This window comes from Streptomyces sp. NPDC051582 (assembly GCF_040681715.1).
Lineage (GTDB): Bacteria > Actinomycetota > Actinomycetes > Streptomycetales > Streptomycetaceae > Streptomyces.
The window spans coordinates 1-113,443 of record NZ_JBFAZJ010000020.1 but is presented as its reverse complement, the minus strand read 5'-3'; the positions used below and the strand labels follow the sequence as shown (position 1 = coordinate 113,443).

Below are 113,443 nucleotides of genomic sequence, written 5' to 3'. Positions count from 1 at the left end.
GAAACGGGCCGCCGCCGACGCCCTGATCCGAGACGAGGGCGGGAGGTTGCTTCTGGTGAACCCGACCTACAAGGACGGGTGGGATCTTCCAGGTGGCATGGCCGAGGACAACGAAGCACCCGAGGACGCCGTTCGTCGGGAACTCCGCGAAGAGCTCGGTCTCACAGTGGCCAGCCTGCGGTTCCTGTGTGTCGACTGGGTCGAACCTCACGGACCGTGGGACGACCTTCTCGGCTTCGTCTTCGACGCCGGTGTCCTGTCACCACAGCAGGCCGCCGAACTGAAGCCCAGCGATGAAGAGATCGCGGAGCACCGCTTCTTCGAGGTCCCAGAGGCCCTGCCGCTGCTACCGGACCGCCAGCGGGCTCGGGCTGCCCAGGCCTGGGCGGTTCTTGGCGACGGCGTCCCGCGCTACCTCCGCAACGGAATTGCTCTCTGAGCAGTGCGTCAGGCCACTCGGCCGGTCACACGTTGACCTCCACGGACGGGGCGCGACCCTCGGACTGGGTCAGCACGCTCCGGATGCGGGAGAAGATTCCGCCGATTTCCGCGAGCTCGTGCTCGGACAACGGCCGGCCGAGGAAGTGGTGGCCGTGCACGGCCGTCCGGTCGTCGCTGACGCCGACGACCGCTACAGCGTTCTCCACCCGCTGAAGGAGGAACCGCACGGCCACTCGGGCCAGAGCATCAGGGGACGATCCGAACTGGCCTGCCAGCTCTGCGAGGCCGTGAGTGATCGCTGACGCCATCGCTTGCGCGCAGTTGACCGCCGAGCCGCCCCAAGCAGCCACAGCGCGGTCCGTGCGGCCTCCGGCCAACGCACCGTGGGCCAGCGGCGAGGCAATCACCAAGCCGACACCGCGGCGCGCGGTGAAGGCGCCGAGATCCTCCCCCTCACCAAGGTCGGCCAGCGGCAGCAGGCCACTAGCCTGCGTCCAGACCACGTCTGGGCGGATCCGGTCGAACAGGTCCAGGAAGCGTCGCACCGAGCGGACCGAGGAGCGGAAGCCCGGGCCACGCAGACCCACAGCGCGGATTTGGCCGAGGTCGCGCAGTGCCCGCATCTGCTCGATGACCGGGTCGAGGTATCGGTCGCCGAGACCGAAGTCGTACGACTCAAGGGTGTACAGGGCCAACTCGTCCAGGTACAGATTCTCCAAAGTCTGTTCCAGCTGGTGCCGGACCCGCGGTCCGGCATAGGGGTGAGGAGCAGAGCCCTGGACCCGGCCAACCTTGCTGGCGACCTGAACCTTCGCGCCCCGATACTCCTTCAAGACTTTGCCTATGAGCCTCTCGGCATGGCCGCACCGGTGACTGTCAGCCGTGTCGAAAAGCGGCGCCTCAACCTCACCAGCGCCGGCCTCCAGGGCGCGGCGCAGCCCGTCGAGCAGTCGTGCGTCGTCTGGTTGGACGGCGCTGGGCGACCAGCGAGAGGAGCCGCTGCTAACGCCCAGCGGGAGCACCGTCAGGTCCCCGGCCAGACGGCGGGGTGCGAGGTCGCTCGGTGTCATCGGTCAGCGTCTCCCGCTCGGTAGAGGAAGACCGCGATCACGCGTTTCCCCATGCTGTCGCCCTGGACTCCCCAGGCGCTCGCCAGTACATCCACCAGAAACAGGCCTCTCCCGCCTTCGTCGTCCTCATCGGCAGCCGGGGGTTTCCCGGGCACCGCCGCAGTGTCCTCACCGCCGTCCCGGACCTGGACAGTCACTCCCCAGTCGTACACGTCGAGGGAGATGTCGAGGGCCGCTCCAGCGTGCTCGAGGGCGTTGCCCACCAACTCGTCGGCCACCAGGACCACGTCGTCGGTGTACGGATCGTCAACTCGCCCTGCCAGGGCCTCGCGGACTATGCGGCGGGCGGCGCTCTGCGGGGCGTCGAGGCCGCAGAGGTCGATCGCAGCGTGTGTAGCGGGACTGCCGCCGCCGCGGCCTTGGCCACATGGCAAGGCAGTGCTGGTGGAACCAAGCACGGGGATCACTCCTCGCTGCATTCACGATGCCCGGGGGCACGGACTGACAAGTCCTGCTGAATACCGTGGCCCAAGTCGCCGCGCAGGCGATAGCGAAACCCGTCCCCACTTCTCCCCACTTCTTCGGCTCCCCCGCCTACTTCCGAAACGGGAGGAGGCACCAATGTGGATGACGTCGTACAGAAGAGCGAGATTCACGCACTCCTCTTGTGCTGCGATCCGTCGATAAGGACGTCACCGCCATCCGTCCGGCGGGTGACTGGAGGCGGGAAGCGTGACGAAAACCGCTCCTACCTGGCCTAATGCCGAGCATTTGGATCTGATGTCCGATCAGCCCGTTCGCAGCGCCGCTATCACTGGTGACGAATTCCCGTCAAGCACTTCCGGAGAAGTGGGGTCAAGTGGGCTAGGAAGTCGATCTTCAGCCACAAGGCTTCCGAGACCAGCATCGCCACCGGAAGCCGTGACCGACTTCCACCCGATTGTCCGTTCCTTGAAGGGGGTCGACTGGAAATCAACCCCGTTCTCCGCACGGCCGAAGTGGGGAGAAGTGGGGGCCGTTTTCGCTACCGGAACATGCCAATGAGCGGCAACGCTATTCGCAGTTCTTCCGCCTCGCTGCCCACGGAAAGGTTGTCGTGATCACTCTCGTCCCGCCGATTCTCGGCGCCCTGTTCGGTGGCGACGTCCGCGCAGCCAGCTCGAACGGCCGACGGCCTGCGTCTCGGCTGCTTCGCCTCGGGCGGCCCCTACGTCGCGGCGGCGACATCGTTGTACCTCTGATTGCACAGGTGTTGGGAGACCCGTCCCAACCGCTTCCCCGTTGCCAGGGCGAGGTCGACCAGATGGTGGCCATATTCCGTGAGCATCTGCCGGCGCTAGCACTGGCAGCGGGCGGGCCGCGTCGGCTCGCGATCCTCGCCCGCCCCGCCCCGATCGACTACATGGGCTCGCGGGTGCACCTGATCCTTCTCGCCGAGACCGCACAACACCTCGCAGCCGTCGCCCAGGCAGAACAGCCCTCCACGAACGACCACCCCGTAAGCGGGGCGGGCGTCGTCGCACGGCAGTACACCCCCGTGAACGCCGTACGCCGGCGCCCGCCCTCGGGCTCCGTGTCCTATGCCGAAGGTACCCGGTGCCACCCCGTCACCGCAGCCTCCGGAGGACCGGAGCGAGGCGCAGGGCCTTAGTGCTGCTGCCTCCCGGCTGCCGTGGTGAGTGCTCTCCCACGGCAGCCGGTCCCTCTGCCGGATAGCCAATCGTTCATCCCCCAGTGCCGATTCTTCCGAGGACTCACCATGTGTCAGCACACGCCCATCTGTCCCTCCGCCGAGGCTGCGGACCGCGAGGCCGCCGTCGTGGTCGCGGCCCACCCGGAACAGGGCTGGAGCCTGCTGTGCAACGGTGTCCTCCTCTTCGAAGACACCGGTGAGATCCTTCCCAACGGCAAGATCGTCGCTCCGCATCGGTTGACGAGCGCCGCGGTATGAACAGGACCCAGCACGAACAGGGTGGTCTTCCGGTGCCGTACGTCACCGCGTGGAGCGGGGAAAACCACCGGACTCCCGCCGTGGTGCGTCACCCGAGCGGGCGAGGTATCGGCTTCGCGGGCGAGATGCCGTACGACCGCGACGCGGACGGGGTGCTGTGGGTCAGGCAGTCCATCGCCCCCGGATCGGGCAGAGCGTTGTTCCCGACGGTCCACGTGCTTCGTCAACGGCGTGCGGTGAGCCGGATGCTGTGCCAAGTGTGTGGCGCCGACACCTTGGAGCAGGATCCGGAGCGGCAGCTCTTCGTTCTCAAGCACGTCGGTCAGCCGGTGGCTGAGGGGGAGCTGACCACCGCTGCCCCGGTCTGCCCACCGTGTGCGCTCATTGCGGTCAAGCACTGCCCGCACCTGCGCGAACATGTAGCCGCGTGGGTCGAACGCCCGTTGGCCTGGGGTGTCGCCGGCATCCTCTACGACCCGCGGACACTGCTCATGGTCCCTGGTAAGGACGTCGTCAACGTCTCCTACGAAGATCCGGCACTTCCCTGGCTGCTGGCGAGCCGTCAAGTGCTGTCGCTCCAGGGCTGCACCGCCGTCGATCTGAACAACCTTCGAGCGAAGGCTGTGGCTCGATGAACTCAGTGCTGCCGGCCGCGGCCGCTCGAAGCCGGACCCGCCCCCCGCACCCTCAGATTTGTCGTCCGCGCGGTTCGTGGCACTGAGCGAGCCGCTCCCGTACCCGCCCCTGTTCCCCGCCTTGCCTCGCAAGGCCTCGGGAGCACCCGCACCTATCGAGACGGATATTCCATGGCTGGGCGTATCGAGGACTACGCACTCATCGGAGACATGCAGACGGCCGCGCTGATCTGCCGGGACGGCAGCATCGACTGGCTCTGCTTGCCGCGCTTCGACTCCTCCTCTGTTTTCACCCGCCTCCTGGGAATCGAGGATCACGGCTACTGGCAGATCGGCCCCGTCCGTCCCGACGGCGCCCAGGCCCCGGATGCGGACCGGCGCGGCTACCGCGGCGACTCACTCGTCCTCGAATCCGAGTGGGACACCCCGACCGGCACCATCCGTGTCATTGACCTCATGCCTCCCCGTGACGGCGACAGCCCGCAACTCATCCGGATCGTCGAAGGGGTCAGCGGCACGGTTGAAGTCGAATCCGATTGGTGCCCGCGCTTCGGATACGGAAAGCACCGGCCCTGGATCTACGAACATGAGGGCCGCACCGTTGGAATCGACGGGCCGGACGCGCTCTGGCTGGACGCCACTGTGGACACTGTCCAAAAGGAAGACGCGCTGGTCAGCCGGTTCACCGTCAGCGCCGGCGATACGGTGACGTTCTCCCTCAGCTGGCACTCCTCCCACTACCTCACGACACCGGAAGTCCCTGACACCCGGGCTGCGTTGGAGGCCACCGAAAAGTTCTGGCGGGAGTGGGTGGCGCCGTGCACCTACGACGGCCCGTACCGTGCTGCGGTCGTCCGCGCCCTGATCACGCTGAAGGCCATGACGTACGGGCCGACCGGCGCGATCGTCGCCGCCGTGACCACCTCTCTTCCCGAGACGATCGGCGGCGTACGCAACTGGGACTACCGCTACACCTGGCTCCGCGACGCCTCGATCACCCTGTCCGCCCTGCTGCGTACCGGATACCGCAAGGAGGCCGAGGCGTGGCGGCAGTGGCTCCAGCGGGCCGTGGCCGGCAACCCTGACGACATTCAGATCATGTACTCGATTCTGGGCGAGCGGAATCTGCCCGAGCGGGAGTTGCCCTGGCTGCCCGGGTACGAGGGCTCAACGCCGGTGCGAGTAGGCAACGATGCTGCCGACCAGCTCCAGCTCGATGTTCCCGGCGAGGTCATCGACACGCTGTATCTGGCCCATGTGCACGGCATCGCCCGGTGCGAGCGCACCGCGACGCTGCACCTCGGGCTCGTCGACTACCTCAAGCGGCGCTGGCAGGAGCCGGACGACGGCATCTGGGAAGTGCGCGGCGGACGACGCCACTTTGTGCACTCCAAGATCATGGCCTGGGTCGCGGTCGACCGCACGGTGCGCCTGGTGGAGGCTGGCGTTCTCGACGCCGACCTGGCCGAGCTGGTCCAGCTCCGCGACGCCATCCATGCCGAGGTGTGCCAGAGGGGCTACGACTCCGAGCGGAACACGTTCACCCAGTCGTATGGATCCAGCGAATTGGACGCGGCCCTGCTGCTGCTCCCGCGCACCGGGTTCCTCCCGCCGGACGACCCGCGGGTTATCGGCACGGTCGCCGCGGTACGCCGCGAGCTCTCGACGGACCACGGTCTGGTCCACCGCTATCCGACTGACGGCAACCAGGTGGGGGTCGACGGCCTTGCCGGTGACGAGGGGAGCTTCCTGCTCTGCTCCTTCTGGATGGTCGACGCCCTCGCGCTCACCGGCCAGCCGGAGGAAGCCCGGGCGCTGTTCGAGCGACTGCTCGCACTGTGCAATGACGTCGGCCTGCTCGCTGAGGAGTACGACGTGGCCTCCCGCCGTCAGCTGGGGAACTTCCCCCAGGCGTTCTCGATGATCGGCCTGATCGAGAGTGCCGTCTTGATGAGCGAGCTGGAGCGGGCGGCTAGGCCGGTGATCGCCGCATGAACACGGTGCCCGCGATCGCGGACCTCTTCCCGGACACGGTCACCGCCGGCGCCCCGGTCGCAGTCGAGATCGGCCGTGACTGTGACACCGCGGCGATGCCCGAGCTGGCGGCACGCCGGATTCTCTCCCTGCTGGGTCACATCAACCCGCACCCGGTGGGGGCCGCGATGGCCCGCGGGAACGAGTGGGTGCTGATCCTGCCGCCCCACTCCGGCCGCGGCATGTGCTGGCCCTGGCCGGTAGACCACCGCGACAGTGGAGTTCTGGCCGTGCCCCCGCTGAGCTCCGGCCCGGCCGAGGATCTCCACTGGGCCCGACTCGGCAACAACGAGGGCCGCGTCTACTCCGCGCCCCTGCCGCTGTACGCGTCCCTGCCGCTGCTCACAGCACTTCGGCCGCAGCCCGAAGCGCGCCGCTTCGACCCGGCTCCCGCCCGCTCACAGTCGACCCCCACTTCGCGCGAGGACCTCTCATGCTCGATTCGCTGGTGACCGCAACCGCACTGCTCGGTGGCGGATTCGCCACCACGTCGGTGGGGCTCATAGTGCAGGCCCGGAGAAAGCGGGCCCTGGCCGCCAGGGTCGCACCCCTGGAAGCCCAGCGGGACTCCGCGCTCGCCTATGCCAGCGCGGTGGAGACGGAGTCGAAGCACTTCGCTGAGGTGCAGATGCCCGCGTTGGTGGACACCCTCGCCCGCGGACACCGCGGCGTGCCGGTGCCCGGACTCAGCCAGGAGCGTCTCGCCGGCAGTCCCATCGACCACAGTCATCAGACCGTCATGGGACTGCTCCAGGAGGCCCTCACTGTCACCCGCGATCAGATCGGGCTCTCCGCGCGGTCTTCAGTTCGGGACATCATCGACGAGGCGCAGACGCACCTGCACCGCTGCCAGCTGAACGTCGTCGAAGAGATGGACCGCTACCCCCAGGGCACGACGTACCACCAGAGCCTGATGGGCTTCGACCACCTGGTCACCCAGGCCCTCCACACGCTCCAACGCACGCGCATCCTGGCTGGTTCATGGCCCGGTCTGCAGCGGGCGGACTGCACCTTCAGCGAGGTCGTCGAATCCGCGCGGGGCCGGATCAACGCCTATCTGCGGGTGAGCTACACCTACGAGCCCGGCAGCGGCGAGACCTGGCTCGAAGGCCGTGTCGTCGAACCGGTCACGGTGGCGCTCACCGAGCTGCTGTCCAATGCCACCGCGTACTCCGACGGCAAGGTCTTCGTCGAGGTGCAGGCGTTCCAGACGGGGTTCTGCATCGTCGTCGACGACGGCGGCCTGAACATGAACGCCTATCAGCGCGAGGAGGCCGCCCGGCAGTTGTCGCGGCACACCGTGCTGGACGTGACGGCTCTGCAGGACACGCGCCAGCTCGGATTCGCCGTCATCGGCCGCCTCGCCGGCGAGTACGGCTTCGCCGCCGATGTCACCAGCACGTCCCCGTACGGCGGAGTGCGGGCCGTCCTTCGCATCCCGCGGGAACTCTTCGGACACGGTCCGACCGCAGAGGAAACCCAGGCGGAGCGGCAAGCAGCGGCCTCGCGGACCACAGGGCACGCCTCGGCCTCACCGACTCAGGCTCCCCCGGAAGGGGACCAGGCCGACCGACGGGGTGAGCCGTCGGACGGCAGTGCTTTGCCGCAGCGGCGCAGGCGCTCGCCCCGTCCCACGGCCCCCGTAGTCACCGGCGCGCCAGCGCCTGCGGAGGACCCCGAAGCGTTCACGCAGGGCTTTGCCCACCTGGCGGAGACCATCCGCGACCACGAGTCCAGCCCCACCGAAGGAGAGCAGTTCCGTGCCTGACCAGCAGCCCACCGCCGACACCCACGACATGTCCTGGGTCCTCAACCGTCTCGCGGAGGAGAAGGGCGTTCTGCACGCCGTCCTCTTCAGCTCCGACGGCATGGTGCTGGCCCACTCGGACGGTGTCCGCCGCGATGTGGCCGACCGCGCTGGGGCCAGCTCCTCGAGCATCTTCTCCCTCGGCCGCTCCATCGCGGAGCTCGCCGAAGCGAACGAGGACGAGGACACCCCCCGCAAGGTCATCATCGACCTGCCGAACCGCTGCATCCTCGTCTTCGGGGCCGGTCACAACACCGCGCTGGCCGTTTCCGTCACCGCGGAGATGACCGCGCCCGAAGTGGCCGTCGCCTCCGGGGCGACGATCAAGGCCATCAAGGGCCTGGCTCCCGCGCTGTCCGCCCGGGAGCGGACAGCGTACGGAACGTCGTGACCCCCCGCGGCCGGCGGCGCGCCGGAATGGTGCGGCCCTACACCCCGACCGGGGGAAGGGCCGCGCCCACCCGCCGCACCCTGGACCTGGCCACTCTCCTGATCGCCGACCCGGACAAGCCGCTTCACGGCCTGGACGCCCACTCCCGCCGGCTGATGCAGCACTGCCTGCCCGGAGTGCTGTCGCTGGCCGAGGTCAGCGCCGACCTGCAACTCCCGGCCGCTGTGACCAAGGTGCTGGTCTCCTCACTGGTCGACAGCAGCCATCTCGTCAGCCGTGACCCCGTACCCGCCGCTCAGCAGCACGACAGACAGCTGCTGGAGAGGATCCGCGATGCGCTCATCAACCTCTGAGGGCAACTACCTGGCGCCCGGTGTCCGCCACTCGGTGAAGATCGTCGTGCTCGGCCCCTTCGCCGTCGGCAAGACCACGTTCGTCGGTGCGGTCTCCGAGATCAGGCCTACGTCAACCGAAGAACGGATGACGAAGGCCGGCGAGATCGTCGACACACTGCGGGGGTTGTCGGACAAGAACACCACCACGGTCGCACTCGACTTCGGTCGCCTCACCCTGACCGACGACATCGTGCTCTACATGTTCGGCGGCCCCGGTCAGCCGCGGTTCGACTACATGATCGACGAGCTGATGCAGGGCGCCCTCGGCGGCGTCGTCCTGGTCGACACGGCGCGCATCACCGAGTCCTGGGACGCCATGGGGCGCATGGAAGAAGCCGATCTGCCCTACGTCGTCGCGGTCAACACCTTCGCGGCCTCTCCCCACTACAGCGAAGCCGAACTGCGCAAGGCCCTGGACCTGCACCCGTCCACGCCCCTCGTCGAGTGCGACGTACGGGAAAAGAGCTCAGCGAAGTCTCCGCTGATAGCACTCGTCTCCCACCTGCTGTCCCGCCCCAGCCTGGAGCCCGCCTCATGACCATGCCGCCCCCGCTCTCCGCGAGCGGCTGCCCCATGCTGCACGGGGCCGCCTTCGCCGCCCAGCCCCAAGCCACCTACGACCAACTGCGCAGCCAGGGACCCGTCGGCTGGGCCGAGATCGCCCCCACCGTCCACGCCCTGGTCGTCACCCAGCACCGCGCCGCCGTCACCCTCCTGAACGACACGGGCACGTACTCCAAGGACTCCCGCCGCTGGGCGGCCCTGGCCAACGGCGAAGTTCCGGGCGACAGCCCCGTGCTGGGCATGATGGCCTGGCGTCCCTCGGTCCTCTACACCGACGACCAGGAGCACGCCCGCCTGCGCTGGGCGATGGACGACTGCATCGCCCGGATCAGCCCCCACTGGCTCAGGGAGATCACCCAACGCAGCGCCCTGACGCTGATCGCCCGGATCATCGGCAACGGCCAGGCCGACATCATGAGCAACTTCGCCGACATCCTCCCCATGCTGGTGTTCGCCGAACTCCTCGGATGCCCGCCCGAGAAGTCCACGCACATGGTGCGCGCGTGCCAGGACCTCATCAGCGCCGGCCCCGAAGCGGCCCAGGGCGCAGCCGACTTCGCGGGGCTCCTGTACGAGCTCATCCAGCTTCGCCGCACCCAGCCCGGCCAGGACCTCACCTCCTGGATGATCAACCACGCCGCCGCGCTGACGGACGAGGAAGCACTCAACCAGTTGTTCTGCGCCGTCGGCGCCGGCATCATCCCCGCCGCCGCGTGCACCGCCTGGACCCTTCACCTGCTCCTGCGCGACGACGACTACGCCGGCAACCTCGCCGCCGGAACTCTCACCGTGCGCCGCGCCCTGGAGAAGGCCCTGTGGCAGCGCCCGCCGATGGCCAACTTCTCCGTCCACTTCGCCCGCCACGACACCTACCTCCACGGGGCGTACGTGCCGGCGGGGTCCCCGGTTCTCATCTCCCACGCGGCAGCGAACACCGACCCGGCGCTCCCCGACAACCTCGGATACGACAACCGCAGCCACCTCGCCTGGTCGGCGGGCCCGCACCGCTGCCCCGCAATCTCCCAGGCGACCACGATCGTCCAGACCGGTGTCGAGACCGTTCTGGACCAGCTCTGGGACATGGAGCTGACCTCCACCGACCCGGAACCCCTTCTGCGGCACGGCCCTTTCCACCAGTGCCCGCAGTCGATGCCCGTCAGGTTCCGGCCCAAGTCGCACGACCGTCTTCCCACCGCCGCTCTCGCAGGAGGCTCCTCGTGACCAGCACCCCCGCCCGGACCGCGACCGTGACACTCGACAGCAGCGGCGGCCGCCGCCTGTTCGCCCAGGCCGACGAGCTCCGGGCGGCCGGCCCGGCCGTCCGGGTCCGCATGCCGGAAGATGTCCCCGCCTGGTCGGTCACCCGCGGAGACGTCGCCAAGCGGCTCCTCACCCATCCCGATGTATCCAAGGACGCCCGCAAGTCCTGGCCCTCCCACACCCCGGGCTCCATACCGTGGCTCTACGCCTGGGTCGACGTCGTCTCGATGTTCACCTCCGACGGCGACGACCACAAACGGCTGCGCCAACTGGTCAGCCGCGCCTTCACCCCCGGGCGGGTCGAAGCGATGCGCCCCGTCCTCCAGGCCATCGTCACCGACCTCCTCGACACCCTGGCCCACCAGGACCAGACCGCGCCCGTCGATCTGCGCACCCACTTCTCCTACCGGGTGCCCACGCGCCTGATCTGCGACCTCTTCGGCGTTCCCGCCGATCAGCGCCCCGAGATGCTCCGTGTCATCGACTCCGTCCTCGCCACCGACGTCACCGCGGAGCAGGCCGAAGCGACCAAGCACGACCTCTACCAGGCCATGCAGACACTCATCGACGTCAAACGGGCCACCCCCGGCGAGGACATGACCAGCCTGCTGCTGGCCGCCCACGAGGAAGACGGCGACCGGCTCAGCCACATCGAGCTGATCTCGACCCTGATCCTGATGATCGGAGCGGGCAGCGAGACCGCCGTCGCCCTCATCAACGCCGCCGTACGCGAGCTCCTCAACCACCCGGACCAGCTGGCGACCGTTCTGTCCGACCCCCGGCGCTGGCGCGACGTCATCGAGGAAGCCCTCCGCCTCCACCCGCCGATCATGCACCTGCCCCTGCGCTACGCCACCAAGGACATCGACCTCGGCGAGGGCGTCACCATCAAGGAAGGCGACGCCATCCTGATCGGCTTCGGCGCCCACGGCCGCGACCCGGGCGTCCACGACGAACCCGAGGCCTTCCGCATCGACCGGGACGACAAGGACCACATGGCCTTCGGCCACGGCATCCACTACTGCCTGGGTGCCCCGCTGGCCAAGCTCGAAGCCGAAGTAGCGCTCCCGGCCCTGTTCGAGCGGTTCCCCCAGATCGCCCTGGCCTGCAAGGTCGAGGACCTCGAGCCGCAGCGCTCCTTCATCGGCACCGACGTCACCGCACTGCCCGTCGTGCTGCACGCCGCAGCGTAGAAGCGGCGCCGCTACCGCGTCGGCGGAGACCGTGCTCACCGTCCCCGCCGGCGCACCTCCACCACCCCGCGCCCGTCACACAACATCGCCGACCCAGGACTCCACATGACCACCGCCCTGCCCACCACGACCCTCACTGCTGACCAGCGCCGCGTCGCCGCACAACTCGTCTACGGCGTGTCCAACAAGGCGATCGCCAACCAGGTCTGCCTGTCCGTGGATGGCGTGGCCAGCCACCTCAGTGCGGCCCGCAAGAAGATGGGCTGCCCGGGATCTTCGCGTGCCGTCCTCGTCCACACCCTTCTCGCCGCCCGAGAGGTTCCCCCACCGGCCGGCAGCGGGACGGCTCCGGCGTTCACCAAGCACGAAGTGACCGTCATACGGGCCATGGCCGAGCACACCCTCAACGCCGACATCGGGAACGCCATTGGTGTGCCGGCCGACGACGTGCGCGCCGAGATCGACGCCACCGTGGACAAGGGGGACGCCCGCAACGCAGCCCACCTGGTCGGGCTGGCACACACGTGGGGCATTCTCGGCACCTCGGACTCTCATTCCGCGACCGACGCAACGGCCACGGCGGAGCCCGCCCCATGAGCACCCAGGGCAGCTTCCATGACGGCGACCGGCGACAATCTCCGACGGGCCGCAGGCCCGCCGCGCCCGTGTACGAGGTGCTGCCGATCAACACCGACGCCGCTCGCGCTGAAGCCGCGGCCCTGGCCACAGACCGCGCCCACCTACTCGCTGGACAGGGCATAACCGTCACCACCGATCGCGCCAATGCCCTTCTCCGAGAAGGCGGCGCCCTTGGGTTCTACGAGGGCGGCATCCTCGTCGGCGCTCTCGTCCTGCACAGAGATCCGGATATGCGGCACTGGGGCGTCGACGGCCGCGATCCGGGACTTCTGGTCTCCCTTGACCCGGTGACGGCCGGGTCGAGCCAGGTCGGACGGATGCTGACCCTGTGGCTTGCCGATTACGCGGCCAACAGCCGTCTGATGTGGGTCTGGTGCGACGTTCCGTGCAAGCCCGGAGCCATCGATGAGGTAGCCCAGTGGTCACTGCAGTACCTGTGCGACCTCGGGTGGGAGACCCGATCGCGAACCAGTCTGAGTCCGACCGGTGAACGCGTCATCCGTCTGCGGCTGCGTGCCCAGGCCAGACCCGCACTGACAGAGGTGATCTCCGATCCGGCCGCAGTCGGGCCCTCGGCGGTGAGAGCGCCATGACGACGCTTCACCTCGGCCGCCCAAACCCGCTCCGAGATCCTCCACGCGCTGCCGCTGCTGCGCTCCTTCGCCCCGATCCCACAAGGACACCCTGATGCGCCTCACGTCCTCCCCGTACGAACCCCCGTCCCTCACCTTGCCGCCGTGGGTACCGCCGCCCGGCGGCCTGCGTACCTGGGGGTGCGGCGAGCACTTCGACGCCGTACGGCTCCCGGCAACCCTCGCACCTCCGCTGATCGCCGCACTGCAGGCCGCCGGTGGGCACGGACCGGTGCTCGCCGACCCCTACAGCGGCAGCTGGCACATCCTCCTCGACCCGGACACCGTCCGCCCCGGACCGTGGGCCCGTCACGGGATACGCCTTCTGCGGCCCGGAACCCGCCTCACGATCCCCGCCGCCCATGTCACCGCCGGCACCGACCTGCACTGGCACACCCCGCCCGGTGCCGGCTACACCCACGCCGAGTTACTCAACGACGCCCTCACCGCTCCGTCCGGTCTCACCAGCACCCCGCGCCGCGCCGCCCGGCGCCCCAGGACCAGCCGGTGACCAACAACGCCTCCGTAAGCGCACCCGGCACCCTCCTCGAGCCCGCGACAAGCCCTCGCTCCGCAGGAAGCTCCGTGCACCCCACCACACCTCCGTACCTGATCCGACACCTGGACGGACGTAGCGAGTACGAAGTGCTCAGCTCCCAGGTCATGGCCTGGCGCCGAGAGCGCGACCTGCCCGCCGAGAGCGTCCGGCCGATACTCGAGTCCCTGCGCGATGAGCGCGAGATGGCCGTCCTGGTCGACACCGACGACAACGCCTTTGTCGGCTGCCTCCAACTCGATCGGAGCGCTCTGGCCGCGCCGCCGTGGACGGACTCCGAGAACACTCAGCCGACACTGGCGTTGTCCTGCGCCGCTGCCGCCCCAGGCGTCGGCTACAGGATCGGCTGGCTCCTGACCATCTGGGCCCGCCATTACGCCGCCCTATGTGACTACACCCGGGTGGCCTGCACCGTCCCCCTTCGTCACCACCGCGATTCCGCCGGCGAGCGCCTCATCGGTCATCTGGTGGACGAGTGCGGGTGGGCCCGCCACCGGTCGGCAGGCCCACCCGACGGACTGGACGTCCTGCTGACAGCAAATGCGTGCCGCGCGGACAGTCTCGAGTCGTTCATCACCACGGCGATCCCCGTACTGCCCGCAGTGTCCGCGGAGAAGGAGCCGGCTTCATGAGCAAGGTGACCCTGCCGGGCAGGCGGAAAGACGGTCGGGCGCTGCGGCGGCACGGCGCGGCCGTCCACCCCAGAGGGAGTGGTGCCGTGAAGACCCGGTTCTCCCTGAACGGTGACCTCTGGCTGCGTGTGTCGCTGGAGCTGACACGTCTTCTGCTCACGGTCCGCGTGCCGCCCCCAGGCTTCCGCGACACAGGACCCTTCGCCAGCTTCAACACCCCCTCGTACCCCATGGCTCCGCTTGCGCGGGCTCAGTGCGGCCACGGTCAGGCTGGCGCCACAAAGCGCGGCCGTTGGTCGGCAGGACCCTCCAGGCCGGTGACACCGTGAGCGGACCGTACGAGTCGAGCCCGAGTCACGCCGCGTTCGCTGCCGAACTGCTGAGCCGCATGGAAATCACCAGAGAGCAGTGGCGCACTCCTGGGCCGGAACGCGTCCGCATGGCAGCAGATGCCCTCGCGGCCGTCCAGAAGGCGCAGCAGGACAACGCCGTGGCGCTGCACCGCATCGTGGAGAGTCTCAGGCAGTGGCCGGGGCATCGGACGGTGGGCCAGAACGCCTGCCAGGCGGCCGTGAGTATCGCGGTGCACTGCGACCACGATCCGGCTTTTCAGCAGAGGCTTCTGCGACTGCTCCAAGTGGCCGTAACAGCAGGTGAAGCCACTCGCGCTCAGCTAGCTCACCTGCACGACCGCTGCCTCGTCAACGCCAAGCAGCCCCAGCTGTACGGCACCCAGCACTGGTACCGCTCTGATGGGCAGCTCCAGCCGCACCCGATCGCCGACCTCGCGCAGCTCGACACCCGAAGGGCCGGCGCTGACCTGCCCCCCTACGCCGAGCAGGCTCGGCACCTCCGCGAGCGCCACGGGCCGCTCGGCTCCTTATCGACCTCCGCTACAGCGGACCCCCTCCCCTTCTCCTTGCCCGAGAGGTGCGCGGCATGAACGAATCGATCACCGTTCTGAACTGGAACCTGGAGAAGGGCATCAACCTGGAGGCGGGTGCCCGCTGGGTCCAGGAGCAGCGCCCTGACATCTTCTTCCAGCAGGAAGTCCAGCCGGACCAGCTCGCTCGCGTGTCGGAACTCCTGGACATGGACGGCCATATCGCTGTCCCGCGCCCGGGCAGCTCCAACGACAACGCGATCTTCGTCCGCCGCGATGGACCCCTGGTGTGCACGGAGGAGTACCCGCAGGCCTGGGCACCCTGGCACGCGCCGGCGAACATCGCTGTCCGCCTCCGCGACGCTGACGGCACCCTCAGCCCCCGGCAGATCAGCGCCGTCAGCATGCACACCTGCTACTGGTCGCCCGAGCACCGCCTGACCGAGGCCCGCTGGTGCACCACTCTCGCCAAACCCGGATGGCTAGCCATGATCTTCGGCGACTGGAACAGCTATCGCGTCGGCACGGACATCCGCTGGGACGGCTACACCGACCACGCCTTCGTCGCCAACCGCACCTACGATTGCGCCGGCCATCGGCACACAGACGCGCGCCCCGACCGTGAACTGCTGACGGCCGGCTACGTCGAGATGGCACGCCACGCCGCCGAGCACCTCGACCAGCCCGAGGCCCTGGCCCCCAGCTCCGGCTATCGCGACCACCCCGGCCGGCCGAAGGGCCCCAGGTACTGCATCGACCGCGGGTACCTCAGCGCGGAACTCGCCCCCGCCCTGACCAGCTTCACCGTCTGCGACAGCCCTGAATTGCGCCGGCTGTCCGACCACCTGCCCCTGCGGGCCGAGCTCGACGTGGCGCAGATGCGGACCATCCTGCACCGGCCCGCCCCGATGTATCAGCCGCACGACAGCCGACACGCCGCGTCCGCCCACGGCCACCATCCGGCCGCTGCCGGCGGTGCGGCATGACCATCACCGTTCGGCTGGGTACGTACAACCTGCTCAACGGCGGAATGCCACACTCCCGCGCGCGAGACCAGAGGGAGCTCCTAATCACCGGTGCCGACCTGGCGCGCGTCCGGAGGGATTTCGCAGAGCAGGCCCGTCGCCTGCGTGAGCGGCACGGGCCCATAAAGCTCACCGCGCCACGCTGTTGCTCAGCCATACGTCCAGCGCTGGCCGGTCCCGCGGTACTCCTCTACAGGGATCGGTTGCACACCCGGTCGCATGCGCTCGCGGTACAGCACGCCGCCCAGGTGGTCGACCTCGTGGTGGACGAGCCGGGACAGGCCGTGGGTGAAGCGCGACAGGTAGGTGGAGCCGTCAAGGCTGCTGTGAGCGACGACGATGCTCAGCGGGCGGGGCACGAGTCCTCGGACGTCGAAGAAGCTGAGGCAGCCTTCGTACTGCTCGTCCTCGTCCTCGGATTCCTCAGCGACGCGGGCGTTCAGCAGCACGATGGGCTCTGTCCCGGCATCTGGTGGGAAGACGACGGCGGCGGAGCGGTCGATCCCGATCTGGGGTGCGGCGATACCCATGCCCTTGCCGAACGTGTGAAGTTGGCGGACGCGGCCGACTGCGTCCATCAGCGAGGTGATGACCTCCTGGGCCTCTTCAGCCTCGGTTGGCAGGTCGAAAAGACGGGCGGCGCGGGTGAGGACGGGGTCGCCGTCCTGGGCGATGCCGGCGGTGGCCATGGCCTGGCTCGCGGACAGGGTGCTCACGGGGGTGTTCTCTTTCTCGTCGACTGCGTTCTTCAAGCGCCACTCAAGGCGGAAGCGTGCGTGCAAGGGCGGGTCGAGGGTGGCCCAGGAGAAGACGCTGTGCTCGCCTCGTTCCGTGCGCTGTGGAGGTGTGCGCAGCGGGGCAAAGTCGGCGCTCATGGAGGTCTCGGTTCCCCAGACGGACGGTTCACTGTCTCGGGGGAAGGCCAGTTCCACGGCCAGACGCCGAGTAGGCAGTCGCACCGCGCGTTGGAACCAAGGACCCCATTTCTCGGCGCCGACCGAGTACGAGTAGGAGATCTCGGCTTCCTGGCCGGGGTAGAGAGGGAAGCGGCTCGTTGGGTTCTGGAACTGAAGCCACACCTCTTTGAACGCGTCCCGGTCGTGTTTGACGGTCCAGCCCATCGGCTCATCGGCGCACTGCGCGGTGAGCTGGAGTTCTTCCCAGGTCAGAGGGTTGCGGCGGTAGAGGGCGTTGGACCGTTCCGGTTCGGATGGGTATCGGTCGACAGCGATTCGTACGAGGTATCGGGTGACGGGCTCGGTGCCGTTGTTGTGCAGGAGCCTGCGCATGCTGAGGTAGAAGCGTCCGTCGTCGTAGCGGAGCGCCGCCTTGTCCTCCAGGACCAGCAGGCCGGTGCCGGACGGCGGGTCGTTCTGCTCGGCCGCCTGCGGGGAGGCGTCGGTGCGCTGCCATGCCCGCCACAGTGCTCCGCCGGCGTCGAGTTCAGTGTCCGCCCGGCGAGCGAGCTGGGAGCTGCCGTGTTCCCGGCCGGCCTCAAGGTGGCTCACGTACGAGGGGTCGATGTTCAGGCGCTGGGCGAGAGCTGCCTTCGACAGGCCCCGCACGCTGCGCCAGTGCGTGAGTTCCGCAGCAAACGTCGCCCGTTCCTCGTTCTCCAAGGCGTCTTTCCCCTCCGGGAGTTGCTGACGATCGTGAGTGAGCGCTCCTCACGGTCGCCTCATCCTGCCCGGTTGAAGCCCAATGGTGCTAGGCAGCGGCCCCAGCGAACCTCCGTGCTCGTCGGCCCTCAGCCGTTGCCACGGCGACCTCATCCGAAGTTCACGATCCGCGTCACCACGAAGGATGCCCCGTGAAGGTGATCACCCGCTTGGTTCTGCAGACCAACCGGAGGCGCAGCACCGCTGAGGGACAGAGGCACACATGAGTCCGAACGGCACCTCCTGGATGAACTACGCCATCCGCGTCGCACAAAGGGCGCCCTACCCAGGTCGGCGAGTCGGCGTTGCGCTCGTCTCCGAACACGGCCGGTTGATCTGCTCCGCCTTCGAGGGCGAAGTGCACGGCGCGTCCTGGTCCCGCCTCCTGCGACGCAAGGTCCAAGAAATCGGACTAACCAGCGCGCACAGCGCCTATCTGACGATCAACACCCTGTCGGAGGCCGGATCCTTCGAACTGGCCGAGGTCCTGAACGACTTGCGGATCGCCAGGGTGTACATCGGTCTGCCGGACCCCACGCTGACGAGCTACCTCAGCGGCGATCCCGTCACCGAGCGAGGCCGCATGCTGCGCTTCCCCGACGAACTCCAGCGCCAGATCCTGGACCAGAACCGAGCCCTCTACGCGGCGAGCCGGCAGAGCATCGAGTGCAACCCCCACTACTCCACCCACCGCATCAGCGAAGCCGTCACCGCCACGCTGGTGTCCATGGGGTTCACGCTGACCAAGGACGACGTCAACGCGCACCGAGGGAGGACGGCGCTTGCCTCTCTCATCTCCCAAAGATACGGAACGGAGTACAAGGAGGCGGATGGCGCCGTGGGCGATGCACTGGCCGCCGCGTTCGACACGAAGTACGGCACCTACGACTACGCGGTCGACGCCCGCACCGCCAACGCGGGGTGGGCGGACGACTTCATGGCGGTGTATAGGAGGACGTCCACAAGGCCCCTTTCCGACGTCAACGTCCTCAACGTCGGCGTCGGCGCCGGCCACGAGGCAACGGTCCTGTTCTCCGACTGCCCGCGAATCACCTTCGCCGATATCGCGGAAAGCGGCCTCGCAAACATAAGCGGACGCATTCCCCGTTCGAGAACCGTCGTCTCCAGCGCCGAGGATCTGTCCGCATTGCCGGACGACACTTTCGATCTGTATGTCTCCTTGAGGACGTACAACTCGTCATTCTTCGACACGTCCGCAGCGGCCCGCGAAGCGCACAGAGTACTGAAGCCCGGCGCGGTGATTATCGTCTCCGTGGCCAACGGTTTTCTGTATACTCAGCGAGGCTGCGTCGTGCCGGGACTCATCATTCCCGGAACCGAATTCGTCGACCTCTATCGCGGGATGGACACAGCCAATCTGATCAGCGCGGAGCTTGAGAGCGCTGGATTCAAAGATGTTCGAATGCTCCCAACAAGTACCGAGATCTACCTTTCGGCGGTCACCGTCTAACGCCTCCACCCCGCCCGGTCGGCCCCGGTCGCCGACGTCCCGTCGATTCTGCGGGAAGGACGGCGGACGGCGTGGGCGGCCGGACGGCCTGGAGGACAGCGTGAAGGAAGGGCTTCTGCAATGAACGGGCGAACGACGGTTGGCGATCGCATCCTGCAGTTCAACGAGGGACTCGCGGGCACGACGCTCGAACTTCCCCCCGGGTTCAGGGTCGTCAACCCTTTCAGCGGCCCGCAGAAGGGGCGCGTCCGCGAGGTGACGACCGCGTTCTACCGCAGGTACTACGACGACGACAGGCCCCGCCGGCTGGTCCTGGGCAGCTCGCCCGCCCGGCGGGGCACGGCCGTGACCGGGGTCCCGTTCGAAGACGCGAAGCTCTTGGAAAGCGACACGGGAGTCGACGTCAGCGACGGCTATGCGGTGAGCCGGCCCTCCGCCGGGTTCCTGCACGACGTCATCGCGCGGTACGGGGGCCGGACGCAGTTCTACGCCGACTTCGTCATGAGCTTCGTGTGCCCGCTCGGCCTGGTGAAAACGAACCCCCAAGGACGGGAGGTCAACTACAACTACTACGAGAGCAAGAAGCTGGTGGAGTCCCTGCGCGCCTTCCTTGTGGACGCCCTGGAGCGCCAGTTGGAATTCGGGACCGATACCTCGGTGTGCTATTGCATCGGCAGCACCGGAAATTTCACATTCCTCTCGGCGCTAAACGACGAGCAGGGGTACTTTAAGAAGATCGTGCCGTTGGAGCACCCGCGGTTCATCACGCAATACAACAACGGCAGAAGAGAAGAATTCGCCGAGAAGTACCTCAGAGCCTTGCGCGGAGAAGGCGATTAGCAGCGGCGCCCTCCGCGGGCATCTTCCCCGGCCGGCTCCCGGCTGAGGGCTCCCAATACGACGGATCGAGAAGAAGGAGAACACCACCGTGGTGTCAGACGGCAGGATCCTGGTCCACTTCGGCCCGGAACACGTCAGCGTCCACCGCTCCCGGGGCGGCGAGCTGCAGCTGCTCACGAGGGAACGGCTTCCGTTCGGAGCCGGCCTCGCCGGCGAGGCGCTGGCGGAGCGCGTCGGCGAGTTCTGCGCCGGGCTCAAGGAGTACGCCGAGGCCATCGACAACAAGACCACGCGCGTGCACGCCACCGGGGTCTTCCAGCAACTCCCGCAGCCGGAAGCGGCAGCGCTGGTCAACAGCGTCTACGTCGACACGGGCCTGTACTTCAACATCGTGGAGCCCGGGCTGGAGCGGTTCTACCTGGACACGGCTCTGGCCGCCGGCGGTTCGACCGACATGCTGGACGGCCTGGCCCGGCGCGAGTTCCGGACGGCAGTCGTCTGCGGCAGCTTCCAGCAGTCGCTGGGGGACATCGAGGGCACCATAGCCCGGCTGCGCGAAACCGGCACCGAGGTGCTCAGCCCCCGCAGCACCCGGATCAAGCCGGAGACCGAAGGCACCGACTTCATCCTCTTCGACTACCAGGACCTGCTGAAGAACCCGCGCGACACCTGGCGGCACAAGTACGTGCACATGGACGCGTTTCGGCAGGCCGACGCCGTCGTCGTGTGCAACCCGGGCGGTCGCGTCGGAAGCGGCACTGTCTTCGAGCTCGGCTTCATGTCCGCGCTCGGCAAGAGGGTCATCTTCACCGAGGAGCCCCAGGGCATGTCGGTGTCCTTCCCCTGTGAGGTGGGCCTGGGCGCCTGAGCCCGACCCGCTGAGGACCGCCGCACCCACCCTTCCCGAATCCTCACCCGGATCGTGTCGCGGTGAACGGTGCAGTCCCCGGAAACAGGTCGCCTGCTCATTCTCTCTGCCCAGCCCGACCCCGCTTCTCGGCTACGAAGATACGGAAAGGACTCCCGTCGGTGGAACTCAGCGACATAGCGCGCGACAGGCTGCGAGAGATCGTGGCGTCTGTACTTGAGGTGGACAAGGAAGCCATCGAGCCTGGTGCCCAGTTCTACGAGGAACTCGGCATGAGCTCCCTGGAGAAGACCGAGGTCGTCGTCGCGGTCGAGCGTGAGGTCGGAACCCTGTCCGCGCAGGAAGCGGCAGCCTTCACCAGCCTGGATGCCGCGGTGGCCGTGCTCGGCGAGCGGGTGAGGAACCTCCGGGGGATCGACCTGATCGACCGCCTGGTGGCGCGCCATGTCTGCGCCGGCCGGGGCGACCGGGCCAGCTACCTTGACCCCCAGGCCGGGGAGATCACCTACGCCGGCCTCCTGGAGGCAGCCCGGGGGTACGCGGGCGCCCTCCAAGCAGCCGGCGTACCGAAGGGCGCCCGCGGCCTTCTGGTCGCCGACGACTCGGCGGCGACCGTGGTCGCCGTCCTCGGCCTGTGGTGGCACGCCTGCATCCCCGTGGTGATCAGCCCGGTGCTCACGGACGACGAAGTCCGCTACATCGCGGCCGACTGCTCCGCCGCGATGGTGCACCTGGACGCGGCTCCCGCGCGCCAGCGCGCCCTGGAGGCGCTGTTCACCACGACCACCAGCTTCACCGGCGCCGACGTCCGCGCCGGCCTGGCGCCTGTCTCGGCCGGCCCCGCGTACCACCCCGAGGCGGCCGGGCCGCAGGCCGCCTGGAGTGCGGGGAGCGAGGCGCTCGTGCAGTACACCTCCGGCAGCACTGGCATGCCCAAAGGGGTGCGGCACTCGGCGGGCGCGATCGCGGCCATGGCCGACGGCATCGGCACGGTCCTGGCACTGACGCCCGATGACACCGTGCTGTCCAGCGCCCGCATGTCCTTCGGCTACGGCTTCGGCAGCTCCGTCCTGTGTCCCCTGGCAGCCGGCGCCCGCGTCGCGCTCATCAGCGGCACCGTCGACGTCCACTCCCTTGCCGCCGCGCTGCAGCACCACCGGCCCACCGTGCTGTTCTCCGTCCCGCGGCTGTACGCGGCGCTGCTCAACGCCTCCGGGGCGGCGCTCGCCTCCGAATGCGTCGAGTCGGTGCGGCTGTGCGTGGCGGCGGGCGAGAACCTGCCCGGTCCGCTCGGCGAGCGGATTCGCGCCGCCTTCCAGGCCCAGTTGCTCAACGGCCTCGGCGCGACCGAGGTCCTCTACATCGTCGTCGGCACCCCGCCGAAGGAGGGACGGTCGGGCACCTTCGGGGTCCCGGTGCCCGGAATCACCGCGACTGTCCGCGCGGCCGACGGCACGCCCGTCGCCGACGGAGAGCAGGGCAGGCTGCACATCGCCGGTCCGACCGTGGCCCTGGGCTACATCGGCCGGCCGGAGGCCGCGGCGGTCACCTTCGCTGACGACGGCGCCTACACCGGCGACGTGGTGCGCCGTGCGCCGGACGGTACGTTCACCCATCTGTGCCGCGCCGATGACGTGCTCAACCTGGGCGGCTACAAGGTCGTGCCGAGTGAGATCGAGAGCGTCGTCCGCGGTGTCGACGGGGTCCAGGACTGCGTGGTGGTCGGTGGCCGCGACGCCGACGGTCTGGAGCAGGCCGTGGCGTACCTGGTGGCCCGGCCAGGATCCGACGAGGCCGTGGTACGGCGCGCGGTGACCGCCGCGATCCGTGGCGGGCTCGCCGCCTTCAAGCGCCCCGCACGTCTGGAGTTCCTCGACGAGCTCCCGACCACGTCGACCGGCAAGGTGGCCGCCTTCGAGCTGAGGAAGGCGGCAGCCCGATCGTGACCTGGGACATCACGGGCATGGCGGCCGTCGCCAACGTCGGCGCCACCCCCGGGGAGATCTTCGCCGCGCTGTGCGCGGGTCGGGAGAGCCGCAGCCCCCTGATGGCGTTCGACCCGGACAAGTACCGGGCGGCGTACGCCTACGAGATCGACGACCGGCCCAAGGGCGGCGGCGACCTGCCGCGGCGTGCCACCCGCTGGCTGACCACCGTCGTGCGCCAAGCGGCCGACGACGCGGGCCTCGGCGAGGACCTGGCCCAGGTGCCCGTGCTGGTCGGGACGACCATGCGCGAGCAGCGCAGCCTCGAACTGTGGTGGCGCGACGGCGCGGACGTCGCCCTTGAGGAGCTGCACTTCGGCACCGCGCTGAAGGCGGCCTTCGGGGCGTCCACCACGTACACCTTCGCCAACGCCTGCTCCGCGTCGCTGTACGCGCTCGGCATGGCCACCGACATGATCGAGGGCGGCCTGGCCGACACGGTCGTCGTCGCGGGCACCGACGCCGCTACCGAGGGCGGCTTCGGCACGCTCGACCGGGTGCAGAACGACCTCCCCGACGCGCTGCGCCCCTTCGACGTCACGCACAAGGGCATGCTGATGGGGGAGGGCGCGGCGGCCGTCGTCGTCCAGCGCGCCGGTACCGGAGCCGGGCCCGTGCAGGCCCGGGTCCGCGGTGTGTCCATGGGCTGCGACGCCCACCACGCCACCGCGCCCGACCCCGACGGCATCACCCGCGCGATGCTGGACGCCCACCGCAGATCAGGGGTGCGGGCGAGCGACATCGACCTGGTGATGCTGCACGGCAGCGGCACCCCCCGCAACGACACGACGGAGGCGAGCGTCCTTCGCCAGATATTCCAGGGCGCGGGTGCGGGTCCGCGGATGACCGCCATCAAGGCGATGACCGGACACACCCTGGGCGGCTCGGGACTGCTCAGCCTCGTCATGGCGGTGCTCGCCATGAAGAACGGGACGATCCCCCCGATCCTGGGCCTGGCCGATCCGATCCCCGAGGCCGCCGGGCTGCGCCTGGTGCAGGGCAGCCCAGCCGCCGCCGGTGACCTGGCCATCGCTCAGGTCGACGCATTCGGCTTCGGAGGGATCAACGCCGTCGCGATTGTGGAGGCAGCCCGATGAACGGGACGAGCACCACGCACACGAGGAACCCGAACGCCCGGGAGGTCGTCGTCACGGGCATCGGCCTGGCGCTGCCCGGCGTCTCGACGTACGGCGACCTCCTCGGACCGCTGCCGGGCGAGGGCGGCTTCGACCCGGCCACCGGACTGATCGGACGCGAGCTGCGCCACAAGGACCGCGCGTCCCGGCTCGCCCTGCGCGCGGCCGAGTTCGCCCTCCACGACGCCGGCCTGACCGACGCCGACGACACGTTCACCGGCTCGACCGCCGTCGTGGTCAGCACCAACCTTGGCAACGCGGACAGCGTCTGCGAAGCCATCGACACCATCGCCACGGCAGGCGTCATGGGTCTCAGCCCCCTGGGCCTGCCCCAGACCTCAAGCAACGTCATCGCCGGCTGGGTGGCCATCCGCTACCGGCTGCGGGGCCCCAACCTCACCGTCTGCAACGGCGTAACGAGCGGGTTGGACGCCGTGGCCTGGGCCCGGAACCTCATCATCGCCGGGCGCGCTGAAGCAGCCGTCGTCGTCGGCGTCGAACCCGCAGGCGACGTGGTGACGAAGGTCCTCGGCCAGCAGTCCACCGACGCGGCGGTCGCGGTCGTACTGGAACCCGCGGAGGCGGCCGCTTCCCGCGGCGCACGGCCCCGCGCCGCGATCACCGGCTACGCACGGGCCCGGAACCTTGCCGCGGCGCTGGTCGGCGCCGGGGCAACAGAGGAGGGGCCCGTCGGACTGTGGCTCGCGGACGAGGCGGGAGCCGCCGGGGCCGGGGCGAGCCATCTGCTCGCAGCCCGGCGCCGAATCGACCTGCAATCCCAGCTGGGCCCGCTGTCTGGGGTGCTCGGCGTCCTGCAGTGCGCTGCCGCTGCCGCCTTCCTGGAGGGCGGCGCCACCGGCAACGTTCTGGCCACGGCCGGAGGCCCTCGCCACGATGCGACGGCCGCCCTGCTTTTGACCCCGCCGCCGGCCCTTCGCCTATTCGCGCAGGAACGAGGACAACACCCATGACCACGACGAGCGTGACCATCGAGGAGCTCCGCGCCTTGATAGCCGGCGTACTGGAGGCCGAGCCCGAAGAGGTCACCGATGAGGCGCACTTCGCCCACGAGCTCGATATCGACTCGCTGCTGATGCTGGAGATCTCCACCCGCGTGGAGAGCGCCTTCGGCGTCCCGGAGAACGCCGTGGCCGCCAGTGGCGCCACCACCCTCGCCGAGCTGCACGCCTTCCTCACCTCGCAGCTGCCCCCCGAGCCCCCGACTTCCCCGCTCATCCGTCCCAGACCGGTGAGCGACCCAGCGGTGCGCCTGTTCCTGCTCCACCACGCCGGCGGCTCACACCTGCTCTACCGGGGCTGGGCGGACCACTTCCCCGAGGACTGGGAACTGTGCCTCCTGGAGGCCCCCGGCCGTGGCACCCTGCAGGCCCTGCCGCTGATCGACGACTGCGACCGGCTGGTCGACTACTTCCACGCCGCCATCGCGCCGTTGCTCGACGGGCCCTTCGGGTTCTTCGGCCACAGCATGGGCGCACTGATCGCCTACCAGCTCACCCGCCGGCTCCTCCACGAGAAGGGACCGCTCCCCACCTGGCTGGGGGTCTCTGCCTACGGCGCCCCGCGAGGCGACGCCGCCACCGACAGCAGCCCTCACCTGATGGCCGACGACGAACTGCGCGCCTGGCTGCGGAGCGGCGGCGGCAGCCCACCGCAGCTCCTCGACAACGACGACGTCTGGCGCAAGTTCGCCCCGGTGTTCCGCAGCGACTTCACACTCGTGGACACCTGGACTCCGCCCCGCAGCCCCGAGCCGCTGCCCGTACCGCTCACGGCATTCACGGGCCTGCACGACAAGCTGATCGGCGAGGACCGGCTCGGCGCCTGGCAAAGGCTCACGACGGACTTCCGCGGACTCGAGAGGTACGACGGCGGCCACTTCTACCTGATGAACCACCAGCAGCGCATCGCCGCAGCCATCATGACCTCGATGCGTTCCGCAGCTCCTTGAGCCCGCTCGCATTCGCATTGCCACGGGACTGTCAGACGATCAATTCCAGCGAGGTGCCGGCCAGGGGTGCGGGGCGCGTCCTCGGGTCAGGCGTCGGGGTCGACCTCGGGGTGCGTGAACCGCACGGGCTTGTCCAGCGACCGGGCATAGGCGATCTCGCCTCGGGTGCTGTCTCCGATGTAATCGCCGACAACGAGCACCTCATCAGCGAGCATGATCCTCCACCGATGCAGATCGTCGAGTCGAACCTTCAGCGCCTCACCCTCGACAGGATCGGACAAAAGCCCGTTCGGCGATTTCTCTTCGCCAACCGGCTTAAAGACAATCTTTCCGGGCCGAGCGGTGGTCTCCCGCAGCTCCTCCTCGGCCATTTCAGCCATGAAACGCATGGAGCCGCAAATCGCGACAATACCTGGGAAACCCAGCTGCCTCTTCGCTTCGGCGAGTTGCTCCTCGGGGGTGATCACTTGCGGAGATGACACTGATTCCTCCTGGTGGTGCGGCCCGAGGGATGCCCGCGGAAACGAGAACGAAGGCGCCCAAGATCATCTTTTGGTGAACGACGTAGACACCCGTGCGCTCGCACTTTATGCGACGGGCATCCCTACCCGGCGCGGCGCCCGCCGGTTGGCCCTGCGCCCCGCCTGTGCGATGCCGAACTGGTGGTCCTCGGCCCGAAGAGCCGGTGTCGGTTACTGCGTTCATCGCCTCTATCAGCCGATTCACGCGGCTGCGGGCCGCGGTGTCGGTGTGGTCGGCCGGTCTCCTGCCGACGCCTGGTGGCGATGCCGGGCCGGGGCTCCGGTACTGCGACAACCCGAACGAGGGAGCCGCAATCAGATGACCGCGTTGACGAAGCGTTGTTCGTCGGCGACCTTGCGGCCCAGGCGCGGCCCGCCGCGGCCCGCTGATCTCCTGGCGGCCACGGTCCGTGCCCGCCGCCGGATCGCCCCGACCACCTAACGCTTGCCCATCATCTGACCGCTATCGCTGCGCGCTTCGACGAGGAGACCATGTCCACCGCATCTCAGCAGCCCGCCTCCAAGCCTCTCGCCGCGCCTTCCCCACCCGGCCGCACCGCGGAGAAGGAGCAGATCACGGCGATCGCCGCGACGCTGGTGCTCGCGTACGGGCTGCACCCTGCAGACATCACGCGCATCCCGGAAGGCACCGCGACGGACAACTACTTGGTCGTGGACCAGGCGGGCCGACGGCACTTCGCCAAGGTCTACCGCACTCGGGACCACCTCGATCTGGAGCGGGCATCGATCGAACTGTCCGAATACTGCGCCGACGGAGGTGTCGCGACCGCGCGGGCAAACCGCACGCGCGAGCACGAACTCATCGAGACCAACGGCCGGCTGCCGATGTCCCTGTGGTCCTACGCGCCGCACACCGCGAGCGCCGAAGGCGGCCTGACGGGCGCGCGGTGGGCAGCCGTCGGCACCGCGATGGGCCGACTCCACGCCCGGCTCGCCACTCACCCCGCCGCCGCACCCACCCTGGAACCCGGTGCCGCGGTGTGCGACGTGGTCGCCTCCCGAGACCGCTTCGAGCGCCTGATCCGTGCGTACCAGCAGAGACCCGAGCTCGGGGAGTTCGAGGCATGGGCGCTGCAGGCAGCGGGTGAGCGACAAACCATCTTGGGGGACGTCGAGCGCGCCCTCGATTCGCTTCCGCAGCTGACCGTCCAGGTCCTGCACGGCGACATGGCCGGCCCCAACGTTCTGTTCAAGAACGACGAGGTGTCCGCGATCGTGGACTTCGGACCGCCCACACCCGGGTATCTCGCTTGGGAGATCGCGCGTCTTGGCTGCGACCCCAAGAGCGTGCTGGACAACAGTGCGGAGAGCTGGCTCACCGGATACACCGATCTCACCCTGGCCTACCGGGATGCCAACCCGAAGGCGTCCAGAGACGACCTCGTGTCCTCGCTTCGTGTCGGCTGTGCAGCCATGCTCTGCTCGGCCTTTCCGCTGTCGGTACCAGTGGAACGACCACACATCCTCGACGCTGCTACGGAGGCATACGGGCGGGTGCGGCACGAGGCAGCTCTGATGCTGCTGGACCGGCTCCCTGTCATGGAGGAGGCCCTGCGTGACGCTCTTTGCTGAGTTCATGACCCCCGTGGCCGGCGCACCTCACACAGGCCGCAACCCTGGGCAGCGAACTCGGTTGTCTGGGCCCGCGGTAGCAGCAGGGCGCTTGAGGGCCGGCCGATGGCGCAGAGTCGGCGCGTCGAGCTCGGCATGGAGCCGGGCGGCGGCCGCGGTAGGTCAGGAGGCCGTGCTCCGATCATCGGGTGAGCTGGTCCACCCGGAGCAGGTCGTCGGGGCTGATGTGGATCGCGGCGATGTCGGCGAGCCACTGCATCCACACTGGCTCGATGCCGGGCGCGGCCTCGAACTCGGCGTCGGTGATGTGTCCCCGGGCGTAGGCGACCGTCCGGTCTGCCAGCTCCTGCAGAGCATCGGGAGCGATCCAGCGGACGTTCTTCGTCTCGTGGGCGCTTGGGGTGAGGTCGCCGGTGACGGTGGCACGGTAGACGGTCCATTCGTGGCGGTGACCGGTGCTGCGCGTGCCGGGAAGGCGGCGGCATGGGTTGTTCCGCCAGCCGCCGGTGACGTGGGTGAGGCCGGTGACGGTGAGGCCGAGCTCTTCCTCGACCTCGGTGCGGGCCGCGTCCTCGGCGGTCCCGTGGTCGTCGATATGGCCGGCGGCAGGTGCCGTGCCGGGTGGGAAGGTGGCCCGGTCGAACATCAGGCAGCGGCCTTGGTGATCGGTGATGACGATGCCGACCGAGGTGTTGTCGCAGGTCTTCATGGTCTCGTTCCCGGTGAGTGCTGGGCGTCAGGTGGCTACGAGCAGAAGATGGCGATCCTCGCCGAGGCCACCGCCGAGAACAAGCCAGACGACGTCACGGTGACGAGTTGGCTCGTGATCGTCGCCGAGCTCCCGGAGGAGGCGTGACGCCGATCGCGCCCGCTCCAGTGTTTTCTACGACGGGATGCTCCCTGCCCGTTAGCTGGCCGCCGCGAGAGCTTCCGGTGGTGCAGGGGTTACCTGATTCCGGTCGATGTGGTGACCGCCCGAGCGATCCGGGGCCCGACGAGGCGCTCCGCCACATCGAGTGGGTACCAGGCGGCGCCGGTCACCTCGGACTCCTGGATACGCCCGACCTCGGCGTCGGCCGTCGTGAAGACATAGCCGAAATCCAGGTGGTAGTGGTCCGGCTCGCCCTTGGCGGGCCTGGCCGGCACCGGGCCGAACTCGACATAGGCAGGGTGCGCAGAGACGAGGGCGACCTGTCCGGGGTCGACGCCGGTCTCCTCGGACAGCTCGCGCAGCGCCGCGCCGACCAGCGTCGTATCGGTCGGCTCCAGATGGCCGCCTGGCTGCAAAGTGATCCCGTACGCGAGGTGTTCGATCAGGAGGACCTCGGCGTGGTCCCGGACCAACAGCGCGCCGGCGGTGACGTGCATCGGGAAGGTCCGCCGCGAGGCGACCCCCCGGTGTTCGGCCAGGAGTCGCAGAGGCTCGGCCAGTTGTCCGGCCTCTTGCGGGTAGCGCTCAAGGTAGGCGGTGAGCACTTCCGCGATGTCGGAATCAGTGATCGCCACAGGTCATCGCCCTCCGCTCGGCCCGAAGAGGGTTCCGCCGGGACGGGCTGCTCGAGGGCGGCCACCAAGCACGTACACAGTCAGCTCCACAAGGGTCGTGGCGTACCGGAAGCCCCGCACTCTACAAGTCCGACGAGTCCCATACCCACCAACGCGCCCGCTGGTGTGTGGCTCCTGGGAACCTCGGCGATTCGGCCAACCGCCCTTTGTGGCACTGCCGTTGCGAGAGCTGGGTCGGTGCAGTTTCCACGGTTCGTCGAACGCTCTATCCCGGGACTTCAGGACCGACCGAAAAACGTGTGTTCGATATCCGGGCTGTGTCGTTGAGCCTCGCGAACCAGCCGTGACGACCGACAGGGGGATCGACTTGACCTCGGGCAGCACAGCCGCACAGCCGAGCGCGGACGAAGCGGAGGGGACTCCACCGGACAGCGGGAGCGCGGCGCAGGAGGAGGAGTTCCAGTACCGGGACGAGTCCCGGCTCCAAGCCGGCGCGCAGATGACCACGACCACGATGGCTCGGCGCCTGCCCGTGCTGGTGCGCCGGTCGTTGCGGATGGCGTGGCAGGTGGACCGGGGCGCGACGGCCGGCCTGCTCGCGTGCCAGATCGGCACCGGCGTGCTGGCCGCCCTTGGCCTGTTCGCCGTGACCGGGACCCTCACCGCGCTGATCGCCTCCGGCGACATCACCGAGCGGCTGCGGGAGGCGGCTCCGCAGTTGGCCGTCATCGCGGTGGCTGCCGGGCTGCGCGCCCTGCTGGGGGTCACGGTGACCTGGCTGACCGGGCGTCTGCGGCCGGTCCTCGCCCGGGCCGCGGAAGTCAGCATGGTCGAGGCGGCTCTCGGCGCCGAGGCCGCGGCGAACAACAAGCCGGGGTACAACGACCAGTACGACATCGCCGACCGCGGCGCGCAGGTCACTCCCGACCTCGTGGAAGAAGCCCAGGACGTGCTGGCCGCCACGGCGACCCTCGCCGCCGGCGCGACCGTCCTTACCGTGATCCACCCGATTCTCCTGCCTCTGCTTCTCCTGGCGTGCCTGCCGCAGGCCGCCGCTTACGTGCGTGCGGCCCGCGTGGTGTACCTCGCGAGCCTGGAGACGTCGGGGCGCCGGCGGATGCTGCACAAGCTGCGCTGGCACATGTCCTACATGGAGTCCAGCGAGGAGATGCGGGCCTGCCTCGCCGGGCCGTTCCTCCTCGGCCGCTACCGGCGGCTGGCCGCCTCCGTCAACGTCTCCGAGCGCGAGGCCGCGAACACCGGGGCATGGATGGGCCTGGCCGGTGCGGCGGCCGGCGGTATCGCCTCGGCGGCGGTCTGGGCGACGCTGCTGTGGCTGCTGGTCTCCGGCCGGATGGACCTGGCGGCCGGCGGCGGCGCGGTCTTCGCCCTGCAGACGGCGACCGGCTCCGTACGCGGCATCATCAACGGGGGGGCCCGGCTGGTGCGCACCGGCTGGTATGTGCAGGACTGGCAGAACTTCATCGACAACGCGCACGGGCAGGCGATGGTGGCCTCGCGCGGCTCCGAGGTGCTGCCGGCGCCGCCGGAGCGGTTTGAGGTCCGCGATGTCACCTACCGGTACGACGGCGCGGACAAGGACAGCCTGGCCGGGGTGTCGCTGAAGGTACGGCGTGGGGAGATCGTGGCGCTGGTCGGGGAGAACGGGTCGGGGAAGACGACGCTGTCCCGGCTGATCTGCGGGCTGCTGCTGCCGACCTCCGGGGAAGTGGCCTGGGACCACACGACCACCGCGCGGCTGGAGCCGTGGGAGGCGTGGAAGCACGTAGCGGTGGCACCGCAGCGGTTCACCTACCTGCCGCTGACGCTGCGCGACAACGTCACCCTGGGGCAGGGCGACACCAGCGACGCCGCACTCATGGCGGCCTGCGAGGCGTCCGGCGCCGCGGACATGCTGCCGGCCCTGCGTTCCGGCCTTGACACCCTCCTGACCAGCGAATGGTTCGGCGGCCACCAGCTGTCCGGCGGGCAGTGGCAACGCGTCATCCTGACCAGGGCATTTCACCGGAAGGCCGAGCTGCTGGTGATGGATGAGCCCACGGCCGCCCTCGATGCCCGAGCCGAGCACCACGTCTTTACCGGCCTGCGGGACCTGGCCAAGGACCGCGCCATCCTTCTGATCACGCACCGGCTCGCCAACGTCGCGGTGGCCGACCGGATCGTCGTCCTCGACCAGGGCCGCCTCGTCCAGGAAGGCACGTACGCGCAGCTCACCCGCGAACCCGGGCTCTTCCGGACCCTGTGGGAACTGGAGCAGCGCACCGGCAGCGCACCCGATCCGACCTGAGCCCCGCCCCGCAGCCCTGAGCCGACTCCGGCCGTCCGGCAACGGCCGGAGTCGGCCGACCCGCCGGCCTGGCCGGCCGACCCGGCACCCCGACGACCGACGCGACAGACCTCCAGGAGGAACCGTGTTCTCCGACCGCACCGAACCTGATGGCGGTGTGCCCTGCTGCTCCGCCGTCCCGCGCCAGGATGCGAGGACTGCCGGATGAGCCCGACGAAGCCGCTACCCGCGGCCCTGCAGCACTGGGCGGAACAGCAGGTCGGCCCCGTCGTGTCCGTCCGCGACGCCTCGCACGACTGGGACCGCTCCCGAGTGTGGGACCTGGAGGGCGAACGCGGGGTTCACCACTACCTGAAGGTCTCGCCCTCGGTGAAGTTCTTCACCCGGGAGAGCCGGGCATACCGTCACATCGTCCCCGCACTCGGGCACACCCGGGCGCCCCACCTCATCGACAGCCGGGCCCAGGACCTCGCCCTGCTGCTCACCGCGGTCCCCGGCGCCCCGGCGAAGGAACTCGGCCTGGACGTCGCCGGGTGGCGGACCGTGCACCAGCAGGCCGGGGCGCTCTGCGCCCGGCTCCACGAAGCGGGTGAACTCAACCGCGGCGACCGCTTGGAGGCCGAAGCCTCTCTGGACGCCGCCGCTGACGGAGCGGAGAAGTACCTGGCTCGCGCCGGGGACCGGCTCAACCAGGACGAGCAGCAGCTGATCCGTGACCACGCTGCCCGTCTTCGCCGCGTCGGCCCGGTGCCCGTCGGCTACATCCATGGCGACAACCAGCCGAGGAACTGGCTGGTCTCCGCGCACGGGCTCGCCCTCGTCGACTTCGAACGGGCCCGGCCGGCTGCCCGCGTCCAGGACCTCGTCATCCTCGCCACCACCCAGTGGGCCGACCATCCGGACCGCGAGAAGGCGTTCCTCCGTTCCTACGGTCGGGAGCTGCCCGACGCCGAGCGACACGCGCTGCGCTGCCTGACCGCGCTGGACGCGGTCAACTGCCTGGCCTGGGGCCCGGACAACGGCGACGCCGAGGTCACCGCCCGGGGCCGGCGGACCATGGACCGGCTCATGAGGGAGGGCCGTCCGTGAGCGCTGTCCACCGGAGTATCGGGAACGTCATGGTCCTGCTCCAGCGTCCCGCCGACGGCCGGATCCTGACCGTCCGGCACCAGGCAACATCGTGGCACTCCCCCGGGATGCTCACGGTCGTCGGAGGACGCCTCGAGGATGGCGAGTTTCTCGACGAGGGAGCGGCGCGCGAGCTCGCCGAGGAAGTCGGCATCCACATCAGCCCGGACCGCCTGCGGTTGTGCCAGCTGCTCCACTTCCACGCGGCGGACGGTGAGCGGGTGATCGGCGCCGCCTTCACCGTGCGGGAGTGGGAGGGCACCCCGTACAACCGCGAGCCGGGCACCCACACCGAGCTGGTGTGGGTCGACCCGGCCGCTCCGCCGCCCGACTGCCACCCCTTCACCCACGCAGTCCTGACCCACTTCTCCACCGGCCGGCTCTACGCCAACGTGATCGCCCCGGAACTGCTGGGCGGTGAGGCCGGGTGACGACCTCCACCCAGACGGCCAAGGCCGCGAAGGTCACCTCTCCGGATCTGCGCCGCTTGGTCGCCAGCGAGTGCGCGAGCCTGTCCGGATCCGCGGTCAGCACCGTCGCCCTCCCCACCCTGGCCGTACTGGAACTCCACGCCTCCACAGCCCAGATCGCCGCGCTCGCCTTCCTCGGCCAACTGCCGAACGCCGTCGTGGCGCTCCCGGCTGGCGCGCTCTCGGACCGGTACGCCAAGCGCCCCCAGATGATCGCCGCGGACCTCACCGCCGCCGCGGGCCTCGCGACCGTCCCGGCCGCCGCTTTCGCCGGGGTGCTCGGCATCGGCCAGCTGTACGCGGTGGCCGTCGTGCTGGGCATCACCAAGATCGTGCACGACGCGGCTGCCATCAGCTACCTGCCCGTCCTCGTCGAGCCTCACCTGCTGCAGCGCGCGAACTCCAGGCTCGGCGCGGCCTCGTCGGTGGCCGACAGCGCGGGCAGCAACGCGGGCGCCGCGCTGGTCGGTGCCGTCGGCGCGGCCCGTTCGCTCCTCGCCGACGTCCTGTCCTACCTTCTCTCCGCGCTGCTCGTGTGGCGCATCCGCACCCCCGAGCCGGTCGCCGGACCGCCGCCCGAGGGCCGCCGGACCCTCGCGCGGGACATCGGTGAGGGCCTGCGCTACGTGGCCGGGCAGCCCACGATCCGCACGGTGATCGCGGCCCTGTCCACGCTCAGCTTCGGCCTGGCGGTCATGAACACGTACTGGGCGTACTACCTCCTCGCCGGCCTGCACGTATCCCCGACGGCGTTCGGCGTGATCATGGGTGTCGGCGGCGCGGGCAGCCTGGCCGGGGCGCTCCTCGCCCCGTGCATCGCCTCCCGGACCGGGATCGGGCCGACGATCATCATCGGGTTCGCGGTCAGCCCGCTGGCCCAGATCCCCCTCCTGCTCGCCGGGCCCGGACTGCGCTGGCAGATCGCGCTCGCCGGGACGCTGGCCGTTCAGCTGTTCTGGGCCACAGCATCCGGGACGAGCCAGAGATCCCTGAGACAGATCCTGTGCGAGCCCCGCTTCCAGGGCCGCATGCAGGCCGCGAGCACCACGGTGACCGCCGGAGCCCGGCCCCTCGCCGCCGCAGCCGCTGGCGCCCTGGGCCTCTTCCTCGGCGTCCACGGCACCCTCACCGTCGGAGCGGTCCTCCAGATCGTCCCCGTGATCCTTCTGCTCGCCTCCCCAGTCCGCGCCTTGCGGGACATGCCCGTCCCGCCCGCGCGCACCGCCGTGCCGCCCGCCCGTGAAGGAGCCTCATGACGACGACCTCGACCGCCGCGTACTGGGAACCGCTCTGGGCAGGCGGCCGTCGCTACCGGCAACTCGACAGCCCCGAAAGCCAGTTGATGGCCGAACATCTCGGCCCCGGCCGCGGCCGCCCCGCCCTCGACCTCGGCTGCGGCGACGGCACCTTGGCTCGCCACCTTCACCACGAGCTCGGATACCGCACCACCGGCATCGACATCTCCCCCAGCGCCGTCGCACTCGCCACCGCCCACGACGACGGCCCCGCCCACGGACCGGCGTGGCGGTGCGGCGACATCACCACCAGCGACCTCACGGCGCTGCCGGAGCCCGCGTACGCGGTCATCACCTGCCGCCTGGTCTACCGGTGGATGGACGACAAGGCGGCCTTTCTCAACCGCGTCCGCCACCTCCTTGTCCCGGGCGGGACGTTCTGGGTGGTCACCGAGGTCGCCGGACGCCGCGAGGACACCGACCCCCTCCACGGTCTCGGGATCAGCCCCGCCGAGGCCGAAATCCTCACCGCCGGCTGGTCCGCTGCCCAGGCCGCCGACCTCGACGTGCTCCGTTGCTACGCCCTGCGCCCCTGACTTCCACTCACCCCTTGCCGCTGGAGGACTCGGTGACCACCGAAAAGGACACCCTCGACATCTGGAACACCTACGGCACTCACCAGCTGACCAGAGGACTTCAGCTGCCGGAGCTGGACCGGTGGGACTGGGGAATCCCGGAGACCGGCCCCGGCATCAGCGTCCTCGGCGAGGTGGCGGGACTCCGTGTCCTCGACCTCGGCAGCGGCCTCGGCCGGCACGCCGCGCACCTGGCCGCCCTGGGCGCCGAGGTCACCGCCGTCGATGCCTCACCTGCCCAGCACCAGCGCGCCCTCACCCGCTACCCGGACCACCCCGGCCTGCGCCTGGTGTGCGCCGACGCGGTGACCCACCTGCGCGCTGCCGACCCGTACGACCTGATCTACTCCGTCGGCTCCGTGCCGTACCTGGACCCGGGCCGGCTGGTGCCCGCCCTGGCCAACGGGCTCAAACCGGGCGGACGCCTGGTCTTCTCCGCGCTGCACACCAACTCCGGCGGTGCCGGGCCCTCGAATGAGGTGACCCCGCGCCCCGAGATCCTGCGGCTACCCGGCACGACCGAGGACCACCCGGTGAACATGTGGGTCCTCAGCGTCCAGCTCTGGGAGGACCTCCTGGTCCAGCACGGCCTCACCCTGGAATCGGTCACGGCGATCGACTCCCCGACGGCGGACAACGCGGTCTCCTACCGGCTGTATGTGGCCCGCCGTCCGGAACGCGTGCCCAGCCGCCCCCGCACCAGCGCACCTCCTCCGCCGAACACCGCCCTCGGAGTCGGCGTGATCGTGCACGGCCCGGACGGCATCCTGCTCGGCCAACACCGGCGCCGTACCTGGGAGCTCGCCGGCGGGACCGTCGAACCGGGCGAGACCTTCGCCGAGGCAGCTGTCCGCGAGCTCCGCGAGGAAGCCGGCCTCGTGGCAGAGCCCGACGACGTACAGGTACTGGGCACGCTCCTGGACCAGGTGGGCGACGTCGTCCGGCTGACGGTGCCCGTCCTGATCACCCGCTGGTCCGGCACCCCCCAACAACGCGAAGAGGCCATCGGATCCTGGCGATTCTGGCCCCTTACCGCGCTGCCCCAGCCGCTGTTCGTGCCCAGCGCCCAGTGCCTGACCGCCTGGAACCCCGGCCTCCCGCTCGATCACCCGCCCGCCCACTTCCAGCCGTACGCCTCCCCCAACCGGTAGGCCGGCACCGACCACGCCCGCGACCGCGTTCGACGAAAGGGCCTTATCCGTGCCAGCGTTCTCTTCCGCGCCCCGGCGTTCCCTGCTGGGCGTCTTCGGCCATCCGGACGACGAGTCCCTCCTGGCTGGCGGCGTCCTCGCGCAGCAGGCCGCCGCAGGCGCCGCGACCGCCGTTGTCACCGCCACCTGGGCGCCCGACAGCCACCGGGCCGGTGAACTCGCCGACGCCCTGGACATTCTGGGAGCGGGCACGCCGCGCATGCTGGGATTCGCCGACGCCCGCATCCCCGACTCCGCGCCCAACCGGCCCCGGCTCTGCGACACCCCGCTGGAGGAGGTGGCAGGGCTGATCGTCGAACACATCCGCGCCGTACGACCACGCGTCGTTGTCACCCACGACGCCTACGGCCAGCTGACCGGGCATCCGGACCACCTCCGCACCCACCAGGCGACCCTGCTGGCGTTCCACGCCGCGGGCCTGGAGCACCTCTACCCGCAGGCCGGGGCTCCGTGGCAACCCGATGTGCTGTACGCCGCGACGCACCCGGATTCGGGGGTGGGCGAACTGGGTGTGCTGTTGACCCGGGTCGGCAAGAAGGTGCTCAGCGTGCCGGACGAGCACGTCACCGAGACGGTCGACGTGAGCGACTGCACGGACCGGAAGTTGGCCGCGATCCTGGCGCACCGCAGTGAAGCGGCGCGGGAGCGGCCCCTTCCCGGAATCCTGTCCCGGCTTCCCGCAGCCGAGCGGGAGTCGATCATCGCGACGGAGTACTTCACCCTCCTTGGCAGGAGGCCAGCGCCGGACGGGGCGGTCCTCCGGCTATCGCGGTGAACTGCCGCCGAAAACCTTGGTCAGGGCCCGGTTGACTCGCGGGTCGCGCCCGGCGACGTAGGAGGGGCAGAGCAGGTAACCGGCGCGATGGTAGAGGGCAAGGGCGGCGGTGTTGCGCCGTCCGGTCTCCAGCATGATCCGCGTTGCTCCACGGCTGGCCGCGTGCTGCTCGAGGTGTTCGAGGAGGTACCGGCCGATTCCGTGGCCGCGGGCGACGCCGGAGACATACATGCGTTTGATCTCCGCGGTGTGCTCGCCGAGAAGGCGTACGCCTCCGCACCCGACCGCCTCGTCGCCGACGCGCGCGATGAGGAACAGGCCGGCGGGCGAGTCGAAGTCCGCCTCGGGGGTAGCGTCCGGGTCGTCGGCGAAGCCGTACAACGTGTGCTGTTCGGCGTGGAGTGCCTGGGTCAGGCGGCGCGCGTCCGGGTGGTCGTAGGGCGCGGAACTCACGGAAGGCCTCAGGCGTATCGCGCCCTGGGAGCCAGGGCCGGTGGGCATGTTCATGAAGCCGATAATGGGCCGACAACTGCGGTGAGTGCGCGGGCGCCTGTGACCGTCCCTTGACTTTTTGCGTACTTCAGCGGACAGCGCTGTTCTGAGTATCTGCAACCTGTGGAAGCCAGTGCACAGCGTTGCCACGAAAGGACTGGTTGACCGGAATGAGATCAGGGCCGCTGGTGTCGTCCAGCGCCGTGACGTTGATGCCGAGCTCTGGAACGCCACTGTCGATCGCCGCGATTCGACTGCCGCAGTGAGGACAGAAGCCCCGCTTGGTCTCGCCTTCAAACGTCTCAAACCAGGTTGGCTCCCCGCCCTCGCCGGTCCAGGTGAGATCGGTCGGAGCGAAGCCGGCCCACCACATCAGCGGCGCGCCGCCGAGCTTCTGGCAGTGCGGACAGCTGCAGGTGTGGGGATAGACCGCCGCCCCCCTGACGGCGAAGCGAATCCTTCCGCACAGGCAACCGCCAGAGCGCTCCTGGGCTGCAGCGACGAGGTCCGGGGTGGCGTTCATCAGTTCATCTCCCTTGCAGGTTGGCAAAGTTGAGCTCGTCAGTGTGCCAGCTCCTCTTTGAACCTGCTGACGCTACCGATCTCCCGGATGGCGGCCTAGCACGCCGAGATCGCGCAGCCGGCTCCGGCCCGCTGGCCCTGCGCGGACGGATTCAGCGGTCGGGGCTTTGGTGCCGGAGGAACTCCCGGGCTCCGCGAAGGCGCACGGCCAGGGACTTCTGGGTGACGCGGCTGTCGAGATGTACACAAAGTCCGCCGGGGAGGCCGCTGTCTGCGCGACGCCCGGTGGGCAACAGCGATGCGTTAAGGCCGTCCCGTTGCGCAATGAGGGTGCCGAGTTCGTGGCGGGTGACGGCGTCCGGGCCGGCGAGGTGAAAGACGCCGGCTGCATCGGACATGGTGAGCTCCCACAGTGCGGCGGCCAGGTCGCCGACGTGGACTGGGCATCGGACATCGTCCGTGAACAGGGCCCCGTCGCGTGTGCCGGCGGCCAGGGCGTGCACCATGCGTTCGTGCTCGGACCGGCCATGGCCGATGATCAGCGAGGTCCGGGCGACGACGGCGCCCGCGCTCAGGAGCCGCACGGCCGTTTCAGCCGCTGCCTTCGCGGCCCCGTACGGTGTTACTGGGTCGGGTAGAAACGTCTCGTCGTATAGGTTGTCGCGGCCGGAGAACACGGCGTCGCTCGACACGTGGACCAACTTGATGCCCCGTTGCGCGGCAACTTGGGCCAGGCGCATCCCTCCCTCGGCTGTGACCGCCCACTCGGCTCCGCCGCTGCTCGCATTGATGACCGCCGTGGGGCTGACGGCATCCAGGACCTCTTGGAGGTTCGCCGAGTTGCGCAGGTCGAGGCGGTGCCACGCGCCGACGGCCTCGCCGGGGTGCGAGTGGAAGGTGGCGGCCGTCTCCACGCCCGCTGAACGTCCCTGGCGGGCCAGCTCTACGCCCAGGAATCCGCTGCCGCCCACGATCAGTACCGTCATGCCTCCCCACGCTAGGACTGCAAAGTGCGTCCTGGGGCGTAACCGTCTGAAGTGGGTGGTCAGCGTCCAGCCTTGGTCAGCGCAGGGCTGTGTCGAAGGTCTTGCGGTTGGCCGCTGTGTAGGCGTGCTCTTGCTCGGACCACCGGATGCGCCCGGTGATCGTGGAGTCGTCGGCGACGCGCGGGGACGGGCGCGCGAGGTGGCTGTGCCACCACCTGGCGTTGCGGGCCTGGCGGTCGAGTGCGGCATCGACGAGGCGGGAGCGGGAGGTGGCGTCGAGCCCGTACGCGTCGGCAAGAACGCGCACCTGGGCGGCCTGGACGGTGGCGGGCGGAGCGCTGGGTTTGGAGGAGATGCACCAGGTCCACGCCATGTAGCCAAGGTCTTCGAGGGGATCGCCGGGGGCGGCGGTGTCGAAGTCGATGAAGGCGGTTGGGATGTCGTCGGTGAAGACCGTGTTGTTCGGCCCCGGGTCATGGTGGCAGACCACGGGATGCGGTCCGGTCAGGCGACTGCCCCGGGTGGCGTTGTGGAAGGAGCGGAGCAGGGCGCCGGCCGCGGCCACCTGGGGGTCGGTCCAGCGCCGGAATCGGGCGGGCACCCAGCCGGGGAGGTAACTGAGGATTTCGCGGCCGGTTGCGTCGAACCCGAGGTGGCGGGGAGCGCCAGTGAAGCCCTCACGCTGCAGGTCACCGAGCAGTTCGGCGACGAACGATGCCGACGCGGTGGCCGGCCGCCGGACGGTACGGCCGATCCTGACCACGCCGAGGGTGATACGTCCGCCGGACAAAGGCACTTCGTTCTCCATAGCTTCATCCTGGCCTCGTTCGTGCACCGGACGTTCCGCCGAATCTGCACTTGCAGGCCATCGGTCAAGCTCAGCGGCAAACGGACAAGGGCCAGTGTCACGTGACACGCGCACCGAAGCGGTGACGCAGCCGGATGACGCTGCACCGTTCTCTCCCACGGGGAGGTTGACCTGGGCTTCTACCGCCCGGGGGCCGGTCGGTGGACGCTGATGACGCTCGGGCGCGCCATGTCTCTACTTCCTCCCTCCCCCTCTTTCGTTCAGAGAGATGGGGTAGGAGAGCGTCACAGCGTCATGGGGTTGCTGGTCGGAGGGGAACATCCCAGGTCGTGGCTGGTGTGGGCCGAGTGCCGGATACGTCATGGGCAGCGTCAGCGCGGCGTCATCCCTTCACGCGCGCGGCCGGCCACCGACGCCTCGTAGGCCGTCGTCGCGGGACCGGCCCGGTTCGCGGCCGTCAGGGTAGGTAGGCGGTAAAAGCCCAGGGAGCGCCTTCGGTCTGTGCGGGCCGCTCTCCCGGGGGTCCGGGACGTGCTGGAGGCCCGCGCGTCTCGGATGGCGGCGGGTTCGTGACGGTATGGGGGCTGCTTCGCGGCCGGGCGGGAGCCTGGGGTCAGGTCGGCGGTCCGGAGTCCGGACGAAGGGTGATGAGGAAGCCTCGGGTGGCGCTGGTGCGAGGCAACTTGCGAATGTCGATGCCGCGTTGACGTAGTGCCGGTGCGAGGGAGGTGAGGCGGGCGGAGAGCAGCGCGGTGGTCTTGGGCCAGGTGTCCGGGATGGGCCCGGGCGGCCGCAGAACCTCGTCGATCTGGCCGGTGGTGGCCCGCCACTCGGTGCTGCCGGCGGTGGCGGACCAACGAGTGAGGGCGGTGGCGACCGGGTCGGCGTCGATGACGTCGTCGGTCACTGCGTCCTGGGAGCCGGTGTAGGTGCTCAGGGTGTCCCAGCCGGTGACCTGGTCCAGAGCCCACAGCAGTTCGGCCCAGTCGGCCATCCGCGGCTTCTGGTCGAGCTGGTCGGCGGCGTCGGGCAGCTTCGCCCACACTGCGGCCGCCAGGTCGAGCAGGCCGCCGAGGATGCGGCCGTGGGCGGCGCGGTAGCTGCGCCACAGGTCGTGCTCGCTGCGCCGGGCCTTGGGGTCGATGGCCTCCAGGGTGAAGGGGAGCAGGCGTTCGGCGAGGTCGGGTTGGAGGGCGCCGACGTCGATGCCGGTCAGCAGGACCGGGCGCTGGTAGGCCCAGGAGGTGACGTCGTCGTCGGTGTAGACCTCGCGTTTGGCGACGGAGGCCCCGGTGACCGCCCGGCACAGGAAGTCCGACAGCCACTGGGGGATGCCGGCGAGGTTGTCCAGGCCCATGGTCCACCCGGCGGACGCGGCCACCGCGCCGTCATCCTCGCTACGGGGCACATTGCGGACCTCGGCGCGGATCCCGTCGAGCACGCGCAGCAGCTGCCGGGCGCTGGTCGTCTTGGCGGTGCCGCGCTCCCCGTTGAAGTAGGCGATCGGGCGAGGCATATCGGGTCTCAGGCCGGCCAGCAGCCACGCGACCGCCAGCCGCCAAGACGGCTCGGCCAGCGCGGACAGCTCGCGCAGCAGCCCGAGTCCGGCCTGCCAGCCGCCCGCGTCGCGTTCGGGCATCGGTAGTTCGCCGGTCAGCCGGGTGCGTCGCCACAGCGGTCCCTCGCCGATGGGCGGGGTGGTCACCGACCAGGTGCCCGGCTCGATCAGCACGCTGAGTCCGTCGGAGCGGCCCAGGTCGAGCCAGGTCGCCTGGTCGTCGGCCGGGTCGGGGGCGATTCGCAGGCAGACCGGCTGTTCTTCGGCGTCCAGGGCGAGGGCGTCCATGGAGGCGATCGCGTCGGTCAGGCAGCCCTGGGACGGGGAGCGGCCGGTGCGCAGGACGTAGGCACGGTTGAGGAGTTGACGCAGGGAGCCGGTGCCGCCGAAGCCACCCTTGGCGCGCAGTGGGCGGGCGATGGGCGGCCCGTCGACGGGGACGGCGTACGCGGTCTGGTCGTGGCTCACCAGGTGGTACTGGTCCATGCCCAGGTGCAGCAGGATGTCGGCCTGCGACAGCTTCGGCTCCCGTTCGGCGGGCCGGGGATCCTGCGGCCCGCCCGCGCGGGCCGGTTCGGCGGGCTGGGGTTCTCGGGCGGGCGAGGGCAGCGTGGCGCGGGAGGTGCGGGGGTGGTTCATGACCGTGCTCCCGGGCTCGGGATGGGGCGCGGCGAGCGCATGCCCGCCTGAAGTGCGCGGCGGAGGGTGGACTGGGCTTTGGCCTCGCCGGGGTCGACTCCGGCCTGCGCGGCGGCGTCGGTGAGCGCCTGGTGGACCTGGTCGTGTTCCAAAAGCCCGGCCCCGACGAGCTGGCCGAGCCGGAACCCGGCGCGGTTGATCGTGTCGTTGCGGCCGGCGCGGGCCAATGCCACCGCCTCGAGTTCGCCCCGCAGTGCCGCGGCGGCGTACGCGGAGGCATCCTGCGGCCCGCGCTCCCGGGCGAGGCGGGGCAGCCGGACCCGGCGGGGCGGACCGGCGTCCGCGTCGCGGTGGCGCAGCCCGACACGGTCCAGCTCCAGTGCGACCCAGCGCGGCAACCGTGCCGGCCGGTCCTGGTGCCCGACCGTCCGGTAGCGGCCGGCCGCGGTGACGGTGCCGGGCGCAACCGCAGTGGACCACCCGGCCCGCACGTCGACCTGCCAGCCCAGCCGGCCCGCGCCCTGCACGTACCGGCTCGTGTCCTGCGCCCGGTACCACAGGTGGATCCCGCCGGACGGGGTCTGCACGGTCAACGTCGCCGGGGCCTCCAGCAAGCTGCCCGCTCGACGCACCCGGCACAGCAACTCCAGCACGTCCACCCCTGTCCGTATCCGGCCCAGGTCCGCGTCCCGGTGCTGCGTCAGGTCGACGCCCGGCAGCAACAGCGCTTCCTCCGGCGGCGGACGGTCGTGGTCGTCCAGGTCGAGCACCACCAAGCCGGACGGCCCCGTGGCCACGCCGACGCCAAAGTCCCGACCGCGCCACCAGCGGTGGATCAACTCCCGCTCCCGCGTCGCCGCACGCACCCCGTGGCAGTACCGCCCGGCCGTGAGACACGCACACCCGGCCGCATCGGGGAAGCCACACGCCGGGCGCGCTCCGGGCGTCGGCGGCCGGCACCGGCGGCAGTTGCCCGCCGGACGCTTCGACCCGGGCAGCAGCGGATGCACCCACCACCCCCGCCGCTCAGCGCACCGCAGCGCCAACTCCAGTCCCCCGTTCACGCCGCGCTCACCGCCTCCCGGCGCTCGCCCGCCGCCGGCTGCGGCACGCGGATCTCGTCGTCGAGGGGACGCGCCGCCAGAGCGGCCAGTCGCTTGCGCCAGCCGTCGACACCCTCGGAAGCGGGCGGCCGAGTCGCGGCACGGACCAGGCCGAGCCGCTGGGCGAGAAGGAACTCCGCGCTGCGCTGCCGCGCCTGCTCGGCAGCCGCACGAGCCTTCAGCTGCCCGCCGCGCCGCGCTTGCTCGATGGCGAAGACCCGCTCGGCCTCCGCATTGGCCTCCGCCGAGTCGAGCAGAGCGTCCATCGCGTGGGTCCGCTCCGCCCGCAGCAGTTGCTCGGCCAGGGACCGCGACTCCCAGGCCACCACGGCCTCCGGCATCCCCTCGCGCCGCAACCGCTCGGTCGCCCGGCCGACTTCGCGCTCCAGCCGGACACGGCAACCGGCCAGCCGGCCCGCCACCTCACCCAAGTCCTGGACCGCTCCGCTCACCGCGGCCGCGACCTGGGCCGCCTGCTCCACGGTCTCGCGGGCCGTGCGGGTCTGTGAGCACACCAGGCACAGACCACCCGCCTCCGGCATCCCGCACTCCTCGCACGCCCGCGCAGCCAACTCGGCCTTCGACGCCGCGAGTTCCTTACGCTGCTGTGCCCAGGCCACTTCGCGGCGCGCCCGCTCCGCCACGGCGCGTTCGCGTCGGAGGGCGTCCCGCGCAGCCCGCAGGGCGACCTCCCGGCTCAGCCGCCGCTCGACCTCTGCCTGGGCCTCGGCCGGCGCCAGGCGGGGCAGCTCGGCGGCGACGGCCTGGACGACCTGGTGCCGCAGCGCCCGCCTGTCACCGATCAGCAGTTCGCAGCTGGGACACACCAGCCCGGTGTCCATCCGCACCTGGTCGTCGCACGCCGTCGCGTAGCACTCCGCCCGCTGCGGCAGACCCCGCGACAGCAGCCAGCCGACCGGTTCGCGCACCCGCTCACCTTGCTGAGCAGCCAGCCGCCGCTCAAGACGCTCGGCGAGCACCACCGGAGCCTGCTCGAAACCGACGATCCCGGCTAGCCGCCGCAGCTCGGCCTTGAGTGCGACCCGCACCCGGGAGCGCCCCCCGGCATGGCCGATACGGGCCCACTCCAACCGCACCGGGGCCAACACCCGCTCCAGTCCCCGCGGCAGCGACCACCGCAACGGCACCGTCTTCGCGACTACCGGCTCAGAACACGTCCGCCCTTCCCTCGCTCGATCCGGCTGCTGTTCCCCGCGAAGCGGGCCACCTTGCCCACCCGGCTCGTCGGCTGCGCCGATTCTGCTCGGCCCGGACTCGGTCTCGCGCTCGTCCGCGCGCTCCGGCAACGGTGGGAACCCCGACGCGGCTTCGCCGGAAAAGCAAGACGAAGCAGCACCAGAACCACTTTGAGTAACCACCGGAGCGTGGTGGGCGTGGAGCAGCGCACCAACAGCCTCTGCACTGGGCGCCTCGATCCCATCCTGTTCCTGGCGTTCCCCCAGGTCAGAAGCACTTTCCTGCCTGACCCAGAGATTCTCGGCAGCCTCCTGATCCCTGAGTGCACGATCACCCCCGTCATCCAGGTCATCGTTAACGACCTCGAAGAACCCCTCCTGAACCCACCCCTCCCCCGGCTCCTCCGGTCCCGCTTCGTCCAATCCCGAAGCGCAGTGCGCGCAGAGCCGCTGTTCCTCCGGTGCGACATCCGGAGCCCGCTCGTCCTCGGGCGGATCGGGCACGACCCGCAGCTCGGGCCCGGCACCCCGCCCGTGGGCGGCCGCCACCGCCGGCACCACCATTCGAATCCGGGCACCGGGCACACCTCGGCCCCGCACCTCCAATGCCCCCTGCTGGATCAGCCCGTCCACCACCCGGGCCGCCTCTGCCACGGAACACCCCAACAGGCGCGCAACCGTCGCATCCGCACGGTCGCAGCCAGCCGCCACCGCCCCGCCCACAAGCCGCACTCGACCGTCAGGCCGGGCAGTCAGCACCAGCCGCAGCAACGCCAGCCGCTCCGCGGCAGCCCCTCGGCCCCGCCGAGCACCAAGCAGACCCGCGGGCGTCTCTGGCTTGCCCACCGGCGCCCACCCAGGCGCGAACAGCGCCTCGCACAACGACAACAGAACTGCCAGTTCACGCTTCTCCAGCACAAGAGCCTGCGGGCGACACCGGGCCTGAGCAGCCGTCAGTGGAAGTAGCTCCCAGCGAAGGCCGTCAACCCGACGCACCCCGTCCACCGTCTTCGTGACGACCTCCGTCGCCACCGCACCAGAGTCCCTTAGCCCTGGCAGCACCCGATGATCGACGTAAGACTTTGACACCCCCAACCACCGGGCAAGCTCGCCCGCGCGTAGCTCCAACCGCGACTCCCCCGTCGGCGACTTCGCCAGCAGGACTGTGGCCCCCAGTACTTCGGCGAGTGGGCGCTGGTAGAGCGCCCGGTCTGACAGCAGAGCATCGAGAGCGCTTGAGAGCCGCTGTCGCATCGCTTGGCGCAGTACCAGCGGCTCGGAAAGTCCTTCCTTGGCGGAGGAGCGGGGTTTGTTTTGCCACCGAGGATGAGTCGATGTCCATCGACCACTCTCGGTTGACCTCTTTGTTCTGATTTGGGCATCGTCCAGAGGAGACTCGTGCGAGGCTCTTTTTGGCAATACGGGACTAGCCCTATGGCTGGCGGCTATGATCTGCTCCAGAACTGCATAGGGATGAAGGCACAACGCGACCGACCGCTCGACCGATGGACGGAAAATTCCTGGTCAGCGGGGGTGAAGTTGAGTTCCGCTTGAGGGCGGAAGGGTCAGGTCAGGTTGCCGTTGGCTTCTCCTCCCCTTGCGGCATGCGGGTGGCACCGCAGGCTGCAAGTGACGCCGACGAAGTCGGCTCGATGTGGCAGACACGGAAATGCTCGAGGTGGCGACCCCGAGTGGTGGTGATGGGTGACTTGGCGAAGTCACCCGGTGAGGCGACCCGTTGGGTCGCCTTTTCGCTTTCGCCCCGAGCCTGAAGGCCACTGCAGTGTGACCGCGGCGACGGTCCCAGCGTTGACCCTGCCGAGGCATGGCGTGCCTCGAACCGGCCCGAAGCGCGTGAGTTCAGAGTCCTCACAGGCCGGCATCCGGCGAGAAGAGCGCGAGCCCCACTCTCCGGAACCACCCCATGCATCACACCAAACATCACGGGGCACACACTATCCTTAAATGGATCTGCTTGAGGCTGAACCTTTGGAGCGTGTCTAGTGGCAAGGTTTTCGGAACGGCCCTGGCCGTCACAGCCTGGCGCGATGCCCGGTGTGGAGGAGCAGGACCTCCGGACGTTCGCCGCGTACGAGCCGGATCTACTTCGGGGGCGCCAGCTCCGCCTGTCAGCCGAACTTGCTGCAGAGGTTGCCGAAGTGGACCGGCTGGTTCGTGCCTTCAACGACGCCGCGCCGACCAGCCCCCATTTGGAGTCTCTGGCCCGTTTCCTTCTCCGATCGGAGGCGGTGGCGTCCTCGCGCATCGAAGGCGTGGTGGCTTCCGCCCGAGCAATCGCCCACCTCGAGTTGATGCTTGCAACCAAGGCCGGCGATGATCAGCGCACCCACCGCGGCATCAGCGACAGTGCACGCGAGGTGGTTAACAACGTTCTGGCTCTACGCCGCGCTGTCACTGCACTGTCAGAGACCGAGGCGGTAACGGTTGACGACATCAACGGCCTGCAAGCCGCCCTGATGGTGGAAACAGAGCAAGACGAGTCATCGGGCTTCCTCAGGACCGTTCAGAACTGGGTCGGAGGCAACGCGTACGGGCCGCACGGAGCGGAGTACGTGCCACCCACCCCTGAAGCGGTAGGTCCTCTCATGGACGATCTCGCCGCCTTCATCTCTGAAGATCACCCGCTGCCTCTCGTCCAGGCCGCGCTAGTCCACGCGCAGTTCGAGACGATCCACCCCTACCACGATGGCAACGGTCGCACCGGGCGGGCCCTGATTCACACGGCACTCGCTAGGCAAGGCCTCGCGGTTGGACATGTCCTGCCGATCTCCATGTCTCTCTTGGCTCATGCTCGCGAGTACATCGCCGGCCTCAACGCGTTCCGATACGTGGGTGAGCCCGACAGTTCCGCCGCGGCCGTCGGCGTCGATGCGTGGATTCGTGTGTTCCTGGCCGCTACTCGCGATGCCGTCGCAGAAGCTCGGCGCTTCACCGACGAGCTAAGCCAGATGCGGAGGGCCTGGTACGCGAAACTTGCCCACTACAGGGAGGGCCAAGGACTCCGTGGCCAGCCCCGAAAGGGGGCTGCAGTCGTGCGGTTGATGGAGCAGCTCCCTGGCGTGCCGATTGTGACCGCGAGGGCTACGCAGTCGTTGCTCGGCATCTCCTTTGTCTCGGCCTCGAACGCCTTGGAGGAGTTGGCTGGGGCCGGGGTCGTGCAGGTAAAGGAGGTGGAGCGCGGGACGCGTGCCTACTTGGCCACCGACGTGCTCGACTTGATCAACGGCGCCGAGCGCCGACTGACGTACACGAAGTGGGATCTTCCCGAGCTCGACGCGTGGGTGTGACAGTTTCCTTTAATCCGATGCGGCCCCGGTTAAAGGGAAAAGTGACTCTCGGTAGCGATGAGATTGCCCGATGGTGCTCCCGGCGCGCCCGGGCAGTGCACCGGTAGGCACTCGGCCCCCGCCCCACAGATTGGGGGCGGGGGCCGAGATAGAAGCAGGCGGACTTCGACCGAGGCTTACTGAATCGTCGTGACCAGGTGCTTCTGGAAGAACTCCGACAGGTGCGTACGCTCACCAGGCAGGCCGGCTACGTACTCAGCAAGACAGGCACTGACGATCTCGAAGGGCTTCGCCTGGATGCCCTGGATCGAGTCCATGAGGTCCATCATGCGGGTGAGGCGAGCGTTGACATCCTTTCGCAGGGAGCACACGGGCCGGTAGTTGTCCATGTTGGCGCTGTCGGGATCGCTGAGGATGTACCTGCGGTAGGCAAGACCCTTCTGGGCGAGCTGCCACACGTAGTCCCGCTCGTCTTCCATGGCGTCCATGTCGATGCCATCCGGATCGAGTGGCCGCAGCACCGGCTCCAGCGCGGCATCGACGTAGTGCGCCGGAGTGAGCTTCGGACGCTGGAGCGTCAACATCTTCAAGAGAGCCATGTCGGCGGTGCGCTGGGTACCAACCTGGTCTGCAGTGAGGCCGTAGAGGTTGATGTTGCGGTTCTCGAACGGAACGGCGTTCAGCTGAGATGCGCTGTACACGGTCAACAGCGAGGCGTAGCCCGGTGCTTGCTGTGACAACTCGGCCATCGCTTGCTCATTGCGCTGGCGCGGTTCGTCCGGGTTGAACGGCTCGGCGGGCCTCCGTCGGCCAGGCCGCCGGGCGGGAAGCCCGGACAAGGAAGCTGAAGCGCGCAAGGCAGGTGCCGCATGCCGGTCAACCCTGGCCAGCTCTGCCAATCGCTCGGTGGGAGCTTCCTGAGCCTCGGCTGCGGGCCGACTGGGGATGCCCTCCAACGACAGGGGGTCACTTACTGATCCGGCGCTCGACTCCCCCGACCCGTGCACCGCCACCCGCCCATTCTCAGCGGAATCCCCGACGGGGTGCTCAGGCTCACCGCGGAGAGCGACGGGACCGGGTACCGAAGCCGAAGGCACGGTGACACGGCTAGTAATGGACGAAGGCTCAGGCCCGTCGGCAATAGGGCCGCGCTCCGTCTCTTCGCCCTGCTGCGGAGGGACAACAGCCTTAGCAGCGGTCGGCTTCGCCGCGGTTGGCGGCACGAAAGCCCGGATCGGACGGAAGTCGTCCTCGTCTTCGTCATCGTCGTCGCCCCCGAGGTTCAGGTCGGGAACGATGAGATGCTCCTTCTTGTCCGCTGCCTCGCCCCGTTTGGCGTTCGCCTTGGGTCCGGTTCCATTGCCCGTCGTGCCGGCGGTGGACTTACTCATGACGCTCCCTGCATCTGCTTCTCACGGAGTTCGGCGTTGCGCTGGCGCACCCGGGTGATCACTCCTCGTGCCAGGTTCGAGTAGTCGTCCGCGAGATTGACGGACGACTGTGCATCCACGTAGCGCCCGTTCTCGTCCCGAGGCCGGGGAACCAACTCGCCGTTCTCGTCTCGAAGTTGGCCAGTAGCCGCCAGCGCGAACTCGCGGGCGGGGCGACCGTGGTTGCGGCACAAGGTAGCGATGGAGCGGGCATCGCGTACGTACTCGTCCAGAATCAGTCCAGGGTCCATGCCAGCGTCTGTAAGCAACTTCTCGATCTTGGCACGAACGTTGGTCAGCTCCGTGGTTGCCTCGCCCTTGACCTTTCGGAAACCCAGGAAGGCGATCGCGGTGAGCTGCGCCTCAGGGTTGAGACGACGGTTGGCGCGAATAAGCCGGGTGACGGTGGACAGGCCTCGCAGAGCAGCATTGTCCGTGTTGTGAATGGGCGACACGAGATGAGTGGATGCTGCCAGGCCGGCCCGCTGGATGGCCTTGTCGCCCGGTGAGAAGTCGAGCACGATCCAGCGGTATAGGTGGGAGATCTGTGCCAGAAGGAGAGCCAGCAGGAGGTATGCGGCGATGGCGTGAGTGTCGGCGAGCTTGTTGATGCGACCGGCGATGTCGGCGCAGTGCTTACCCGAGATCGTGGCATCCAAGAACGGCCGAACGTTCTTGATGACCTTCAGGGGGCCGTCGTGGGTGATTGCATCACGGAGGGCCTTCCCGTGATCATTGAAGACCGTTGCGTCCAGCCCCAGGTCGGTCCTTCCGTCCCCGTTGGCGTCGATCTCCATGTAGAGGACAGGTAGGGCGGACTTCCCTTGGCTGTGACGGTTGGCTTGTTCCTCAGCCAACATGTAGGCCAGGTTGGTGGCCAAGGTCGTCTTTCCCTCGCCGCCCTTGCCGATGGTGGAGCCGATGACGTTCCGCAGGTATGGGCGCAGTTGCTCGACGAGCGCCGCGAGCATGGCGTCATCTGACATGTCGTCGAACTCGGCGATCGCGTCGAGGCGACTCTGCAGTTCGTTGTACTCGTAAAGTTCCAAGGCTTCTCCGCCGTCGCGAGATGGTCACGAGAACCACGCGCTGGCTAGCCCACAGTGGATGCTCAGATCCGCAATCGGCCCGCGTGTCCCTTCATGCTCGGGCGTGACCATACACGGGGCAGCAAGCTCGTGTCACGTCACGTCACATCGACGTGGCTTACGGCGTGTTGCGACCCACAAGATCATTCTTTACCTTCCGCATTTCTCACCCCTATCAGCGTGGAAATGCCAGCAAATTATTGACCCAAACTCTATTTGTGCACGCAGAGTATTTCGAATGCGGGTGATAGTGGAGCCTTGGACCTACCTAGGTGAGTATCGGAGTGAGTAAGTGAGTGATGTATGTGAATTTGTGAAACGTGCAGGTCAGAGCCCACTTTGCCGTTCCTTGAAGGTTGGATGGATGGCCGGAGGATGAGCTCAGGCGAGACGTGACGTCTTGTTTGGGCGCCACTCTGGCAGGTGAGCCGAGAAATTCTGTGAGTGAGGAACGGTCAAGCGGCGACGCGGCGCCAAACTCGCCGATGCTGTTGGGTGAGCTTCGCCGGTCACCTCGATTTTCTTCACTGCCGGGGGAGCGATTCGTTGATGACTGCGCCTAGGAATTTGCGACTTGCAGATCCCAGGGGCTGGCAGCCACTCACATGCGTCGGCCGGTCGTGGCCGCCGTCCACCTTGTGCTGCCGTACGCGTTCAGGCTGCGGCCCTTCTGGTTGCCTGCCGGGCAGCTGTGTTTGCGGTCCTGTGGGCGGGGACTTCGGGGTTGACGCCTTCGGTCCCTGGTCTGGATGCGGACCTCGACGCTGAGCTGGGCGGTGGCCGACTTCGGGTTGTGCACCGTCGTCTCGGCGTTCGTCGTTACGGTGGCGATCGTGGGGTCCGCGGCGCGGCCGGTGGCAGGGCGGCGCAGGTCCGTGACCGACTCGAAGTGGCTAGCCGGCAGAAGAATCTCCTCACCGCCTCCGGACGGGACTTTCGCTCGGTGTCTGAACGGCAGAGAGCCCGGTCCGCGCTGAACAGCGCGGACCGGGCTCTTGCGTCAGTGAAGGGGCGGACACCTGGTGGAGGTTAGGGCGGGGTGTCGTCGTAGGCGAGGTGGGCCAGGAGGAGAACCTCGGGGCGGCCGAGGAGGTCGTCGGGGTTTCCGTGGGTTCGGTACAGGGCGAGTGCTGCTTCGGCGAGGGTGAGCATCTCGGTGCGGGAGAGGTCGTCGTCGATGTCCGGGGCGCGGGGAAGGCCGGTGTCGAGGGCCTCCGCTGTGCTCGCGAGGCGCTCCAGCAGCAGTGCGGCTTCTGGCGGCACGACTGGCTGGGGAAGCGGGTGGGCGTGGCTGAGGGTGAGGCAGGTGCGGGCCAGTGTCCTCAGGTCGGAGTCGGTGAGATCGCAGCGGGCGACCGGCACGAGCGAGGATCCGGAGAGACCGAGCATCCGCCACAGCCCCTCCGGTGCGCGGTCGTTGGTGGCCGGCTGGGCCGGGCCGGGGTCGTTGTCGTTGAGGGTGGTGGCGGTGAAGCGCAGCCAGAGCCGGCCGTCGCCGGTGTGCATGTCCAGGGTGTCGGGGTGGGGGTTGCCGATGTGGCCGGCGGGCCGGGAGCGCAGGAGGCGGCGGGCGGCCAGGAGGACGTCCAGGCCGGGCAGTTCCCGGTGGTCTGGGTCGGCGGGTTGGGTCCAGCCGGTTTCGATGCGGACGTGGACGGTGTAGTCGGCGTCGGGGTCGATCAGCTGGCGTGCGGTGGCGTAGGCGCGGTCGGCGGTCATACTGCGGCTCCCTCGGCGCCGGTGCGGTGCTCGTGTTCACCGCTGTTGTTCACCTCGACGAGCAGCAGGCCGGCCTCGTCGCGCTGGTCCTCGATGTGGATGTAGGGGACGTCGGTGGCGGAGCCCCACTGGGCGCGCTGGCGGATGAGGATGCTGACGCCGAAGACCTGGATCTCGTAGACGTCGCTGGGGGTGTTGTCCTCGGGGGAGGCGTCGACCACGGTGATCGACGCGTCGCGGATGCGGTGGAGTTCGGGGTCAGGCATCGGGGTTCCCGGGGGTGTCGGCGTGGGCGAGTAGGTGGCGGGGTCGAGGGCGAGGAGGGCGTCGGCGATGGCCGAGGACAGGTGGGAGGGGACGAGGTTGGAGTTCTGCAGCAGCGCGAGCGTGTCGTGCGGGGTGGCCGCCTGGTCGATCGCGTCGAGCACCTCCTGGTCCTCGGCGTCGTCGCACGCCCACTGCTGGGCTTCGGCGAGGAGGGCTTCGTAGAGGGAGCCGGCTGCGTCCTGGGCAGTGTTCATGGGTGCCTCGGGTCGGGGGTGCCGGGACCCTGCGGGGCCCGGCATCGGAAGGGGGGTGGTCAGGGCCGGAGCTTCTCGGCGATCAGTTCATTGATGACCTGGTCGAGCGGCGGTAGGGCGGCGTGCTGCCTCTCCACGTCCTGGAGTCGGGCGCGTTCGCGCTCCACGTACGTGGGGTCCGTGGGGGAGCCGTCGGGCTCGCAGCGCATCAGGTGCTTGCCGATCCAGTAGGCGGAGAACGTCGGCTCGGTGTGGCCGTTGAAGGCGACGCGGCCGCCGATGTGGCTGGTGACGGTCCAGACGTGCACGGGGCGTGCGCCGAGGATGTGGTGGCGCCACAGGTCGCCGCGCTCGGCGTAGGTGGTGCCGATCTCGGGCAGGGGCTTGGGACGGCGGGCGGGCTTGGAGTCGTTCACGGAAGTCCCCTTCGTTGTGCGTCAGGGCTGGTCGGGGAGGAAGCGGACGAGGCGGAGGGGGATCATCGGCCCGCGCTCGTTGAAGGCGTCGACGCAGTCGGAACAGGTGGCCAGGCGGGGGTCGGCCGCGATGGGCTGGGGGGTCTCGGAGTCGCACAGGGGCCAGGCCCTGGTGGTCGGGGCCAGGGCTTCGGTGAGGGGCCCCGGTTTCCAGGTGGAGGGGTCGGTCGTGGCCGCGATGCACGCCTCCGTGGTGGGGACGGGCGGGGCGTTGCGGACGGCGTCGGCGAGCCGGAGGAGGAGGGCGAGCACCTTGTCGCGGTTGCCGTGGAGGGCGATGCCGTCGGAGCCGTTGTAGACGGCGGCGCTGATCTCGCCGGGTTCGACGAGCGCGTCGTCGGAGGTGAAGCCGGGGTAGAGCAAGACCGGCACCGGCTGGCCGTCGGCGCAGACCCATTCGAATTCGGTGTTGTCGAGCATGAGGGAGCCCTTCGGATGCGGATGCTGGGGGAGGGGAGCCGGGCGGCCCGGGGGTGCAAGGCCGCCCGGTGGTGGGGAGGTTCAGGAGGCGTCGGGCTCGACGTGCTCGACGGTGTCGTCGACCCAGGCGTCGTCGTCGCGCGCGAACTCCTCGTACGCGCGCTGCACGGCGCGACGATGGGCGTCGACGTCGAACTCGCACGCCCAGTTCGCGCCCTGGGCGAACGCGGGCCGGGTGAGGGCGTCGATGGCGGCCTGGTCCCCGTCGGCGACCTGGTGGGAAGCGGTGATGCTGAGGGTGGCGCGGTCCTTGGACCAGCAGCCGATCAGCAGAGTGGACACGGCGGGTTCGCTCTCTGCGGCCCCCGGGGCCCGGCGGTTGCTCGCCGGGCCCCGAGGGGGCGGCGGGGTTCAGGGGGCCAGGACGACGCGGATGTGTTCGCCGTAGCTCGGCTTCGACCACTTGGTGAGGGAGTCGAGAGCGGCGGCGATGTCCTCGAAGCGGTCCCGGTCGCGGAAGCCGTCGGTGATCTCTTCGGTCATGCCGCCGTACATCTCGGTGACCTCGGCGCCGCGCCAGCCGGGCCCGCCCCAGTAGTCGAAGACCACGGCGTCGGGCATCGGGGCGTCGGTGGCGTAGTGCTTGAGGAGCGCGCGGCGCAGCCTGGTCCACCGGCCTTCGGTGTACATGCACGGGTGGACGTCGCCGACCGGCTTGCCCTTGCAGCCCCAGCCGCAGCCCTGGCAGTAGCGCCGGCCCCGGTCGTTGTAGGTGGGGCAGGCCGGGTTGCCGCAGCGCCACAGGTAGCCGGCCTGGCGGGCGAGTTCGTGGATGAGCTGCGTCTGGGTCTCGTCGGCCTCGGCGACGAGCCGGGCTATGACGGTGCGGACAATCTCGGCTTCGGACATGGGAGTTCTCCGGAAGGGGGCACGGGGGAGCGGCGGTGCAGCTCCAAGGGGTGTGGGTCGGAGGGAAGCGACGCCCTCAACACGAACAACATTACATAGTGAAACACGAACAAGCAACAGCAAGGGCGGGGAGTTCGTGCAGCCTCAATCTCAGGGGAAGCAGGCCACCGCCACGGCAGGCCGCCGCTCCATACGCCTCATGCGCGCCGTGGGCCGGGGCCTCGGCGTGCTCATCCCGCGCGGGAGAGGGCGGTTCGGCCGATGGAGCGGATCCTCAGCCGATGCCGCCCGCTGCGCACCGGACACCGGGCGGGTGCATCAGCCGGCTCCGGGGGTCAGGAGAGAGGGACGACGCCGAGGTGGACGGTCCGGCCGCACGGGAGGCATCCCTGACCGTCCAGTCCGCTGTCGGTGCGCCGGGTCCGGATCCGCTCCAGCCCTGCGCCGGCGGCAGCGGCGACCCTCTCCACGTCGTCACCGCTTGCGGCTGTCGCCAGCAGCCGGACCGTGAAGCCCCGGCCGTCGTCCTCCACCCACAACTGCGCCCCCGGCAACCGTTCCTGGTCCAGTACGGCCGTCCACGGGACCAGGGTGCGCAGCAGTTCGGCCGCTGCCGCCGTCGACGTCAGCCGTCCTCCCGGCGCGGCGCCGCGCAGCGGTGTGTCCACGGCGGCCACCAGGACCAGCTCTTCCTCCAGGTCCACCGTCAGCACACCCTCGTCACGACGGGCCGGGGTACCGGCCGCCTCGCCGCACGCTGCTGCCAGCCGCGCCATGCTCGCCGAGGCGGCCGGCCCGCTCGCGCACACTTCCGCCTGCACGTCCGCCTCGCTCATGCACAGCCGGACCGGTTCCAGCGGGCCGCAAGCATCCAGCAAGCGGGCAACCGCTTCCACACAGCGGGCCAGGGAGAGTGACATGGCCGCCATTCTCGCCCCGGTGAGGCCGAGGAGTCCTGCGTCCGGCCAAAGGGTGGCTCCATCTGTGCGGCGGCCACCAGGATTCGGACAACTCAGGAGCCAGACGGATCCGTGCGGATAGCATGACCTGGCCAGGAGAGCCGGACCTGGCGGGATTCTCCCCGCGAGCGCGGGGACGCGGCCCGCTCCGGTGCGGGCCGGTCGTCATGCCCGCCAAGGGCTCCCGCCGCCCCTGGAGCAGCCGCCGTTGCGTACCCTCACCATCGCGCTGAACGCCGCCTCGCCGCGCGCCCGCCTAATCCTCGCCGACATGTCCGCCGGCGTCGGCATCTGGCTGTCCGAGCCGGACACCCGGCTCGTCCGCGACCAGCACGTGCACACCGGATCCATCGGCCGCCATCCGGCCGCCGAGCTGGGCGAGTTCCTCCTGGCGTGCCCGGCGCCCGACTACGAGCCCGAGCCCGGCCAGGACCAGGCCACCTGGCTCGCGCACTTCGTCGCCGGCGGCCCCCGCCCGCTCACCGACCTGGACCTGCGGCTCAACCGTGGTCGCGTCGACGCGCGCCCCGCCGGACCGCAGGGCCTGCTGCGAAGCCTCGCCCCAGCCGGCAGCCCCCTACTGCTCGCGGCCCTCAACGTCCCCCTCCTCAGAGCAGGCGAGGACCCCACCGAGCACCCCACCGGGGCCCGGACGTACCTCGGGCACATCCACCGCCTCGGCGGCCGGCTGGCCCGTCTTCGCACGTCCGCCGCCTGAGCACCGCTGCCATCCGCCACCCGTCCCGCTGAAGGGAAGAGCCCGTGACTGCCATCCGGCCCGCCGCCCTGACCGACTCCATCCGCCCGCCCCTGCCCACTCCCCTCCACGTCAGGCTGTGGAACGGGCTGTCGCGGGGCGTCTTCCGTGGCTCCGTCCGACGTGACGGGGCCAACGGGCGCCGCCTGTTGACCCTGGCCCGCCAGTGGGAGGAAGAGGGGCTGCTCACCGTCCACACGCTCGGCCGGGACGGCTGGGTCGCCGACCTCGTGCCGGCCCTGCGCGAGCCGTCCTCACCCAGCAGGGCACCGGCGGTTCACCTCGGCGTCCTGGGCGCCCAGTTCCTCGACGGCACACGGGAGAAGGACTTTGAGCGGGCCGCCCTGCGCGCCGTGGAGGAAGCGGTCCGCGAGGTCTTTGGGGAGCAGACCCGCCACTTCTCCTACGAGCCGGTCCGGACGGACTCCGGCGAGCTGGCGGGCTGGACGTGGAAGCACTACCACCGCGCGCACTGGGTGACCGCAGACGCGGAAGTTTCCCCGAACGACATCACCGACCAGGAGGTCGCCGACTGGAATGCGGCGAAGTGGCCCTTCCCCCACTACGACCCGGCCGGCGCGCAGCACGCGGTCCGCGCCGCGTACGCCGCTCACCGCGAGGTGGCCGCAGCGGCGAAGACAGCCGCACGCCGCGTCTGGCCGGCCGCGGTCGGCTTCCGGCCCGTCAAGGAGAACGGCGAGACGATCGGCTACCTCTTCCGCACGGGACCCCTCGCCGCCCCCGACGCGTGGGTGACGGCCGACGGCCGCACCGTCGACCACCTCGGCCACGACTACTGGTCCAACGCGCACGAGGCGCTGTGCGACGCCCACCACGCCGCCACCCGGGAGCGGGCCGCCGCGGCCGCCGTCCAGGAGCCGCTGCCCCACCTCGACGAGGAGCAGGCTCGCGCCGCCCTCGACGAGCCGGACCGCACCGCCGACCTGTACCCGGTCGCCGATCACGGGCAGCTGCTGGGCTACCTCGCACGGGTCGGCACGGGCATGGCGCACGGGTACGGGTGGGTCACCGCCTACCGCTCCCGCCACATCCGCCCGGAAGTTTCCCGGCAGGACGCGGAGACGGTCCTGCGCGCCGCCCTGGCCGACGACCTCGCCCAGGCCCGCACCGAGAGCTCTGAACCCCGCCCGCTGCAACCGGAGATGACCCTTCTGACCGGCTCCGCTGCCCGGGAGAAGGTGGCCGCTTCCGGCCCCGCCGGGACGATCATCGTGGGCTGGACGGAGGTCCTCAGCGACGCGGACGACGAGTTGATCGGATGGGAGTTCGGACTCCTCCCCCTGCACGAAGGCGCGTCGCCGAGCCCTGAGTGGATCACCCGCCACGGCACCCTCAGCACCCACGTCCGCTACCCCCGCCCCCACCCCCATCGGCTGCGCGAGCTCACCGAGCAGGCACCCGCGCGGCACGAGCTCATCGAGATGGCCTACGCCCACGCCATCGCGAAAGCGTCAACCATTCCCGCCTGACCGCCGGCTGAGTACGCGCTCACCATCACCGGCTGCTTGCGGTGGTCGTCGAAGACCTTCGTGGCCAACCGGTCGGCGCACGCGACAGGCTCTCTCGTCAACGTCTACCCGCACATGTCACCCTTGCGACCAGGTGCGTGACGTAGTCATGCTTGAACTCCGTCTCGTCGAGACTCCGCTTGCAGCAGTCGGTGATGCCGGTCGTGTTCGTGCGCCTCATGCGGTGAACGAGTGGCGGGCGCCCCACCTCCGCTTCCTTGGCGGAAAAGTCCTCGTCACGATTGCGGTACGCCTGAACGACCTTGTCCACGTCGTCAGGCGTATACAGGCCAGAAGCGCGCATCTCCCGGCGCAGATTCTCGTAGTACTCGTCACTTTCCATATACAGACCTCTACTCGGGCAGCAGCCCACAGCGATCGCATCCTCGTCTGGGGCGGCAGGTCGATGTCTTCGTCCGGCACCCGCCCGGCGACAGAGCTTCTAAGCAGCGCTGTCGACAGGGGAGGACTGGCGGACGTGCCAATCCCACAGGTCTCGGGCGCTGGTCAGGCTGGGGCACCAGGTGACCTTGCGGCCGTCGCGGCAGATCTCGCCGGCACCCGGCGCACAGGTGCACACCACGCGGAACTGCCCGGCGCGCGAGGACACGACCGCCTGCACGATCCGGCCCCGGTGCGCGCCGTGGGCGACCTCCAGCCGGACGGCCGCGGCCAGCTGCTCCGGCGTGACCACCTCCAGCCGGTCGACCGCGTCCATCGTGCGCCAGACCCTGCCGTCGGGCAGCGTGTAGGACTTCACCGCCACCCACTGACCGAGCCGGAACACGGCACCGACCACTGCGGCACGCTCCTGCTCGGGGTAGGACTGCATCACCAGGTCGCCCCGCCGCACGTGGGGAGCATCAGCCAGACGCTGCAGCGCGCTCACCGCGGCCTGCGCGCTCACCCGGTCCTCGAGCCGCGCGGACTCTACGGTCCACACACCCGGACCGGGCCCGGGCTCCATCAGCTCCCACTCGCCCGGCCAGCCTTCCACGGCCACGATCTCACCGGACCGCAACACCTCGTCTCCGGACGCGGTGTCCGGGGCCTGGGCGGCCTCGGTCTTCGCCGACAACACCATCTCTTCTCTGCTTCCTTCCATCAGTGATCACACGAAACGGCCACCAGGCCGTGGGCCAGCGGGGTGCGGGACCGGCGGCCACCGTCGGGCGGCCGCCGCCCGGTGGACAGGCGGGTGCCAAGGGCCGGGTCAGTCCTGGCCCTTCGCTGCCTCGGCGGCGAGCTCCTTGTGCACGCGCAGCGCCGCGGTCGCGTACTCCACGGGCGACGGGTTGCCGCCCTGCACGCCCGTCATCGCCGCCAGGAATCGGGCGTAGACGATCTGGTCGGCGTCGTCGACGACGTCCTCGATCAGCGTGAAGGCGCTCGTCGCGAAGCGCCTCAGCGCCAGCGGCCGCGCCTTGCGGCCGGCCGCGCCCGGCCTGTTGTCGCGCTCGACCACGCAGTCGGCGTGCGTCGCGCCCACGCTGACCACGCGCAGCATCCGCTCGCGGTCAACCATGTCGGGGGCCATGTCCTGCCACAGCTGCCCGGCCCGGACGGGGCCGACGGCGGACAAGACGGACTCGGTGATGCTCATGGTGAACTCCTGGCTGGTGACGAAGGGTTGGTTCCGGGCAGCGGACGTGCGCCCGGCGAAGGGGAGAAGAGGATCAGGCCGAGGCACCGGGGGCGGCCGCCTTGAGAATGCGGAGGTTCTCCGCGTGGATCTCGGCGCAGAACCGGCTGATGAGCACCCACAGCGGCATGGACAGACCGTCGAGCTGGTCATGGAGCAGCCGGGCGGCTTCGTGCATGCCGTGCTGCGCGCGACCGATGTCCATCGTGTCCGCGCCCCGCGCCGCCCGCTCCAGCGACCGGCCGGCGCCGAGGACGTGGTCGTGGGCATCGCGACTGACCGCCTCCAGCCGCAGCGGGTGCACCGGGGTGAACAGGGACGGCGGGGCCGGGACCGGGTCGAAGGCGGCCGGACGGCCCGCGGTGTAGCGGATCGCCCACAGCTCCACCATGTAGACCACCGCGGCCTGCCAAGCTGCCTCGTCGTGCTCGCCGGTGCGTTCCTGGAACGTCGTGACGGCACGGCCGGCGAGAGTCTCCGCGCGCTCCAGCGCGGCGCCGCGGCCCAGGCGGAAGTCCTCCAGCGCCTTGGCGGCCTCGATCACGTTCACCTGGGCCGAGCGGGCGTGATCGCTCAGACCTCGTCGCATCAGGATGTCGCCGGTTTCCACGGTGATCCGCGACCCGGGCGCGGCAGGCTCCCCGGGTTCGGGGGACAGGACGGGCCGAGAGGCAAAGGCCATGGCTGTCGTACTCCTCAAGTGTCATGCCGGACAGGAACGGGGCTCCCAGCTCGGCCGGGGGCGGGCTCGGTGTGTACCGGCCCGGTGTGGGGGGAGCGCCCGCCATCCGGCGGCGACCCCTCTCAACAAGTAACCAACTTACATCTTGAAACAAGAACAAGCAACAACCATAATGCACATTGAAATGTGAACAGAACTTGCATTCGGCGGTCGGTGCGAGTACGTTAGATTCGCGTTAGATTCTGTTTCTTGGGGTGGAGGTGGAAGTGGACCCGGCAACCGACCCGGTATCGGCGGTGCTCGCACGGATCCCGGTCGACGGCCCGGTGCCGCCGCTGCCGGACCCGGCCGCACGCGTCAGGCTCCGCGAGGAGTTCGGCTGGACCGTGACGCAGATGGGCAAGGCGACCAACGTGCGCCGCGAGACGGTGTGGACCTGGGAATCGGATCCACCCCGCACCCCGCGTGGTGAGAAGGGGCAGCTCTACGCCCGGCTCCTCGCCTACTTCGCCCACGAGCTCGCACGCGCCGCAGTGACGAGCAGCGCCACCGCTCCGGTGCCCGTGCCCGACGCCGGACCTGAGCCGCAGCCAGCGGCCGCCGCGGAGGAAGAGCAGGCACCCCTTTTCGACTACGACATCGAGGACCCGCCCGAACTCGCCTGGCCGGACACCGATCAGAGCCCCGCCCTCGACAACACGGCGGCGCAGGCCGAGTACCCCGAGTACGACGCGCCCGGCTCCGGGACGTACCTGCCCGAGGACGTCACCCGTCCCTGTGTCCGCTGCGGCAAGCCGACGTCATGCCTCGTCGCAGGCCAGCCCCGCCACCTCTACCTCCAGGCCATGGCTGCCATGGGCGTGCCCCGCTGCGGCACGCAGCCCACTGTCCCGGCCGCGCCCGTCCTGCCGACCGCAGCCGAGACGGCCGCCCCCGTGCCCGCTGCCGTCGCACCGGCTCCCCAGCCTCCGGCGGTCGCCGCACCATCGGCCGCCGCACCAGCAGTCGCGCTCCTGGCTGCTGTTCCCGCGTCTCCCGTTCGTCCGCCGGCCGTGCCGCGCCGCCCGGGCGCCGCCACCAGTTCGACCTCCCGCCGCACGGCGAAGAAGCCGGCCGTGAAGGCGGTGGCCCCCGAGCACGCCGACGGTCCGCTGGCCGTCCTCGACATCACCGACGGCGCCCTGACCGCGCACCTTGTCGACGGTCGCACCATTCTGTGCCCGGCGAAAACGCTCCAGGCTCTGGCCGCATGGGCGCTGGACAAGAAGAAGATCCGCCTGGGGGCAGCCAAGCTCCACGACAACGGGTTCCACCAGGACCCGCTGATCATCCTCACCGAAGGGGCCGTGGCCCACTTCGGCCTGCCCACCAACCTCGCGGACCAGGAGGACCTGCGCCTGCCAGCCGACGACAAGATCGTCAAGAACATCACGAAGGCAGGCTGGGAGCTCACCAAGTCCGGCTTCGGCCCCTGGACCAGGATCTTCAAGCGCCTCGACGGAAAGCGCCACTGCGTCCAGCTCGCCCTCGTGCCCTGGGGCGCGCTGGAGACCCGCGCCTGGGGCAAGGCCGGCGACCTGCCCGCCGCCGAACTCGCCAGGATGCTCGGCACGTACGCCCGCCTGGTCATCACCCCCCGCGGCACCCTCGCCGTCACCGGCGAACAGCTCATGACCTCGCTGCGCCCGCCCACCAAGGCCGAGTGGAGCGAGAAGGAGAACAAGTACGTCTCGGCGAAGGTGCCCCACACCCTTCACACCGTCGTCGACCCCGCCCCGTGCGAAGCCCCCGACGAACACCCCGTCGTCGTCGCTGACTACCCCGAGGAAGGCTCCCGGCCCGCCAGCGAGGCCCTCGACGAGGAAGCCTGCATCTGGGTCCGCCCCGCCGACCTCATCACCGACGACGAACGGGCCCGCACCCACGTCGCCGCCCTCGACGTGCAGGTGGCCTTCCTCGCCGCCTGCCGGCGCCTCCACGTCGGCACCGGCCCGGCCATCCACTACCCCCGCAACCCGTCCTTCGACCCCGACCTGCCCGGCTCCTGGTTCCTCGACCTCTCCCACATCGAGACCGACCCGCGCCTGCCCAGCCCCTTCACCTCAAGCGGCGAACGCCCCGAGGGACCCGGCTGGTACGCCACCCCCACTGTCGCCTACGCCGTCGAACTCGGCGCCGACGTCCGCCCGATGGAGGCATGGGTCCGTGAAACCCACAGCCCCTACCTCCAGCCCTGGTACGACACCCTCCGCGACGCCTACCTGACCGTGATGGCTGACCTCGGCGTCACCACGGACCTTGACGACGAAGCCTTCCTTGCGGCGATGGCCCACTACAAGGACGGCGACCCGCTCCTGGTGACGCTGGCGAACGCCATCAAGGCCACCGCCAAGTCCGGGATCGGCAAGCTGCGCCAGCGCCCCAACCTCGGCCTCGACCACGTCTTCGGCGATCCGTGGCCGGCCCTGAAGCGGCTGACGTGGCGACCCGACATCCGCGCCATGATCCTGTCGAAGGCGCGCACCAACATGCACCGCAAGATGCAGAGCCTCACCACCGCGGGCCGGTACCCGCTCGCCGTCAACAACGACTGCGTCGTCTACGCGATCGACGGCCTGTCGCCGCTGCCGATCCTGCTCGGCCCCGACGGCGAGCCGATCCGCGGCGGCTTCCGCCTCGGCGTCAACCCGGGCTCCGTCAAGCACCAGGGGAGCCAGACCATCGGCTGGGCGCTGGACCTGCTCGCCGACGGAGTGAACATCGCCAACGAAATCAAGGACGCCTCGCTCGTCCGCGTGGCCTGAACCGTAGGGAAGCTGACTGACCGTGGGACTGATCGAAGACCGACTGGAAGAGGCCGCCGAGACCGCCTACTCCCAGCCGATCCCCAAGACGCTCGGCGCGCGGATCCGCTTCCTGCTCAAGCAGGAGAAGGGCGTCAGCCGCGCCGAGGCCGCCCGCGCGGTCGCCGAGAAGATCGGCAAATCCCAGCGCACCGTCGAGCGCTACCGCGACGACGAGATCAAGGCCGCGAAGCCCGAGACCGCCGCCCTCATCGAAGCCACGGTCAAGCAGCTCTGGCAACCGATCGTCAAGGCGAAGAAGCTCCAGGCCGCCGTCACCACCGGCGGTATCAAAGTGGACGTACGAGGGAAATTCGGGTTCAAGTCCCCCAAGGGCACCACCAACGACCCCCGCTACCGCCGCCTCACCCGCCGCCTGGACGCCGCCACCGCCGCAGCCCTCTTCGAAGCCAAAGAGGCCGGCGCCTCGGAGGAAGACCTCGCCCAGATCGTCGCCGACGGACTGAGGGACGACTACTTCACCGACGGCGGCTCGCGGGCCACCTCTCTTCAATCGGTCGCACTGACCGGCATCGACCACATCAAGTTCAGCATCTGACCCGCCGCCCGCACCCGGCTGAAAGGACCGGCCACCCCGTGACCGCGACCACCACCGCCCCACCGCCCAGGATCAGGCTGCGCCCGCACCAGTCCAAAGCCGTCCACGACGCGCACACCGCGCTGCGCCTGACCGCCCGGACCTCCGTCGTGATGGCCTGCGGCACTGGCAAGACGTACGTCGCCGCGCGCACCGCCGCCCGCGTCGCCCCCCAGGGCACCCGGCTGGTGCTGCTGCCCACCCTGGAGCTCCTCGCCCAGACCGTCGACGACTGGCGCACCGCCGGCATGAGCGGCCCGGTCCTCGCCCTGTGCTCCAAGCGCCCACCCACCGCGGGCGAGCCGGTCGCGTTCACCACCGACCCGGCCGTCCTGGCCGCCACCGTGCACCAGAACCCCGGCCTGACGGTCTTCGCCACCTACCACTCCCTGCACCGGGTCCAGTACGCCCACACCCACTTCGACCTCCCCACCTGGTCGCTGGTGGCAGTCGACGAAGCCCACCGCACCAGCGGTGACCTGGGAAAACGCTGGGCCGCTGTCCACGACGACGAACTGATCCCCGCGCACAAGCGGCTCTACCTCACTGCCACCCCGAGGATCTGGTCGGCCGGGGAGCCTGATGACGACGAGGACGACTCGCTCGTCGCATCCATGGATAATCCGGACCTCTACGGCGAAATCTGCTTTCGTCTCCCGCTCGCCGAGGCCATCGACATTGACCTTCTGGCCGACTACCGGATCGTCGTCATGGAAGTGAACGAGGCCACCATCCGCACCCGCCTGGGCATCTCCGACAAGGCCACCGAAGCCGAACTGCGCCAGGCCGCGCTACAGATCGCGGTCCTGCGCGCCATGGCCGAACTCGACCTGCGCCGCGTCGTGAGCTTCCACCACCGCGTGGCCGACGCCCACGCGTTCGCCGGCACCCTCCGCGAGACCGCCGCCCTCCTTTACGCGCTGGACGAGACCGGAACCAGCTGCCCCGACCCTGGCGAACTGTGGGCGGCCGGCCTCGACGGCAACCAGCACCCTGCCTACCGCCGTGAGCTGCTGGACCGCTTCGACGGCCGGCCCGGTGCGTTCCTCGAACCGGCCCACCGCACCGTGATCGCGAACGCACGCCTTCTCGGCGAAGGCGTCAACATCCCCAGCATCGACACCGTGGTCTTCGCCGACCCCAAGGAGTCGATCGTCGACACGGTCCAGGCCGTCGGCCGCGCCCTTCGCCAGAAGCCGGGCCAGGGCAAGAAGGCCACCCTCATCGTCCCCGTCTACGTCGCCCCCGGCGAGGACGCCGACGACCTCATGGGCTCCAACCTGTACCGGCCGCTCTGGCGCGTCCTCCAGGCCCTGCGCGCACACGACGACCGCATCGCCGACCGACTCGCCGTCCCCCAACAGCCCTCCTACCCGCAGCCGGAGGACGAGCAGGAGGAAGCGAGCGTGCCCGTCGACGTCGTCTTCGACCGGCCCTTCCCCGCCGACACCATCGCCCAGGCGTTCAGGCTGCGCGTCCTCCACCCGCGCGAGGCGTCCTTCCGACGCGGTCTGGAAGCCGCCACCGCCTACCAGCAGACCCACGGGCACCTCGACGTCCCCCGCCTCTACGACGACGCAGACGGCTTCTCGCTGGGGCGCTGGATCAACCGGGCACGCAAGGCGTACGCGGCCGGCACCCTCAAGCCCGCCCAGATCAAGTCCCTGGAACACCTCGGCATGATCTGGAACCTCCAGACTCAGGCCGCCGAACGCGGACTCCTCCACGCCCGCAGCTGGGCCGCTCACCGCGGCCATCTCGCCGTTCCCAGCGACGAGATGATCGGCGACTACGCCTTCGGCCGCTGGCTCACCAACCGCCGAGCCGCCGCCCGTACCCGCGCGGACAACGGACTCGAACCCGACCCCACCGACACCGCGCTCGCCGAGATCGACCCGTACTGGAACCCCGCCTGGCCGATCACCTGGCAGCGCCTCTACTACACCGCCCGCACCTACGCCGAAGCCAGCATCACCCTCGACGACCTCCCCGCCGACTTCGTCACCGACGACGACGAGCCCCTCGGTGAATGGGTCACCACGCAGAGCACCGAATACAGCACACTCCATCCCGAGCAGCTCCAACTCGTGAGCGAACTCGGCATCACCCTGATCGAAGCCGACGACGAACTGCCCCAGCCCACCGGCCGCGCCGCCCGACAACAGCGGCAGCTCGACCAGGGCCTGGCGGCCGTCGCCGCCTTCCATGACCGTGAAGGCAACCTCGACATCCGCCAGCGCGACACCGTCACCGTCGGCGGTGAGGAGTTCAAGGTCGGCCAGTGGCTCAAGAACCTCCGCAAACGCTGGGACGCCCTGCCCCCCGAGCATCTCCAGGCCGTCACCGCCGCCGGCATCACCCGCCACCCGCAGCCGCCCGCCACCCTCACAGCCACCCCCGGCACCTGAACCAAGCTCCTCGAACCCAACCCGTGCCCGATTCGGCAGACAGCTACCGCAGGCGGGCGGACGACTCTCCCCACCCACCCAGGAACCCTCCATGCCCGCACCTCAATACCGCGTGACCATCGACCCGTCCGTACCGGCGAGCCAGGCCGCCCTCATCGCCGGGGTCCCGCCCGAGCTCCTGCCTCCCGCGCACGGAGACGTCCCCGCCCGCCCCGCGTGGGCCGGCAAGCGGCCAGGCCTGTTCGACCGCGGCGAGTCCTACCGCTGGTTGTGCTACCGAGAGGGCTACGCCGCAGCCGTCACATATCGCGGCCGGTACAAGGTGGAGGAAGTGCGCGAACTGCCGGACGACCTCAAGCCCCTCCAGGCCAGGATCGCCGCGGTCACCGAGGCCGGAACCTCCCTGCGCGACGAGGAGACACGGCTCACCCTTGCCGCCGAAGCGCGCGCACTCACCCAACTCCTCGCCCGGCACGCAGAGCTGTCCGAGCGCAGCCACACCCTCAACGCCAGCACACCGGCCCCCGCCGACCCCGCGGCCGACCACGTCTTCCGCGACCGCCTCACAGCAGCACTGAAGGCGGTCGAAGACCGCATAACCCATATCGAGGACGCTCTGCAGACCGCCCGGGCCTTGGACCTCGCCGACGCCGAGGCGGCGCAGCGCGCGGCAGCCGTCCCCGAAGCGCAACGGCTCAACGACGACGCTCTTGACCTCCTTGCACGGGCATCGGCCGGCTCGCTCGCCACGCACCTGCCGCGTCAGCACCCCTCCCACCCGCCCGCCACTCCCACGACCGCGCCGGAACCGGACTGACCCCTTCGCACTCCCGCACGCAGGGTCCCCGCTGCACGACAGAGCAGGCGCGCTGACCGCGACGGTCATCCCCGCGTTGACGACGAGTGGATGCCTTCGGCGCGCCATGCGGTAGCGGGGTCGGTGTCCGGTCAAAGTGAGGGTGGGCCACGCCCCGTGCGGCCTCGCTGTCAGACCCCGGTGACAGGATGGCGGCACAAGCGTCGCGTCCGCCCAGCAGGCGCGGCAACCCGAACAGCACGGAGTACCGCACATGAACCGCAGTGAGCTGATCGAAGCCCTCGCCGAGCGCGCCGAGGTCACCCGCAAGGACGCCGACGCCGTCCTGGCCGCGCTCGCCGAGACTGTCGGCGACGTCGTCGCCAAGGGCGACGAGAAGGTCAGCATCCCCGGTTTCCTGACGTTCGAGCGCACCCACCGTGCCGCTCGCACCGCCCGCAACCCGCAGACCGGCGATCCGATCGACATTCCGGCCGGCTACAGCGTGAAGGTCTCCGCGGGCTCCAAGCTCAAGGAAGCCGCCAAGGGCAAGTAGCCCGCGACGCACGGGCAGCGGCTCATCACCGGGAGGCCTTGTGCCCCGGACTCACAGCACAGCGGCATGCCGCGACCACGCGGAGCAGGATAGACGTGCCGCCCACGGGGTAGAACGGACGGCGGACGCCTTCCGGTGACGGACGGCTCCACCTCCAGACCAACCGGGATGCACCCGGCGACATCGAAGGACAAGCAGCATGGCCAGCGGCACCGTGAAGTGGTTCAACGCCGAGAAGGGCTTCGGCTTCATCTCTCAGGACGAGGGCGGACCGGACGTCTTCGCGCACTACTCCAACATCTCCGGCAACGGCTTCCGCGAGCTCAACGAAGGCGAGCAGGTCACCTTCGACGTGACCCAGGGCCAGAAGGGCCCCCAGGCCGAGAACATCGTCCGCCGCGGCTGACACCCGAAAAAACGCGCCATCCCCCTCAGCCCACTGTGTAGAGTGGCGTCACCGACGCGGGGTGGAGCAGCTCGGTAGCTCGCTGGGCTCATAACCCAGAGGTCGCAGGTTCAAATCCTGTCCCCGCTACTGACCGAAGGGCCCGGCATGCAGCCGGGCCCTTCGTCGTATCCGAACACCCACGTGGGAGCACGAGCGGCTGTCCCTGGCTCTGACCAGAACAGGCCGGTGTGGGCATCGCCTGCTGCCACTCGGGCCATGTCTCTCCGCGCGGCGCGATGATCTACGGTCTCCTACGGCACCGAAACGATCAGTTCAGCAACGGGGAAGTACGTACATGCGCAAGACAACAACGCTCACCACCACCCTGCTCGCAGCGGCCGTGCTGCTGACCGGGTGCGGCAGCGAGAAGAAGGACACCGGCCCGGCCAAGGCGAGCGAGGCCTCGCCGAGCGTCTCGGCGAGCGGCGGCGCGAAGGGCTCGTCGTCGGGGAAGAAGGGTGTTGCCCATCAGGTGGTCTTCGAGGTCGGGGGCACAGGCACGGGCAAGGTCATGTGGATCGGGAACACCAACCACTTCGAGCAGGTGACGTTGCCCTGGACGAAGACGGAATCCGTCCAACTGGAGGGGGCCGAGCTGAACGTCGGCGTCACGGTGTCGGTGGTACCCGCCTCGGTCGAGGGCCCGGACAGGATGCTCAAGCCCGCCCCGTGCACGATCAAGGTCGACGGCAAGCAGGTCGCTGACAACCAGGGCGGCAAGTCGGCCGAGCCTTGTAAGTACGAGCTCAAGGACTAACAGCCGGCACCTCACACACGCCTCGCCGCCCTCCGGCAAGTCGTGTGCGTATGCTCCGCCGCACCGTCGGGCGCGCCCCGCGACCGGCGGTGCGCTGGGCCGGCCGGCCCGGCGCAGGAGCATGCAGGGCTGGAGGAATGATGCGCGGCACGACGGTCGCCGGCCGGTACAGGCTGAAGGAGGCCATCGGCAGCGGAGGCATGGGCACGGTCTGGCGAGCCGAGGACCTCCACCAGCCTCACGACGTCGCCCTCAAGATCATCCCGGTGGGGGAGGGGGACCCGGTACGTGAGGCGGCCTTTCGCCGGGAGGCTCACGTAGCCGCGCGCCTGTCCCACCCGCACGTCGTCGCCGTCCACGACCACGGCGCCGCCTACCTCGACGGCCGCCGCATCCTCTTTCTGACCATGGACCTTGTCGACGGCCGCCCGCTGAACACACTGACCGGCAGTCCACTCTCCCTAGCTGATGCCCTGACCTGGGCGATCCAGATCAGCCAGGCCCTGGAGGCCGCCCACAAGGCCGGCATCGTCCACCGCGACCTCAAGCCGTCCAACATCCTCATCGACCGGTCGGACACCGCGTACCTGTGCGACTTCGGCATCGCGCGCCTGGCCGAAGCCACCCATCACACCCTGACCGTGACCGGCGTCGCCATCGGAACCCCCGCCTACATGTCGCCCGAGCAGGCCCGCGGGGACACCACCCTGGGCGCGCCCAGTGACCTCTACTCGCTCGGCTGCCTCCTCCACGAACTGCTCGCCGGCAGCGTCCCCTTCACCGGCACGGGATGGCAGGTCCTCAACCAGCACCTGAACGACGCGCCGGCCCCGCTGTCCGCCCTGCGCCCCGGCGTTCCCCGCGAGCTCGAGCAGCTGGTCCTGGAGCTCCTCGACAAGAACCCCGACTGCCGGCCGACCGCGGCCGACACCCGCGCAAGGCTCACCCAGATGCACTCCGCACTGGCCGCCTTCGCCAACGCATCCACCGCAGTCCCGAACCCACAGCCGCCCACGGTGGTCGCCACCACCATCGACCGGGCTACCGGAGGCCGCGAACCCGGCACCCGGCTCGCCGCCGTGGTCGCGGGCGCCGTCACCGCCGCCGCCATCGCCGGCGAACTCTCGCTCACCACCACACTGCCGACGGCCTGGACGGCCGGCCTCGGCAGTCTCGCTGGGCTGCTCCTCGCCGTCCTCTACCTTCTCGACCCGCCCCAGTCGCCGCACCCCGAGCAGCTGAGGATCACCACGGCCTGCCTGCTGACCACCCTGCTCCTGACCGGCGGCATGGCGCTCGCCGTCCTGGTCAACGCCCCCGGCCTGTGGGCGAGCGCGCTGGCCATCGCAGTCCTCGGTGGCCCCGCCCTGCTCGCCTTCGCCAGCGGCGTGCGCCGCCTGGTCGAGCACAGCCTTCACCGGAGTGCCTGGCACGCCGATCTCGCCACGACCGCCGGCATCCTCCACACCGCCGCCGTCCTGCTCACCGGCCACCACGCCGGCCTGCCGGGGCTCACCCTCACCGCTGTCGGCGTCGGGCTGTGGCCGGCCGCGGCGCTGCTCACGGCGATACTCACCCCGGGCCGCTCCGCCTCCAGCCTTGCTCGGCCGACTCCCACCGGCCAGGTCACGCGCCGACACCGCCCCCAACCCCACCCTGTCCAGCCCCGGATGCCCTAGCCCCCCGACGAGGCGGTCAGACCGTGCCGCCAGCGGCGTGCACCTCTCAGCGCCGCCCTGCCGCCCGAAAACGGCGCCACGACCGTCGATACGTACGGGTCCGCAGGTCACCGGGGGGACGGCACTCGTGCCCCGGGCAACCGATGCCGCCACGCACGCGTCGGATACAACATGAACCGCGAATGGCTCTTCACGCTCATACCGCTGGTGATCGGCGTGAGCTTTCTCTGTTCCGGCGTGTACGGACTCCGCCGCGCCAGCGCGCTTCGCCGCACGGGCATCACCGCCGTAGGGCGGGTCGTCCGCCACGACACCAGGCGAGACGACGACGGAGCCAAGTACCACCACCCGGTCGTAGCCTGGACGACCCGGGACGGCAGTGAGTGCACGTACTCCTCCACGTTCGGCCGGGGCACGGTCCTCCACGGCTACGGCGTCGGCAACTCGGTCTTCGTCCTCTACGACGAGAACAATCCCCGCCGCTTCGAGATCCGGGGTTGGGACTCGACTTCGTTGTACATGGTGTTCACCGTGGTGGGCACGGTGCTCACAACCGGCACATTGACGGTTCTCCTCGTCCTGCTGAGCACTCCTTGACCGCTGTGAGATGTTGCGCACCCAGTGGTTCAGTCCAGGCGGGACCACCGTCGTGCCGGACCTCCCCCTGTCTGATGACCCCGTCGAACGCGCCGCCCACCGGCGGGGGCCCTCAACAGCTCCCCGGCGCCCCGGACCCGCACCGTGCTGCTCGGCCGCGCTCTGAATGAAGTCGCCGGGCCACCCAGCGGAAGACGGACACTGCAATCCACCAGCAACAAGGCGACGATCAGAGCCGATGTCAGTGGCCGCTCCTATGCTGCGCCGAACAGCGAGGCATGACCCCGCTCGCCCTGGAGAGCGGGGAGTTGGACTTGGCAGGCAGCGGCCGACCGCGGAAGGATCCGCGACAGCCGGAAGAGATCATGCGGGCGGCCGGGCTGGAGCCGCTCGATCCGTACCCCGGCAGTTCCGCCCCTTGGCGGTGCCGCCATACGGCGTGCGGGCGGGAGGTCACCCCCCGCCTGAGCAACATCACCAAGGGACAGCGCGGCTGCGTCTACTGCTCCGGACACGCCCGGATTGAACCCGAGGCCGCAGCCGCGGTGATGCGGGCGGCCGGGCTGGAGCCGCTCGATCCGTACCCCGGCGGCAGCGACCGAAAGTGGCGGTGCCGTCACCTCGCATGCGGACGCGAGGTCACACCCACCTATGTCCGGATCAACTCCGGTGTCGGGCCCTGCCGGTGGTGCGCACCGAACGCGCCGGTCGATCCGGACGTCGCGGCGGCCGACATGCGGGCCGCGGGCCTGGACCCCCTCGGCCCGTACCCGGGAGTGGACACCCCCTGGCCGGTCCGCTGCCGGGCGTGCGGAGCGCCAGGGGCCCCCACGCTGGGGTCCATCCGGCAGGGGCAGGGCGGCTGCTACCCCTGTGGCCGGCGCAAGGCCAACGACTCGATGCGCCACGACGCCGAGACCGCGGCCGCGGTGATGCGGGCGGCGGGCCTGGAGCCGCTGGGACCGTACCCCGGCACGGAGTTCGCGTGGAAGAGTCGCTGCATCAGGTGCGGGTCCATCGTCTCCCCGCGCCTGGGTTCCCTGACCGGCCGGAGCGGGCGTCCGGGCTGCAAGCGGTGCGCCGACCGGGCCCACGGTGCAGCGCAGCGCCACGATGAGGACCTGGCCGTCGCCGAGATGCGCGAGCACGGATTCGAACCCCAGGAGCCGTACCGCGGGGTCAAGTACCCCTGGCGGTGTTTGTGCCACGGCTGCGGCACCATCACCTCACCGACCTTCGGGTCCATCCTCGCCGGACAGAGCGGATGCCGGCGCTGCGCCGACCTCCGCTCCGCCGCCGCACGACGGGAAGACCCCGAGCGCGCCGCCGCCTCTATGCGCGATGCCGGCCTTGAGCCCCTGGAGCCCTACACCACGTCCATGACGCCCTGGCGCTGCCGCTGCACCACCTGCGGCCGTACCTCGACTCCCACCCTGTCCAAGATCCGCAGTGGCCGCGGATGCAAGTACTGCGCCCGCTTCGGCTTCGACCGTGCCGCGCCGGCCCGCGTCTACGTCGTCACCCACGCACAGCACGGCGCCGTCAAGATCGGCGTCGCCGGCGCTCTTCAGCGCAACGACCGCATCGGCCAGCACCGCCGCCTCGGTTGGACCCTGTACTACGAGCACCACGTGCCCACCGGCGACGACGCCCTGACCGTCGAACAGACGATCCTGCGACGCCTGCGCGCTGCCGGGCACGGCGTCTTCCTCACCGCCGTCCAGTTGCCCAACGGCTGGACCGAGACGTTCGATGCTGCCCGCGTGAGCGCCGCCGAGCTTCGGGACGCGATCCGACAACACCAGACTGCACCGGCCCCTCCTCAGCCGTTGACCCTGTTCTAGGCCCACCTGGCCGGGGGAACGAGCCGACCTCGGGGGCGGACGACGGCCGCCTCGTCGGTCAGCCGGCCGGGTGCCCCCACGTCGGCCGCGGCCCCGGCGCGGACAGACGCCGGCCTGTCGCAGCCTGACCGGCTCTCGTCGGCGAGGCTCCCGCCAGGCAGGCCACGGGAGCAAGCTGTTTCCCATCGTGCTGGTCGTGGGGGCGCCGGGCACCCGTGTGGCGGGAGAAGGTCTGGCCGGACCGCCGTAGCGCCCGTCATGATCACGGCATGGGTGCAAGCGCGTGGGACACCGAGACCAAGCGGCCGATCTATGTCGATCTGGGCGTGGAGGGGATGCCGATCGGCCTGGCGGGCGGACGGTACCTGTGCAGAGCCTGCGCGGATCCGCTGATCCTCAGGGGCGCCCGGCCCGAAGCAAAGGTCACGCCGCACTTCTCCCACCAGGGGGGAGGTCCGTGCCGACTGGCAGAACGGGAAGCGCAGATCGACGTGGACGACCAGGTCGTCATCCAGCTAAGCCACCAGATTCGCGCCCTGCCCGGCATCACCGGCTGCACCCTCGCCTCCCCCGGAGACGACCCTCGCGACCCGATCGGGCTGCCGCCGGTCGTCATCGCACAGTGCGGCGACACCGCCGTGGTCATCGAACGACCCGGCACGCTGCCCAGCCCTAAGGCCGTCCGCCGACGCATCCTCGCGGTACGCGAGCACCACGCCGGATCCGCACACGTCTGGTTCCTGCGCCGCGACCCTGGCCAATTCGGCCAACTCCCCAGCCACAAGGTCCGCCTGTGCGGACGGGACGTCGATCACCAGCGTGTCGCCCCCACCGAGCAGCAACTGGCCATCCTCGACGCCGGCGGCCATGTGTACTGGCTCGACGGGAAGCTCGTACTGGTGCCCTACGGCTACCACGCCTTCCGGCACCCCGCCCGCCCCGAGCAGGACTGGACGGCCTGGCCGAAGTGGCCGCGCCACAAGGACCCCCGGGACGACTGGCGGATCAGCAAGCCCCGTCCCGCCCCCACCGCGGACTGCTGGGGCCTGGTCCCGATCGCCCTGTCCTCATTGACCCGCACCCGGGCGGTCTTCCAGCCCGCCGACGCGCACAAGGTCATGGACGAGCTGTATGCCGCCCAGGAGGGCCGGCACCGCTGGCGCGACCGACGAGCCCACGAGGTGTACGCCGAGCGGCACGCCCCGCCCACTCCTCAGCCCGTCGCCCCGATCCCGACGGCCGAAGCCCCCGCCCCCGAGGCTGAGACAGAGCAGCACGCCGCCCCCCAACGTCCGCAGCCAGCCGACCAGCACGATGCCGAGGCACCCCCTCACGGGAACGTGATCCCGTCCGTCGCCTCGGGCGCGAACCTCGCGCCGGCCTTCCCGCCCCCGCCTGCGGTCCCGCCCACGATCCCTCCGCCCCCACAGCTGCCCCCCAAGCCCCGGCAACGCCGATGGGCAGACACCCTCCGCATGCTGCGCCGACGGCGTGCGCGTTGACGAACTCCGGAAAAGCAGTGGGCCCGGTCCGAAGTCGTACCGATACTGGCGACGGAGGAAGTGAGGCACCCATGCCGCAAGTCGAACCGTGTGTGCTCGACGTGCTCACGGAAGCGGCGACGAACGCCGCTTCCTGCGAGGACATCGCCGCCGTGCTCGCGGCCGCGGACACCAGCACGAACGCGGCCGCCGAGCAGCAGCGCGATGCGCTACTCGCCGCGCTGCGACTTCGACCCGCCGGGACCGGCAGGGCGCAGGACTTCACCGGGATCGTCCGTGGCCAGCCGCTCAGGGCGTGGCCTGCGAGCCTGTCCGACGTCGCCGCCGACCAGATGGAGATCTGGAGCGCGTACGCCGAGGACGTGACCAACTCTTTTGTCCGGGGTCGCCTCCATCACCTTCTGCTGGTCGCAGGACACGGTCCCAAGGTCGACCACATCCGGGGCGCGGCCGCCGGGTACCTGGACGCGGTGCCGCTTCTGCTCGACGCCCGCAAGCGCTTCCCCGGCCTGGTGGGTGCGACCGAGTGTCTGCGCTGGGCCGGAGACATCGCCCGGACCTATAACCAGACCGAGCTGTGCAAGCGCGTCACCGACGGCACGGTCGCCTTGGCCGAGCGCGTCCTTGCCGCTCCCGAGGACGAGCCGGGGATCATGGCCGATCTCCTGGAGGGGCTGCGCGTCCAGCGCTACGACATCACCGACTTCGCGGAACGCGCCGCCCGTCGGTATGACGGCGATGTGCACGCCCGTGTCGGCTTCCTCAAGCTGCTGCGGGAAGAGGCGTCCGCGTTCCGCCGTGTCGGCATCGACACCGAGATCGTCAGCGCCTTCCTCGACGCCGCCGATGCCGAGACGGGGTTTCGTCGCCACAACCTGCTGACCCAGGCCGCGACCATCGCGCGGGATCGAGGTCTGCCCGAGCTGAGGGTGCGTGCCGAGATGGCCCTGCAACAGACCGATCCGGACTCCCTGGGATGGACTCGGATCCGTCGCCCGCTCATCCCCCCGCCGGGACTTTTCGCCGGGGCCCGGGCGTACGTCGACGCCGCCCTCAGCCTGCGAGAGGCACTGTGGCGAACCGCGCAAGACGCCCATCCGGCGATGCGCGAGCACACCGACGACGTGGATCTTCTGGACGGTCTGCTCCGGCTCCCGCGCACGCGCATCAACACCGCCGGACCCGTCCAGGTCGCTCCGCCCGTCTACACCGCCGACGACCACCTTGTCGGACTGCAGGTCCTCGCGATGGACTTCCTCGGGCACCTCGCCGCCCATCAGCTCGACCGTATCCACGAGCGCTTCGATCCGGACGAGGCCGAGCTGATCGGCGCCCTCGTCCATGACGTCGTCTTGCCGGAGGCGCGCGCCCGAACGCTGGCCTACGCCTTCCGGTACTTCTGGCTGGGGGAGTTCGACGCAGCGGTGTGCATCGCCCTGCCTCAGATGGAGCAGATCCTCAGACAGCTCCTGCGATGGCAAGTCTCGATGTTGTCCGTGGCCAAGGGCGAGTCCCCCGGGACCGTCGACCAGTTGGGAGGACTCATCCGCAGCATGCCGGCCGCCGGGTATCCCGCGGACTGGAGCCGCGCCCTGGAGTTGCTCCTCGTCGACCCCGACCGCGGGATGAACCTGCGCAACGAGGTCTGCCACGGCCTGATCGACACCCCGCCCAAGCACCGCGTCGCGCTCGTCCTCCAGGCGGCGCTGTACTTGCTCAGCTACGCGCACGGACATCGAACCCTCGCCCCTCCCGCATCCTGAGCGTCCAGCCAGGCTGAACCTAACGGGGGACGTCACCGCCTTCGGGGGCCTGTCGCGGTGAAGGCTGAGCGCTCGCGCCGAAGTCCGAGTGCCTTTCGGTGGACAGCCGGCTTTGTCGGGAGCCGCAGGGTGGCGGATAGCGTGCGGGCATGACGATGACGGGGAAGCGGCGGGTCCTGTACCGGCAGGGCACTGGGTTCTGGCGGATGACGGCGAAGTGGGTTGTGGTCTTCGTGGCCCTGTACCTGGCGGACGGGGGGCTGTTCCGATCGTGGGGCGACGCTCTGGTCTGGCCGATGATCGGGATCCTGCTGTGGGTGCCGTTCGGGATCGGCGTCGTCTGGTATCCGAAGAAGGACCAGCGGATCACGCTGACGACGCGTGAACTGCGTGTGCGGCGCAAGCGGCTGGCGATGGAGCAGGTGAACCTGCTGCACGTGGCGCGGATGTGGCTGGAAGGGCGGTCGACTGCGGACGACCAGCCGGTGCTGGAGTGGATACGGTTCGACCGGGTGGTGTGGGTTCCGCTCCAAGACGGCCGGGCCTTCGGCGTGGAGTTTCGCGACCCGGCCGCCTTCGCCAAGGTTTTCGGCGCCTTCGCGGTCGAGGCGTGCGGGGGGTCGGGGGTCGTCCGCGCTCGAGCTGCAGCGGCCACCTACTCGGAGCCGCGCCCGATGCGGCCCCGCTCCCCCGACGACGGCTCCTGGCTGGACGTCCTCGACATTTTCAGCTGAGAGCCGGAGTTGCGCGGCATGGGCAGCGGTCCGTGAGGGGCGCGGAGAACTACACAGGGTCGGCGTTCTGGCCGACCCTGCCCGGCCTCTTCCGCGATAAGGAGCGAGAGGCGACAACCCCCTGGACGGCGAACGCAACCGTCGGAGAGAAGGCGAAGGCAAGCTGGCAGCCTCCGGTGGGACTCGCTCACCGCTCGGTGCGACGGGACACGTCGCCCCGCGTCCGAACGAGCTTGGAAACTCGTTTGCTCTGACTGTCACACCGCGCGTCGTCCGCACACCTGTAGCAGGTGACAGCGGATCTCACAGCGGGAGTTGCACGTGACTGACACCCTCACCCCGTACACGCCCCGACGGCAGTGGGGCCTTCGCACGACCGACACGGTCATTGACCCGGTCGCCCTGCGCCAGATGGCCACGGGCGAGTCCGAGGAGACCGCCCGAGCCGAGCTCACGGACGCCCAGCACCTCATCTCGACGCCCACCCCCGGACAGGCCCGAGGCGAGGCACGGGTCTTCCAGGCACTCATCACCGCCTACGGCCGCCACCGCCCCGTACTCACCGGCGGCCCGTTCGGCATCCGCAGTCTCACCCCCCGCACCGACGAGCTGGTGGTGAGGATCGTGCCCTCCCAGGTGGATCGGTGGATCGACGCCCTCGCCTACCGGCAGGGCGGGACCGGCGTCGCAGGACTGCGCTGGGCCGGCCGGCGGGACGGGATCATCCTGACCTTGCCCGGAACGAAGGTGCTTCTCGCCGACATCAGCGAGAGCAACTGGCGTGCTGCGCTCGGATGCCGGAGCGCCGACCAGAGCAGCCTCATGCCGCACTGGATCCCGCAGCTCCCCGGCGAGGCCGAGCACACCGTCACCCAGGACGCCGAACTCGCCGGCGCCTGCGACCACCTCTGCGCCACCCTGCGCCGGATCCGGCTCGTGGACGCCCTCACCCGCGGGAGCGGTCACGTCCACCTGTTCACCACCCGCGACCACGGCGGCCTCCACCTGATCGAGGCGTGCGAGGCCACCCCCACCGTCCTGCCGTTGTGGACCTCCCGGTCCCTGCCCCTGGCGCTGTGGCCCGCCAGTTCGATCCCCGCCCCGGGCCCAACAGACCCGCGCACTGCTGTGCTCGACCTCCTCACCGAGATAGAACCCGCCCATGCCCCTTCCAGCGCAGCCGACCACCGCGCCGCCCGCGCCCTGTGCCACCTGACCGGCCTGAGCACCGCCCCCGTCCTTGTCCAGGCCGCCGAGCACGTTCTCGACGTCGCCACCCACGTCCTCGCCGACCCCGCCCACGCCAGCGTCTACGCCTGTGGCGGCTGGGCAGGCAGCTGCCGCACGTATCCCCAAGGCACCGTCCACGGCACCGACCCCTGCCTGCCGCCCGGCGCCGAGCAAGTCATTGACCTCCCCGAGGACGTACTCCAGCGCCTCGGCAGGCACTTCTCCAGCGGATCCTCCGACACCTCGCGCACCGACCTCGTCAACGCCGGCCAGGAAGAACTCGTCCACCTGCTCGACTGGGCGCTCGCCGCCGCGACCCGCCCCACCAGCCGTCGGGACTGGAACCCCAACGGGGCCGACGGCACGCTTCAGCACCGGCAGCAGCTGCCCGACCGTGACGGCACCCTGACCCTGACCGCCAGCACCACCGGCGTCTACCGCGTCAGCCTGGAAGCACTCGGCCTGAGCGACCTCGCCGACGAGGACGACACCGTGGAATGGGAACGCGAGGCCGCACCCTCGCAGAGCGCCGCCGTCCTGCTGGCCGAACACGCCGCGATCGAGGCGGCGGTCTGCCTGCCCTTCCAGCGCGAGCACCGCAAGCAGCGCCTCCTGCTGCCCAGTACGGTGTCGGCCGCGGCCGAGCCCACGATCCGGTCCGTCATCGCCGAAGCCGATCACGTCCTGGGGTTCTTCACCCTCGCCAGCCTCCTCGGCCGCCTCCACGACCGCGTCGGCCTCACCCAGGGAACAACCGACGGCCACTGGCGAACCGATCCTCACTCCGACACCCCGCGCGACCACCCGGCCACCCTCACCGCTCTCACCAGCGACTGGTTCGAGCTCCCCTCACCCCACCACGGCGAAGCCGCCAACACCGCCGCGGTCGACAGCCCCGCCTACCTCCGCCACCTCGCCGCCCACCGCGCAGCGCTCGACCCGTTCGTCACCCGCTACCTCGCCGCAGCCGACAGCCTCGCCGGCGCGCGCACCTTCGAAGAGCGCCACGTAGCCGGCTTCGCAGCCCTGCGGACCACCGACCTTTCCGCCCTGGCCTGCGCGGAGGTCCGCCCCGTCCGCGAAGGACTCCGCCGTCTGATCAAGTCGATGCCCCAGGACCCCGCCCAGCTGAACGCCTGGTACGAACGACACCTCGACCGGGCCTGATCCCCGTCGACCCTTTGGAAGAAGGAGAGCCCCACGATGAGTGAGCAACTGCCGGACCCGGCCATGTTCATAGGCCCCATGGGGCGCGGGAAGGCGCCGCTGCCGGCTGATGCCGACGCCGGCGAGCTCGCGGCCGTGCTGAGGCGCGCCCTGCACACCGTCGAATGCCGCGCACTCGGGCCAGCCGCCGAGCAGACGTTCGGACCGTTCGCGGACACCACGGAAGGCCGGATGACCGTGTTCATGGACGAGGACCAGCTTCGGGCCGACCATCGCGGACACGAAGAGCTCCAACAACTGGCGCGAGCGGTCCGTGAGCGAGGACCGGCCGTGGACGTCGTCTTGGCGCCGCTCAAGCCGTCCGTGCTGCTCTTGGACGAGATGACCCACGTCGTTGGCGAGAGCGCCGGGTCGGCCTCGGGCACCGGCGAGGCCGGGACAGGCTGGCTGTACGCGATGCGGCGGCCGCTGGGGCCGGACTTGCCGTATTCGGGTGCTGCCCGCGCGGCGGCGGTCGAGTGGTGAGAGCAACCGGCCCGGGGGCGCGGCAGATCCGGAAGGCCGAGACGGCGAACGGGGAGCCTGCGGGGCCGCTGCTGGTCGGAGCGCCGCCTTGCCGCCGATCAGCAGCGGAGAGAGCCTGACCTGCGGGCGCGGCCCAGAGAAATCCTCTCGGACCGTAGTTTCGAATCTGGGTACGCTTTCGCAGCCGGCCTGTGTGCCGGCCTTCAAGCGGGCACGGCCCGCGACGCAGCAGGGGGAGCAGATGACCACCACGAAGACATCAGGCGCGGCAGCACCCGCGCCCGCCCACACTTCGGGCATGCCCGTCGCCTTGTTCAGCGACGAGGCATCCGCCGTGATGACGCCCGTGCCCGGCTCGGGCCAGCGCCTGCCGCGGCCGTTGGACACCCTGAAATGGCAGGCGCCCCCCGCCCTGGAAGGCGTCGACGACGACTCGCAGTGACCGACCGCGAGGGTGGCCCGATGCCGTGGATCTCCACGACACCGGGCCACGAATGCCGGGTCACTCGGCCCGGGTGCTCCAGCCGAAGAAGAGCCAGCTCGGCTCGGGTCCGGCGGCATCGAGCAGCAGCGCCCCGGCGCCCAGCCGGACGCACAGGGCGTCATCCTCGATCAGGCGGTCGGCCAGCCACTCGGCGTCGTCTTCGCTCAGGGGCTCCCCGTCACCGGGCGACGACGGGACATGGGAGGCGTTGAAGTAGCCCGCCGCGACGGCGTGGAGCGCGGCGCGTTCACGTACGACGGTGACGCGGTCCACCTTCGACAGGTCCGCGCGGGGCGAGAACAGGTCGACCGGGAGTTCTCGGTCTGCGGCGGCGTAGAGGGCGAAGGCGTTCTCGGGCGTGGCGCCGCTCGCGATGAAGCGGAACAGCATGGGGAACGGGTGCATGGCACTCCTTGGGTGGCGTCCGGCCGCCGGGAGGACTGCCCGTCGGCCGGGACGGGTGATGATCAGGCGGGCTGACCGGGAATGACCTGTTCGCCGTTGCGCATGGCGTGCATGATGCGGGCCAGAGCGACGGAGACGGTTCCTTCCGGCCCCGCCGCGTCGTCCCGCCCACCGGCGACCCGTACGTCCGCCTCTCCACCCCGCTGGCGCTTCACGTGGAAGGTGCGCTGGTTGAGATCGACGGCGTGCACGAGCCGGACTTCCCGCCGGTTGGGCAGCAGATGGTTCACCCGCACGCCCATCTGCCGGAGCCCCTCCACCGCCGGGGGCAGCGGGACGGTGGTGTTGCGCATCCAGCCCTCAAACATGAACCCGACCGCGCAGACGGGCGCCTGAGAGGCGTCGGCGGGCAGGAGAAGGTCCGGGACGGGCGGCAGCGAGCTGCTCAGCCCACTCAAGGCATCGGCGGGGTTGACGCCGTGTGGGTTCCAGATGGCCTCCGGATACAGAGCCGTCTCCACCCGATCGTCGGACAGCAGACGCAGCGTGAAGAGGCGGGAGGGACGGTTCCACCCCTCCCGTTCACCGCACTGGGCCTCGATCGCCACGATGGCGGCGGCGATGGTGTTGGCGTGGGGATCGTCCGCCGAGACGATGGGAGCGGAGAAGGTGAAGTCGCGGGGCTTCCGGGACATGGCAAACGCGCCTTTCCGTGCAGCCGTAGCCGAGTACGGCCGCGCTGATGCGGTGAGGAAGAAGGGATAGAGGCCGGAGAGCCCGGCTCGATACGACCAAAGTACATCTTGAAATACGAATACGCAACATGCAGGCGGTGGCCCCCTCCCGGGATGGTGGCGGACGAGGCATGCCTGGCGTGTGTATGGCGCCGGGCTGACGCACCCGCAGGTGACAATGGGGGCGGTCTCGACGGCGTCCGGTTACTGGGGGAGTGCTCTTTGTCCATCGACCGCCTGCAGCCCATCAGCCCCGCAGCGCTGGCCGCTCGTAGTTCCGGACCCGGCATCCCCGCCTCACGCACCGCGCCCCGTGCCGACGGCACCTCCTTGATGAGTACCGAGGCCTTCCGCGCAGCGCTGAAGCGCGGCATTGCGCGCGATGCCGCGCCGACCGTTGCCGCGGCGGCGGCCGCCGAGGCGGCGCGCCGGCTCGCTCAGGGCCGCTTGGAGGTATCCGACCTGCGGGTGCTGCTCCTGGAGGCCCCCGGCTCGGAGGTCTGGGCGGCGGTTCGCCGTGCAGCGCTCACCACGGTCACCGCCAGCCCGGAACTGGCGCCGAGCATCATCTCCATGCACGCCCAGCTGCTCCGGCTGCCGGCGGCGACCGTCCGCGAGGGCCAGGACGCCGGGAGCCAGGACGGCTTTCACGCGCAGGCCACGCTCACGGTCGACGACCAGCAGGTCAGCGGCAGCATCCAGCGCTCCCGCACCCGCAAGGGCGCCCGGCAGCAGGCCATGACCACGCTCGTCGCGGCGATCGCCGGCCTGCCCGACCCGCTCGCCGACCGTGCCGTAGAGGCATGGGGCGCACCAGTCGGCCCCGCCGTCCCGTCGCCGGCCCCGACGCCTCGCACCGGCTCGACACCCGCTGCGGGCCGCAGCCCCATCTCGGTCCTTCACGAGTTCGCCCAGGCCGGGCACACCACGGCACCGGACTTCCGGGTCACGGGGGCCGCTTCCGCCTTCACTGCCACGGTCACCGCCGTCGTCCACCGCGGGCAAAAGCTCGCCGCGACCGGTGAGGGAACGAGCAAACAGGGCGCCCGAGCGGCCGCGGCCAACAGCCTCCTGGAAATGCTCCGGCAAGCACTGGCCGCCGACCTCCCCCCAGCTCCGCCGCCCGAGCCTCCCGCCCCGGCCGACGCCCCGGCGCTGCTTGCGCCGCTCGGCCTCGCCCGTACACAGGAGCCACCCCCCGCCCTTCCCGCCGGCGCAGCCGAGTTGTTCCGCGCGCACCACCTCCTCGAGCAGGCCCTCGCCGACGGCGTGGCGCTCACCCTGCTGCCCGCCCGCCACCCCGCCCACAGCACCTGGATGATCTTCCGGCCCGACGGCGCACCGCTCCCCGACCGTGAACTGCTGCCGGCGCCCCTTCAGCCGGTCACCCGTGACCTCGTCCTGGCCGGGACCGGCGGCATCATGCCGCGCCGCGCCACCGTGACCGGCGTGGCCGTCCCGCTCCGCCTGGCCCTCCCCCTGATCCTTGACCCCCGGGAGGGAGAGCACGCCTCGGTGAGCGGCTGGCGCCACCCTCTGCGCCTGGCCCTGACGTGCGTGGCCCAGCAGCGCGTCCACCCGGCCCTGACCGACCAAGGCCAGGGCTGCTGGCGCGTCGGCCCGATCACCGAAACCCTGCACACCGCCGTCACCGACGTCGCCGCGCTGATGGCCCCCGAAGGACACTGCCTCCTCGCCGGCACCAACCCCATCCGCGTCCCGTCCCCCGAACACGCGGTGTGGCCCCTGCTCGACGCCGTCGCCGACACCATGCTCCGCACCCCCGGCACCCCCACCCTCCTGGGATCCGGCCCCCACACCGGGCCCGCCGGCCAGGACGCCGAAGCGACACCCGAGTTGTGGAGGTGGGCGGACGCGATCGAGGACACCGTCGATCCCCACCCCACCCCGCGCCTGGTGCTGCGCATCAAGGACCCCGACACCGCGGGCACCATCCCGTCCGCACCAGCTGTCCTGCACCTCGCCGCCCCCGACCAGGACGACACCGTTGCAGCGATCACTGTCTGGGACGGGGCACGGCACACCCAAGCCGAGCTCACCCCCGCCGCCTTGCCCGCTGTACGCCGCGCGCTGCGCCGGGCCGCCCGCCACTACCCGCCCCTGGCGAACCTCGCCGCCCAGGAACGCCCCCACCGCATCTCCTTGACCGCCCAGGACCTGGCCCGCCTCCACGACCACGCCACCGCCCTGCTTACTGAGGCTGGCATCACCGTGCAGTGGCCCCCCACCCTCCTCGGCGCCCTCACCGCCACCGCAGTCATCGGCACCCACGACGACGAGGAAGACTCCCCGACGGGTAGCGGATACCTCGCTCTGGAGCGGCTGGTGGACTGCCGCTGGCACATCAACCTCGACGGCGACCCGCTGACCGAGCAGGAGATGACCGCGCTGGCCGACGCCGCGTGGCCGCTGATCCAACTGCGAGGCCGCTGGCTCCTGGTCGACGCCGACACCGTTCGCCGCGCCCGCGCCCGAGACCTCGCGCCCCTGCCGTCCCTCGACGCGCTGACCGCGGCCCTGTCCGGCACCCTCACCCTCGACGGCGAAGCCCTCGAAGCCCGGCCCGCCGGCGCCCTGGCCACCCTGGTCGGCACGCTGCGCGGCGCCCCCGACGACCCCCGGGACGTGCCGTCGCCGGCCGCCCTGAAAGCGACGCTGCGCCACTACCAGCAGCGCGCCCTGACCTGGCTCGCGAACATGGTCGACCTGGGCTTCGGCGCGTTGCTCGCCGACGACATGGGCCTCGGTAAGACCCTGACGACCATCGCGCTGCACCTGAACCGCGTGGAGACCACCCGCGCCGCCGGCCTGACGCTGGTGGTCTGCCCGGCCTCCCTGATCGCGAACTGGGAGCGCGAGATCGCCCGCTTCGCGCCCTCCACCACGGTCGTGCGCTACCACGGTGCCGGCCGGACCCTCGACCGTGACGCCCTCGACCCCAACACGGTCGTCATCACCACCTACGGCACCGTCCGCCGTGACACCGCCTTCCTCGCCGCCGCCGAGTGGGGTCTGGTCGTCGCGGACGAGGCCCAGCACATCAAGAACCCCACCTCGGCCACCGCCAAGGCGCTGCGCGCCGTGCCCGCCCGCGGCCGGATCGCGGTCACCGGCACCCCGGTGGAGAACAACATCACCGAGCTGTGGGCCATCCTCGACTGGACCAACCCCTCCCTCTTCGGCACCCGCAAAGCCTTCCGTACCCGCTACGGCGCCGTCGAGAAGGACTCCGCTTCACCCGCCGCATCCCAACTCGCGCGGCTCGTCGGCCCGTTCATGCTGCGACGGCGCAAGACGGACCCCGGCATCGCCCCCGAACTGCCGGGCAAGGTGCACCACCACCGCATCGTCGCCCTCACAGAAGAACAGATCGGCCTGTACGAGGCATCCGTCCGCGACACCATGGACAAGATCGCCACCAGCACCGGAATCCAGCGCCGCGGCCTGGTCCTCAAGCTGCTCCAGGCCTTGCGCCAGATCTGCAACACCCCCAGCCTGTATCTCAAGGAGCCGCTGGAGGACGCCGATCCGGCCGGCCTCGCCCGCCGCTCGGGCAAGCTGGCAGCCCTGGACGACCTCATGCCCACCCTGGCCGAGCGCGGCGAAGCCTCCCTGATCTTCACCGGCTACGTACAGATGGGCCGGATCCTCGAGCACCACCTCCGCGCCCGCGGCCGCTCCGTCCGCTTCCTCCACGGCGGAACACCCCCAGCCCGCCGCCAGGACCTCGTCGACGCCTTCCAGAACGACCCGGACCCCGCGCCGGTGTTCATCCTGTCCGTCAAGGCCGCCGGCACCGGACTGACCCTCACCCGGGCCGAGCACGTCGTTCACTACGACCGGCCCTGGAACCCGGCCGTCGAAGACCAGGCGACCGACCGCGCCCACCGCATCGGCCAGCACCGCACCGTCCAGGTCCACCACCTGATCACCGAGGGCACCGTGGAAGACCACATCAACGAACTACTCGCCCGCAAACGCGCCCTGACCGAAGCGGTCCTCACCTCCGGCGAGAGCGCCTTCGCCGACCTCGACGACACCGAACTCAACGCGCTCGTCGCCCTGGGAACCCGATGACCGGCTCCGGCAACACCCGCAACATGGCACCCCTCGTCGCCGCCTGGAAGCAAGCCTTCCACCTGGCGAGCGACGGCTCCAGCTCCTACGGCAAGGGCCTCAACCTCCACCGCACCGGGGCCGTCGCCCAGATCCACGCACAGCCCGGCCGCCTGGCCGCCGCCGTCACCGCGAAGAAGGCCACCCACCAAGCCGTCCTCCTCCTGCCTGAACTGACCGGCAGTCAGTGGGACACTCTCGCCGGCCGTCTGGCCGGCAACCCCCAAGCCGTCGCCGACCTCCTCGCCAACCGGGTCCCCGCGGCGATCGCTGACCCCGGACACGCAGGCGGCGTCGCCATCGTCCCGGACGCAGAAGAGATCACGTTCTCCTGCTCCTGCCCCACCGGCCACGCGGGCCGCGTGTGCGACCACAGCGCCGCCCTCGGCCACGCCGTCACCGAACGCCTCGCCGTCACGGCCTCCATCCTGCTCGGCGCCCGCGGCATGTCCGCCCGCAGCCTCGCCGCCCTCGTCCGCGACCTCATGGCCGACACCGACCCCGGCACCCTCCCGGCAGACGCCGACGGAACCGTCCGCGCCGACCAGCTCTACTCCCTGGCAGCCCACCGGCCACCGCACTCCCCGCCCGACATCGACCTCGATCCCATCGTCCCGGTCACCACCACCCTCGACGACCCGCCCATCCCCGGGCCCCGCGCCCAAGACCTGGCCTGGATGACCCAGGACGCCGCCGACCGCGCCCGAGCGCTCCTGACCGCCATCTCGGACCCACCCCACGACGACCTCGCCGACACCGTGCGCATCCTCGCCAGCCCCCACGGCATCGACCGGCTACCCGCCGCCGCCGACGCCACCGGCCTCACCGACAGCACGCTGCGCGCCATGATGATCGGCTACCGCCACGGCGGCCCGGCCGGCGCCCATGCCACCTTCGCTGCAGCCACAGTCCCGCCGAGCACTCTGGAACAGGCCGCAGAGGCCCTCCGCGCCTCCCGTGCCGTCACCCTCGGCATCATCGACATCGCCGACGGAGCGATCACCGACTCGACCGCCGGCGTCCAGATCCGGCCCGGTCTCGACGGCCGGTGGCACCCCTTCACTCTCGGGCGAGCCGATGAGTGGCGTCCCGCCCCCGGAGCCTGCGACGATCCCGCCGAAGCATTCCGCGCCGCTCGGCGCGCCCGCGCCGCACGACCGCTCAGCCGATAGACCGACCCACAGCCGACCAGGTCACCCACTCCGAAAGATCCACCGCATGCTCTTGGACCCGCAGACCGGCGTACGCGCCTACCAGTTCATCGTGGACCGGCTCGACGACCGGCGCCGCGAGCAATACCCCGACGGCCGCGAGACGTACGAGGACGACTGGACAGCCGCCCACGCTCTGGAGAAGTCCTACGCCGAGGCCGTGCACGCCCAGGATCCCGACACAGCCGAGCACCTTCTCCAGGAGCTCATGACCATGGCCGCTCAGTGGCGAAACCATCCGCACCACCCGGACAACGACACCGAGGGCGGGCACCAGCCCGACGACACAGTTCTGCCGGGCAGCCGGACATGAGGCGGCAGTGGGTCCTTCCGTGCGGCATGACCGCCGCCATGGTGGTGCTCACGCCCACCGTGCTCGACACCCGCAGCACGCCATGGACCATGGGATGGGTCGCCATCCTCCTCGGCGCCCTCGCCGTGCAGATGCTGCTGATGCTCGTGGACCATCTCGCCCCCGATGCGGACCGCCCCGAGCACGACGACGTCCCGGAAGCCTGAACCCTCCTCCCGGTCGCGGCCAGGCTGTCGGTGCCGGGCATTACAGTCCGCATGTGCGTGACATGACAGCTGTGAGTGCGGAGGCCGCCTGGCTTCTCCTGGCCGGCCTGGCGGTGGTCGGTGCGATGGTGACCCTCGCGGACGGCCGCCTACGTTGGTATCCGAGAGGCCTGCTGCAGTGGTGCATGGTCATCGCTCTGGCGCAGGGGCCGTACGGAGTGCTCCTGGGCAGCGGGTTGATCCCGCAGGCCGAGACTCCGGCCGTCCGCATCGTGATGCTGCCGACGTGGATCGCCGGCGTCGGGTTCGCGGTCTGGAAGGGCAGACGAGCCGTGCTCGGCCGATGGGCGGATCAAGAGCTCGTCCGAATCTTGGGCAACCTCAACGTCCTGACCCGGATCACCGCGCTGCACCGCCGAGCCGAGGGCACGGATGCCAGGGAGCCCCTTCTGCAGGAGGCCCGGATCGCGCTGGGCCGCCGCCGCGGCCGTGTGGCCTTGCTGTCCTTCGAAAAGGTGCTTGATCAGATGGAGGCGGAGTACCGATCCACCGAGGAGTGGTCCGAGCTCCGCTCCCGGATCCGCGCGCTGGTCACGAACTTCGTCGGCAGACCACAGCCCGACCAGGCGCCCTCTGGCGCGTGACCGCGATGCGTCCGCAGAAACGCCGGTCCATGACCAAATGCTTGTTGACGGCTGGGCGACGCTCGCCCTCGGCCATGCCCGATCAGCTCGTCCAGGTCTTGATCTGAGCGGCGACCTCCCGCACCGGGAGCCCGTCCCGGGCGGCGCGGGCCAAGGGAATCACGGTGTCCAGCCCAGGGCTCACCGGGAGGCCGCATGCCGACAGGTAGGCCGCCGTCACTGTGGCCGCGAACAAGAGGTTGCGCACCTCAAGGCTGGGGTTCCTCGCCAGTTCACACAGCAGCGCCGCGGCTTTGTGATGGGGCTCGGGATAGACCTCATGGTCCAGGACCTCCGCCCGATGGCGTGCTTCGGCTGCTACCGGCACGCCGTAGTCGACCACCTGGGGATCCCCCGGGATCTGCTGCGCCACGGCCAGGATCCAGGCGAGATCGATGCGGAGATTCACGCGGCGTCCCTCGGCGCGCTCTCGGCCAGCCCTTCCGGAAGGCCGGGGTACCGGTCTTCACCGACCTCCGCCTCGAACGCGTCCGCATATTGGGCCAGGAATGTCGTGGCGCCGGCCATGAAGGCGGCCCGTGCCTGATTCACATCGGCCTCGATCAAGTCAGCCACGTACCCCTGCAGGGTCAGACCCCGGCGCTTGGCTCGGTCCTCGGCTGCCGCCTTGACGGCTTCGTCCAATCGGATATTCGTCTGCTTTGCCATACGCACCACCTTAGCTAGGTGCTGGTATCCACGGCTAGCAAACCGATGGATGGATACGCGTGCGGCGCCGCCGGCGGTCCTTCGCGGCGGCCGACACCACGGCCTGACACGGGTGAGAGTTAGACAGGGTGAGATCATGAACTCGGGCCCCGCCGACGGGGGGCGGGCGAGCCGGGAGGGCAACATGATCGACCTTGAAGAGCGCGTGAATCGCGTGTTCAACCCGGACCTGCGGCCCCTCGTTCGGGAGGCGTACCGCTGCTACGCCTCCGGATCCGCCCGCGGCGCGATCGTCCTTACGTGGACGGCCGTCTGCGCCGACCTCATCGCCAAGGCCCAGATCCTTCACGAGGAGGGCGAGACTCAAGCCCGGGACCTGGTCACCGACGTCGAGCGAGCCCAAGGCAGCGTGGAGTCTGAAGCGATTCCGATCATGCTCGCCCTGGAGAGGACCCTGCTCGAGACTGCCGAGAAGCTCGAGCTGATCGACTTCACCCAGCGCAAACAGTTGGAGCGCATCCGCGACGACCGGCACTTGTGTGCCCACCCCTCCCTCCGGCCACTCGGTGAGCTCTACGAGCCGACGATGGAGTACGCGCGCGCCCACCTCGCCGCAGCGCTGGAAGCCGTGCTTATCCATCCCCCCAGCCAGGGCCGCAAGATCGTAGACAGCTTCCTCAAGCACGTGGTGGACCCCGGATTTGTCTACGACACCGAGTACCTCACTCACACCTTCTTCGATCGGGTCCGCCCCAGTGCCAGGTTCAAGGTGGTCGAGGCCGCCGCCAAGTTCGCCGTTCTGGCGGTCGAAGACCCCGCGATCAAGATCAAACCGGAGAAGTTCGCCGACCGCATGGCCAAGTGCCTGCGCAGTTTCGCCGACCGCGACGCCGACCTCGCCAAGAAGGCCGTAGCCAAACAGATGGCACGCCTGGAAACCGCTGAACCCGCCGTGCAACTCAAAGCACTTGGGCGGCTCGGTGACCTTCCCGCTTTCTGGGCCGCCCTCGCCGAGCCTGTGCGTAACCTCTTGAACTCGAAGATCGAGAGAATCGGAAGCCGCCTGCAGTTCAACGGGATCACGACCGCGGAGGCCAAGGCTCTGGCCTTGGTCGCGCTTCCGGAGCTCCGCACAACCCTGCCAGCCCTCGGCGAGGCGTTTCCCAAGCTCGGGGCCGTCTCGCGCGCCCAGGTCATCGGACAACGGCCCCACCCGTACTTCACGTCCTTCCTCCCGACGCTCCTGAAAGACGTGACCTCTTACGACAGCGGCCAGGACGTCGTCGAGACGGCCGTCCTTCCCTGCGCCGGCCTTCTGTCCTGGCCCGAACTCGAACAAGTCCTCACGGAGTGGAACGACAATTCCCAGTGCTGGGGCCGTGCCATGCCGGGCTACCTTGTCGAGCTCTACACCCTCACGGGGCACCTGGGCGACGGGCGAAGGAGCCTGTGGACGCCGATTCTGGAAGACCTTCGAGGAGATGAGCGGCTCTTCAACCTCATCGCCTCCGGGATCGGATCGACCGAGGCCCCCACCGCCTGACAGGAGGCCCTGTCGGGCTCACTGCTCCTGATGACGCACGAGCCCTCTCTGTGCTGCCGTCGACGTCGCGTACCGAGCTCCGTCGGCGGGCCGCCACGGCCCGGTGGTCGGCGCTGACCTGACCTCTGCTTAACCGAAGGTGACGTCATCGGAGGAGGGCCGGCATCTGTTGCTGCGCTTCGACTTCGGGCGGAAACGTAGGTGCTGACCACGCAGCCCGTTCACTACCGTGATGACTCCTCGGCGGGAGCCCGAGCGGAACGCGGAAGGCAGACGGCGATGAAACGCCTCGAACTGGTGGTCGTGCAATTTGAAGAGGTCAAGCGCCTCATCGAGATCGGACGGGTGCCCCAGTTGCGGCTGGCTCACATCCTGCTCGACAGCGCCGTCGAACTGATCATGCACCGGATGGCCGAAGCCGAGCTGGACGGCGAGCGCTACCACTTCGATCGGCTGGAGAACCTCCGCCGGCTTGAAGCGATGCGCAAGAGCGACAACCCCCTGCACCGCCGGTTCGCCACCGGGCCCAGCGACGACCAGCTCCGAGCAGAGATCAAGGAGCTCGAGCAGATGGTGACCTCGAAGGGGAAGCGGAAGAAGGTCAACGACACCTTCGGAGGAAAGATCGACTTCCTGGTCGAGCGAACAAGGCTTCCAGGTGATCTCGCTCCGGTGCTGAAGAAACTGCACGACTACCGGAACGAGACCTACCACCGTGACCAGCACCGAGTTGAAGTCATCCGTCCCGCCGTCCTGATCTACTTCGATGCGGCATGCACCGTCCTCGACCTGTATGAGCCTGGAGTGCTGATCGGTGACGGATCCCTAGGTCCTGAGCTGGCGCGCTTCCAGGACACCCTCCCCGGTCACCACGACCCCTTCGAGGTGTCCCATCGGGCGGCGAAGCAGCTGAGGGAGGAAGTCGGCCTGGACCTGGCAGCAGTGAGGGCCGCGCTGGTCGACCATCTCCTTGGACGACTTGACGATCTTGAGTCGGGACTTGCCTACATCGAGGAGAACAGCGTCAACGGCGCGGCCCCGGGCGACGCGATTCGAATCATGCAGACCGACGATGGAGACATCGAAGCGATCTTTGACGATGAGGTGCTACGTAGCCGGAAGTATCCCCTCACCATGAAGGACGTGAAGTCCTGGATCGAGCGGGCCACAGCGATGGGAGACATGGACGACAAACACGCGCTCTTTGCCGAGCTTGCGGCTCTTGAGGATGCGTTCGAGGCCCTCGAATCGAAGGTCCGCGAGGCGGTCTGGCGCATCGACGAGGCTGCGAACATGCGTTGAGGAAGCACCTGATCCAGCCCGCCAATGGCCAGGCTGGATCTACGGTCCGAAGCCACGAGAGACCGGCCGGCATCGTGGCAGGCGCCCATCAGGCTCCCTCACCGTAGGCGGCCGCGCCTCCGCCAATCGGCCCTGGCAGCTAACGCGATGATCTGGCCTGGTGGGTGAGCTCGCCAGCGCCAGGGCGCGGCCGGCAACACGGTGGCCGCCGACTACGGTGATCACCATGACACTGGGGGAGATGCTGCAACACCACGCCGGGCAGGCCGTGGTGGCGACAGCGATCATCAGCGAGGCCGTCATGACACAGCTGCGCGGACCGTCGGCCGGCATCGCCATCGGCGTCACGGCGGCGGCCGCCGGAGTGTGGGCGGTGCAGGGCCGCGCCCGGCAGAAGTCGGCGATCGCCATGGGCCCGTCCGCCCAGGCGTTGACCTGGCAGATCCACGCAGGCCGCAAGCCCGACCCGTCCGACAGCGACACGTACCGCCACATCGCCACCAGGATGCGGCAGACCACCGAGCACGTACGCCGCACCACCGCCGAGCGCGGACTGACGAAGATCACCCTGGCCACCTCCAGCGAGACCGACAGCTGGGCCGACGCCCGCTCCACCGGCCACGGCCGCCGAGGCCACGTGTGGCTCGGCATGCGGTGGCTCCACCCCCGTCACACCAACCACCTCCCCGCGGTCCTGGAGCACGAACTCGCCCACCTCCAGCGCCGCGACACCGGCAAGCGCATCGCCGCCGAGTCCGCCGCCGTAGGGGTGGTCGGCCTGGCCGCGGGCCTGCTGTCCGTGCCCGCTTTCGCCCTGACCGCAGCTGCCGCCTGGGCGCTGAACACCATGTTCTTCTGGTGGGGCGAACTCGCCTGCGACCTCGCGGCCGTCCGTGCCTGCGGCCGGACCGCCGTGGCCGACATGTGGCGCGAGGATCTCCACCGTGAACGCGCCCGCGCCGTGCTGCCCCGGATCTGGGTGACGGTGCGGGGCCTGCGCACGCATCCGCCACTGCGTCTGCGGATCCTGTGCGCCGAGCACGTCCCGCTGCGCGACGGACGCGGGCTGGCCGTGCACCCACTGCATACGCCGGCTGTCAGCTGATCCGGCCTCCTCGCCCACCGCGTCCCGGCCAGACCGGCTCCGCGCCCGCGCTGCGCCCCGACGCGCGATCGGATTCCCCGATATGTGCGATAAGCGGCCGGTTGGCGCGGTACTTTGACGGCAGTCCCCCTGGACGCCGCGTCCCCCCGTGCGCTGCGTCCGGGGGCGTACTCCGCCGGGCCCGGCGTGATCAGCGGCCCCGCCCCCCCGACTGCGGCAACCCACTCTCGCGACGGTCTGCCGCGACCGGCTCTCTCCGTTCACGGGGAGGTCACCGGCTCGCAGCGCCGGGGTTCGGGATTTGGTACACCGCGGTGGTGGGCGCGAGCGGGAGGTCGGGGCGGACCCGCGCGCGGGGGAAGAACCGGCGCTCACGAGTGAACGTGAGGCCCTCGACCGCGCCGTCCTTGTAGACCGGCCCGACGAGCTGCCCGTCGTTGTCGCGAATCCCGATCCGCATTCCGGGCTTCCAGTGCGCGCGCCGCCAGGTGCCGACGACGAGCGGCCCCCGGGAGCCGGCTGGCGCCGGGCGCTGCTCGGGCGGTCCCTCGGGCGGAGGGGTGAAGTCCAGGACACGGACCCCATGGAAGCCGCCGGCCTGCCCGGCCTCGCTCGTGGCGATCCTGCCCAGGGCGCTGCGCGACGTGGGGCGCGGCCCGGGTTCCGGGAGAACGGGTGGCGGCGTCCACCGGGCGAACGCCAGCTGCGCGGCGTACCCGTACAGCACGCGGCCGCCGCCGTGGTCGCCGTACGCGGTCGGCTGTAGCACCTGGCACCGCTTCCCTGTCGCGTCGAGGGAGGAGATGAGCAGGAACCCGGACGTCGTGTCGAGCCGGCCATTGGGCTGGGAGGCGAGCAGGCCGCCGAGGATGACCGGCTCCGGCCCCACGCACACGCCGGCCTCGACGAGCGTGGCGAGCTCGTCGTCATCGGCTTGGGCCGCGCGCAGGGGGACGGCGTCGTGCGTGATGAGCGACCAGGGGGCCGGCAGCCGCAGAGCGTCCCGGGTCGGTTCGTCCAGCGGGGCGGTGGTGACCACGTCCAGGGCGAGCGGGGCGGGGACCATGTGCGCGGCGGAGAGGTAGGCCGCAGTGCCGGTCAGGGCCCGCAGCCACCGCACAACTCGGTCCTGCTGCACGGCGTAGGTGCTGGCGCGGAAATCCTGCTCGTCCAGCAGACCGGACCGCAGCGCGCCGACGTCCGCGGGCACCAGGCCGGATAGGTCCGAGGGCAGGCGGCGATGGATCCGGGCGAAGCGCCGCTCGAGCTCCCACTGCTCCCGCTGGGTCGCCAGTGCGGCCGCGGCGACGTCGATGACGACGTCGTCCGGCCCGCACAGCGCGAGGACCGCCTTCGACTCGTGAGGAGCCAGCTCCCAGTCGATGTCGTGCTCGTCCGCGAGTCGCTGTGCTGCTCCGCCCTCCGCGACCACCCGCTTCCACAGCACCGCCAGCTGCTCGTCCCAGGATCCCGATCTGCCTGGCCCAGCGCCTGGACCGAGAAGGAACTCCTTCCAGGCGCCCGAGCTCAGGGCGGTGAAGGTGAGGCCGCTGTCACGCCTAGCCGGGGCGGCCGGCTGCGCGAGGGCCGCGTCGAGGAGGTTCCGAACGCTCATGCCCTGGTCAACGACAACGCTCGGTTCGAGGGCACTCCTGTCCGCCCCGCGGCGGTTCTGCGGCGGGCCGCCTGCGCCTGGTCACTCCTCGCGTTGCTGCTGGGCCTCTTCGAGGGCACGCAGCGCGGCCTGACGAGTCTGCTCAATACGGGCAGGATCCCGGGGTGGCTGGTCCTCTTCGGCGCCCGCGCCGCCGTCAGCCGCCGCCATCATGACGTCGAGGGCCTTGCGCCGCGCGGCCTCACTCAGCGGTGGCCGCCGGCCGCGCAGCGCCCCGATCGTCATCAGCGTCAGCACGTCGTCGCTCGTGGTGGGCCGCATGCGGCCTTCGAGAAGTTCGTCCAGCCGCCAGCTGTCCGCGATCTCTTCCCACGTCACGTCCGGCGTTGCTTCGTCGCTCATGCCTCCCCCATCCCAAGATGAATCACCCACAGCAGTCACCGCTTCCGGCCTGCCGAAATCCCCGACCGGCGTGCTCACACGCTGCGCATGACCGCCACGACCTTGCCGAGGATGGACGCTGCCTCGCCGCAGATGGGCTCGAAGGCGTCGTTCTCCGGCATCAGCCATACCGTTGAGCCTTCCCGCTTGAGTCGCTTGACCGTCGCCTCGCCGTCGATCATGGCGGCGACGATCTCGCCGTTCTCGGCGTCCGGCTGCACCCTGACGGCGACCGTGTCGCCGTCCATGATGTGTGCCTTGATCATCGACTCGCCGCTGACCGTGAGCGCGAACACCTGGCCGCTGCCGACGAGTTGCCTCGGCAGCGCGAGCACATCCTCGACCTGCTCGTCGGCGGTGATGGGAACGCCGGCGGCGATGCGGCCAACGAGGGGGGTGTGGACCACCGAGGAGTCGGACACCGCGTCCTCGGGGCCCGGCTCCACGGCGGGCTCGCCCTCGGGGGCGGCGGTCGTGGTGGGGACGTAGGCGCGAGGGCGCTTCGGGTCCTGCCGAAGGACGCCCTTCTTCACCAGAGCGCCGATCTGATGCGCGACGGACGAGGTGCTGGAGAGCCCGGCGGCCTGGCCCAGCTCCCGCATCGACGGCGGGTATCCGCGGTCCTTGATGCTGGCCCGAATGGCGTTGACGATCCTGTGCTGCCGGTCGGTCAGCCCGTCTTCCCGGGTCACGATGCCCGGCGGGCGTCCGACGTACCGAGACGTTGTAGCCTCCATGATGTCCCCCTTCGTGCTCTTACAGGTACGAACCGTAGCCCGAGATTCCGCGAAAGGGCACAGGTATTCGAACTGTTTTCGCTGGCCAGACGGCCGCGAGGAGACAGCCCACAGACCGGAGCAGCGAGTCGCGCTGCGTACGGTTACGCCCATGACATTGCCGCTGGAAGACGATTCGAGGCCGCCCTACCTCCAGGCGGCCGAGGTGCTGCGCGCCGGGATCCAGACCGGGGAGTATGCGCCCGGGAGCCGACTGCCGTCGGCGCGGGTACTTCAGGCGCGCTTCGGAGTCTCCAGCTCGACAGTGCAAAACGCGCTGCGGGTCTTGAAGCAGGAAGGCATGGTCTACTCCGTGCTCGGGCGGGGCAGCTACGTCAGCAGTACACACCCCGGCCTCCCGCCGGCGGCCCGGGCGGAGCCCTCCCCCGTCGCCAACGACGTAATCGACGAGGAACACGACCCCAGGCCCCCTTACGTCCGCACGGCAGATCTGCTCAGGGAGGAGATCCGGTCCGGCAGCTTCGAACCGGGCGGGCGGCTTCCCTCCGCGCGGGAACTCCAAGACCGCTTCGAGATCGCCAACTCGACCGCACAGAACGCGGTGCGGGTACTCAAACGCGAGGGCCTGGTCTACGCGGTCAAGGGCAAGGGCGTGTTCGTCCGCCGCTCCGCACGGCAGGACGCGCCCCACCTTGGTGAGACGGAGTATTCAGCACGGCTTGGCTATCACGCGCGACCGCGAACCGATGCAGAACTCGCCGCAGACCTGGCCGCTGCCGAACAACGTCTCGCGCGCGCCGCCGACGCCTACACCGCGGCCGGTGCCCAGCTCGACGCCCTCACCCGGGAGGCCCTGCGCCGCGGTATACCCGTGCCGGCCGCCGCTCCACCGGCTCCGGAACACCTCGCACCCCGCGTCGGGGCCTGACCCGGGAGCAGCCGATTCTCGGTTCCCGCCCGGAGGGGGCCCTGAAGGTGAACGATGGGGATCGTGATGCACGGGGACGTAGGAACCACGCCGCCACTCGACCGCACCGACTGCTTCACGGCCTTGGACGCCGCCGGCCGGTGGTGGGGAGCCGATGTGCCGGAAGACCCGGGAGCGGGTGAGCTGGCCCAGCTGCTGGACGAGGTCGTAGAACGCCTGAGCGGGGATCGGAGCGCCGAGCAGGCACGATCGGCTGCCGAGCTCCTGGCCCAAGCGGCTGAGGCGCTGAGAGCCGTGGCCCGGCTCGGCGGCCTCCTGCCGGCGATCTCGTTGTGGCACCTGAGGACCGCGCTTCGACAAGAAGCCCTCGCCCGCGGCCAACTCGCTGAGCACAACAATCCCCAGCCAGCCGCCTCCCCCCTGTAACCCCACGCCCAGAACCGGCGAACGGCGTGGCGCCCCCTTCGAGCTGAGACCGAGAACTACAGTGGCGCCCTGCGGCATCGGTCTGCTGCTCCTCACGCGAACCTCGGCCCACTGGTTCAAGGCGGAGGCGAAGAAGCGCGGCTTCGATCAGCTGCACCCCACCGACGCAATACCGCACACCAGTGCCTGTTCCTCACGCTCCGCGGGCCGACGGAGCTGAGCGAAAGGTGCCTGAAACCATGTCGGCCACCCAGACCAGCAGCCGGGCCCGGACCTACGCCCTCTACACCGGCGCTCCCCGCCAACTCGCATGTGAGATCGTCGCCGGCCTGCCCCGGCACGCCCCGCTCATCCCGGCCCCCGCCCACCACGCGCAACTCCTGCTTGAGTCCGAGGCGTTCTACTGGGTCCTCAGCTCCCAGCGTGACTACTTCGAGTTCCCCTTCGGCATCCGGTACGTACAGCCCACCGCGGAGGGCATCCGGCTCCACCTGGAGAGCAACGCGAGCCTCGACAGCCTGCTGGCCGGCCTCCTGCCCGCCCGCGTGTCCGTGGGTACCGGCGACGACGAGATCCACGGCCTCAACGGGTGCCGGATCACCGCACGAAGCGAGCACGGCATCGAACTCCGCCGCCTCGGACAGCCGACCAGCATCCAGCTCACCGGCCCCTCCCGACGCGCCTTCCACAAGGCCGAAGCCACCCTCGCCGAACGCATCCGCGACCACAAAGGCGAGGCCAGCTGGCTCGCCGGCGACACCTGGACCGTCTACGAACGCCGGTGGGAAGACGAGCGCCAGCCGCTCCCGTACGAACCCACCTGGCGCGAGGCGGCCTGGCTCCCCAGCGGGCTGCTGCGCCGCCTCGGCCTCCTGCACACGGTCGCCGTGCCCCAGGTCGTCACCGGACACCAGTCCCGCCTGGGGCAGTGGTGGATCCTGGAGCTGGACCACTACTCCGACACCGGCCTGCGCCGGGCCGAGCTGGCACAGGCCCTTACCGACCCCGAGCACGGTCTGCCGCTGGAATTGCGCGAGCACCGCGACCTGACCGCCGACGGGGGCCTCGGTGTGGTCCTCCTGAAATCCCCGGACGCTACCGCCACCCTCCAGCTGCGATACGACCGCTTCGACTACCCGGTCAAGGCGGAGCGGGCCGAGATGTTCGCGGCGATCCGGCGCCGGATCAGCGCCCTGACGGGCGAGGCCCCGTTCCCGGCGATTCCCGGCTGCTCGCCCACCGGCTGACACGTCAAGGGCCACCCGAGCCGTCGTCAAGTCCCCTTCACCCAAAGGGATTGCCGTCACCATGCGATCTCCCCGCTCTACGGGCGTGCCGTACCGTTTGCGGACTGCACGTGCCCGGGGGAGGGCAGGCGGCCGGGCTGGGGAGAGGACGGCATCGGGGTGGTCGGGGATGAACATGAGACCTGGGGTGAGAGGGCGGCCTGCCGCACCGCTGATCCCGACGAGCTGTTTGTCGAAGGAGCGGCCCAGAACAAGGCCAAGGCCGCCTGCAGCGGCTGCCCGGTGCGCACCGAGTGCCTGGCCCATGCTCTCGATCAGCGCATCGAGCACGGGATCTGGGGCGGGATGACCGAGCGTGAACGGCGGGCTCTGCTGCGGCGGCGCCCGCTGGTCACGTCCTGGCGTCGCCTGCTCGAAGCAGCCCGATCCGAACACGAGCGGCTCACCGGTGCCGGCGAGGGCCAGACCTGGGATGCCACCGGATGACACCCTGCGGCCCCCGAAAGGACGCCCAGTAGGCCTCGCCAGACCAGGCCATGCTGTACAACGCTGGTGCACGGGCCGGTTCTTACAGCAGGTCTACTTCCGCGTCGACGTACCCGAACTGGCGGGCCATGTGCACCAGTGCCTCCCGCAGCAGGCTCTGGCGCTCCGTCTGGCCCATCGCCGGCGCGGCCGTGATGGTGACGGTCATCCGCGGCCTGGTCCCGCCGTCGTTGGCGCCGAGCGACTCCAGGTCGACGAGGGAGTCCAGGGCGGGCAGGACGCCGTTATCGGCGGGCTGTTCGCACGTCATCCGCAGCTCGGTGGTGGGCGGGGCGGACCAGGACAGCCCGGCCGGGTCACCGACGACGTCGGGCAGCAGCTCGGCGGCCGTCTCCCACGTGCTCAGCAGCACGGCCTGGACCTCGTCGAAGCCCAGGCGCGTGTCCCAGCCGGGGCCGATGGCCGCCGCCCACGCCTGCGGGTTCTCGATCAGAACGTCGGAGCAGGCGACCACGGTGGACTCCATCGTGGTGGGCAGGGCGAGCATGACGGACGCCTTCAGGGCCGGGCCGCCGTCCGGTCCGGCGATCGTGCACGAGTAGCCGACAGATCGGGCGGAGTTGCCGAAGGGCCCCCGTTCCCAGCGAGCGGCGGGAAGTTCCGCGCCCCGGCGCCTGGACAGCATCGTCAACGCCCCAGCCACCGCGCTGTGCGGAAGCTGCTGCTCGAGCAGAGTGCGCCGGGGTTTGCTGATCTCCAGCGCGCTCGCCTCGGCCCAGGGCAGGTTCACCACGGCGCGCAGCCGTAGCGCCGGTGTCTGCCCGGCGGTCCAGTTCTCGGCCGACCGGCCCTGGTTGATGCTGAAGCGGGGGAGCGGCTGCCACCGCCACACGCCTCGCCCGGAACACGCCAGGCGGCCTGCGCCCCACGATCCGCCGTCGACGTCCACACTCCGGGAGTCGGCCGCGATCACCCACGGGGTGTCCGTGTCCTGGGGCGGGCGGGGAAGGCCGATGGCTGCGAGCGGATCATGGCCTGGCGCGTGCCGGCCGGCTTCGACGATCGCCTGCCAGATGGGCGCGGCGACCACGACCGGCGGGCGGCCGGCCACCAGGCACAGCACCCAGCCCGGCTCGCCGTCGCGCTCGTGGTGCAGATCCTGCAGGGCGGTCGACCCGTGGGCCCATGCTTCCCCGGCCGGTTCCCCCAGCTCGGCCCTGGCCAACTGACGGTATGCCTCTTGCATCTCCCGTTCGCGATCCGGGAGCCCCTGGCCGACCCGCAGCCCTCCCCCCGACCCGCTGCCGGAAACGGCCTGGCGCACGAGGTCGGCGAGGGCCTCGGCGGTTGGCATGCCGGAAGCTCGGACACCCGCGGAGAGCAAGGCCTGAATCTCGGCGCGCGGCAGCCAGTGCGTCTGGTCGCCGTCTCGCACCGGCACGGCGACGGTGTCCGTCCGCTGGGTGCCCGGCTTCCCGGTCGGCGCGGCCACGACGAAGAGCGTGGCCGCGGGCTGCGCGGGAATGTCGATGAACAGCACGCGCTCCTCACCGTCGCCGGACCAGCCGATGCGTACCCCGCGGGGCGCGGGGGTGATCCGGGCGCGGATCACCTTGCGGACCTGGTCGACGTTCACCGCATCCTGGGCGAGCCCTCTGATGTGGTCGAGGACTTCCTCGTCACTGTCCATGCGGGTGGCGATGCCGATCACGATGACCCCGCCTCCCCCGTTGGCGAAAGCGGCGACATCCTTGGCGAGTTCCTCGGGCGCGCGGGGGTCGGCATCGAGCTGGTACGCGGCGGCCTTCGCATCGAGCCACTGTGTCTCGCGCAGTCCGAGCAGAGAGCCGGGCTGGTGGGCCTCCAGTGCGGCTAGTGCGCTCTTCAGATCGGTCGGCATCCCGGCAGTATCCTCCGACCCTTCGGCACTCCGCCGCCTGGTTTCACAAGTTCACCGTCTCCCCGGAACGCCCGATCAGGTCATCTGAGGGGGGACGGCCGGACCGCACGGACACCAGGGGCCTACGTACGGAATCCGTTGATCCGACTGACGGAAAGTGGGGCTGGTGCCGCGCCGCATGGTGCGGTCGCTACGAGGCGGACGGCCCGACCTGATCGATGAGACCAGCGGCATCGATCTGGTCGGCGATCGCGCGGATCTCCGTGACGGGGTCCGTGACTCGCTGCGATTGCTGCCGGGCTTCGGCCCTGTCCGCGATCTGCCGGAGGATCGCTGTGACCGTGGGCAGGGGGAGGACGAGGGTGCCGTCCGGGAGCCTGGTCGCCTCCACGTCGATGTTGTCGCTCATAGGGCTTCCCCCAGTCGAAGGCGGTGGTTGGCAACGTCGGCGAATTCTGGCAGTTCCGTCCCCGCGACTGGGCCTCGGGGTCGTCCGGGCGGGGTGAACGCCCGCGGGCACAGCCACCGTTGTTGTGGTTGCATCACCGAGTTCCGGGTCCTACGCCTTCGGGCGGCTCTCCGGGCCGGTCACGTCGGCGAGGTGGAGAACGCCCGTGCTGCCGAATACGGTACGGAACATCACCTCGCTGCCGGCTTGGCCGGTTCCGCAGACCGCGTCACTGAACCAGCGGCTGGAGCGCAGCGCCTGGACGATGCACTCGGCCACCGCGTCCCCGACGGGCGCGACCGAGGTATCGGGTGACACCAGCTCGGGCAGGTCCTCCAGGTCCATGCCGTAGCGCTCCAGGTGCTGGATGAGCAGGTGGGCCAGGGCGCGAGAGGGGTCGCTGGTGTGGCGCTGCCCGTCGTCGGGGTTCATCAGCCCGGGGAAGACCACGGCGCGGCTGAAGAAGTCGCACAGGGCCCCGAACAGCTCCGGGTCCGGGTGGTGGCTGCGTTCGTCGCGTGCCTTGAGGGCCCACTGCAGGATGACGTCCACGTGCGCGCGCCGGGCCCGCTCCGCCGCGTCTGGCGTGCGGGCGTCACCGGACCCGAGGGCGGCGGCCCCGGCGGTGCCGTCGGCCTCCACGGGAAACGGCGCCGTGACGGGCAGAACGTCGCCCAGCTCGTCCTGCCACCGGTCGAATGTCGCGGCTTCCTCCTCGGCGCGCTGGTAGGCCGCGTCGTACTTGTCGTCGCCGAGGACCGCGGCAGACTCCGCCCACCTCGCGAGGATCGCGGCGTGCTCCCACCGGTCCTCGGATGCAGGAAGCTGGTCGCGGCGTCCGTCCATGAGGGCCGGCAGCAGCGCGGTGATCGCCTCCGGCGCCGCCAGCACCGGCACCGGCAACGCGACGAGCTTGTCACCGCCTCGCTCCTGGTACGCCCAGCCCGCGGACGACTTCCACACCAGCTCCAGCCCGTCCGGCCACTCCTCGGCGGTCAGCTCCGCAGCGCCGCCGATCCACGCCCACCGGGCCTCCGCCGTACCCCGCACCTCTCCGCGGCGCAGCGCGAATTCGGCATCCGCGTAGCCGGCGCGCGCGAGAGCACCCTCGATGACGCGCGGGTACCTCTTCCAGCCCCTGAACTGGTCCACGGTGCGACCTCTCCTGCTGCTCCGAAACGGCCCTGCCTCTGTCCCGGTCAGACTGCCAGCCGCCACCGACAACGCCCCCGCCGGTAACCGAACACGAACCGAAAGCACGAGCATTCGTGCGGTCCCTGCGGTGGGCCGGCTCCACCGCCGGGGTCCCGGAGCCGCCCACTGCCGTCACCCGCGGTGCGTCTGCGACGATGCCGGCGCGCTCCGAGCCGCTGGCTGCCAAGGTGACACCCATGGAATCCGTCGACACCGCACTGGACCGCCTCTGGCCCGCCGAGCTGCGCACCGACCATCTCCTCCTGCGGCCGGTCACCCACGAAGACGGACTCCTCGTGCACGAGCTGCTGACCGACGACCGGGTCCGCGCGCACCTCGGCGGTCCGGTCACGCAGGAGCGCGTCGCCGCCCGGCAGGCCGCCTACCCGACGACGGCCGGCGCGTGGACCGTCGTCCGCGTCGCCGACCAGCAACCGATCGGCCTGGTGACCATCGGCGCCGACCACAGGTGCGAGGGCCGCGCCGAAATCTCCTACCAGCTGCTCCCCTCCGCCTGGGGCGAAGGGCTGGGCAGGGAGGCCGTCGCAGCGGCCGTCAGCTGGTGGACGGACACCGTCCCCGGCGGTGGCCCGCTGGTCGCGGTCACCCAGAAGGCCAACCTGGCCTCGTGCCGCATGCTGGAGTCGATCGGCATGATCGTCGTCGACGAGATCGACGAGCACGGAGTGCGCCAGTGCCTCTACACCCCCGCGGGCGACCAGGACGACAGCGATCTGCGCTGGGTCCGTCTGCTCGCCGAGCACCGGGACGCCGTCGAACGCCGCCGAGGCGCTCAGGCACGCGAGACCGCGGCCGGCCAGAACCTCCCCGACGACCTCGCGGCGCTCACCCCCGAGGAGTTGGCCCGGCTGTGCCCCGCCCGCCACGGCGCCTACGGATGCGTCTGCGCACGCATGGCCGATCACACGCCGGACCTTCACCTGGGCCGGGCACAAGACGGCGCGTGGATCGCCTGGCTGACAACGGCTGGAGCCTCCTGACCGCTCGCCCCGGCGCGGCCAGGGGAGCACGCCGGCGCTCAGAACTCGCTGGCGCGCATGGGGACGAGCTCGGCGACCTCGAACTGGGTGGTCTCCGGGTGCAGTTCGAGGAAGCTCGTGAACTGACTGCGTACAAGGCGCCGTCCATGCAAAGAGTGCGCACCCCGAATGAGGTGCGGAGCCGTCGATGGTGCACGACGTCCCTCGTAGTGAGGAATACGCACCGTGCAGTCCCTGCCGACCGCGCTCCGCGCCGTCCCGGTGGTCGGCGTATCGGAATCGCTGCAACGCGGCGCGGTCGCCCAGCGAGGGCGCCTCCCCGTCGCGCGGCTGTCCAAGTTCGCTGGCACCAACGCGGTCAGTGCAACTCCTTTGCCAACCGGTCAGGTTCGGGGGAACAGGAGAACCATTGCGCCGCAGGCACGCGAGGCGCTCACTGCCTGGCCGGGCGTCCCCTAGATTGAGTGCATCTTCTCGGTAACTCTGGTGCGCGGGAAGGGCAGCGCGCTACCGTTGGGTTGGCCGAGCGCTTCGGCCCAGGCCAGTACCCGGTCCCATGAGCGGGGTGCGCAACGGCGAAGGTGCCCACCGCGAAACTGACGGTGGCCAAGCTGCATCAACGCGCAGGCATCACCTTTGGGACGGCCCACCGCCAGCCCGAAAGTCCTCTCTCTGCGCTGACTGCTTGGTGCGCATCGGGTCATGGGGCCGAAGCGCCGGAAACCGAGAGCAGCATGACCAAAGATCACGCCCGTAAGAACCGGGCCCGCCGTACGATGGCAGCCACTGGCGCCGCCTACACCACCGCCGACGCTGGCCTCCCCTCTCCCCTCCTGGGCCATCAGCACGACCGCAGCACCGTCTTCACCCCCGTCGACGCCCGCGGCTTCGGCCAGAACCGCACCGTGCCCATGGACGCCGCGACCGACCTGCTCGGGGCCACTATCGACTGGTGCACCCCGTGCAAGGTCCGGGCCACCGCCGTCATCGTCGACGGCGACCCCGTCGTGATCGCCGCCGTGGCCGGGCTGATGGGCATGGCCCCGGGTGCCGGGCCGAGGATGAGCGCGGCGACGCACGTCGTGGATCCGCTGTTCCAGCTCGCCCGGGTGACCCTTGACGGCGCCCCGATCCTGGCCGCTGTCACCGCCATGACCCGCGAGGACCGCGCAGACCTGCTGGAGGACAGCATGACCGTGTGGGCAGCCGTGTCCAAGGCCGGGCCGCCCCGCGGCGACACCGACATGTCCCCGGCCCACGACGGCACCGGCTACCAGGTCACCGCCTACACCACCTGGCACACTTCCCGCCGCGGCCCCGTACCCGCAGTGTTTGTCGCCACCCGCAACGAACTACTGCCGGGCGACCACCTGCGTCAGTGCGGCTGGCAACCTCAAATCGGCACCGTCACCCCGGTCATCAACGACCACTGGACGGTCACCGTCGACGCCGCCGGCGCACCCACCGCCATTACCGGACTGCCCTGGCCCGACTACCCGCAGGCCCTCGTCACCCTGTGGCAGCGCACCCCTGAGACTCCCGCAGCGCCGACGGAGTGGCTCCAGGCCGCGGTCAAGGAGCGCGCCCTCGTGCTGGTCGGAGCGCTGGCCGACGCGGAGCCGACCACCGTGGATGCTGCGAAGCGAGCCGGCACCCTGTTCATGGTCCGTGCCAAGGTCATGCGCCCTGCTCCCATCAAGCGGCACTACAAGGTCCTGGCCGAGCGCGCTGACGACAACACGGACGCCTTCATCACCAGGACCTATTACGCCTACGCCGTCACTCCGGGGGAAGCAGCCGGCCTGATCCAGAAGAAGCGCCTGGACAAGCTGAGCACCCCGTATCGGATCATCAGCGTGGAAGAGGAACCGGACTATGACCGAGAAGACCTATGAGCCCGCAACGCACGGTGCTGACTCTCACTTGGTTGCCCGAGCCCTTCTCGTTCTGGTGTGCAGGGAGACAGTCCTGAGCGCCGACTCCTCGGCACCTGCCGAGACGATCAGAGACGCTTCGTGAGAACGCTCAGCACAACGAAGCGAGAGTCAGCACCTGGTAGAACTCGCCTTCACTCGCCTGGACTGAGCAGTCGGCAGGCGCGCGAGCCGTGAGCAGGGTGGTCCGGCCCCGGCCGTACTGCGTCCCGTCACGGGGACCGGGGCCTGTCCCGCACACTCCATTCCGGCGCGGGCCTCGGCGAGCCTAATGGGTGAGCCGAGAGCCTGTATAAGGCTCCCCGGGGGCTCGACCCGCCGACCGGGACGAGGTAGTGCGGACGGGCACGGCACTGGGACTTCTTTGGCGCGTTCACGCGGCTGGCCCCCGAGGAGAGGTACCGCGAGTGGCGCCACCGACTGCACCGTCCTCCCCATCCTGGACTCGGGCCGTGTCGGCCTCAGTGGGCCCGGCGGCGACACCGTAGAAGCCACCGAAAGCCTCGACCCCGCTCTTCCCCTCCAGCTGAGCGAGCAGCGCTGCCGCTGCCACGCCGCGAGCAAGCTCACTCGCCGTCCGGACCACACGGTTCTGCGCGCGTCCCGACCGAGGACGACCATCGCTGAACTGCAGCACGTCACCGTTCTCGCCCAAGCTGCCGCCAGCGCGCTCGGCTTCACCACGTAGCCAGTTCTTGGCCTGCTCGCGAGAATGGCCCCATTGCCTGAGCTTGTACGCGATATCAGCGCCGCACAGCGGAACGGCGAAATCCAGAAAGAGCCGCAGCTCCTCAATAGCATCCAGTGGTTCAGGCTGACGCATGAAAAGACCCCCTAAAACGACAACGCAAGAATTCGAGAACCCCGAAACCGGCTAGAGAAGCGGTTGTGTTCCGGGCGAAAGCGAGCAAGAAGCATCAGTCGGGAAGACCCCGTCACGATCGGGCCACACGGCCTGCCAGTACGGCACAGCGGTATCCCGGCCATACACCGCCCGCAGCATCGCGAAGGGCTCCAAGGACTCCACGGGGCGCATGAGCAGCCGGAATCCGTTCGCGAGAAGCCCGTCCAGGACCTCACCGGCAACCGGACCAGACGATCCGGCGAACCGCTCGACGACGGAATGGAGCACGCCCTGCATCGCCCTGACGTCCAGGCCGGCCATCACGAACTCATGCCCCAGAGACTCGTGCAGACCGACGGTGTAGCAATAGGCGGCAGAACCCTCATCAGCAAGAACCGCCTGGACGGCGAACCCGTGCTCCGCGATAATCTCGCGCAGTCGAGCAACGTACTCCGTCATGAAGTCGGGCAGACACACAAGGCAATCCGCGTCCCCGCAAGAATCGTGAGGTCGGCCCTCCGGCAAAACACTGGCCGCGACAGCGGGTGTGAAATCCAGATCGCGAACAACCAGCTGGGACAGGTCGCCCTCCTGATGGAACGACTCCAGAGCCGGAAGATCGATCAGACCCCACCGCCCCTGCGACAGGTCACCGCCCGGGCACGACCACCCGTAAGCCTCACCGCTCGCGTCGTCGACCTCCACGACGTACCACTCGCCCCAGGCGGAGAAGTACCGGAGGCCGACCACCCTGTGCTCATGCGGCTCCAAGACCGTTGACCACAGACCCGGGATCTCGCCCAGCACCGCCGGAGCCGGGTAGAAGTCGTGGCCGCGCTGCTCGCGCCACACCTCCGGCGGCCGTGTCCTGACCGGAGCACCCCCCTGCACGGAACGCTCGGGCGCGGGCTGGGCGCGGAAGACGACCTGCTCCACGTCCGGGTGGTAGATCGACGCCTCGTCGCCGTCCCAGCGCACCGTGTACGCCTCCAGGTCGCCGGGCAACGCGCGCAGTTCGGGGACGGTCTCCATCGCCCGGAGGAAGAGGGCGATGAACACCTCCTCAGAGGTCTCGGAATCGGCAGAAACGGTGGTTCGCTCCCAGGGGTGCCCGAGGAAGCGCATGCGGATGTCCGCCATGATCAGTTCTCCAGTGAATCGTGAGTGGGGAGGCCGGGGAGCGGCTGGCCGTTGCTCGCGTCGCCGATCCGGGCGATCGAAGAGCGGCGGCGCCACGCCGCCGCATGCATCACCGGCCAACCGGCCCCAACAGGGTGCAAGGGGGAAAAGCCCGGATCAGGAGTCGGATTGCTGCGCCTGGTACTCGCCCACCACGGCGAGCACCGCGATGCCGAGAAGGCCGGCTCCCTCGCCCGCCATCCAGTCGCCGAGCGTCGTTCCCGGGCTGTTGCTCAGCCGTTGGATGAGGTCGTGCACGCCGACATGCGGAACACCCTCGGCATCGCAACCAGCCTCGAAATGTCCGAACTGAGGGACGTGCGCGTGGTAGTGCCCGTCGGCGCTCCAGTGAGGGTCCTGCCACAGCTCGAACACGGCGTTCGGGGCGTCTTCCTCCAGCCGCGCGGCGACCTCTTCGCAGAGGCCCAGCGCGGCGTCCGGGGAGCGGTAGACCTGCCCTAGCGTGAGGACCTCGGCAGGGCCACGCTCATACTCGCCGCGGAGGCCGTGCTCCCGCATGAGGTCGAGAAGCGGAACGAGTTCGCCAGCGGGTGCCGAATGGATACGGAGCTGCAGATCAGCAGACACGTTTCTTCCTAGGTTCGAGCGCCACGACGGGCGCGCACATAGAGGGGGGAGGGGGAGGGCCAGGGCCGCGCGTTTTCGTGGGAGCGGCAGAGGCCCAAGCAGAGGGCCTTCGGCTGTTCGCCCGGAGCCCTCGCACCTGCGGGAGACCAGCGGCGTGAGGCGGCTCTCCGGCCGTCCGGCGCGACGGGGAGGACCGGTTGACGGTGGCCGTCAGAGCCGCGATGTCTCACGCTGCCAGGCGCGCGTCTCAGCGCGGCGAACCAGACGCCGGAACCAGGGCCCTTTTTCGCCCTCGTCGCTGTACCGACCCGGCAGGATCTTGCTTCCCACGGAGCCGGTCCGAGCGTTCTTGACCTTGCGACGCCTCGCGGGACGCTTCTTCGCCCCGGTTCCCGGGACAGGGGTACTCATGTCGAGATCAACTCCGTATTCGCCCCGATGCCCTACGCGTGGTCGTTCTCGTCGCAGTCGGAGCAGTCGTCGGGACAGCGGTTCAGGGGTTCGGGCACGGCCCGAGAGGGTTAGAAGGTCAGCGACTGAGGCTGTTCAGCTCACGCTTCATTCGTCACTGACCACCACCCGCACGCCCGACATGCGGCACTCCTGGCCGCGCACGCTGTGACCCTCCAGCCGGCCGCTGATCAGGTCGACAACCGCTCCGCACCCGGCGGCCGGACAGCGGACGGCCATAACCCGGCCCTCGTCGTCGAGGAGGGGCATCTCGTGCGCGAGAACCATCGCCGTCTGCTCGCCCTTCAGCCGTATGGAGAAGGTCACCTCTCGCCCGGCCCGTATGTCATCGAGACACGACTGACACAGGGGCTGCTTGCGGGCTCTGGCTGTGGCCGCCGGTGAAGGGGGAACACGGTGGCCGTCAGGAGAGACGCCGGGCGGCAAGCCCGTCTCGGGGTCGATCAAGAGGCTCGGGGCGGTGTGGCGTTCCAGCTCGTGAAACATGGTCGGGCGGCCGCAACAGGGGCATCTCATCAAATAGAACAACGCGAGCTCTCAGGATCGTCGGAGTGGGTGGGCGCGGACTGCCCCTGAGGGGAGGGCTGTCCTGCGGTGACTTGGGGCTGTCACGGGGAGATGCAGCCGGTGACCCAGGTCGGGTCGACTTCCTCGACGAGGCCGCGGAGGCGGCCTGTTGGTCGGGTGGCTTGTCGGCGGGCTTTGCGCTTCCCCCGCCCTCACGAGAACAACAGTACACATTAGAATGCTGATACGCAACGACCAAGGTTCTTAGCTCCCCTGCAAGACACGGCCAGCCTCAACCTGAACAGCAGCGGGGACCGTCCGCCTCGGGACCCGGGCCCCGCGCATGTACCGGAAGGCCAAGGGCCTCAACGACCGTCCGGTCGCCGCCGCCCCGATGCCGCGCCGCGCGGAAGCCCGCTACCCATGCGGCACGCCAAGCCACTGCGCCCCCACATCCGCCTCCCAGACCCCCGGAGTGCCAGAGCAGGAAGGGGCGCGCAGAGCCGGCAGACGTGCGCCCTGCCCGAGGCCCGGCCAGGCCCGTACCGTCGCAAGGACGGCCGAAGACCCCGGCATGACGCCCGGAACAGCGGTCGAGGAGGACGGTGGCATCGTGATGGAGCGCAGGAGAGCACTGAGCGCCGGGCTTTGCGCGGCGGCACTATGGGCGGGCGACACGACACCAGCACTCGCCAGCGGACTCGGCCAGCGCCTGGCGGACGGGGAACTTTCGGCCGCCCACGGTTTGTTCGCCGCTGGCAGGTACGACCGGCTGCACCAGGTGCTCCCTGGGATGGTGACCCGCGCGAGCGCGAGCGAACGAACGGGCCCGGTCAACGCCAGCCGGGCGGCAGGGGTATGGGTGCTCGCCTCTCAACTGGCAGTCAAGGAAGGCGACGTAGACACGGCGGCCGCCTTCGCAGTCCGGGCCGGAACGGCGGCCCGCCGCTCGGGCCACCCGGTCATCCTCGCGGCCGCCGCGCGCGCGGCGGCGACGCCGCTGCGCCGTACGGGCCGCCCCGATACCGCCCTGCAGCTGCTCCAGGAAGCACACGAAGAGCTGAACGCCGGCCCCCGACCGTCCGCGGACGTCCTGGACGCATCCGGCATGGTGGCCCTGACCGCCGCGTACACCGCCGCCCAGGCCCGCATGCCGTCCGCTGCCGAGCAGTTCGCGTCGCTGGCCGAACAGACCACGGCCCGCCTCCTTCGCGACCGCGGACGGGTACCGGCGGGCGGGGAGCTGTCGCCAGCGCAGTGCATGCTGTTCCGGATCGGCATCCACCAGAAACTCGGCGACGTCGACCGCGCCCTGGCGTATGCCGCGGGCTTGGAGCCGGCCGTGCTGCCCACGCCAGAGCGCCGGGCCCGCGCGGCGACCGACACCGCCCGCGCCCTGCTGGCCGCCGGAGACGCGCCGACCGCGTTCCTTCAGCTACAACTCGTAGAGCGGTCCGCGCCGCAGGAGGCCCGCCGTCCCTCGGTACGCGCGCTGACGGCCGAGATCGCCGCGCGTCGGCCGGACCTACCCGGCGTCACAGCCTTCGCCCGCCGCACCACCTCGCCGGCCGAATCCCCGCCGCGCCCTCGTAGAGCTTGATCGAGGTCGAGCAGACCTCGCGGTGGGCGTCGTCAGCCCAGGTAGTAGGTGTGTGTCGGGCGAAAAGTCGGGTAGAGCAGCTCGAATCCACCCGGGCCCCGCGGGTCGTCGAAGGCGAGCAGCGCCGGGTCGTCCAAGGTGCAGCAGCCACACTTCGGATCCATCCGCGTGATGGTGATGTGGGGGAACTCGGCTGCCATCTCGCTGATGGCTTCCTCCCACGCTGTCTTGTCCTCGTCACGCCAGTTGTGCTCGGTCCCGGCCATGTAGACCCGGTCCAGGCGCTCGGCCCACTCGTCGAATGTCATTCCTGCGGCCTTTCTGCCCGTCCCCTGGGGGTCCCAGGGGTGGAGTCGGGTTGGTGGGGTTAGGGGTGGGCGCGGGCGGCCCTTGGGGGTGCTGGCCGGGCGGGGCCCCGGCGCGCCGGCCCGGGGCGGGGCGGGGTGGATGCGGGCGGCCGTGCTGGTGGGGGCGGGAAGGATCAATCGGCCCATCCGAAGAAGAGCCATCCCGAGGTGGCCGACGCCCCTTCGCCGGTGACGGCGATAGCTCCGGCCGGATCCCACTTCCAGAATCCGTCTTCGGGCCCTCCGAGTAGTTGCGCGGCGAGCGCTTCGGCGGCGGTCATGGTCAAGCCCGTGTCCGAGACCACCTTGTAGCTGTCTTTCGAGGCGAGAAAGCCATCGCAGCCCTCGTCCAGGTCCCGCAGCGCGGTGACTTGCGCGACGCTGAATGCCTCGGCCGCAGTAGTGCCTTCCTGGAACTCGATGAAACTCTCAGCACCCATCGTTGTGACCGGCACACCGACGAAACGCTCTGGCCTGGGACGCTAGGCGTCCCGTCAAGACCGCCTCCCGCGCTGCCGCAACAGGTTCCCCGTGGGGGCTACCCCGCGTTGTCAGCCGAACTCGACCCTGCACAGGGAACAATGAGCTACAAAGACCTCGGGCAAGCGAGGGCGATGAGGGAGGACGTGTGGAGGGCCAGCAGCCGTTGACGAGTGAGGAGGCAGAGGCCTGGCACATCGAGATTCACAGGCCGTACCTCACTGCCCACCCTGAGTTAATGGATTCATCGCAGCCTGCGGAGCCGGCTCACGTGTGGTGCGCAGCGAAGCTGCCTGACGACATATGGTGGCGATCAGCCGCGACTCATGAGGCGGCGCATGCGCTGATGGCTTGGCTCCTCGGGTTTGAGGTGAGGCGGCTTTCCCTTGCCAGAGACCGGTCCGTGCTGGAGGGGGGCGGCTGCTCCGTGGGTGGGCGAGGGGATGCGCAGCACTACACGCTCGTGTGGCTGAGCGCCGGTCATGCCCAAGCCAGATGGCTGACGGAACACGGGTACACGCATCCTGAACTGCGCCGTTGCGTGCTTGAGCACGGCACGCTCGGCGACCACAGGATCGTGGACGGCTATGCGGCCGCCGGCTTCGTCCTCGACCGAGAACAGGCGATCACCGATGCGCAGCACGTACTCGGTGAACCGTGCGCTGCCGCTGCCCTCAGTGCTCTCGCCGATCTCCTGCTTGCCGAAGGCGAGCTGGACGCGGGGCGTATCACCGACTGCCTGGTGGCCCAGCGTGCCGTGCGTACCCCGGCCGTGAAGGTATGGGTCCCCGGCCAACGATTGCCGTTGATCGCTGCTGCCGCATAAGGCAGCCGCCGAGGCGCAGTGTGGAGCCGTGTCACGGCGAACCCGGTGGCCAGGGCCGGGCACGGACAGGCCGGGAGTTTCGTCGGTGTGGACGCGGCTCTTTCATCGGTGCCCCTGACCTTCCTCGGAGGGACGTTGTGGTTGGGGGTTGCTCGGCCCTGGGCGGAGGGCCGTCTCCGCGGTGGCGGGGCCCCTGGGGGGCCTGGGGGGCCGGGCCGGGCGGCCTTGGGGGGTGTTGGGGTCGCCCGGCCCTGTCGTGGGGGGTTAGGCGGTCTTGTAGGTGTTGAGCTTTTCGACCATCTCGGCGCGGATGAGGGCGAGGGCCTGGGCCTTGTCGTCGATCTTGTTGATTTCGGTCTGGATGGCTTCGGCGCGCTGGGCGTTGAGGAACTTGGTGTAGGTGGCCTCACGGGCCGGGGTGGCCTTGTCGGCCTGGTAGGTGGTGACCAGGGCGGTGACGAGGTCGCGGACCTTGTCGAAGGTGTCCGAGCTGGCGTTCTCGGCCGGGGCGCTGGTCTCGAAGGCCGCCCCGAGCATCCGCTTGCGGAACTTCAGCAGCGGCGCGGCCCCGTTGTCCGTCTCGGCGGTCAGGTCGGCCGGGTTGACCAGGTGACTGCCGACCACGTACGGCAGCTCCATGTCACCGAGCTTCGGGGCGTCGGTCCGCTCGTGGCGGTCGGTCCCGCTGCCCTTGCCGAACTGGACGTTCAGCAGACCCTCGGTCTTCGGGAACAGCTCCCAGTTCGGGTGGACCACGACCGTGCCGATCGGGAAGGTGCCGTCCTGGAGGACGCGGGACAGGTCGTAGACCGCCTCGCCGTTCTCGCCCGTCTCGACCGCGTAGGAGTAGGTGTGACCGGCCGGGGTGGTGAACGTCTGGGTACCGGACATGAAGATCCCTCCAAGGGAGTCAGTAGGTGGTTTCTCGGCCGGCTTTTCGTTCCCCCGACCTCGTGATAACTACTGTACACATCGAAGCGCGAATACGCAACACCAGAACGGGACCACCCCCACACGCTCAACCAAACCAAGCCCCAACTAGGAACCTCACACCCCGCCACCCCCGCCCGGTGACCGACCGCACCCGCACCCCCGCCCCCGCCATCGACTCACCCCGCCCCCACCCGAGCTACCGGCGACCACCCGACCACACCCCCGCGCGACCCCGGATCTAACACCCCCCACGGGTCCGCAACGCGAATCTAACGCCACCCCGGAAACCCGCCCCCGCCCAACCCGCGAATCTAACACCCGCACCGCACGCGCCGATTGGTGCGGCCCCGGATCTAACACCCCGGACCACCGAATCTAACTACCCGTCAAACAGCGAACCCCCGAATCTAACGCCACCGCGTACGCGCCCCGGAAAGCCGCATAGAATCCCGTGAACGCCATACACCCGGAACCCTTCCCCAACCCGCCAAGAGCCCTGTAGGCTGCTGCTACAGCCCATACAGAGGCACCCCGGCCCCGTCGGAGCAGCCCCCGGGCACGGGAAGCGGACACCCCGTCAATTCCCGCCGCACAACTTGAATTCCAGGGGCCCGAACCCCTAGAATGATCTGGCAGCACAGGAAATCAGGACCACCCGCACACAAACACCACCGGGACAACCTGAAAACCCGTCGAGAAACCACAGAAAAGGCCCGCCAGGACCACCGAGGGAACCCCCTCCACCTAGCCAGCCATTCTTTAACCCCAACCACAGGAAAGAGAAACCGAATTCACGGCCGGACCGCCCGCCGGCCTCCGGCCCGCCCCGCGGGCCGGCTCCTCGGCCCACGTGCTCCCGGTAGCGGTCGATCACCTCCCGCAGCACCTCGGCACCGTCTCGCGCCCACAGC

At 69.9% G+C, this 113,443-nt stretch carries 111 protein-coding genes and 1 tRNA gene (1 of these 112 cut by a window edge); 69 read left to right on the top strand and 43 right to left on the bottom strand.

Annotated elements, in window-relative coordinates; translation table 11 throughout:
• On the top strand, positions 1-439 hold the 3' portion of the coding sequence (locus AB0M92_RS25090; RefSeq protein WP_366104534.1) for an NUDIX hydrolase. Its footprint begins 59 nt before the window's first position; 439 of the gene's 498 nt are visible here — the last part of the coding sequence; the start codon falls outside the window, past its left edge; the stop codon is at positions 437-439.
• 25 nt (positions 440-464) lie between these two features.
• On the opposite strand, the gene AB0M92_RS25085 is transcribed toward AB0M92_RS25090, so the two are convergent.
• Both AB0M92_RS25085 and AB0M92_RS25080 read right to left on the bottom strand, forming a co-directional pair.
• On the bottom strand, positions 465-1,511 hold the full coding sequence (locus AB0M92_RS25085; protein WP_366104533.1) for an aldo/keto reductase: 1,047 nt from the start codon (positions 1,509-1,511) through the stop codon (positions 465-467).
• Positions 1,508-1,969, bottom strand: a complete 462-nt coding sequence (locus AB0M92_RS25080) for an ATP-binding protein (protein WP_366104532.1) — start codon at positions 1,967-1,969, stop codon at positions 1,508-1,510. Before AB0M92_RS25080 ends, AB0M92_RS25085 begins: the two co-directional genes overlap by 4 nt.
• A gap of 1,301 nt (positions 1,970-3,270) precedes the next feature.
• Between AB0M92_RS25080 and AB0M92_RS25075 the strand changes: the two genes are divergently transcribed.
• The 16 genes from AB0M92_RS25075 (at position 3,271) to AB0M92_RS25000 (ending at position 16,069) form a co-directional block, all read left to right on the top strand.
• Entirely contained in the window at positions 3,271-3,462 is a 192-nt protein-coding gene (locus tag AB0M92_RS25075) for a DUF5999 family protein (RefSeq protein ID WP_366104531.1), read from the top strand.
• A complete protein-coding gene (locus tag AB0M92_RS25070; RefSeq protein WP_366104529.1) occupies positions 3,459-4,097 on the top strand; it encodes a hypothetical protein in 639 nt (212 codons plus the stop codon). The genes AB0M92_RS25075 and AB0M92_RS25070 overlap by 4 nt, the downstream gene beginning before the upstream one ends.
• Before the next feature lie 171 nt (positions 4,098-4,268).
• Entirely contained in the window at positions 4,269-6,092 is a 1,824-nt protein-coding gene (locus tag AB0M92_RS25065) for a glycoside hydrolase family 15 protein (RefSeq protein ID WP_366104528.1), read from the top strand.
• On the top strand, positions 6,089-6,583 hold the full coding sequence (locus AB0M92_RS25060) for a hypothetical protein (protein ID WP_366104527.1): 495 nt from the start codon (positions 6,089-6,091) through the stop codon (positions 6,581-6,583). Before AB0M92_RS25065 ends, AB0M92_RS25060 begins: the two co-directional genes overlap by 4 nt.
• Entirely contained in the window at positions 6,565-7,899 is a 1,335-nt protein-coding gene (locus AB0M92_RS25055; protein ID WP_366104526.1) for a histidine kinase, read from the top strand. The genes AB0M92_RS25060 and AB0M92_RS25055 overlap by 19 nt, the downstream gene beginning before the upstream one ends.
• Positions 7,892-8,329, top strand: a complete 438-nt coding sequence (locus AB0M92_RS25050) for a roadblock/LC7 domain-containing protein (protein ID WP_366104525.1) — start codon at positions 7,892-7,894, stop codon at positions 8,327-8,329. Before AB0M92_RS25055 ends, AB0M92_RS25050 begins: the two co-directional genes overlap by 8 nt.
• Positions 8,326-8,682 carry a DUF742 domain-containing protein gene (locus AB0M92_RS25045; RefSeq protein ID WP_044472860.1) on the top strand — a complete coding sequence of 119 codons (357 nt, stop codon included), beginning with the start codon at positions 8,326-8,328 and terminating at the stop codon, positions 8,680-8,682. The genes AB0M92_RS25050 and AB0M92_RS25045 overlap by 4 nt, the downstream gene beginning before the upstream one ends.
• Positions 8,663-9,262 carry an ATP/GTP-binding protein gene (locus tag AB0M92_RS25040; protein WP_366104524.1) on the top strand — a complete coding sequence of 200 codons (600 nt, stop codon included), beginning with the start codon at positions 8,663-8,665 and terminating at the stop codon, positions 9,260-9,262. The genes AB0M92_RS25045 and AB0M92_RS25040 overlap by 20 nt, the downstream gene beginning before the upstream one ends.
• On the top strand, positions 9,259-10,509 hold the full coding sequence (locus tag AB0M92_RS25035) for a cytochrome P450 (protein ID WP_366104523.1): 1,251 nt from the start codon (positions 9,259-9,261) through the stop codon (positions 10,507-10,509). The genes AB0M92_RS25040 and AB0M92_RS25035 overlap by 4 nt, the downstream gene beginning before the upstream one ends.
• The gene (locus AB0M92_RS25030; protein ID WP_366104522.1) at positions 10,506-11,741 is read left to right on the top strand and encodes a cytochrome P450; all 1,236 of its coding nucleotides are present in this window, start codon (positions 10,506-10,508) and stop codon (positions 11,739-11,741) included. The genes AB0M92_RS25035 and AB0M92_RS25030 overlap by 4 nt, the downstream gene beginning before the upstream one ends.
• A gap of 105 nt (positions 11,742-11,846) precedes the next feature.
• Positions 11,847-12,338 carry a LuxR C-terminal-related transcriptional regulator gene (locus AB0M92_RS25025; protein WP_366104521.1) on the top strand — a complete coding sequence of 164 codons (492 nt, stop codon included), beginning with the start codon at positions 11,847-11,849 and terminating at the stop codon, positions 12,336-12,338.
• A complete protein-coding gene (locus AB0M92_RS25020) occupies positions 12,335-12,973 on the top strand; it encodes a hypothetical protein (RefSeq protein WP_366104520.1) in 639 nt (212 codons plus the stop codon). Before AB0M92_RS25025 ends, AB0M92_RS25020 begins: the two co-directional genes overlap by 4 nt.
• A gap of 94 nt (positions 12,974-13,067) precedes the next feature.
• Entirely contained in the window at positions 13,068-13,523 is a 456-nt protein-coding gene (locus AB0M92_RS25015) for a hypothetical protein (RefSeq protein ID WP_366104519.1), read from the top strand.
• Between the two features lie 74 nt (positions 13,524-13,597).
• The gene (locus AB0M92_RS25010) at positions 13,598-14,200 is read left to right on the top strand and encodes a hypothetical protein (RefSeq protein WP_366104518.1); all 603 of its coding nucleotides are present in this window, start codon (positions 13,598-13,600) and stop codon (positions 14,198-14,200) included.
• Positions 14,201-14,588: 388 nt separating this feature from the next.
• A complete protein-coding gene (locus AB0M92_RS25005; protein ID WP_366104517.1) occupies positions 14,589-15,143 on the top strand; it encodes a DUF6624 domain-containing protein in 555 nt (184 codons plus the stop codon).
• Entirely contained in the window at positions 15,140-16,069 is a 930-nt protein-coding gene (locus AB0M92_RS25000) for a hypothetical protein (protein ID WP_366104516.1), read from the top strand. Before AB0M92_RS25005 ends, AB0M92_RS25000 begins: the two co-directional genes overlap by 4 nt.
• Positions 16,070-16,257: 188 nt before the next feature.
• Here the strand turns inward: AB0M92_RS25000 and AB0M92_RS24995 are convergent, their stop codons facing one another.
• Complete coding sequence (locus tag AB0M92_RS24995; protein ID WP_366104515.1) at positions 16,258-17,727, bottom strand: peptide deformylase; 1,470 nt, start codon at positions 17,725-17,727, stop codon at positions 16,258-16,260.
• Between the two features lie 262 nt (positions 17,728-17,989).
• Between AB0M92_RS24995 and AB0M92_RS24990 the strand changes: the two genes are divergently transcribed.
• From AB0M92_RS24990 to AB0M92_RS24960, 7 genes are all read left to right on the top strand, one after another.
• The gene (locus tag AB0M92_RS24990) at positions 17,990-19,237 is read left to right on the top strand and encodes a methyltransferase domain-containing protein (protein ID WP_366104514.1); all 1,248 of its coding nucleotides are present in this window, start codon (positions 17,990-17,992) and stop codon (positions 19,235-19,237) included.
• A 120-nt stretch (positions 19,238-19,357) separates the two neighbouring features.
• Entirely contained in the window at positions 19,358-20,077 is a 720-nt protein-coding gene (locus AB0M92_RS24985; protein ID WP_366104513.1) for a uracil-DNA glycosylase family protein, read from the top strand.
• A 91-nt stretch (positions 20,078-20,168) separates the two neighbouring features.
• Positions 20,169-20,945, top strand: a complete 777-nt coding sequence (locus AB0M92_RS24980; RefSeq protein ID WP_366104512.1) for a nucleoside 2-deoxyribosyltransferase — start codon at positions 20,169-20,171, stop codon at positions 20,943-20,945.
• A 161-nt stretch (positions 20,946-21,106) separates the two neighbouring features.
• Positions 21,107-22,891, top strand: coding sequence for an AMP-binding protein (locus AB0M92_RS24975; protein ID WP_366104511.1), 1,785 nt, complete (start codon positions 21,107-21,109; stop codon positions 22,889-22,891).
• Positions 22,888-24,027 (top strand): beta-ketoacyl synthase N-terminal-like domain-containing protein, encoded by a 1,140-nt coding sequence (locus AB0M92_RS24970; RefSeq protein ID WP_366104510.1) that lies wholly within the window; start codon positions 22,888-22,890, stop codon positions 24,025-24,027. The genes AB0M92_RS24975 and AB0M92_RS24970 overlap by 4 nt, the downstream gene beginning before the upstream one ends.
• Positions 24,024-25,037 carry a beta-ketoacyl synthase N-terminal-like domain-containing protein gene (locus tag AB0M92_RS24965; protein ID WP_366104509.1) on the top strand — a complete coding sequence of 338 codons (1,014 nt, stop codon included), beginning with the start codon at positions 24,024-24,026 and terminating at the stop codon, positions 25,035-25,037. Before AB0M92_RS24970 ends, AB0M92_RS24965 begins: the two co-directional genes overlap by 4 nt.
• The gene (locus AB0M92_RS24960) at positions 25,034-26,035 is read left to right on the top strand and encodes a thioesterase domain-containing protein (RefSeq protein ID WP_366104508.1); all 1,002 of its coding nucleotides are present in this window, start codon (positions 25,034-25,036) and stop codon (positions 26,033-26,035) included. The genes AB0M92_RS24965 and AB0M92_RS24960 overlap by 4 nt, the downstream gene beginning before the upstream one ends.
• An 86-nt stretch (positions 26,036-26,121) precedes the next feature.
• On the opposite strand, the gene AB0M92_RS24955 is transcribed toward AB0M92_RS24960, so the two are convergent.
• Positions 26,122-26,517, bottom strand: coding sequence for a hypothetical protein (locus AB0M92_RS24955; RefSeq protein ID WP_366104507.1), 396 nt, complete (start codon positions 26,515-26,517; stop codon positions 26,122-26,124).
• A 531-nt stretch (positions 26,518-27,048) separates the two neighbouring features.
• Here AB0M92_RS24955 and AB0M92_RS24950 point away from each other — a divergent pair.
• Positions 27,049-28,149 (top strand): phosphotransferase, encoded by a 1,101-nt coding sequence (locus AB0M92_RS24950; protein WP_366104506.1) that lies wholly within the window; start codon positions 27,049-27,051, stop codon positions 28,147-28,149.
• Positions 28,150-28,330: 181 nt separating this feature from the next.
• Here the strand turns inward: AB0M92_RS24950 and AB0M92_RS24945 are convergent, their stop codons facing one another.
• Positions 28,331-28,858 carry an NUDIX domain-containing protein gene (locus AB0M92_RS24945; protein WP_366104505.1) on the bottom strand — a complete coding sequence of 176 codons (528 nt, stop codon included), beginning with the start codon at positions 28,856-28,858 and terminating at the stop codon, positions 28,331-28,333.
• Between the two features lie 236 nt (positions 28,859-29,094).
• Positions 29,095-29,655 (bottom strand): NUDIX domain-containing protein, encoded by a 561-nt coding sequence (locus tag AB0M92_RS24940; protein ID WP_366104504.1) that lies wholly within the window; start codon positions 29,653-29,655, stop codon positions 29,095-29,097.
• A gap of 343 nt (positions 29,656-29,998) precedes the next feature.
• On the opposite strand from AB0M92_RS24940, the gene AB0M92_RS24935 reads away from it, so the two are divergent.
• The 7 genes from AB0M92_RS24935 (at position 29,999) to AB0M92_RS24905 (ending at position 37,417) form a co-directional block, all read left to right on the top strand.
• Positions 29,999-31,963, top strand: coding sequence for an ABC transporter ATP-binding protein (locus AB0M92_RS24935; protein ID WP_366104503.1), 1,965 nt, complete (start codon positions 29,999-30,001; stop codon positions 31,961-31,963).
• A 204-nt stretch (positions 31,964-32,167) separates the two neighbouring features.
• Positions 32,168-33,052 carry a phosphotransferase gene (locus AB0M92_RS24930; RefSeq protein WP_366104502.1) on the top strand — a complete coding sequence of 295 codons (885 nt, stop codon included), beginning with the start codon at positions 32,168-32,170 and terminating at the stop codon, positions 33,050-33,052.
• Positions 33,049-33,522, top strand: coding sequence for an NUDIX domain-containing protein (locus AB0M92_RS24925; protein ID WP_366104501.1), 474 nt, complete (start codon positions 33,049-33,051; stop codon positions 33,520-33,522). The genes AB0M92_RS24930 and AB0M92_RS24925 overlap by 4 nt, the downstream gene beginning before the upstream one ends.
• On the top strand, positions 33,519-34,817 hold the full coding sequence (locus AB0M92_RS24920) for an MFS transporter (protein ID WP_366104500.1): 1,299 nt from the start codon (positions 33,519-33,521) through the stop codon (positions 34,815-34,817). Before AB0M92_RS24925 ends, AB0M92_RS24920 begins: the two co-directional genes overlap by 4 nt.
• Positions 34,814-35,392 carry a class I SAM-dependent methyltransferase gene (locus tag AB0M92_RS24915; RefSeq protein ID WP_366104499.1) on the top strand — a complete coding sequence of 193 codons (579 nt, stop codon included), beginning with the start codon at positions 34,814-34,816 and terminating at the stop codon, positions 35,390-35,392. Before AB0M92_RS24920 ends, AB0M92_RS24915 begins: the two co-directional genes overlap by 4 nt.
• 32 nt (positions 35,393-35,424) lie before the next feature.
• Positions 35,425-36,582: a bifunctional class I SAM-dependent methyltransferase/NUDIX hydrolase gene (locus tag AB0M92_RS24910; protein ID WP_366104498.1), complete on the top strand. Its 1,158-nt coding sequence runs from the start codon at positions 35,425-35,427 to the stop codon at positions 36,580-36,582.
• Between the two features lie 49 nt (positions 36,583-36,631).
• Positions 36,632-37,417: a PIG-L family deacetylase gene (locus tag AB0M92_RS24905; protein ID WP_366104497.1), complete on the top strand. Its 786-nt coding sequence runs from the start codon at positions 36,632-36,634 to the stop codon at positions 37,415-37,417.
• Here AB0M92_RS24905 and AB0M92_RS24900 read toward each other — a convergent pair.
• The 7 genes from AB0M92_RS24900 to AB0M92_RS24870 form a co-directional block, all read right to left on the bottom strand.
• Positions 37,406-37,924 (bottom strand): GNAT family N-acetyltransferase, encoded by a 519-nt coding sequence (locus AB0M92_RS24900; RefSeq protein ID WP_366104496.1) that lies wholly within the window; start codon positions 37,922-37,924, stop codon positions 37,406-37,408. The two genes, AB0M92_RS24905 and AB0M92_RS24900, sit on opposite strands and share 12 nt — an antisense overlap.
• Positions 37,925-37,997: 73 nt before the next feature.
• A complete protein-coding gene (locus AB0M92_RS24895) occupies positions 37,998-38,432 on the bottom strand; it encodes a GFA family protein (RefSeq protein WP_366104495.1) in 435 nt (144 codons plus the stop codon).
• A 151-nt stretch (positions 38,433-38,583) separates the two neighbouring features.
• Positions 38,584-39,417 (bottom strand): sugar nucleotide-binding protein, encoded by an 834-nt coding sequence (locus AB0M92_RS24890; protein ID WP_366104494.1) that lies wholly within the window; start codon positions 39,415-39,417, stop codon positions 38,584-38,586.
• 76 nt (positions 39,418-39,493) lie between these two features.
• Positions 39,494-40,225: an aminoglycoside phosphotransferase family protein gene (locus AB0M92_RS24885; RefSeq protein ID WP_366104493.1), complete on the bottom strand. Its 732-nt coding sequence runs from the start codon at positions 40,223-40,225 to the stop codon at positions 39,494-39,496.
• A 613-nt stretch (positions 40,226-40,838) separates the two neighbouring features.
• Positions 40,839-42,422 carry a hypothetical protein gene (locus AB0M92_RS24880; protein ID WP_366104492.1) on the bottom strand — a complete coding sequence of 528 codons (1,584 nt, stop codon included), beginning with the start codon at positions 42,420-42,422 and terminating at the stop codon, positions 40,839-40,841.
• On the bottom strand, positions 42,419-43,486 hold the full coding sequence (locus AB0M92_RS24875; RefSeq protein ID WP_366104491.1) for a bifunctional DNA primase/polymerase: 1,068 nt from the start codon (positions 43,484-43,486) through the stop codon (positions 42,419-42,421). Before AB0M92_RS24875 ends, AB0M92_RS24880 begins: the two co-directional genes overlap by 4 nt.
• Complete coding sequence (locus AB0M92_RS24870) at positions 43,483-44,574, bottom strand: hypothetical protein (RefSeq protein WP_366104490.1); 1,092 nt, start codon at positions 44,572-44,574, stop codon at positions 43,483-43,485. Before AB0M92_RS24870 ends, AB0M92_RS24875 begins: the two co-directional genes overlap by 4 nt.
• A 345-nt stretch (positions 44,575-44,919) precedes the next feature.
• On the opposite strand from AB0M92_RS24870, the gene AB0M92_RS24865 reads away from it, so the two are divergent.
• Positions 44,920-45,687, top strand: coding sequence for a hypothetical protein (locus AB0M92_RS24865; protein WP_366104489.1), 768 nt, complete (start codon positions 44,920-44,922; stop codon positions 45,685-45,687).
• A gap of 1,082 nt (positions 45,688-46,769) precedes the next feature.
• Positions 46,770-48,029, top strand: coding sequence for a Fic family protein (locus AB0M92_RS24860; RefSeq protein ID WP_366104488.1), 1,260 nt, complete (start codon positions 46,770-46,772; stop codon positions 48,027-48,029).
• Between the two features lie 176 nt (positions 48,030-48,205).
• Here the strand turns inward: AB0M92_RS24860 and AB0M92_RS24855 are convergent, their stop codons facing one another.
• The 9 genes from AB0M92_RS24855 to AB0M92_RS24815 form a co-directional block, all read right to left on the bottom strand.
• Positions 48,206-49,420 carry a hypothetical protein gene (locus AB0M92_RS24855; RefSeq protein ID WP_366104487.1) on the bottom strand — a complete coding sequence of 405 codons (1,215 nt, stop codon included), beginning with the start codon at positions 49,418-49,420 and terminating at the stop codon, positions 48,206-48,208.
• Positions 49,417-50,508, bottom strand: a complete 1,092-nt coding sequence (locus AB0M92_RS24850; RefSeq protein WP_366104486.1) for a ParA family protein — start codon at positions 50,506-50,508, stop codon at positions 49,417-49,419. The genes AB0M92_RS24855 and AB0M92_RS24850 overlap by 4 nt, the downstream gene beginning before the upstream one ends.
• A gap of 1,068 nt (positions 50,509-51,576) precedes the next feature.
• Positions 51,577-52,266, bottom strand: coding sequence for a hypothetical protein (locus AB0M92_RS24845; RefSeq protein WP_366104484.1), 690 nt, complete (start codon positions 52,264-52,266; stop codon positions 51,577-51,579).
• Positions 52,263-52,787 (bottom strand): hypothetical protein, encoded by a 525-nt coding sequence (locus AB0M92_RS24840; RefSeq protein ID WP_366104483.1) that lies wholly within the window; start codon positions 52,785-52,787, stop codon positions 52,263-52,265. The genes AB0M92_RS24845 and AB0M92_RS24840 overlap by 4 nt, the downstream gene beginning before the upstream one ends.
• 59 nt (positions 52,788-52,846) lie before the next feature.
• On the bottom strand, positions 52,847-53,203 hold the full coding sequence (locus AB0M92_RS24835; protein WP_366104482.1) for a hypothetical protein: 357 nt from the start codon (positions 53,201-53,203) through the stop codon (positions 52,847-52,849).
• 21 nt (positions 53,204-53,224) lie between these two features.
• Positions 53,225-53,683 (bottom strand): hypothetical protein, encoded by a 459-nt coding sequence (locus tag AB0M92_RS24830; protein ID WP_366104481.1) that lies wholly within the window; start codon positions 53,681-53,683, stop codon positions 53,225-53,227.
• 81 nt (positions 53,684-53,764) lie between these two features.
• The gene (locus tag AB0M92_RS24825; RefSeq protein ID WP_366104480.1) at positions 53,765-54,025 is read right to left on the bottom strand and encodes a hypothetical protein; all 261 of its coding nucleotides are present in this window, start codon (positions 54,023-54,025) and stop codon (positions 53,765-53,767) included.
• Between the two features lie 69 nt (positions 54,026-54,094).
• Positions 54,095-54,592: a hypothetical protein gene (locus AB0M92_RS24820; protein WP_366104479.1), complete on the bottom strand. Its 498-nt coding sequence runs from the start codon at positions 54,590-54,592 to the stop codon at positions 54,095-54,097.
• A 335-nt stretch (positions 54,593-54,927) separates the two neighbouring features.
• Entirely contained in the window at positions 54,928-55,512 is a 585-nt protein-coding gene (locus AB0M92_RS24815) for a hypothetical protein (protein WP_366104478.1), read from the bottom strand.
• Positions 55,513-55,759: 247 nt separating this feature from the next.
• On the opposite strand from AB0M92_RS24815, the gene AB0M92_RS24810 reads away from it, so the two are divergent.
• Together AB0M92_RS24810 and AB0M92_RS24805 are read left to right on the top strand one after the other, a co-directional pair.
• Complete coding sequence (locus tag AB0M92_RS24810; protein ID WP_366104477.1) at positions 55,760-56,269, top strand: hypothetical protein; 510 nt, start codon at positions 55,760-55,762, stop codon at positions 56,267-56,269.
• A 44-nt stretch (positions 56,270-56,313) separates the two neighbouring features.
• The gene (locus AB0M92_RS24805) at positions 56,314-57,798 is read left to right on the top strand and encodes a hypothetical protein (protein WP_366104476.1); all 1,485 of its coding nucleotides are present in this window, start codon (positions 56,314-56,316) and stop codon (positions 57,796-57,798) included.
• Positions 57,799-57,895: 97 nt separating this feature from the next.
• Here AB0M92_RS24805 and AB0M92_RS24800 read toward each other — a convergent pair whose 3' ends face one another.
• From AB0M92_RS24800 to AB0M92_RS24785, 4 genes are all read right to left on the bottom strand, one after another.
• On the bottom strand, positions 57,896-58,180 hold the full coding sequence (locus AB0M92_RS24800; protein WP_366104475.1) for a hypothetical protein: 285 nt from the start codon (positions 58,178-58,180) through the stop codon (positions 57,896-57,898).
• A 99-nt stretch (positions 58,181-58,279) separates the two neighbouring features.
• Entirely contained in the window at positions 58,280-58,942 is a 663-nt protein-coding gene (locus AB0M92_RS24795) for a hypothetical protein (protein WP_366104474.1), read from the bottom strand.
• Between the two features lie 108 nt (positions 58,943-59,050).
• Entirely contained in the window at positions 59,051-59,440 is a 390-nt protein-coding gene (locus tag AB0M92_RS24790) for a DUF6354 family protein (RefSeq protein WP_366104473.1), read from the bottom strand.
• Between the two features lie 73 nt (positions 59,441-59,513).
• Complete coding sequence (locus AB0M92_RS24785) at positions 59,514-60,161, bottom strand: hypothetical protein (RefSeq protein WP_366104472.1); 648 nt, start codon at positions 60,159-60,161, stop codon at positions 59,514-59,516.
• Positions 60,162-60,427: 266 nt separating this feature from the next.
• Between AB0M92_RS24785 and AB0M92_RS24780 the strand changes: the two genes are divergently transcribed.
• The 17 genes from AB0M92_RS24780 to AB0M92_RS24700 all read left to right on the top strand — a co-directional run bounded on the left by AB0M92_RS24780 (position 60,428) and on the right by AB0M92_RS24700 (position 80,050).
• Entirely contained in the window at positions 60,428-62,965 is a 2,538-nt protein-coding gene (locus tag AB0M92_RS24780; RefSeq protein WP_366104471.1) for a transcriptional regulator, read from the top strand.
• Positions 62,966-62,987: 22 nt separating this feature from the next.
• Entirely contained in the window at positions 62,988-63,563 is a 576-nt protein-coding gene (locus AB0M92_RS24775; protein WP_212728853.1) for a terminal protein TpgA1, read from the top strand.
• Between the two features lie 38 nt (positions 63,564-63,601).
• The gene (locus AB0M92_RS24770; protein WP_366104470.1) at positions 63,602-66,010 is read left to right on the top strand and encodes a Helicase associated domain protein; all 2,409 of its coding nucleotides are present in this window, start codon (positions 63,602-63,604) and stop codon (positions 66,008-66,010) included.
• 91 nt (positions 66,011-66,101) lie between these two features.
• Positions 66,102-66,827: a hypothetical protein gene (locus AB0M92_RS24765; protein WP_366104469.1), complete on the top strand. Its 726-nt coding sequence runs from the start codon at positions 66,102-66,104 to the stop codon at positions 66,825-66,827.
• Between the two features lie 253 nt (positions 66,828-67,080).
• On the top strand, positions 67,081-67,362 hold the full coding sequence (locus AB0M92_RS24760; RefSeq protein ID WP_366104468.1) for an HU family DNA-binding protein: 282 nt from the start codon (positions 67,081-67,083) through the stop codon (positions 67,360-67,362).
• A 199-nt stretch (positions 67,363-67,561) separates the two neighbouring features.
• Positions 67,562-67,768, top strand: a complete 207-nt coding sequence (locus tag AB0M92_RS24755) for a cold-shock protein (RefSeq protein ID WP_366104467.1) — start codon at positions 67,562-67,564, stop codon at positions 67,766-67,768.
• Between the two features lie 55 nt (positions 67,769-67,823).
• A tRNA-Met gene (locus AB0M92_RS24750) sits at positions 67,824-67,897 on the top strand.
• Between the two features lie 208 nt (positions 67,898-68,105).
• Positions 68,106-68,567, top strand: coding sequence for a hypothetical protein (locus AB0M92_RS24745; RefSeq protein WP_366104466.1), 462 nt, complete (start codon positions 68,106-68,108; stop codon positions 68,565-68,567).
• Positions 68,568-68,707: 140 nt separating this feature from the next.
• The gene (locus AB0M92_RS24740) at positions 68,708-70,246 is read left to right on the top strand and encodes a serine/threonine-protein kinase (RefSeq protein WP_366104465.1); all 1,539 of its coding nucleotides are present in this window, start codon (positions 68,708-68,710) and stop codon (positions 70,244-70,246) included.
• Positions 70,247-70,417: 171 nt separating this feature from the next.
• On the top strand, positions 70,418-70,843 hold the full coding sequence (locus AB0M92_RS24735) for a DUF3592 domain-containing protein (RefSeq protein WP_366104464.1): 426 nt from the start codon (positions 70,418-70,420) through the stop codon (positions 70,841-70,843).
• A gap of 278 nt (positions 70,844-71,121) precedes the next feature.
• Positions 71,122-72,687 carry a hypothetical protein gene (locus AB0M92_RS24730; RefSeq protein ID WP_366104463.1) on the top strand — a complete coding sequence of 522 codons (1,566 nt, stop codon included), beginning with the start codon at positions 71,122-71,124 and terminating at the stop codon, positions 72,685-72,687.
• A gap of 269 nt (positions 72,688-72,956) precedes the next feature.
• The gene (locus AB0M92_RS24725) at positions 72,957-74,189 is read left to right on the top strand and encodes a hypothetical protein (protein WP_366104462.1); all 1,233 of its coding nucleotides are present in this window, start codon (positions 72,957-72,959) and stop codon (positions 74,187-74,189) included.
• Positions 74,190-74,260: 71 nt separating this feature from the next.
• Positions 74,261-75,952, top strand: coding sequence for a DUF4209 domain-containing protein (locus AB0M92_RS24720; RefSeq protein WP_366104461.1), 1,692 nt, complete (start codon positions 74,261-74,263; stop codon positions 75,950-75,952).
• A gap of 149 nt (positions 75,953-76,101) precedes the next feature.
• Positions 76,102-76,686, top strand: coding sequence for a hypothetical protein (locus AB0M92_RS24715; protein ID WP_366104460.1), 585 nt, complete (start codon positions 76,102-76,104; stop codon positions 76,684-76,686).
• Between the two features lie 321 nt (positions 76,687-77,007).
• On the top strand, positions 77,008-79,083 hold the full coding sequence (locus AB0M92_RS24710; RefSeq protein ID WP_366104459.1) for a hypothetical protein: 2,076 nt from the start codon (positions 77,008-77,010) through the stop codon (positions 79,081-79,083).
• A 36-nt stretch (positions 79,084-79,119) separates the two neighbouring features.
• Positions 79,120-79,608 carry a hypothetical protein gene (locus AB0M92_RS24705; protein WP_366104458.1) on the top strand — a complete coding sequence of 163 codons (489 nt, stop codon included), beginning with the start codon at positions 79,120-79,122 and terminating at the stop codon, positions 79,606-79,608.
• Positions 79,609-79,906: 298 nt separating this feature from the next.
• A complete protein-coding gene (locus AB0M92_RS24700; RefSeq protein ID WP_234374049.1) occupies positions 79,907-80,050 on the top strand; it encodes a hypothetical protein in 144 nt (47 codons plus the stop codon).
• Between the two features lie 60 nt (positions 80,051-80,110).
• On the opposite strand, the gene AB0M92_RS24695 is transcribed toward AB0M92_RS24700, so the two are convergent.
• Both AB0M92_RS24695 and AB0M92_RS24690 read right to left on the bottom strand, forming a co-directional pair.
• The gene (locus tag AB0M92_RS24695) at positions 80,111-80,497 is read right to left on the bottom strand and encodes a hypothetical protein (RefSeq protein ID WP_366104457.1); all 387 of its coding nucleotides are present in this window, start codon (positions 80,495-80,497) and stop codon (positions 80,111-80,113) included.
• 62 nt (positions 80,498-80,559) lie between these two features.
• On the bottom strand, positions 80,560-81,192 hold the full coding sequence (locus AB0M92_RS24690; RefSeq protein WP_366104456.1) for a hypothetical protein: 633 nt from the start codon (positions 81,190-81,192) through the stop codon (positions 80,560-80,562).
• 261 nt (positions 81,193-81,453) lie between these two features.
• On the opposite strand from AB0M92_RS24690, the gene AB0M92_RS24685 reads away from it, so the two are divergent.
• The 5 genes from AB0M92_RS24685 to AB0M92_RS24665 all read left to right on the top strand — a co-directional run bounded on the left by AB0M92_RS24685 (position 81,454) and on the right by AB0M92_RS24665 (position 87,742).
• Positions 81,454-85,329, top strand: coding sequence for an SNF2-related protein (locus tag AB0M92_RS24685; RefSeq protein WP_366104455.1), 3,876 nt, complete (start codon positions 81,454-81,456; stop codon positions 85,327-85,329).
• Entirely contained in the window at positions 85,326-86,540 is a 1,215-nt protein-coding gene (locus AB0M92_RS24680; protein WP_366104454.1) for a hypothetical protein, read from the top strand. Before AB0M92_RS24685 ends, AB0M92_RS24680 begins: the two co-directional genes overlap by 4 nt.
• Positions 86,541-86,586: 46 nt before the next feature.
• Positions 86,587-86,892: a hypothetical protein gene (locus tag AB0M92_RS24675; RefSeq protein ID WP_366104453.1), complete on the top strand. Its 306-nt coding sequence runs from the start codon at positions 86,587-86,589 to the stop codon at positions 86,890-86,892.
• A 26-nt stretch (positions 86,893-86,918) separates the two neighbouring features.
• Positions 86,919-87,098, top strand: a complete 180-nt coding sequence (locus AB0M92_RS24670; RefSeq protein ID WP_366104452.1) for a hypothetical protein — start codon at positions 86,919-86,921, stop codon at positions 87,096-87,098.
• A gap of 62 nt (positions 87,099-87,160) precedes the next feature.
• Positions 87,161-87,742 (top strand): hypothetical protein, encoded by a 582-nt coding sequence (locus AB0M92_RS24665; RefSeq protein ID WP_366104451.1) that lies wholly within the window; start codon positions 87,161-87,163, stop codon positions 87,740-87,742.
• A gap of 82 nt (positions 87,743-87,824) precedes the next feature.
• On the opposite strand, the gene AB0M92_RS24660 is transcribed toward AB0M92_RS24665, so the two are convergent.
• Entirely contained in the window at positions 87,825-88,190 is a 366-nt protein-coding gene (locus AB0M92_RS24660; RefSeq protein WP_060880727.1) for a hypothetical protein, read from the bottom strand.
• Positions 88,187-88,450 carry a hypothetical protein gene (locus AB0M92_RS24655; protein ID WP_366104450.1) on the bottom strand — a complete coding sequence of 88 codons (264 nt, stop codon included), beginning with the start codon at positions 88,448-88,450 and terminating at the stop codon, positions 88,187-88,189. The genes AB0M92_RS24660 and AB0M92_RS24655 overlap by 4 nt, the downstream gene beginning before the upstream one ends.
• A gap of 184 nt (positions 88,451-88,634) precedes the next feature.
• Between AB0M92_RS24655 and AB0M92_RS24650 the strand changes: the two genes are divergently transcribed.
• The 3 genes from AB0M92_RS24650 (at position 88,635) to AB0M92_RS24640 (ending at position 92,400) form a co-directional block, all read left to right on the top strand.
• The gene (locus AB0M92_RS24650; protein ID WP_366104449.1) at positions 88,635-89,993 is read left to right on the top strand and encodes a hypothetical protein; all 1,359 of its coding nucleotides are present in this window, start codon (positions 88,635-88,637) and stop codon (positions 89,991-89,993) included.
• 201 nt (positions 89,994-90,194) lie between these two features.
• A complete protein-coding gene (locus AB0M92_RS24645; protein WP_366104448.1) occupies positions 90,195-91,295 on the top strand; it encodes a hypothetical protein in 1,101 nt (366 codons plus the stop codon).
• A 226-nt stretch (positions 91,296-91,521) separates the two neighbouring features.
• Positions 91,522-92,400: a M48 family metalloprotease gene (locus AB0M92_RS24640; RefSeq protein WP_366104447.1), complete on the top strand. Its 879-nt coding sequence runs from the start codon at positions 91,522-91,524 to the stop codon at positions 92,398-92,400.
• Between the two features lie 271 nt (positions 92,401-92,671).
• Here AB0M92_RS24640 and AB0M92_RS24635 read toward each other — a convergent pair whose 3' ends face one another.
• The 3 genes from AB0M92_RS24635 to lexA all read right to left on the bottom strand — a co-directional run bounded on the left by AB0M92_RS24635 (position 92,672) and on the right by lexA (position 95,193).
• Positions 92,672-94,015 (bottom strand): hypothetical protein, encoded by a 1,344-nt coding sequence (locus tag AB0M92_RS24635; RefSeq protein WP_366104446.1) that lies wholly within the window; start codon positions 94,013-94,015, stop codon positions 92,672-92,674.
• Positions 94,016-94,096: 81 nt separating this feature from the next.
• Entirely contained in the window at positions 94,097-94,417 is a 321-nt protein-coding gene (locus tag AB0M92_RS24630) for a hypothetical protein (RefSeq protein ID WP_366104445.1), read from the bottom strand.
• Between the two features lie 74 nt (positions 94,418-94,491).
• Positions 94,492-95,193 carry a transcriptional repressor LexA gene (lexA, locus tag AB0M92_RS24625; RefSeq protein WP_366104444.1) on the bottom strand — a complete coding sequence of 234 codons (702 nt, stop codon included), beginning with the start codon at positions 95,191-95,193 and terminating at the stop codon, positions 94,492-94,494.
• Positions 95,194-95,344: 151 nt separating this feature from the next.
• Here lexA and AB0M92_RS24620 point away from each other — a divergent pair, with 151 nt between their 5' ends.
• The 4 genes from AB0M92_RS24620 (at position 95,345) to AB0M92_RS24605 (ending at position 98,280) form a co-directional block, all read left to right on the top strand.
• On the top strand, positions 95,345-96,121 hold the full coding sequence (locus AB0M92_RS24620) for a winged helix-turn-helix domain-containing protein (protein WP_366104443.1): 777 nt from the start codon (positions 95,345-95,347) through the stop codon (positions 96,119-96,121).
• Positions 96,122-96,175: 54 nt separating this feature from the next.
• The gene (locus AB0M92_RS24615) at positions 96,176-96,547 is read left to right on the top strand and encodes a hypothetical protein (protein WP_366104442.1); all 372 of its coding nucleotides are present in this window, start codon (positions 96,176-96,178) and stop codon (positions 96,545-96,547) included.
• Positions 96,548-96,786: 239 nt separating this feature from the next.
• Positions 96,787-97,794, top strand: a complete 1,008-nt coding sequence (locus AB0M92_RS24610) for a hypothetical protein (RefSeq protein ID WP_366104441.1) — start codon at positions 96,787-96,789, stop codon at positions 97,792-97,794.
• Between the two features lie 159 nt (positions 97,795-97,953).
• Positions 97,954-98,280, top strand: a complete 327-nt coding sequence (locus AB0M92_RS24605) for a WhiB family transcriptional regulator (RefSeq protein ID WP_366104440.1) — start codon at positions 97,954-97,956, stop codon at positions 98,278-98,280.
• Positions 98,281-98,362: 82 nt separating this feature from the next.
• On the opposite strand, the gene AB0M92_RS24600 is transcribed toward AB0M92_RS24605, so the two are convergent.
• From AB0M92_RS24600 to AB0M92_RS24590, 3 genes are all read right to left on the bottom strand, one after another.
• Complete coding sequence (locus tag AB0M92_RS24600) at positions 98,363-100,180, bottom strand: RNA-binding domain-containing protein (RefSeq protein ID WP_366104439.1); 1,818 nt, start codon at positions 100,178-100,180, stop codon at positions 98,363-98,365.
• Positions 100,181-100,370: 190 nt separating this feature from the next.
• Entirely contained in the window at positions 100,371-100,589 is a 219-nt protein-coding gene (locus AB0M92_RS24595) for a hypothetical protein (protein ID WP_366104438.1), read from the bottom strand.
• 150 nt (positions 100,590-100,739) lie between these two features.
• Positions 100,740-101,780: a hypothetical protein gene (locus tag AB0M92_RS24590; protein ID WP_366104437.1), complete on the bottom strand. Its 1,041-nt coding sequence runs from the start codon at positions 101,778-101,780 to the stop codon at positions 100,740-100,742.
• A 239-nt stretch (positions 101,781-102,019) separates the two neighbouring features.
• Here AB0M92_RS24590 and AB0M92_RS24585 point away from each other — a divergent pair, with 239 nt between their 5' ends.
• Together AB0M92_RS24585 and AB0M92_RS24580 are read left to right on the top strand one after the other, a co-directional pair.
• Positions 102,020-102,823, top strand: a complete 804-nt coding sequence (locus tag AB0M92_RS24585; RefSeq protein WP_366104436.1) for a GNAT family N-acetyltransferase — start codon at positions 102,020-102,022, stop codon at positions 102,821-102,823.
• Between the two features lie 734 nt (positions 102,824-103,557).
• The gene (locus AB0M92_RS24580) at positions 103,558-104,718 is read left to right on the top strand and encodes a hypothetical protein (protein ID WP_366104435.1); all 1,161 of its coding nucleotides are present in this window, start codon (positions 103,558-103,560) and stop codon (positions 104,716-104,718) included.
• A gap of 412 nt (positions 104,719-105,130) precedes the next feature.
• On the opposite strand, the gene AB0M92_RS24575 is transcribed toward AB0M92_RS24580, so the two are convergent.
• The 4 genes from AB0M92_RS24575 to AB0M92_RS24560 form a co-directional block, all read right to left on the bottom strand.
• On the bottom strand, positions 105,131-105,580 hold the full coding sequence (locus tag AB0M92_RS24575) for a hypothetical protein (protein ID WP_366104434.1): 450 nt from the start codon (positions 105,578-105,580) through the stop codon (positions 105,131-105,133).
• 51 nt (positions 105,581-105,631) lie between these two features.
• Positions 105,632-106,741 carry a DUF4262 domain-containing protein gene (locus AB0M92_RS24570; RefSeq protein ID WP_366104433.1) on the bottom strand — a complete coding sequence of 370 codons (1,110 nt, stop codon included), beginning with the start codon at positions 106,739-106,741 and terminating at the stop codon, positions 105,632-105,634.
• A gap of 156 nt (positions 106,742-106,897) precedes the next feature.
• On the bottom strand, positions 106,898-107,368 hold the full coding sequence (locus AB0M92_RS24565) for a hypothetical protein (RefSeq protein WP_366104432.1): 471 nt from the start codon (positions 107,366-107,368) through the stop codon (positions 106,898-106,900).
• Between the two features lie 558 nt (positions 107,369-107,926).
• On the bottom strand, positions 107,927-108,145 hold the full coding sequence (locus tag AB0M92_RS24560) for a hypothetical protein (RefSeq protein ID WP_366104431.1): 219 nt from the start codon (positions 108,143-108,145) through the stop codon (positions 107,927-107,929).
• Between the two features lie 775 nt (positions 108,146-108,920).
• On the opposite strand from AB0M92_RS24560, the gene AB0M92_RS24555 reads away from it, so the two are divergent.
• Entirely contained in the window at positions 108,921-109,946 is a 1,026-nt protein-coding gene (locus AB0M92_RS24555) for a transcriptional regulator (protein WP_366104430.1), read from the top strand.
• A gap of 32 nt (positions 109,947-109,978) precedes the next feature.
• Here the strand turns inward: AB0M92_RS24555 and AB0M92_RS24550 are convergent, their stop codons facing one another.
• Both AB0M92_RS24550 and AB0M92_RS24545 read right to left on the bottom strand, forming a co-directional pair.
• Positions 109,979-110,254 (bottom strand): hypothetical protein, encoded by a 276-nt coding sequence (locus AB0M92_RS24550; RefSeq protein ID WP_366104429.1) that lies wholly within the window; start codon positions 110,252-110,254, stop codon positions 109,979-109,981.
• A 173-nt stretch (positions 110,255-110,427) separates the two neighbouring features.
• The gene (locus tag AB0M92_RS24545; protein ID WP_366104428.1) at positions 110,428-110,733 is read right to left on the bottom strand and encodes a hypothetical protein; all 306 of its coding nucleotides are present in this window, start codon (positions 110,731-110,733) and stop codon (positions 110,428-110,430) included.
• A 188-nt stretch (positions 110,734-110,921) separates the two neighbouring features.
• On the opposite strand from AB0M92_RS24545, the gene AB0M92_RS24540 reads away from it, so the two are divergent.
• A complete protein-coding gene (locus AB0M92_RS24540; protein WP_366104427.1) occupies positions 110,922-111,599 on the top strand; it encodes a hypothetical protein in 678 nt (225 codons plus the stop codon).
• A gap of 264 nt (positions 111,600-111,863) precedes the next feature.
• On the opposite strand, the gene AB0M92_RS24535 is transcribed toward AB0M92_RS24540, so the two are convergent.
• Positions 111,864-112,490 (bottom strand): hypothetical protein, encoded by a 627-nt coding sequence (locus AB0M92_RS24535; protein WP_366104425.1) that lies wholly within the window; start codon positions 112,488-112,490, stop codon positions 111,864-111,866.
• Positions 112,491-113,443: the final 953 nt, after the last annotated feature.

What these genes read in the sequence shown, in the direction of transcription:
- AB0M92_RS24655 (WP_366104450.1), bottom strand. Translation starts at nt 88,450, where the DNA reads ATGGCAAAGCAGACGAATATCCGATTGGACGAAGCCGTCAAGGCGGCA.
- AB0M92_RS25005 (WP_366104517.1), top strand. Translation starts at nt 14,589, where the DNA reads ATGGAAATCACCAGAGAGCAGTGGCGCACTCCTGGGCCGGAACGCGTC.
- AB0M92_RS24890 (WP_366104494.1), bottom strand. Translation starts at nt 39,417, where the DNA reads ATGACGGTACTGATCGTGGGCGGCAGCGGATTCCTGGGCGTAGAGCTG.
- AB0M92_RS25000 (WP_366104516.1), top strand. Translation starts at nt 15,140, where the DNA reads ATGAACGAATCGATCACCGTTCTGAACTGGAACCTGGAGAAGGGCATC.
- AB0M92_RS24610 (WP_366104441.1), top strand. Translation starts at nt 96,787, where the DNA reads ATGTCGGCCACCCAGACCAGCAGCCGGGCCCGGACCTACGCCCTCTAC.
- AB0M92_RS24665 (WP_366104451.1), top strand. Translation starts at nt 87,161, where the DNA reads ATGACAGCTGTGAGTGCGGAGGCCGCCTGGCTTCTCCTGGCCGGCCTG.
- AB0M92_RS24550 (WP_366104429.1), bottom strand. Translation starts at nt 110,254, where the DNA reads ATGACATTCGACGAGTGGGCCGAGCGCCTGGACCGGGTCTACATGGCC.
- AB0M92_RS24545 (WP_366104428.1), bottom strand. Translation starts at nt 110,733, where the DNA reads ATGGGTGCTGAGAGTTTCATCGAGTTCCAGGAAGGCACTACTGCGGCC.
- AB0M92_RS24715 (WP_366104460.1), top strand. Translation starts at nt 76,102, where the DNA reads ATGACGATGACGGGGAAGCGGCGGGTCCTGTACCGGCAGGGCACTGGG.
- AB0M92_RS25070 (WP_366104529.1), top strand. Translation starts at nt 3,459, where the DNA reads ATGAACAGGACCCAGCACGAACAGGGTGGTCTTCCGGTGCCGTACGTC.
- AB0M92_RS24575 (WP_366104434.1), bottom strand. Translation starts at nt 105,580, where the DNA reads ATGCGTCAGCCTGAACCACTGGATGCTATTGAGGAGCTGCGGCTCTTT.
- AB0M92_RS24860 (WP_366104488.1), top strand. Translation starts at nt 46,770, where the DNA reads ATGCCCGGTGTGGAGGAGCAGGACCTCCGGACGTTCGCCGCGTACGAG.
- AB0M92_RS24990 (WP_366104514.1), top strand. Translation starts at nt 17,990, where the DNA reads ATGAGTCCGAACGGCACCTCCTGGATGAACTACGCCATCCGCGTCGCA.
- AB0M92_RS24635 (WP_366104446.1), bottom strand. Translation starts at nt 94,015, where the DNA reads ATGAGCGTTCGGAACCTCCTCGACGCGGCCCTCGCGCAGCCGGCCGCC.
- AB0M92_RS24730 (WP_366104463.1), top strand. Translation starts at nt 71,122, where the DNA reads ATGACCCCGCTCGCCCTGGAGAGCGGGGAGTTGGACTTGGCAGGCAGC.
- AB0M92_RS24855 (WP_366104487.1), bottom strand. Translation starts at nt 49,420, where the DNA reads ATGAGTAAGTCCACCGCCGGCACGACGGGCAATGGAACCGGACCCAAG.
- AB0M92_RS24900 (WP_366104496.1), bottom strand. Translation starts at nt 37,924, where the DNA reads ATGAACATGCCCACCGGCCCTGGCTCCCAGGGCGCGATACGCCTGAGG.
- AB0M92_RS25065 (WP_366104528.1), top strand. Translation starts at nt 4,269, where the DNA reads ATGGCTGGGCGTATCGAGGACTACGCACTCATCGGAGACATGCAGACG.
- AB0M92_RS24720 (WP_366104461.1), top strand. Translation starts at nt 74,261, where the DNA reads ATGCCGCAAGTCGAACCGTGTGTGCTCGACGTGCTCACGGAAGCGGCG.
- AB0M92_RS24815 (WP_366104478.1), bottom strand. Translation starts at nt 55,512, where the DNA reads ATGTCACTCTCCCTGGCCCGCTGTGTGGAAGCGGTTGCCCGCTTGCTG.
- AB0M92_RS25060 (WP_366104527.1), top strand. Translation starts at nt 6,089, where the DNA reads ATGAACACGGTGCCCGCGATCGCGGACCTCTTCCCGGACACGGTCACC.
- AB0M92_RS24830 (WP_366104481.1), bottom strand. Translation starts at nt 53,683, where the DNA reads ATGCTCGACAACACCGAATTCGAATGGGTCTGCGCCGACGGCCAGCCG.
- AB0M92_RS24895 (WP_366104495.1), bottom strand. Translation starts at nt 38,432, where the DNA reads ATGAACGCCACCCCGGACCTCGTCGCTGCAGCCCAGGAGCGCTCTGGC.
- AB0M92_RS24840 (WP_366104483.1), bottom strand. Translation starts at nt 52,787, where the DNA reads ATGAACACTGCCCAGGACGCAGCCGGCTCCCTCTACGAAGCCCTCCTC.
- AB0M92_RS24790 (WP_366104473.1), bottom strand. Translation starts at nt 59,440, where the DNA reads ATGAGCATCACCGAGTCCGTCTTGTCCGCCGTCGGCCCCGTCCGGGCC.
- AB0M92_RS24745 (WP_366104466.1), top strand. Translation starts at nt 68,106, where the DNA reads ATGCGCAAGACAACAACGCTCACCACCACCCTGCTCGCAGCGGCCGTG.
- AB0M92_RS24535 (WP_366104425.1), bottom strand. Translation starts at nt 112,490, where the DNA reads ATGTCCGGTACCCAGACGTTCACCACCCCGGCCGGTCACACCTACTCC.
- AB0M92_RS24695 (WP_366104457.1), bottom strand. Translation starts at nt 80,497, where the DNA reads ATGCACCCGTTCCCCATGCTGTTCCGCTTCATCGCGAGCGGCGCCACG.
- AB0M92_RS24725 (WP_366104462.1), top strand. Translation starts at nt 72,957, where the DNA reads ATGGGTGCAAGCGCGTGGGACACCGAGACCAAGCGGCCGATCTATGTC.
- AB0M92_RS24630 (WP_366104445.1), bottom strand. Translation starts at nt 94,417, where the DNA reads ATGAGCGACGAAGCAACGCCGGACGTGACGTGGGAAGAGATCGCGGAC.
- AB0M92_RS24760 (WP_366104468.1), top strand. Translation starts at nt 67,081, where the DNA reads ATGAACCGCAGTGAGCTGATCGAAGCCCTCGCCGAGCGCGCCGAGGTC.
- AB0M92_RS24915 (WP_366104499.1), top strand. Translation starts at nt 34,814, where the DNA reads ATGACGACGACCTCGACCGCCGCGTACTGGGAACCGCTCTGGGCAGGC.
- AB0M92_RS24985 (WP_366104513.1), top strand. Translation starts at nt 19,358, where the DNA reads ATGAACGGGCGAACGACGGTTGGCGATCGCATCCTGCAGTTCAACGAG.
- AB0M92_RS25020 (WP_366104520.1), top strand. Translation starts at nt 12,335, where the DNA reads ATGAGCACCCAGGGCAGCTTCCATGACGGCGACCGGCGACAATCTCCG.
- AB0M92_RS24755 (WP_366104467.1), top strand. Translation starts at nt 67,562, where the DNA reads ATGGCCAGCGGCACCGTGAAGTGGTTCAACGCCGAGAAGGGCTTCGGC.
- AB0M92_RS24800 (WP_366104475.1), bottom strand. Translation starts at nt 58,180, where the DNA reads ATGGAAAGTGACGAGTACTACGAGAATCTGCGCCGGGAGATGCGCGCT.
- AB0M92_RS24615 (WP_366104442.1), top strand. Translation starts at nt 96,176, where the DNA reads ATGGGGATCGTGATGCACGGGGACGTAGGAACCACGCCGCCACTCGAC.
- AB0M92_RS24650 (WP_366104449.1), top strand. Translation starts at nt 88,635, where the DNA reads ATGATCGACCTTGAAGAGCGCGTGAATCGCGTGTTCAACCCGGACCTG.
- AB0M92_RS24740 (WP_366104465.1), top strand. Translation starts at nt 68,708, where the DNA reads ATGCGCGGCACGACGGTCGCCGGCCGGTACAGGCTGAAGGAGGCCATC.
- AB0M92_RS24705 (WP_366104458.1), top strand. Translation starts at nt 79,120, where the DNA reads ATGAGTGAGCAACTGCCGGACCCGGCCATGTTCATAGGCCCCATGGGG.
- AB0M92_RS25075 (WP_366104531.1), top strand. Translation starts at nt 3,271, where the DNA reads ATGTGTCAGCACACGCCCATCTGTCCCTCCGCCGAGGCTGCGGACCGC.
- AB0M92_RS24795 (WP_366104474.1), bottom strand. Translation starts at nt 58,942, where the DNA reads ATGGAAGGAAGCAGAGAAGAGATGGTGTTGTCGGCGAAGACCGAGGCC.
- AB0M92_RS24880 (WP_366104492.1), bottom strand. Translation starts at nt 42,422, where the DNA reads ATGAACCACCCCCGCACCTCCCGCGCCACGCTGCCCTCGCCCGCCCGA.
- AB0M92_RS24580 (WP_366104435.1), top strand. Translation starts at nt 103,558, where the DNA reads ATGACCAAAGATCACGCCCGTAAGAACCGGGCCCGCCGTACGATGGCA.
- AB0M92_RS25015 (WP_366104519.1), top strand. Translation starts at nt 13,068, where the DNA reads ATGCGCCTCACGTCCTCCCCGTACGAACCCCCGTCCCTCACCTTGCCG.
- AB0M92_RS24700 (WP_234374049.1), top strand. Translation starts at nt 79,907, where the DNA reads ATGCCCGTCGCCTTGTTCAGCGACGAGGCATCCGCCGTGATGACGCCC.
- AB0M92_RS24680 (WP_366104454.1), top strand. Translation starts at nt 85,326, where the DNA reads ATGACCGGCTCCGGCAACACCCGCAACATGGCACCCCTCGTCGCCGCC.
- AB0M92_RS24960 (WP_366104508.1), top strand. Translation starts at nt 25,034, where the DNA reads ATGACCACGACGAGCGTGACCATCGAGGAGCTCCGCGCCTTGATAGCC.
- AB0M92_RS24945 (WP_366104505.1), bottom strand. Translation starts at nt 28,858, where the DNA reads ATGAAGACCTGCGACAACACCTCGGTCGGCATCGTCATCACCGATCAC.
- AB0M92_RS24675 (WP_366104453.1), top strand. Translation starts at nt 86,587, where the DNA reads ATGCTCTTGGACCCGCAGACCGGCGTACGCGCCTACCAGTTCATCGTG.
- AB0M92_RS25040 (WP_366104524.1), top strand. Translation starts at nt 8,663, where the DNA reads ATGCGCTCATCAACCTCTGAGGGCAACTACCTGGCGCCCGGTGTCCGC.
- AB0M92_RS25035 (WP_366104523.1), top strand. Translation starts at nt 9,259, where the DNA reads ATGACCATGCCGCCCCCGCTCTCCGCGAGCGGCTGCCCCATGCTGCAC.
- AB0M92_RS24965 (WP_366104509.1), top strand. Translation starts at nt 24,024, where the DNA reads ATGAACGGGACGAGCACCACGCACACGAGGAACCCGAACGCCCGGGAG.
- AB0M92_RS24585 (WP_366104436.1), top strand. Translation starts at nt 102,020, where the DNA reads ATGGAATCCGTCGACACCGCACTGGACCGCCTCTGGCCCGCCGAGCTG.
- AB0M92_RS24555 (WP_366104430.1), top strand. Translation starts at nt 108,921, where the DNA reads ATGACGCCCGGAACAGCGGTCGAGGAGGACGGTGGCATCGTGATGGAG.
- AB0M92_RS24600 (WP_366104439.1), bottom strand. Translation starts at nt 100,180, where the DNA reads ATGCCGACCGATCTGAAGAGCGCACTAGCCGCACTGGAGGCCCACCAG.
- lexA (WP_366104444.1), bottom strand. Translation starts at nt 95,193, where the DNA reads ATGGAGGCTACAACGTCTCGGTACGTCGGACGCCCGCCGGGCATCGTG.
- AB0M92_RS24930 (WP_366104502.1), top strand. Translation starts at nt 32,168, where the DNA reads ATGAGCCCGACGAAGCCGCTACCCGCGGCCCTGCAGCACTGGGCGGAA.
- AB0M92_RS24765 (WP_366104469.1), top strand. Translation starts at nt 66,102, where the DNA reads ATGCCCGCACCTCAATACCGCGTGACCATCGACCCGTCCGTACCGGCG.
- AB0M92_RS25085 (WP_366104533.1), bottom strand. Translation starts at nt 1,511, where the DNA reads ATGACACCGAGCGACCTCGCACCCCGCCGTCTGGCCGGGGACCTGACG.
- AB0M92_RS24620 (WP_366104443.1), top strand. Translation starts at nt 95,345, where the DNA reads ATGACATTGCCGCTGGAAGACGATTCGAGGCCGCCCTACCTCCAGGCG.
- AB0M92_RS24885 (WP_366104493.1), bottom strand. Translation starts at nt 40,225, where the DNA reads ATGGAGAACGAAGTGCCTTTGTCCGGCGGACGTATCACCCTCGGCGTG.
- AB0M92_RS25025 (WP_366104521.1), top strand. Translation starts at nt 11,847, where the DNA reads ATGACCACCGCCCTGCCCACCACGACCCTCACTGCTGACCAGCGCCGC.
- AB0M92_RS24735 (WP_366104464.1), top strand. Translation starts at nt 70,418, where the DNA reads ATGAACCGCGAATGGCTCTTCACGCTCATACCGCTGGTGATCGGCGTG.
- AB0M92_RS25055 (WP_366104526.1), top strand. Translation starts at nt 6,565, where the DNA reads ATGCTCGATTCGCTGGTGACCGCAACCGCACTGCTCGGTGGCGGATTC.
- AB0M92_RS24950 (WP_366104506.1), top strand. Translation starts at nt 27,049, where the DNA reads ATGTCCACCGCATCTCAGCAGCCCGCCTCCAAGCCTCTCGCCGCGCCT.
- AB0M92_RS24820 (WP_366104479.1), bottom strand. Translation starts at nt 54,592, where the DNA reads ATGTCCGAAGCCGAGATTGTCCGCACCGTCATAGCCCGGCTCGTCGCC.
- AB0M92_RS24570 (WP_366104433.1), bottom strand. Translation starts at nt 106,741, where the DNA reads ATGGCGGACATCCGCATGCGCTTCCTCGGGCACCCCTGGGAGCGAACC.
- AB0M92_RS24845 (WP_366104484.1), bottom strand. Translation starts at nt 52,266, where the DNA reads ATGACCGCCGACCGCGCCTACGCCACCGCACGCCAGCTGATCGACCCC.
- AB0M92_RS24640 (WP_366104447.1), top strand. Translation starts at nt 91,522, where the DNA reads ATGACACTGGGGGAGATGCTGCAACACCACGCCGGGCAGGCCGTGGTG.
- AB0M92_RS24670 (WP_366104452.1), top strand. Translation starts at nt 86,919, where the DNA reads ATGACCGCCGCCATGGTGGTGCTCACGCCCACCGTGCTCGACACCCGC.
- AB0M92_RS24690 (WP_366104456.1), bottom strand. Translation starts at nt 81,192, where the DNA reads ATGTCCCGGAAGCCCCGCGACTTCACCTTCTCCGCTCCCATCGTCTCG.
- AB0M92_RS24785 (WP_366104472.1), bottom strand. Translation starts at nt 60,161, where the DNA reads ATGGCCTTTGCCTCTCGGCCCGTCCTGTCCCCCGAACCCGGGGAGCCT.
- AB0M92_RS24595 (WP_366104438.1), bottom strand. Translation starts at nt 100,589, where the DNA reads ATGAGCGACAACATCGACGTGGAGGCGACCAGGCTCCCGGACGGCACC.